This is a genomic window from Demequina sediminicola, from assembly GCF_000975055.1.
Lineage (GTDB): Bacteria > Actinomycetota > Actinomycetes > Actinomycetales > Demequinaceae > Demequina > Demequina sediminicola.
In genome coordinates this window covers 1-115,343 of sequence record NZ_BBRB01000005.1, presented here as the reverse complement: position 1 = coordinate 115,343, position 115,343 = coordinate 1, and the positions used below count along the sequence as shown (strand labels likewise).

The following is a 115,343-nucleotide window of genomic DNA, read 5'->3' as shown; positions in this document are numbered from 1 at the left end:
CCCACAGAAATGCCTCACCATGAGATCGACCCAGACGCACCGCGCCGCATCGCCCTTGTTGGGCGCCCGAACGTGGGCAAGAGTTCGCTTCTCAATCAGTTGGCTGGCCAGAATCGCGTCGTCGTCAACGAGGTTGCGGGTACCACACGTGACCCGGTAGACGAGATTGTCGAGATCGGAGACCGCCGCTGGACCCTCGTGGACACGGCAGGTATTCGCCGGCGTGTCCACCAGACCAGGGGTGCAGACTTTTATGCGTCGTTGCGCACTGCTGCAGCCATCGATCGAGCTGAAGTCGCACTAGTCCTGCTCGATGCCTCGACGCCACTGACCGAGCAGGACACTCGCGTCATTTCCCAGGCTATCGAGTCTGGCCGCGCACTCGTGTTGGTCTTCAATAAGTGGGATTTGGTGGGGGAGGACGAGCGTTTCCTCTTGGAACGATCCATCGAGAAGGACCTCGTCCAGTTGTCGTGGGCACCTCGAGTCAACCTTTCAGCGCGCACCGGATGGCACACCAACCGGCTTTTGCCCGCTATCGATCTTGCGCTCGGTAGCTGGGATCAGCGCATCTCCACAGGACGTCTCAACTCGTTCCTCGGAGAACTTGTGGCGGAGTTCCCGCATCCCGTGCGTTCCGGCAAGCAACCCAAGATCCTTTTCGCAACCCAGGCATCGAACCGACCACCCCGCTTCGTGATTTTTGCCTCAGGGTTCCTTGAGCCCACGTATCGCCGTTTCATTGAGCGTCGACTCCGGGAACAGTTTGGATTTGAGGGGACGCCGATTCAGGTATCGGTTCGCGTTCGAGAGAAGCGCAAACGCCGCTAAGCATCCGCCTGGTGGGTGTCTTGGGTTGACGTGGTCATTGTCACATCGGCCACTTTTCAGGGGCTGATCTGACTACGCTCGAACGTATGTTGGATGTCCCCACACTCCGCGTGACATTGGCGATGGTCTCCATCGTGGTGCTCACGCTGTTCATGTTGGGTGTCTATCTGCCCACGCGGTCGAAGTTCGCCTTGTGGTGGTGCGTCGCGTTGCTCTGCTCGGCGGTCAGCGTTTCGCTCCTGCTCATGAACGGCACCGACTATCAAGTTGTCACGAACCCCACGGCCTCAGTCATTAGCGTCCTTGGCGGGGTGTCAGTCTGGTTCGCGGCACGCTCACTGTTGTACAAGCCCGCATTGCCTTTCGCCGCAGGGGGCGCGGCTATCGCTGTTGCGGTCGCTGCTGGCACACAAGATCCAGGGAACAACATTTGGGCCGGCAACCTTGCCGTGTTCATCGTCATGGCAGCGGCGTTCGGTGCAGCCAGTTTCGACATCCATCGCGCTTGGCGCATTCGGCGCAATGCTTATGACTCACTTCATGATGGTCAAGCTCGCGTCGCAATGGTGGTGTCGGGAGTCGGGGCTGGAATGCTCTCGGTCTTTTATACGGTGCGGTGGGTGCTTCTCCTCGTGCTCGGTGCCGAAGATGAGGCGTTCTTGATGGTGTCGGGAGCGGGACCTACGACGTTGGTCCTTCTCACGACGCTCGTGGGGGTGACGTTCTCTATTGCCTCGCTTGGATATGACCAACAAACCCAGGAACTGCGGCGCAGTATCGCCCATGACAGTTTGACGGGAGTGCTATCGCGAGCAACGTTCTTGGAAAGCGCCAACCGAGTCCAAGGTGAACTCAAGCATTCCGAGGAGGGCGCCGCGGTCGTGATTGCTGACCTGGATCACTTCAAACTGATCAATGACACCTACGGCCATGGCGTGGGTGATCACGTTCTTAAAGCGTTTGGAGACGCGCTCGTGACCCTGCCTGGAGATGCGGAGTTCGCGGGCAGGCTCGGTGGCGAGGAGTTCGGCGTTGTGCTCCGCGGCGATGACCTTGAGCAGATGCAGGCTCGACTCAAGGCAACCAGCAAGCGGTTCATAGCGCTGTGCCAGGAACGCGTTCTACCTCAGGTTACTGTCAGCTACGGACTCACTCCGCTCCGACAGGACCTCGAACTCTCGCAGATGCTCGGTCTCGCTGATGAGGCGATGTACTCCGCTAAGGAGATGGGTCGAGACCAGTCCGTGATCGCGCGTCAGCAGATGGACTAGACCTCGTCGTCGCTCGAGGCGTCCGTGGTACGCCCTTCCTCAATCTCCCGGAGACCGCGGCGAAGTACCTTACCCACGTTGGTTTTGGGAAGCTCATCGATGAATTCGATGTGGCGAGGACGCTTGTAACCGGTGAGGCGCTGCTTGAGGAAGGCCTTCAAGTCCTCCTCGGTCAGTGAGGCATCGCGCTTGACGACGAACAACTTGGGTACCTCGCCGGCGTGCGGGTCATTGACGGGGATCGCGCCCGCCTCGGCGACCTTCGGGTGCAGCATGGCCGCGTCCTCGATGTCGCCGGGGTAGACGTTGAAGCCCGAGACCACAATGATCTCCTTCTTGCGGTCAACGATCTGCAAGTAGCCGTCTGCATCGAGCTTGGCAACGTCTCCAGTGAGGAGCCAGCCATCATCAGTGATGACCTCCGCCGTTTCTTCTGGCTTGTTCCAATAGCCCTGCATGACCTGCGGACCCAGGACGGCAAGTTCTCCTGGCTCGCCAAGGGGCACAGGGTTGCCTTCGTCGTCAACGATCTTGACGTCGGTGGACGGAAGCGGGACACCGATCGTGCCGATACGTGGCGGCAAATGCGTGGGGTTCACGGATACCACAGGCGATGCCTCAGTGAGCCCGTAGCCCTCGATGATCTCGGTTCCTGTGATCTCACGCCAGCGGTTGCCGACCGCAGATCTCAACGCCATTCCGCCAGCGACCGAGACCTTGACGTTGCTGAGGTCAAGCTTCTCAAAGTTCGGGTGGTCCATCAGACCCGCGGCGAGCGTGCTGACCAGCACCAGTGCGTCGGGGTTGGACTTGTCGATGGTCTTGATGAAGCCCTTGAGATCACGGGGGTTCGTGATGAGCACGTTGTGGCCACCGAAGCGCAAGAATCCGATGCAGTTCACTGTCAGTGAGAACACGTGATACAGCGGCAGGGCAGCAATGACGGAAACATTGCCTTCTTCCATGACGGCGCGAATCTGCCCAATGAACTGTTCCTGGTTGCAGAGCAAATTGGAGTGCGTGAGCACGGCTGCCTTGGTGCCGCCCGTGGTTCCTCCTGTGTACTGCAAAAGCGCGGGGTCCTCGGGCGTGACCTTGGGGTCTGTGAATGCTGCAGGGTCTCCGGTCAGGAGCTCACGGAAAGAAATGGAGTGCGGAATTGAGAACGCCGGCACCATCTTCTTGATGTGCTTGGCCGCGAAGTTGATGATGGAGCGCTTGGGCTGGCCAAGCATGTCACCAGCTTCAGTGAGAACCACATTGTTGATGGGGTGTGACGCCAGAACCTTCTCGAGTTTGCTGGCGAAGTTCGACATGACCACGATGGCCTTGGGCTGAGAGTCTTCGACGACCTTGGCAAGCTCGCTGGCGGTGTAGAGAGGGTTTGCATTGACCACAATGAGTCCTGCGCGCAGCGCCCCATAGAACGCGATGGGGTACTGGAGGAGATTCGGCATCTGAATGACGATCCGGTCGCCCTTGCGCAAGCCAAGAACGTTCGTGAAATAAGACGCGACGCGGGTGCAATAGTCATCGAGTTCGGTAAAACTGAGTGTTCCGCCGAGGTTGGAGAACGCCGTCTTGCCTTGATACCTGTCTGCTGCACGGGCCACCATGTCGCCGAGGCTCTGCTCTTCCGGTACCTCAATGGCGCGCGTGACACCTTCGGGGTAGAACTCGAACCAGGGGCGATCCTCACCACCCACGGGATCAAAGTTGGGCTGGTGGTTGCGTGACTCAGAGCCGGTGGTGGTCATCATCATCTCCGTTGATGTCGTCGAGGGCACAGTGGCGCCGTGTTTGTCAGAAACTCTAGTGGGATTTTCGTGGAACGTGGTCTAGGCGACACGCGACATTGCGCACACTGGTTGCACTAGACGGTGGGGGCACGGCTTTTATCCGTGTGGACGGACCTGCATACGGAGGTGCGCCTTCTCGCCACGTTTGTCGGTGACATCGACGTTGATGCCCTCGGCGTTGCGTTGGCTTACCATTCCTACGGTACCGGGGAGGAAGATGGGCTTGAGGAAGTCCACCTGTGCGGTGTACGAGTCCGTGAGCTGGCCCTCAAGCGCTGCGAGTGCACGCGCGTGGGTCCACATTCCATGAATGATGGGGCGCGGGAAACCGAACCCTCGCGCAGCAATGCGTGACGTGTGGATGGGGTTTGGGTCACCCGAAACGCGGCGGTACTCGCGGCCCAGCGATGCTGACAAGCGCCATCGAGCTTGCGGTGTTACCGGAGTGAACGGCGTACGCTCGCGTTCCTCAACCTCACCAGGGGTCGACATGCCTTGGGCCAGGTAGGTACTGACGCCCTCCCAAGCGACCTCGCCATCGACGCGCACTCGCGAGGTCAGGTCGACCAACGCACCTTTGCGGTGTGGGCGCAGGTCAGTGGTTCCCACACCAAGTTCCAGCACATCCTGGGAACTGACGGGTCGATGCAAGGTCATGGTGTTGGACACGTGTATCGCGCCCGCAAGTCGTACGCTCGCGTCCTTATCGCCGAGGAGGTGCACTTGGAGCGGGAACGTCAACACATGCAGCCACGTGGGCGGGACGTGATTGCGCAGTGTGAATCCGGTCACCCGGCAGTAGTCGGCGAGCCTGCCGACGTCTTGTTTGACGTCGGCGACACGCAGATCGTGCTGGGGCATACGCGCTTGTGACGCGCGCGAGGGGATGAGGGCGCGAGCAAACCCTGCCCCCATCCCTGGTACGGACTCAAGGGTCTTGGTGTTCACGATGATCAGGCACCCACCAAGTTTTGGCCGCATACCCTGACAACCTGGCCGTTGACACCCTGTGATGCAGGGTCAAGGAAGTAGCCGATGGTCTCTGCGACATCGATAGGCTGCCCACCCTGGCTCAGGGAGTTGGATCGTCGGAAGATCTCCCGCTGAACAAAGGGGATCTTTCCGGTCATCTCCGTCTCGATGAACCCTGGTGCCACAGCGTTCACGGTGATCGCACGGTCTGCCAGATCAGGGGCCATCGCTTGCACGAGACCCGCGACGCCAGCCTTGGAAGCCGCGTAGTTGGTCTGACCCTTGTTGCCCGCGAGTCCAGATGTGGAAGCCACACCAATGATGCGGCCGCCGTCCTCGATACCGCCGTCACCGCGGCGCGCGAGGAGAACCTCATTGATCCGCATCTGAGCGGCCAAGTTGACGTCCAGAACTGAATCCCAGCGGGCCTTGTCGGTGTTGACCAACATCTTGTCGCGCGTGATTCCTGCGTTGTGGACGATGCCGTACAGCTTGAGTCCGCGGAAGGCGATGTGATCTGCAATCTTGGTGCCCGCGTCGTCGGCCGTGATGTCGAGTTGAAGTGCCGTGCCGCCGATCTCGTTGGCGACCTCCGCCAGAGCCTCGCCAGCGGGAGGGATGTCGATCGCGAGAATGTGGGCTCCCGCCTGGGCTAGCGAGCGTGCGATGGCCGCGCCAATCCCGCGAGCGGCTCCAGTGACCACGATCGTCCGGCCGTCCAGCGGTGTGTCGTGCAGTTGATTCACGTTGGTGTCTGCCGCCGAGACCTGCCACGTTTGGCCATCGACGAAGGCGGAACGGCCCTGGAGAGCGAAACCCATGGTGGACAGCAGATCCGAGGGGGTTGCGTCGTGGTCCACATACAACAGTGTGGAGGTCGCGCCCTTGCGCAGTTCCTTGGCGACGGTGCGGTTAATGCCGTCGAGAGCCCTCGTGACGGACCTTTGCTCCCAATCACCGGCCGCAGGACGGGCAAGAATGACCACGCGACCGGAGCCCTCGAGAGCGCGTACTGCGGGTCGCAGCACGGCCCTCATCTTTTCAAGATCGGCGATCGTGGTCAGCGTTGTGGCGTCGACGACGATGGCACCGATCTTTGCTCCGTAGCCCGGGGCGTCGCCGTCTTCAGAGTCAATAATCGGGGAGTCGAATGAACGGCCCAGGAGCACTAAGGTCTCGCGACCCACAGTGCTGCCGTTGAGGTCGGCAAGCACGATGGCCCCCTGTGGCCAGGTGCGGCCGCGGCGCAGTTGTGGCGGATCCTTGAGACCCGCCTTTGACGCGACTGCTCGCCCAGGTGCAGAAGTGAAGATCTTCTCGATAGCGCTCATCAGACAGCCTCCACAATCGCGACGATTCCCTGGCCGCCCGCTGCACACATGGAGATGAGACCGCGGCTTCCAGGACCCTTGGCGTGCAGGAGCTTCGCCAAGGTGGGGACGATGCGTGCGCCTGTGGCCGCGAACGGGTGTCCGGCGGCGAGCGATGACCCTGCAACGTTGAGCTTGGAGTGATCGAACGTGCCAATGGGTCCTGACAGACCGCGGGCGCGGCAGAAGTCTTCGTCGTTCCACGCCTTGAGTGTGGCGGCAACTGTGGACGCGAAAGCCTCGTGAATCTCGATCAGCGCGAAGTCATCGAGAGTGAGACCTTGGCGTTCGAGAAGGCGACCTGCAGCCGCGACCGGGCCGAGGAGGAGATCGGCGCCGCCGGGGTGATCGACCGCTGCGACTTCTGCGTCGACGACGCGAGCCAGCATCGGCAACTTGTTCTCGCGTGCGTAGGACTCGCTCGCCAGGAACACCGAAGCCGCGCCGTCGGAGAGTGCGGTCGAGTTTCCTGCGGTCATCGTGCCTTCTGGCCCGCCGAACGCAGGCTTCAAGCGCGCGAGCTTCTCGACGGAGGTGTCGGGACGCAGGATGGTGTCGCGTGCCACACCGAGGTACGGGGTGACGAGGTCGTCAAAGAAGCCGTCGTCCCAAGCCGCAGCGAGGTTGTGGTGTGATGCTGCGGCGATTTCGTCCTGTTCTTCGCGCGTGACGCCCCATGCTTCGGTAGTGAGAGCCTGGTGCTCGCCCATCGACAGGCCAGTACGAGGCTCGGCGACGCCCGGCGCCAGGGGAGCGAGGTGGCGTGGTCGAATGGCGGCGAATGCCTTGGCGCGTTCACCAACGGAGCGCGCACGGCTTGCCTTGAGTAGTGCCTTCTTCAGTCCGTCGCTCACGGTAATGGGCGCATCCGAGGCGGAGTCAACGCCGCAGGCGATTCCTGACTCGATCTGTCCGAGCGCAATCTTGTTGGCGATGTAGACAGTGGTTTCGAGGCTGGTACCGCAGGCCTGTTGCAGATCGCATGCGGGCGTGTCGGGGGAGAGCGCAGAACTGAGGACTGCTTCGCGGGTGAGGTTAAAATCGCGCGGGTGCTTGAGGACTGCACCTCCAGCAACCTCGCCAAGCCGTTGGCCGCTGAGTCCAAAGCGCGCGACGAGGCCATCGAGTGCCGCAGTCAGCAGATCGTGGTTGGAGGCATCGGCGTAGCGGCCGCCTGCCTTGGTAAAGGGGATTCGGTTTCCGCCGACGATCACAGCATTGTGAGTCACGTGCGCCTCCATCATTGGTAGGAACTAATTGATACTGAGAGTAGCAGATACTTGAAGTATCGGGTATGTTCGTCGTTATGGCCACCGATGGCAGGGACTCCCGATGGGACGAGCACCGCGCGACACGTCGCACCGAACTCGTCTCTCATAGTTTGCGCGCCATTAGGGTGCACGGTCCAGGCGTGGGCATGGAGGAGATCGCCGCGCGGGCCGGCACATCAAAGACTGTGATCTACCGTCACTTTGGAGGTCGCGCTGGTCTCTATGACGCTGTCGTCGGCGCTGTGCATGGCTACATACGTGACTCACTGACTGTCGCACTCCAGGACACCGAGGTCGGCGATGCTGGTCACCTGGTGGAGACTCTCGCCGACTCGTACCTCTCGCTCGTTGAGAAAGATCCGCACATCTACAGATTCGTGATGAACGGACCTGGCGGCTCTGGGGCAATCGACCCCGCGGGCCGGGTACCCAGCACCATCGCCGCGTACGTCGCCACCATCATTACCGACCATCGGGGCACCCACGGTGTCAGTGAGTCGTGCGCTCGTACGTGGGGGCACGGATTCGTCGGATTCGTCCAAGCCGTCGCCGACCGGTGGATGGACCAGCCAGACCGAGAACCACGCGACGTTGTGGTCCAACAAATCTCGCAACTACTCACCCCAGCGTTTGCGGACGCCATGTCTGCGCCCGCAAACTCATGACTACGGAGGATTGACAATGACGTTGATCGATGACGCCGCAACCGGCACGCAATACGAACGGCTCACGACGTTGGGCGAACAGTTGCGTCGTAGCCTCGACGGCGCGTATGCCGACGAAAGGGCTGAAGCGCGGGCGACGTTCCCCACAGAGAACTTGCTCCGGGACCCTGAACTCGACGTCAACCAGTCGCGCACATGGACTCTCGAGCGGCTTCGTGAACTCGACGAGCGCGGATTCGGACACACGGGGGTCCCCGATGGGCCCGATGCGGTCTCAGACCCGCTGACTGCCGTGTTGACCTTTGAGATGCTGTCGCACGGAGACCTGTCGGTCACGATTAAGTCTGGTGTTCAGTTCGGGCTCTTTGGTGGTGCTGTCACCAACCTCGGCACGGAATGGCATCACGAGCAGTTTCTCCCAGGCATCACCCGCCTGACATTGCTGGGTGGCTTCGCGATGACGGAGCTCGGACACGGTTCCGACGTGCAGAGTCTCGAGACGACCATCACCTATATCCCCGAGTCTGACGAGTTCGAGGTCGACTCGCCAACGCCGGGTGCCACCAAGGCGTACATCGGGAACGCAGCCAAAGACGGCACCATGGCCGCGGTATTTGGACAACTCATCGTTGACGGCAAAGGCCATGGAGTCCACACCATCTTGGTGCCGATCCGGGACGACAATGGAGATGACGCCCCGGGTGTCACGACAGGTGATCAGGGCCACAAAGGTGGATTGCTGGGCGTTGACAACGGTACGGTGCGCTTCGATCACGTCCGAGTTCCGCGGGCGATGCTTCTCAACAGGTTCGGCGGCGTAGACGATGAGGGGTCTTACGTCTCGATCATCGACAACCCCAATCGCCGCTTCTTCACGATGCTCGGCACCCTTGTGCGTGGTCGCGTGTGCGTGGGCGGCGGCGGTGCCATCGCCGCGCGTCGAGCACTATCGATCGCCACACGTTATGCGTTGACTCGGCGTCAGTTCCCTGCCGCAGGACGGCCCGGGGGAGTGCTCTTGCTTGACTACCTGACTCACCAGCGCCGTCTTCTCCCTCGGATCGCCCGGTCCTATGCACTCGGGTTTGCCCAAAATGAGTTGATCTCAGCGTTGGTCAAGGTTCAGGGCGGTGAACCGTCCACGGAGGCAGATCAACGGGATCTTGAAACACGCGCTGCTGGTCTCAAAGCTGTCAGCACCTGGTTCGCAAACGACACCGTCCAGGAAGCCCGTGAGGCGTGCGGTGGGGCTGGCTATCTCAGCGAGAACCAACTGGTTGAGATGCGTCGAGATGTCGACATCTTCGCGACCTTCGAAGGTGACAACACGGTTCTTATGCAACTCGTTGCAAAGGCACTGCTGACGGACTATCGCAAGGAATGGAGTGAGCTCGACCGGACCGGCGTAGTCCAGGCAAGTGCGCGCGTGGCGGGGGAGCAGATGGTGGAAGCAACATCTGTGAACCTCGTTCTGGAGAAGCTCGCGGATGCGGTGCGCCGCAAGCCTGAGGAAACTACGCTGACAGACCGCCGTTGGCATGCATTGATGTTTGAGGAGCGTGCCCGCCACTCCCTCGAGTCTTTGGCACGCCGCATGCGAGCAGCCTCAAAGTCTGGAGGAGATCAGTTCGAAGCCTTCAATGCTCTGGGCGAGCACGTGCAGTTTGTCGCGAAGGCGCACATGGAGCGCGTGATCTTGCAGGCGTTCATTGACGCCTTGGACGAATGCGAGGAGGGCGAGCACAAGCAGACGCTTGATCGGTTGTGCAGCCTTTTTGCGCTGGGTAGTATTCACGACCAGCGTGCGTGGTTTATGGAGCACAATCGCATTAGTTCGTCGCGGTCGAAGGCGATTGGTGAGCAGCTCGATGTTCTGTGCCGCGAGTTGCGGCCGCATGCTCTGTCCTTAGTGGAAGGCCTCGGCATCCCGGAGGAGTGGCTGGGAGCTGCGATCCTCAAGGCCTAGTCCGAAGGCGTCGCGTCGCGCGGCGGCCATAAACGATTGTCGAGATACTTCAAGGCATCTCGCGCAATCACGCGGCCGCCCCTGTTGGCGCTAATGGTCGAGGCCTGCGGGCCATAACCTGCGAGGAAGATGCCGGGCACGTCAACCGCGTGTCCGGCATCGACCTTGAATCCGCGGTGGGCATCAATGCCAAGTGGTGCAAGCATCCCGAGATCCGCCTCGAAACCCAGCGCCCAAATGATCGCATCGAATGCCTCGAAACTTCCATCGGGATGAACTACTCCATCGCTGACTACCGAGGCGAACATCGGCTGTCTTTCGGCAAGACCCGCGCTGAGAAGCCTTCGTAGCGGTGCCGTCAGCGGCAAACCCGTTGTCGAGACGATGCTGGGAAGCGGCCGTCCTGCCACAGCAGCTCCGTTCTGTAAGCGCACGGACTCGCGTCCGAATTCTCGCGCAGGCGTACCGTCACTTTCGAGGAAGGTGATGGGCCGGCGAGTAAACCACGACACTTGGGCGGCAACCGGGGCAACCTCACCGAGTAGCCCGACAGCCGATGCGCCTCCGCCAACAACCGCCACTCTGAGCCCCGCAAAGTCTCTAGCGGACTTGAACTGTGGCGTCGTGATCTGAATGCCACGGAAGACGCTCACCCCAGGGACATCGGGTTGGCGGGGCTTGCGCCATGTCCCACTGGCAGCGATGACAACCTCTGCGCTGAGGCGCCCGCCGGGACCCGCAAAGGTGTCCATTCCCTGGCCCTGAAGCAGATATCGCTCGCCGGTTGCCCGTTCCACATGATCGACAGTCACGGGGCGTTGAACGTCCAGTCCGAAATGCTCTTCGTACTGTCGATAGCGCTCGGCAACCACCGCACTTGCCGGAGGCTCGGTTGGAGCGTCAACGAACGTGACCCCGGCATCGGCCATGCCCGGAAGGTCCGCTAGTGCGTGAGCGTCGCCAAAGCGCAAACTATCCCAACGATGTTGCCAGGCACCGCCCGGACCAGGTCCTGAGTCGACGATAGTGAAGTCTGTGTGCGGGGAGAGTCCTAAGCGACGCAAGTGGTAGCCCACTGAGAGTCCGGCTTGTCCGGCACCGATCACGATAATGGGCACCGTGTGAGTCAATGAAGAAGGCACGGGACTATTGTGCGTGCCTCGAGTACGTGACCACTAACTCTGCGGTGAGCGGTCGTGCGTCCCGCGCAGTTCCTCGCCTGAGGAACGTGCTGACATGGAGTATCGCGGCGCACGCGAGTCCCAACACAGCAATGAGGCCGACGGTGCCTGCTATGGCAGTCAGGCCGCGTGCTGGATCGAGGAACGGGTAGGGCACCCAGCCATCGCGACTCGCACGGACCAAGAGGTATGTGAGCCATCCGGCTGGTACCGCAAGAACCGTCGGCCAAGTGCGTATTGGCAACCTGCGCTTACGGCCCACGACGAGCCAGTCGAGAAGCAGGATTACCGCCGCCCCACCGTGGAGCACGGCGTTGGCCCAGGGAACCTTGGGGATCGCGTAAGGCGCAAGGAGCGCCCAATACACAGCGCCGGCGACCGCGGTGTAGGTTGTCGCATTCACACGGAGCGCGTCGATCCACCAGCGATCCGGACGTGGGCTGAGACCCGCGACCACCAGTGCCACAACCCCCGTCAGCGCCGCAAGCGGTGTGAAGTAGCCGGGCATTTGATCCCAGGAGAAACTGCCGAAGGTGAGATCGGCCCACGCCTGCACTGCCAAGGCGGCGACGATGACGGCTGCGCCTGAGAGCCGCAGAACCCGAATGCAAGCAACAGTGCTCATGACGAACATTTTAAGCATGCTTTACCCAAATCGGGCGGATCCTTGGAATTGGGCGTTTCGCCCGCAACAAACCATGCACAATGGCACGCGAGGAGTGAAAGTTCAGTTCTCAGAAACGAGGCCGCAGATGACAGTTGTTGACCCCCCGATTGCCGAGAAGCACGCAGTGTGGGAGGACGCGCTGGCGCTTGTCACGGGGGCTTTTGTGATGTCGTTCGGGCTCTTTTTGCTCTCCGAGATCGGGGGAGTGTCCGGCGGTCTCGCAGGTGTCGCGATTCTGATCAGCTACTGGACAACTCTGTCATTTGGCGTCATCTACTTCGTGATCAACCTCCCGTTCTACTGGCTCTCAGTGCGCCGCATGGGATGGCCCTTCACCATCAAGACAATCATCGCGGTGGCACTCGTGTCGATCCTCACTGAGGTGCACGGACTCTACATAGACATCAGTAGTATCAACCCGCTCTACGCATCAATCTTCGCGGGGCTGGCGATCGGCATCGGGTTGCTCATGTTCTTCCGCCACGGTGCCTCCGGAGGCGGGTTCGGCATCCTGGCGGCGTTCCTCCAGGAAACCAAAGGGATTCGTGCCGGATACGTACAAGGGGCACTCGACCTGTGCGTCGTACTTGCTTCCCTCACCATCGTGCCGCTCGACATCCTCCTGTACTCGATCGTCGGTGCGCTCCTGCTGAACGGCGTGCTGGCTATCAACCACCGGCCTGGCCGTTACTTTGGATGATTCTTGTCGATGCATCCCTTCAAAAAACGGTGAGATGTCACTTACGACTGTTGAGTCTGTGTAGACTGTTTCCCGGCCCAAACAGGGCGGTGAAGTTGCCGCACGTCCGGGCCATCGGGCTGTGGCGCAGCTTGGTAGCGCACTTGACTGGGGGTCAAGGGGTCGCAGGTTCAAATCCTGTCAGCCCGACCGATGAAGGGCCGTTTACCTGGAGTGATCCGGGTGGGCGGCCCTTTTCTCGTGCGTATCCAGGCACCGAGTTAGCCTGGACGCAGCTGGCGATGCCGCCTACGCTTCACGAGGCTTGGGGTCTGCGACGACGGAAGCGGACTCTGCTTCAGTAACGATCCTGTTGACCATGCCACTGAAGATCAAACCGTGGAACGGCAACATTGACAGCCAGTACAGTCGTCCGGTCAATCCGCGAGGGAAGAACACTGCGCGTTGCCAGTAGCGCGACCCAGTGTCGGTGGGCTCAACCCCGAGTTCGAGCCACGCCTTGCCGGGCACCTTCATTTCAGCGCGCAAGCGCAGCAACCGCCCTACTTCGACTTTCTCAACTCGCCACACATCAATTGCGTCTCCCACAGCCGGTTCGGAGTAGCTCCGGCGCCCGCGTTGCGAACCAATGCCACCGGCCAGACGGTCGAGCGCTCCTCGAGCCGCCCAGAGGATCGAGGCTGAATACCAGCCAGTTGCACCTCCGATCTCGGAGACCACGTTCCATACTTCGTTGGGATTCGCACCAGAGTCACGCGAACGAGAATCCTGGAAGACAGTCCGCCCTGCCCACTCGGGGTCACTAGGCATCGGGTCCGATGGAACATTCGCAATACGCGTGTCAACCCAACTGGTTTCCACCTTGTCAACCTCGATCCGACCCAGCGCAAGGCGCACTGCAGCGCCATACCCGGTGAGTCCCTTCTCAGGCGGCGGGATGAAAGCGTCGATGTCGTCATTCTTGACCACACAAGTGTGAAGCAGTGACTCGACCAACGGACGCGCAATCTGCCGCGGGACCGGTGTAACGAGGCCAACCCAGTGGGACGCGAGCCGTGGAGTAAGCACTGGGAGCGCGGCAATGTGGCGTTGTGGAAGTCCGGCCTGCACCGCGTACCCATTCATCATCTGGGAGTAACGAAAAACATCTGGACCACCGATGTCGAATGCGCGGTTGACGCTTGTCCCGGCACGGGCGGCCGCGAGGAGGTAATACACGACGTCGCGCACCGCAATGGGCTGGATGTAGTTCAGCACCCACTTAGGTGCGGGCATGTAGGGCAAAACTTCCGTGAGGTGCCGGATCATTTCGAATGACGCGGAGCCCGACCCGATCACGACTCCTGCTTGCAGGATCACCGTCGGGGTTGCGGACGCGAGCAGGATGTCGCCGACTTCCTTGCGGGACGCAAGATGGGTGGAAAGTTCGACGCCATCTGGGTGGAGACCTCCGAGATAGACGATGCGACCGACTTTGTGGCGCGCTGCATGGAGCGCGACATTGAGGGCGATCGCACGATCGAGTTGTCCGTAGTCACTTCCGCTCGTCATGGAATGAACGAGGAAGTAGACGATGTCGACGTCGGCCATTGCCGCATCGACAGCATCGGCGTCCGAGGCATCTCCCTCAACAATCTCAACGTCCGGAGCCCACGGCATGGCGTGAATGCGGACAGCAGTCCGAGACAGTGTGCGGACACGGTAGCCCCCGGCGAGGAGGCGAGGGACGAGCCGCCCTCCGATGTATCCCGTGGCACCAAGAACCAGCGCGCGGGGAGTGGAGCCTCCTTCACTGATGGGCGCGCGCAGTGTCTCTTCGGTGCCATAGGGCCAACTGACCGTCGTGGCACCATTGTCGGACTCGTGAGGGTAGGTCACTTTCAACTTCCTCTCCTTGAGGCACGCCCCGATGCATGTATGTATGTCAAGCGTCGAACCGGGCGACCTATTCCCCTGGCTGCCTTGCGTCAGCGGCGAGTGGAGAGCGTGACCGTGAATTTGGCATTGCGCGCGATCTGCTGCGTGGGACCTACCAGTTGCTCCAGGCGAGAGCGATACTTCATCGGTGAATTCCACACACTCCACAGGTGGCCGCCAGGGCGCAATACTCGGGCCGCATCGGCAAACAGTTCGGGAGCGAGCACGTCGGTGACGGCAGCGCCGGAGTGAAATGGCGGATTGAGGGTGATCATTGATGCGCTCGCCGTGTCCCGTGTAGAGAGAGCATTGTCTTGGACTACCTCGACCCGATGGGTGACGTCATTGGCGTGCATGGTTGCGCGCGCTGATGCGACCGCCGCCGCAGACTGGTCACAGGCGTAGACATAGGAATTCGCATAGCGTGTGGCCATCCAAGCGCCGATGACTCCGGTTCCGCACGCCAGGTCGATGAAGGGATCGTCGGGCGTACCGCCAATCGGCGCGGGTGGCAGGTGCGCGAGCAACAGCCGAGTCCCGATATCGAGTTTGGCCCCTGCGAAGACACCTCCGAAAGCTCGGATCTCAAGCCCCTCGACGTGGGCTGCAGCCGGATGTGGCTCACACCCGTCGTGTGGCTCTCGCGCAACGAGCACCCTCGACTTTTGGCGTGCATGTGTGACATCCAGTCGACTGAAAAACTCTCCGAGGACACTGTTCATAGAGACCGTCATGTGCTTGAGACGGCCACCGGCGAAGACGACCACATTGGGGTCTGCGTGTGCCGCGATGAGACCAGCGATGTCCCGAAGTGCGTCAAGTGAGCGTGGTAGCCGAAGCAGCACTACCCGCGCGCCTCGCACAAGGTCGGCATCAAGTGCGTGCGTCGTGTAGCACTCTGAGTACCCCAGACGCTTCGCGTTCGAAGCGAGCGCATGCTCGCCGGTGAATGCATCCTGATGCGTGCGAAGAGAAGCGCCGCCACTGTGCGCTGAGCCGAGCGTGAGCGCGCCGTACGCGTCCCCAATCACCACTATGTCACCCGCATCGGCAGAGGCACGTAGTCCAGCCGACTCATCCAAGATGAGGCGGTCAGCTGCATCGACCGCGACGAGACCTGGCGCCTCGACGTCTGGCCAGCGACGAAGCTGACTGAGAATCGAGTTCATCACAGCACGCCACTCGCAATGCGGCGCAACTCATTCCCTCGCGCCTGGTGAAATCTAGTGACACAGGAGGCGCGCCTGTGGGGGTGAACACCTTGCATGAGGGAGAGCCTAGTGTCGTTTCCGACACCGTCGCGGTGGATTGGTCTGGCTCTCACACGCAGATTCTGGACTACATCCACTTGTTGCGCTTAAAGACCCAATAGAGGCCAAACGCGAGGGCCACCATCATCCCCAGAGCAAGGGGATACCCGAATCCCCAATGCAGCTCCGGCATCGAATCAAAGTTCATTCCGTAGATTGCGGCAATCAGCGTCGGGGCGAACAGGATTGCCGCCCATCCGGAGATCTTCTTCATGTCTTCGTTCTGACGTTGCCCGACCAGGGTGGCGTTGACCTGAAGGATCTGAGTGAGGCTTTCCCGCAGTTCCGACACCTCACTGTTGACATGCGCCAAGTGGTCGGAGAGGTCTCCCAAGTAGCTCTGCAATTCCGAGGCAATGGCGTACTTCGAAAACCCGGCCTTCAATGCGGATACGACTTGCGTGAGTGCGGACGTAGCCTGCTTGAGGTCGATCACCTCCTGGTTGAGCCGGTAGATGCGCTCCGCGGCCGTGGTGTCTCCACTAAAGACCTGGCGTTCAATCTGGTCCTTGTCCGTTGCTAGCCCAGCGAGTACGGGACCGTAGCCGTCGACGATGGCGTCGAGGAGTCGGTACGCGACGGCCTCGGCTCCCATGGCAAGGAGTTCCGGCTCGCTCAACAATCCAAGCTCGTGGGCAATGACGGCATCTGCGTTGTTGTGCTCGAGCGATGCCACATCGCCGCCGTCGATCCAGGTGCCGTCTTGGCAGATCACAGCGATGGCGTCTTCGCGCAAGAGGAGGTGAAACTCAGCGAACTCCACACTTTCTGAAGCGTCGATGTACCAGGCGGAACGTGCGACAACGAACAGGACATCTCCATAGCGTTCGACCTTGGGTCGCTGGTTGCCTTGGAGTAGGTCCTCGGCCAGCACCGGGTGCAGATCCCATACTTCAGCAAGGCGCGCTATCTCGCCGGCGTCCGGAACGCCGTACAACAGCATGCTGAGATGGTCCGGGCGCTCTTGGGAGAAGTGAAGTGCGTCGGCGACGGTGGTGCCACGCGGGGGCCGTTCAGGCTCTCCATCGCGTACGTAGCGAATCAGCGGTACTTCACCGCTCTGCGGCTGCACGGGCGACGGTCGCGCACCTGGATGCCTGCGGTTGAGCAACGAGCGAAGAGCCTTCTGACGGTCAAACGCCACCGTGTGTCCTTTCAGCGGGAGCGGAGCATTCAGCCAGCGTATGCCACGAGTACGGTTGCGCGATCAATCCAGGAAGATGTCCGGGAAGAGTGCGTCATCGGGGGTCCCTGGGACGGCCGCGTAGCTGGAGAAGTCATGCACGCCGGCCGCCTTGAGCACCTCCTCCACGATGAGGCTCTCGCCACTGAGGGCCTTTGCATCTGACGTCAGCACTTCATGCGCTGCGTCGGCGTAGATCTCCGGAGTACGGCTTCGCTTCATGATGTGATCCCCACCCAAAATGTTCTGCACAGCCGCCGTGGCAATGGTGGTGCGAGGCCACAAAGTGTTCGCTGCGATACCCGCGGCGCGACATTCCTCAGCCATGCCCAGAGTGGCCATCGTCATACCGAACTTCGCCATCGAATACCCAGTATGCGCACCAAGCCAGTGCGCGCTCGTGTTCAGTGGGGGAGACAGCGACAGGATGTGCGGGTTCGTCGCATGCTTGAGCTCCGGAACGCACGCACGCGAGAGCATGAAAGTGCCACGCACATTGACGTCCTGCATGAGGTCGTACTTCTTCGCGTCGAGGGCCGACGTAGGGGAGAGATCAATGACACTGGCATTGTTGATCACAATGTCGATGCCCCCGAAGGCGTCGGCAGTGTGAGCGACAGCCCGCGCGATGTCGGCATCGTTGCGCACGTCTCCCACAATGGCCAGTGCCTGACCGCCTGCGGCAACAACCGCATCGGCCGCTGTGTGGATAGTTCCTTCAAGCTTGGGGTGCGGGGTATCGGTCTTGGCGAGCATGGCGACATTGGCGCCATCCTTAGCCGCACGTACTGCAATCGCGAGTCCTATGCCGCGACTCCCTCCAGACATGAGAATGGTCTTTCCCGCGAGGGATCCCGTGCTCATGGGCTACTCCTCACCGTCTCGACTGTCGCGCATCCGCGAGAACGCGGCGATGCGGGTCTGTGCTTCGGACGAAGCGTAGGCCTGACCAATAGTGTGAGCCTCGTCGGCAAGATTCTCGCTAAACGTTCTCTCGGCCGATGTGCGTATCAAGCGCTTAGCCTGCCCTAGGGCATCGCTTGCCGCCTGTGACCACATGGAAGCGATTTGAGCGGCACGAGCGAGCGGCTCGTCCTTCACTTCAGTGATCAGCCCCCACTGCATGGCCGTATCCGCGTCGACTTCAGCACCACCGACCAAGATCTGCAGTGCACGTCGTTCTCCCACCGAGCGGGTGAGCAGTGTACTCACGCCGAGGTCTGGCGTGAGCCCAATATCCGCGTACTTACCTGCCACCCTCAGGTTCGGTGCAGCCACGATGTAATCCGCTGCAAGCATGAGGCCGATACCTCCGCCTGCGACGGCACCTTGCACTGCAGCAACAACCGGGACGGGTGCATGAACCAGCGCAAGGATGCCCTCATGAATGACGTGCGCCGCAGCGGTGACCTGCTCACCTGCGACACCTGCCGCAGCCATTGCCAGGACGTCACCGCCTGCACAAAAGGCTGGACCTTGGGCAGAAATGATGATGGCCGAAACGTCCGGCGAAGCCGCCACGCGCTTGCAAGCTTCGCGGTATTCCTCACCAGTGGTGAAGTCGAACGCGTTGAGCCGTTCGGGGCGCGCGAAGGTGATGTGGGCAATCGAGTCGGCCGTGTCGACGAGGATGTGGGCGGGCATCAAAACTCCAAACGAGTCGTCATTGATTCGTGGGACCATCCTGTCACGCAACAGCACTCAAGCCCGGCCACCTGACTGTGTCAGTTGGCCGGGCTTGAGTGACCGATGCTGCTTGAGGGAGCGACTAGCGCTCGCCCTTACGGTGGCGGGGCTTGCGTTCATGGCGCTCATTGCCAGTGAAGTTCTGCTCCTTCTTGAACTTTGGCGGGCCGCCGCGACCATCACGACTATCGCGACTCTCACGGGAGCCACCACGATTGTCGCGACTGTCGCGCGAGTCACCTCCACGGTGACGAGGAGGGCCGCTCTTGCGGTATCCGCCCGGTCCGCGGTCGAGTTCGATGTCGATGAGAACGCCGGAGATCCGGGTGCGTGACAGGTTGCGCAGTACCTCGGCAGGCAGATCCTTCGGGAGTTCGACAAGCGAGAAGTCCGGCTTGATGGAAATGCGACCAAAGTCGCCGCGGTCAAGTCCGCCCTCATTCGCGAGCGCACCCACGATTTGGCGAGGTTCGACCTTGTGACGGCGACCGACGGCAATCTTGTACGACACGCGATCCCCGGACGCACCCTCACGGCGCGGGCCACGGTCGGGACGGTCGCCGCGTTCCTTGCGGTCGGGGCGTTCGGAGAAGCCTGCGGACTTCACACGCTCGTTCGGATCGAGCAGCAGGGGAGTATCACCCTGGGCCACGATGGCGAGAGCGGCTGCCACGTCGACCTCGGGGACGTCATGGTGTTCGACGTAGTGGTTGATGATGTCGCGGAACTTGTCCATGCGCGCCTGATTCTCCAACGCAGCGGAAATCGAAGCATCGAAGCGGGAGAGCCTGGTGGCGTTGACGTCGTCAGCGCTGGGGAGCGACATCGGCGTCAGCGGCTGCTTGGTGGCACGTTCGATGGACTTCAAGCGTCCGCGTTCACGTGGGGTCACGAAGCTGATGGCATCGCCGGTACGTCCGGCACGCCCTGTGCGTCCGACGCGGTGGACATACGACTCATTGTCGATGGGGAGGTCATAGTTGATGACGTGGCTGATGCGCTCGACGTCGAGTCCACGCGCCGCAACGTCAGTGGCCACAACGATGTCCAACTTGCCGTCGCGCAGTTGAGCGATGATCTTCTCGCGCTGCGGCTGTGCCACGTCACCACTAATGGCCGCTGCCGCGTAACCACGTGCGCGCAGCTTCTCTGCAACGGTCTCGGTCTCGTTCTTCGTGCGGGTAAAGACAATCATCGCCTCGAAGTTCTCGACCTCAAGGATGCGGGTCAGGGCGTCGAGTTTCTGCTGATACGCGGACACCAAATATCGCTGCGTAATTGTTGAGGAGGTTGCTGTCGAGCGCTTGACGGTGATTTCTTGGGGGTCATTCAGATACTTCTGCGACAAGCGGCGAATCTGTGCAGGCATGGTGGCGGAGAACAGCGCTACCTGTTTGTCGTCAGGCGTGGACGCGAGGATCGTCTCGACGTCTTCAGCGAAACCCATCTTGAGCATTTCATCTGCCTCGTCGAGCACGAGGTAGTCGAGTTCCGACAAGTCAAGCGTGCCCTTGTCGAGGTGGTCCATAATGCGACCGGGCGTACCGACGATGATGTCCACCCCACGGCGCAGTGCGGACAGCTGCACTCCATAGCCTTGTCCGCCGTAGACGGGCAGGATGTGTACGCCGGTCCGGTGTCCGGCGTACTGTTCAAATGCTTCACACACCTGGAGGGCGAGTTCGCGTGTTGGGGCCAGGACAAGGGCGCGGGGCTTCTTACGTCCGGGGGTCAGGCGGTCCAGGATGGGGAGCGCAAAAGCTGCAGTCTTTCCCGTGCCCGTTTGCGCCATGCCGATGACGTCGTTGCCCTGAAGTAGCAGGGGAATGGTGGCCGCTTGAATGGCCGAAGGCGTCTCGTACCCCATGGCACGCACCGCCTTGAGAATGGTCTCCGAGAGACCCAATTCGGCGAAAGTCGTTGTTGCTTCCGCTTCGGCGGTGGTCGATTCTGGTGTACTCACGTGTTCTATAGTCCCCTGTTTGGAGTGATCTGACATACCGGCGCGCAGAGCAGGGCTCAGTCAGACCCTCGTGTGGGGTCGAACGAGAGCCTTAGGACGCGTCGGTCTTGGTGGTATCCCCGAACAAGTTCTTGACGGGGTCGGCCAGCGTTGGCTTTTCTGGGGCGGAGAAGTCGCCCACGGATGGAGCCACATACTCGAGATGCCACCACTCAGGCTTCGAACCGCCGGACCGAGCCCAGTTGGGGTGAACCCAGCCGTACTCGGCGCCGTTGGCTGCAAGCCACGTGGCTGCATCGTATTCAAGATCTACAGCCATGCCCCAACCGTGGTTGGAGGTTCCGGGAATGGCTGCCATGTAGCCTTTGGCGGCACGGGTTGCGACCTGCGACCCGTAAGAACGGTACGAGTCCGTCATGCCTAGATGGTGGCCGGTCTGCTCATAGTACGCGTCGTCGGCACGTTCGAGTGATTCAGCCGCGTTGCACTGCAAGTAGTGGCCGCTCGCGAAATCCACCTCGCAGAGTTCGCTGGCAGCGACGTTGCCGTTGGTTCCGCTGACCCCTGTGGGGGTTCCGCTCCAACCGTTGCTGTGATAGTTCACTGCGGCGACGTTGGCATTGGTCCATTTGGTCCAGGCTTCGTCGTACGCCGCGTCGTATGCGGCGGCAGCTTCATCGTTGGCGTCGCTCCGTGATGCGTTCTCTGTGCTCACCCATGCAGTGTGGGATTCCTCGACGGCCGCCATTGCGTCGTCAAAGGCCGTCTTGTGTTGGGTCAGGTTTGTGACGTACTCGGTCACTGCGCTCGAGTCTTCACTGTCGTAGTCTGCTTCGAGCGCATCCTGGAGAGTGGCACGGCGTTCTTCGGCGTTCACGAGAACCTCGGTGTTGTCGACCTTCTCTTCCAACGCGGGGGCGAGTTCGGTGAGCAATGAGATCTGCTCGGCGGAGTCGGATGCGATGGCCTCGATCTGCGCCAGGTTTGCATCGTGCTGCGCGACCTCCACGAGCGCAGCGAGAGTCGACGTGGTCGCGTCGACCTGTACTGCGGCAGTTTCGAGGTCAGCCACTGCGGCTTCAATTGCAGCCTTCGCCTCCCGAGCTTCCTCGGGATCGTCGAGCTTTCCTTCGAGTGCGTTGGCAATTGCCTCATCGGCTTCAGTCGGAGTCTGTGGCTCGGGCTCGACCGACGTCGATAGGTCATCCGCCACGATGCGTGCGCCCTCGGGGTAGGTGATGGGAGCCGTCACATCGCTCACCTTTGGTTCGTTCAGCGACTGCTCATCCTCGGGGAGTACCGGTGCCTGTGAAGCTACCGCCTCCGCCTCGACTGCGACGGCATCAAGTTCTGCAGCGACCACGACAACGTCGTCCTCGTGGCTGACATCACTAGCCTGGACGGACACTTGCCGTGCGCTCGCGAGGGTTTGGTTCAGTTCTGCTTGACGCTCTTCGAGTTCAACGGCCGCGGCGCGGGCCTGGCTCACAGCGATGTGCTTGTCGAGGTTGAATGCGGTCTCGGCGCCGATGAGGCCCGCACCAAAACTGGCGATGCCAAACACTGCGAAGAGGACTTGCTTACGGCCAAAGTGATAAAAGTTCATGTGTGAGGAGGGGTGGGGTGCGGATGGGCAAACCACGCCTAGGTGCCGGCGTGATCGCGAAGGCGCTTCACGCCTGACGTTGTGCAGGCAACGGTGCCGCAAGTACAAGAGCCACTGTATGTCACATTTATGTAACAAACACGCTCCTGTGATGAACTCCACTCTGAGAGGCGCTATATTCCGCATCCGTCAAGTGACGGGTGCCTTGCCGCGTGGAGATATCCCGGTGACAACGCGTGACCGTGAAAGAATGTTGCAATGCCAGCGCCGCACAGTCCGCACTCGACACGTGCCCCACGACTCAGTGGCCACCGGGATCCGGGCGATGCCTGGGTTTACGCTGACGACGGCACCAAGTATTGGGGGCGTTTTGGGGCCGCTGGACTGGTGGCAGTGGATCCAGGCAAGGGCATGCTCTTGCAACACCGGGCGCAGTGGAGTCACCATGGCGGTACGTGGGGCATCCCAGGCGGTGCGCTCCATGCCAATGAGGCCCCCATCGACGGGGCCATCCGTGAGGCAGGCGAAGAGGCCGGCGTGCCTGCCGAGGTCCTCCGCCCCCGCCTGACGTGGGTGGCAGATTATGGTGTCTGGCAGTACACGACAGTGGTGGCCGATGTCACTGAGCCGTTTACGGCGGAGAAGACCGATGCGGAAAGCATCGACCTTGAGTGGGTGCCCATCGCGCAGCTCCGAGATATAGCCCAGGGTCGTGGAGATCGCGTTCTTCATCCTGCCTTCGCTACGGCTCTCCCGTCGCTCCTTGAGGTGATTGACACCCGGCCACATCTGATTATCGACGCCGCAAACGTCGTGGGCTCTGTGCCTGACGGTTGGTGGAAGGACCGTGCCGCCGCCACCGAACGGGTGATTCAATCTCTCACTCAATGGACACGCAACGGCGTTAACTCCGCTGACCTTGGACTTCAGGGCACTCAGTGGTTTCCTCGCGTGACCGTCGTCACCGAAGGTAGTGCTCGTGGACAGGTCGGCACGGATCAGGTCAACGTCGAGGAAGCGGCCGGCCACGGGGACGATGCCATCGTTGCCGCGGCACAAAGAGTTGCGTCTACCAGCGATCAGGCCTGGGTTGTCACCTCAGACCGCGAGCTGCAAAACAGAGTGACTGAGTGTGGCGCTCAGACGCGTACTGCTGGATGGCTCCGTCATCTGATGTCGTAGGGCATTGCTCGCGGAACCATGATCCGCGCGCTTGGCATTAGCGGTGGGCGAGTACTCGCGTGAGGAACTCCGCGACATCTTGGAGTTCGCTCTCGTTGACTGCGTGGCCCAAGTTCGGGTAATTGCGGATGGTCGCCCGGGTCGAAGTATTGAGCCACGCATCAGTGCGGTGGACCGCTTCCAGCCAAATCACTGAATCGCGATCCCCACGTCCCCAGAACACTTCTGGCTGGTGTTGTGCGAGGGTCTCATCGGGCATCGATCCATCCTCAGTCACAAACCCCGCGAGCATCACCGTCGCCGCAATGCGCTCAGGCCGAGTGCGCAATAGTTGGGTAGCCATCAACCCACCCTGCGAAAAACCCAGCGGCACCAACGGCCGCTCCGGGACCTCAGCGTCGAGCCACTCCCACAATTGGCTGGTCGCCATGTCGACTGGACCCTGGGCCGGCTCATCAGGAAGGGAGAGCGGGAACCACGCTGCACCACCTCCGGGCATTGGCAAGGGTGCGCGGAACGAGATCCATGGGAGGTGTCGGGGGAGCCACGCCGTAATGCCCGGTAGGTCCTGCTCATGCGAGCCATAGCCATGAAGGAGGACAAGGACAGGAGTTGACGACGGTGCGTCAGCGAAATGCGGCGAGCGGACACTGAGAGGATCGGCCATGGCCACAGTATGCCTTCCGTGCTTGACTGAAGCACACGCCGCATTTGAGCGGTCCACTACACACTCGGAGGAAAGATGACTGTCACGAGCAAGGCCACCACATTGTGGCGCGGGGGGCTGGCCGATGGAACGGGCACTACGGCACTCGGATCGAATGTCGCGACGCTTGGAGTCAACTGGAAGGCCCGCTCGGAAGGCGGGACGGACACGACCACGCCCGAAGAACTCCTTGCTGCAGCCCACGCATCGTGCTTCGCGATGGCGTTGAGTCACGAGCTCGGCGGCAATGACACACCACCCAATGAGGTCGACGTGTCGGTCGAGATTGACTTCGTCGCTGGAACTGGAGTGACCGGGAGCCGCATCACCGTAGAGGCCGAGGTCCCGGGGATCACCGAGGACGACTTCTCGCGGATCGCTCAGGCCGCGAAGGATGGCTGCCCAATCTCTCAGGCCCTCAGCGGCATTGACATCACCCTCGAATCAGCCACCTTGCGTTCATAACCCGAGGAACTGCGCACTACCTCTTGGGTTCCCTGGCGCACCCGGCTAGGGAACCCAAGAGTTCGCACATCTGGCTAGATACCCCAATGGGTGAACGCACCACCGACAGCCGTGGCCGCAACTGGCATATCGCGAAGCGTCTCCACGTCGCACGTCAAGGGGTCCTCCTCGACAATGACAAGGTCGGCGACGCCGCCAGCGGCGAGAGACCGCCCGTCGACACTCGCCTGGATCGCCTCGGCACGTGTCAGAGCCTGACTCTGGTTCCACGGCTCGCGATCGTCCGCACTGCGATGAACCGCAGCCGCGATCGCTCGCCAAGGGTCGAGTGGGGCGACAGGAGCGTCCGACCCCAACACAATCTCTGCTCCCGCATCGCGGAGCCCTGCGAAGGGAAAGCACCGATCGGCACGATCAGACCAGTGCTTGGCCGTGGCATCCCGATCGTCCCAAAGGTGCTCTGGCTGCACGGATGCAGTGACTGATAGCTCCGCGAAGCGTGCCAGGTCTCGCTCGTCCACGAGCTGCGCATGCTCGATGCTTCCCACAGCACCGGTGGCGGCGAACGCATCGAGGGCGTAGCCCACAGCGGCGTCACCAATCGCGTGAACAGCGACCTCGAATCCATGTGCGTGTGCGCGCGTGAGAAGGGCAAGTGTGTCTTCGGGCGCGACGGTCAGGTCGCCGCGCTGATCAGTGCCGGGATACGGCTGATGGCAGTATGCCGTGCGCGTGTTGAGCGAGCCGTCAGTGATGATCTTGAGGGGACCGATGGTCAAGAGCCCCTCTGTGCCCTCAATGACGTCGCCAGTGTGGAGTCCAGCCGCGATACGGGTATCGAACTCACCGGCGTAGAATCCCGATCGCACACGGAAGGCATGGAGCCCATGTGAAATCCGGTGAGCCCAACCATCGAGGTTCTGCGCCATTTCAAGGTCCACCAGACCTACGATTCCCCGCGATGCGGCCGCAGCGGCGGCTGATGAAAACGCCACGTCTTCATCTCCTGGCGCTTCGCGATCGAGGCGCATTTGCAATGCGAACGCCTCGTCCTCGCGTATCACTCCGGCTGTCGACAAACGGAATTGGCGCTGCGCGGCGGTATTGACCCAGCAGGCATGCATGTCGCCAGAAAGTAAGATCACAGCGCGGGTAGGGGAGAAGGTATCGAGAACTGAAGCGGTGGGGTGGTCCTCCCACAATGCGTCGCGATATCCATACCCAATGAGCGGCTCGTCATGGTCGTACTCGGACATGAGACGCGCCTGCACAATTTGTGCGGCGCCCATGGCGCTCGTGGCGCTCGAGACGTCGAGGCGCCTGCGAACAATGGCCCACTGGGTGAAATGCACGTGCTTGTCCCATAGCCCTGGGAGAACCCACCGGCCATCGAGGTCGATGTCGAACTCCGGGGTCCTCTCGAGGCCTTGAACGATCCGACCTTCATCGAGGTAGATCGTCGTGGGCGTTTCTGACCCAAGTCTCCGTGCGCCTCGCAGTGCATAGCTCGTCATGGGGTTAGGCACCTCTCGATTGGTGGCGTCGTGAGAAGCCAGGGTATCCAGCGTGCAGTCGGTATTCTTTCGCCATGCCGAACATCGGGGGAACCTTGTCGCGAGGGACGGAGTTTGTCCGGGGTGCAGGGTACTTTCTGGCTGGCGCGCGCTGTTGGCGTAGCCATGCGCGTGTCATGGCGTGGGCGATAGTCCCCGCGCTCCTTGCTGGCGTCGTGATCGGCACAGGGATTCTCGTTGCGGTTGCATCGTCACCTCGGGTCGGCAGTTGGGCGGCCTCTGGCCTCGACCAGGGGAGCGTATGGCACACCTTGGTGACGTGGATTGCCGGAATCGCGTTCGTGGTCGCGACCGGAATCGTCTCCGTCATGCTCTTCGTCAGCTTGACGCTCATCATTGGGCAACCGTTCTACGAGAAGATCAGTCGCGTCCTAGATCCGCTACCCGCCGATGCAGTTGCTGAGGAAGAGGCGTGGTGGAGGACGACGGGACGCGGAATTGTTGACGCGATTCGCCTGCTCGCTTGGTCGCTCTTCATCGCCGTGGTCGCCTTCGCTGTGAGTTTCGTTCCAGTGGTGGGCGTGGTCTCTGCGTTCGTGCTCTCTGCGCTCACGGGTGGCTGGCTGCTCGCCCTCGAACTGAGTGCATATCCGAGCGCACGTCGAGGCGTCGTCACATTGCGCCACCGGCGTGAACTTCTCAAGCAGCACCGATGGCGCGCAGTGGGGTTTGGGGCGGTGACCTATGTGACCCTCCTGGTGCCTGGCGCAGCAATCGTCGTGATCCCCACCGCGTCAGCCGGCGCAACTAAACTAGTGAGCGACCTGACTCAACCGACTTCGCGGATTCCCGCAACGCGGTGAGAAGCACACCGATACCGGCCTCACCTGTGGACGATTCCCGCATCGCCGCGAAGACCGTGCGCTGCGCACGCTCGCCCGCATTGGTTCCATTGTGTGACGGGTCAACCATGCGCACGCGAGGGCCAGACGCATGGATAAGCAACGATGTCATGAGCGCGACCGCGTGCCCAGACTCCACCAAGGCCAAGTGCGCTTGGAGATCCGAAGTCTCGTATCGAACATCAGGTTCGAATCCGGCAGTGCGGCAGGCTTGTTCGGCGTAGTGGCGCGAGGCCGTGCCCGCTGGCTCCATCACCCACGCGAAGTCCGCGCAGTCAGCCACTGAAGTCGCGTGTGCAGCGATACCGGTATGTGATGTGCACAGGTGGATCGTGTCCTTACCCAAATCCTCTCGCACGAGCCCCCGATAGAGCGGTGCCCTGTGATGCGGGTACTCCTCTGCCACAACAACGTCATAGTCGCGCGCCCAGGTGTCCTTGAGCGCCTGCTCCGGCTCGACCTGGGTGACATGGACGCGTAGCTCGGGTGCCCGCTGGTCGAGAATGTCGAGTGCGCCCGGCAGAAGTGCCAACGCCGCGGACTGAAAGACAGCAAGATTGACAGAGCCTTGAACCTGAGGTGCTCGCTGTGAAACCGCCACATGAGCGCGCTCCACAGCATCAAGCACCTCGACAGCGGAGGCTGCCAACGCAGTGCCAGCCGGCGTCAAGACAAGGCCCCTACCCACGTGCCTCGTCAGTGGGGTGCCAGCTTGCTTCGTCAAGGCCGCGAGTTGTTGCGATACCGCGGATGGCGTGTACCCGAGTACCTGTGCAGCCCGCACCACTGTCCCTCGCTCGGCAAACTCCACGAGTGTCCTCAGCAGGTGTGTATCAAACATGGTTCCATCATTAACCAGTTCTTAACGAATTGCGACAGTAAACCGCGCTAGTGCTTTAGTGGTTGCCATGGTCAAACTGTGGCTATGAGCACTGATGCCCAAGCGCCTGCGCGCACCATGTCCCCCCAGAAAGCCGTCAGTGAGGCCGATGCTGCTGTTGCGCTTGCACGTGAGTGGCACGAATCAACCAGCAGCACAGCGGGGAGCATCGGCAGTCGCTTGATGAACTCGATGCTCGCTAAACCCGGGGGCCTCTCGTTTCTCACGTCGCTCATGGACGGCATGTTCAGGCCCGAGGATCCTGTCGTCGCAGCGCACGGACTCCGACAGGCCGCTCGCGCAGTTCCAGAGGGCACTCCAGCTCCGCTGGTGTGGAGCCTTAAGCTCGGCGGTGTCGCCGCAAAGATCGCACCGCGACTTGCAGCGCGAGTTGGCCGACGCATCGTCCGGACACTTGTGAGCCACCTTGTCGTCGACGCCCGCCCGCGACCTCTTGCTAAGCATGTGCGCAAGTTGCGCAAGCATGGTGCCCAGGTGAACCTCAACCTCCTCGGCGAGGCCGTGTTGGGCACGGCGGAAGCGGGCCGCCGTGTCGAGCGCACAGCGGATTTAATCAAGCATCCCGATGTCGACTACGTCTCGATCAAGGTTTCGGCTGCGGTTGGCCCTCATTCACCCTGGGCAGTCGAGGAGACCGTTCCCGAAGTGATCGACGCTCTGATGCCTCTCTACACATTGGCGAGGGACCACGGTGGCGTCTTCATTAACCTGGACATGGAGGAGTACCGCGACCTCGAGATCACACTCGAAGTGTTTACCCGGCTCATGTCGAAACCGGAATTGAGAGACTTGAGCGCTGGGATCGTGTTGCAGGCCTACTTGCCCGAGTCCCTGGACGTTCTCAAACAACTGCAAACGTTCGCAGAGCAACGTGTGCGCGACGGGGGAGCGCCTCTGAAGGTTCGCCTGGTCAAGGGTGCCAACCTTTCTATGGAACGCGTGCAAGCGGAAATGCGGGATTGGGATACTGCGCCTTGGGAGAGCAAGCTACTCACAGACGCCCACTACAAGCGAGTCCTGGATCAGGCCCTTGACCCGCGCTGGACGAAAGGTCTGCGCGTGGGAATCGCGGGCCACAATCTGTTCGACATCGCGCTAGCCATGAATAGGGCATCAGAGCGTGCAGTGACGAACGCTGTCGACGTCGAGATGCTCCTTGGAATGGCTCCCTCTCAAATGTCAGCCGTGTCGAAGACGGCGGGAGATATTCGGCTCTACACGCCGGCGGTTGACCCCCACAACTTTGACGTTGCTCTTGCATATCTGGCACGTCGGCTTGAAGAGGTCGCGTCTGAGGGCAACTATGTCGCCGACGCTGCACGGTTCACTGAAGGTGACGAGGCCTTCCTTCGCCAGGAGCGCGCGTTCCGTCAAGCACTCGAGTTATCCAAGATCGCACCCACACGCGTCCACGGCCGGGAGGTCACAAGTCTTGTGTCGCCCGATGTTGGTGAGTTCACGAACGCACCTGACACCGACCCTGCCATTGCCTCGTCACGTAGCGCGATGCGAGATGTCGCAGGTCGTGCAGCCACAACTGACCTGAAGTGGGCAGAAAAGTGGCGGCAGGTGACTGAAGAAGCACACCTCGATGAGGTCATCTCCATCGCACACGAGGCCGGTCTCGCCTGGGGAACCGTTCCTGTCGCGGAACGGGCCGCACTCCTCATGGGCGTCGCAGACGCGATCGAGACCGGCCGGGAACAACTCATCGAAGTGATGTGTGCAGAAGCAGGCAAAGCCATCGACCAGGCAGACACAGAAGTCTCCGAAGCTGTCGACTTCGCTCGCTACTATGCACGGAGCGCACTAGAGCTCGACAACGTCGACGGCGCAACCCCCGCTCCGCGGCCCGTCACTCTCGTGACTCCTCCATGGAACTTCCCAGTAGCGATTCCAGCAGGTTCCACGTTAGCGGCATTGGCCGCAGGGAGTGCGGTCATCCTGAAGCCCGCATCTGAGGCCGCACGCTGCTCTGCGGTGCTGGCCGACATCCTGCACTCCGGTGGGGTGGCAGAGGAACTTGTCCAGTGCATCAAACTCGATTCCAGGCGATTTGGAGGTGCACTCCTCTCTGATGAACGCATCGACCAAGCGATATTGACAGGGGCCTACGAGACGGCAGAGGTATTCCTCAACCACCGTGCAGCGCTCGATGTTCGTGCCGAAACGTCCGGCAAGAACGTCATGATCGTGACTCCGCACGCAGACATGGACCTCGCGGTGGCAGACGTCACAGCCTCCGCATTCGGCCACGCAGGGCAGAAGTGCTCGGCGGCCTCGCTTGTCATCCTCGTCGGTTCCGTTGCTCAGTCGCCACGGTTCCGGACACAACTGGACGACGCAGTGCGGTCGCTTCGTGTGGGACCGGCCTGGGACCCGACTACCCAAATGGGCCCAATGATCAAGGCTCCGACCGGCAAACTCCTGCGTGCCTTGACGACCCTGGACGATGGCGAGGAATGGTGGATTCAGCCGGAACGGCACGATGACGCACTGTGGTCTCCAGGTGTGAAGTCCGGTGTGTCGCGCGGTGCATGGTTCCACCTCAACGAGTGCTTCGGTCCCGTTTTGGGAATCATGACGGCCGAGTCACTTGACGAAGCTATCGCTATGACGAATCAGATTGACTACGGGCTCACCGCTGGCCTGCACTCCCTCGACGAAGGCGAAGTTCGCACATGGCTCGAGTCAATCGAGGCAGGGAACCTCTATGTGAACCGCGGCATGACCGGTGCAATTGTCCAACGCCAACCCTTCGGCGGTTGGAAGCGGTCTGTCGTTGGCCCTACCGTCAAAGCAGGTGGAGTCCACTATGTGGCATCGCTCACTGACTGGGTTCGCGACGACCACGCCGATGTTGCCCAGTCGCCAACGGGCGACCAGGCAAGGAAGGCGCCAACTCATCCCGCAGTCTCTGAGTTGCTCTCACGCAATGAAGTACCGGATTGGGTTCATGCCGGAGTGCTGCGGGACCAGGATGCCTGGGAATCGCGGTACGGGGTTGGGCACGACCCGACCGGCCTCGCAAGTGAGTTCAATATTGCTAGGTATCGGCCCCTGCACACACCGATCCGTTGGGAAACAGACGACAGGAACGCCTTGACGCGCACCGTATCGGCGGCGCTACGTGCCACTGGCCACGCCACCGTATCCGTGCCCGAGTCCAAGACTCAGGAGGCCACCGAGATTCTGGGAAACTCCGCCACCGTTGTTGAGGAGGACTTCGACACGGCGATGCACAGCGCCACCTCGTCAGGCCGAGTCAGGCTACTTTCTGATCACCCCAGTGCATGGCTTGGTAATGCGGATGTAGCTGTGTATGCCCAGCAGCCCACAGGTGCACACATGGAGATGCTCCCGTTTCTCCGGGAACAGGCCGTCTCCATCTGCGCGCATCGCTACGGCACCCCGTTCGCACCGGCACACGCGATTCGCACGGACTTGCTAGCGGGGCAATCGACTGCGTAAGTCACAGCCTGCGGCCTCCCGCTACAGTGTGGTCACACAACTGCGAAAGGCTGAGTGAATGACCTCCTGGGCACACCGTCGTCTTGACGTCGTGGGATCGCTGTTCGCGGTGGGTTTCGTCATCTTGTCTGTCACCCCATCCTTGCTCCCACGGCCATCCTGGGGACAGGGACTGGTGACTGGGCTGGCATTCACCGTGGGATACGGCCTTGGAGTGCTGTTGTGGCGCACCATCCGATTGCTGGCGAACGGCCGCCTCAGTTGGGACGCAAGCGCACCCGCGTGGATCGTCACGCTCGGCACGGCGGTGGCTCTGTTGGCCGTTCTACCGCTCGGGATCGCATGGCAAAACTCGATCCGCACCGCGGTCGGTGTTCCAGAAGTCGATGGTCCGCACTTCATTGGTCTCGCGTTAGGTGCCGCATTAGGACTGTGGCTTGGGTTTGCCATCGGCAGGAGTATTCGGCGACTCCACAATCGGATACGTCCACTGGTGGTCAAAACCATGGAGCGGGTCTCTCGACGCGAGAAGGGCCCCCGCCGGATGGTCGTGAGCTTGACCGCTGGTGTCGCGAGCACCATCGGAACACTGGTCGTCGTGGCTGTTGCGATGACGGTCCTCACGCTGCTACTTGACTGGGCCTACGGTCAACGCAATGGCGTGTACGACCCCGAGTACGCGCAACCGACATCGAGCCTGCGCTCGGGGAGTCCCACCAGCCTGGTGAGTTGGGACAACATCGGACAAGCTGGTGTCAAGGTGGTCAGCTCCGGACCAACAACTGAAACCATCGAGGCCGTAACGGGCGTCGAGGCACGCGATCCCATTCGCGTGTATGTCGGTGTTGAATCCGCTCCGACCTTGGAAGAACGCGCCGCAATGGTTGTCGCGGAGTTGGAACGCACAGGTGCGGCAGACCGAGGGAACCTCCTTGTCGCAGGCACCACAGGAACAGGCTGGCTCGACCCTGCTGCCCTCGACAGCTATGAGTACCTCCACGCCGGCAACACAGCGATCGCGACGCTGCAGTACGGGACGACACCAAGCCCCGTATCCGCGATCCTCACGCCAGACCTCGCAACTGATGGAACATCGGCCCTGTTCGAGGCTGTACATGCGTGGTGGAGCGATCTTCCTGTTGACAGTCGCCCGCGTCTCACCGTGTACGGACTGAGCCTCGGTTCGTACGGAATGAATGGCGCTTTCGCGAGCCAAGACGATCTCCTGAGTAACACGGAGGGCGCTGTGCTCGCAGGGACGCCAAGCTTCACGGCTCTGTGGCAAGACTTCCAAGACTCCCGCGATCAGGGCTCGCCATACGCGCTCCCAGTGCTCAACGGTGGGGAGCATGTCCGGTGGACCGATGCGTGGGGCGTGCTCGAAACCCCGTCCGGGTCTTGGAATGACACCAAAGTTACTTACCTACAACACGGGAATGACCCCATTGTGTGGATTGGGCCGTCGGTGATCTGGTCCAAGCCCACATGGCTGGAAGAGGGCGAACGCTCTGACCAGATCAGTGAAGATATGGTCTGGATTTTTGGAGTCACCGCATTTCAGGGTGTGATCGACCTCATCCTCAGCCAAGACGTACCGGAAGACGCGGGACACAAGTACGGGAACCTCGCGTTGGATGCACTGCACGAGGTAAGCGGCGACGCAGATCTCAGTGATGAAGCGTTGGAGCGAATTCGTACGGTTATTGCTACGTACGACACGTACTCGCCAATCACGCAATAACAGCGTGCAATCGCCGTCGAGCAGGCATAACCTGAAGTAACGCGGCCACACGACCGCGCGGAACTGAGAGGAGCATTGCCATGTCAGAATCGCACTCCACTGAGACCCGTCACTATAAGTTCGAACAGATTCGCGCAAAGGAACGTGCGCGTGGCGCATCAGAAGATGAAGCGACGCGCATTGCATCTGAGACCGTCGACAAGGTGTTAGCCCAAGAGTCGAAGGACAAGTAGACTCCCTCAACGTGAGCGAATCCCCTGTATCTGGCACCGTTTCGGAGCCGTCGGGTGCAGTGTGGACATTGCCGAATGTCATTTCATTTGTTCGGCTCTTGCTCATCGGCGTCTTTGGAGGCCTGTTCTTTGCAGGGGAAGACCTCTGGGCAGTTTGTGTACTCGCCGCAGCAGGATTCAGCGACTTCCTCGATGGCTACCTTGCGCGGCGGTGGAATCAGGTCACCAAACTCGGGCGTCTGCTAGATCCAGGCGCCGATCGCCTCCTGACAATTGTGGTGGTGTTTGGCCTCGCAATCCGGGACATGATTCCATGGTGGCTGGTCTGGATTCTGATGCTGCGCGACGTGATGGTCGCAATAGCCTTGCTTTACGGCAAGGCACGACGAACGCCAAGCCCGCAGGTAACGTTCACAGGAAAGACAGCGACCTTCTGCCTGTACATTTTCTTGCCGATGGCGTACATCGGCTTCGAGCGATGGGACTGGGTTCACACCACCGCCATTGTGGGAGCGTGCGTCGCAGCTGTTCTCTACTGGATCAGTGGAATCGGATATGTTCAAGACATTCACCGACGCGCCTCCACAAGGGCGTACCGTGAAGGAGTCCCGACCTCTAGTATGGATACCAACACACACGACAGCAGGGAGGCGTCATGAGTTTCGACGAGAGTCCAGTAGAGCGGACGATGTCCTTGGATGCCCAGATCCCTGTTGATGAGACGGCGCCTCCGCGCATCTCTGCACAGGATGATGACGCGGTATCTGCACTCGACGAGTCCTGCGCACTGTTGATCGTGCATCACGGTCCCAATCAGGGTGCACGCTTCTTGCTCGACGTTGACATTACGACAGCGGGCCGCTCGGTGAAGGGCGATATTTTCCTTGACGACGTGACCGTCAGCCGCGAGCACGTTCAGTTCATTCGCGATGGTCACGACTTCTATGTCAAGGACGCCGGCTCGCTGAACGGGACCTACGTCAATCGCGAGCTCGTGAGCGAAGCGAAATTGGCAGAGGGCGACGAAGTGCAGATCGGCAAGTACCGAATGACCTTCCACCCGGGTTCGGCTTCCTGAGTTCATGGCCGCGCTGAGCGCCCTGCCCTCGCCGACTCCAGACGAAGGGTCTAAAACTGGGCACGTTACTCAGGGACGATGGCCTCATTCCTTGTCTCATGAGCCTTCGCTCAGGGTCAGCGATGTACTCGCTGCCGTGGGTCAAGAGTTCCCGGCGCTGACTCCGTCAAAGTTGAGGTTCCTGGACTCGAATGGGCTCGTGTCTCCGTCCCGCAGTTCTGGTGGATACCGGCAGTACTCGCCTGCGGACATTGAACGCCTGAGGTTCGTGTTACGTCAGCAAAGGGACTATTACCGTCCTCTCACCGTGATCTCGGGCTATCTAGACGACCTTGACTCTGGCCGTCGATACGAAGCGGTGACACCTCATGAAGTGGTCCAGCAAGATTCGTTTCTGACCCCGGAATCGCTCGCGGGAGCGGCCGACTGCGACGTCGAACTGGTACATCTCCTGACCGAGACGGGGCTGATTGCGCAAGCATCACCAGGCCTCTACGACGTCACCACTGTGGAGTTCGTCGTAGCAGCACGCGCATTTGTGTCGGCGGGCGGGGACGTTCGATCTCTCAAGTCCCTGGTGCGCGCGGCAGAACGGGAAGCAATCGCTGCACACGACTACGCGACACCCGCGCGTCAGCGTAGGGACGATGCGCGAGCGGATCACGACGAGAAAGCTCGTACTGACGCCGCAATTGCAGTGTTTAGCGTGACGATGAATCAGCACCTGGCACGTTAACGGATCTGCATCGGTTGGCGACCCTCCCGCGTGGTGCATTGACCCCACAGGAGCAGGGGCCTAGTTTTGAACAGTAGTCACTGACCAGGAGGGGTACATGGCGTCGACCGGAAGCCACGATATGCGTGCCGTACAGGATCAAGGAATCCTGTTCGATGACGGTCTCGCGCACCTTGATAAGGACGCCGGCTACCGCGGCCCGACTGCGTGCAAAGCCGCTGGTATCACCTATCGCCAGCTCGACTACTGGGCGCGCACGGGCCTCGTTGAGCCGACTGTACGCACGGCCACGGGCTCCGGTACCCAACGTCTCTACGGATTTCGCGACATCCTGGTCCTGCGAGTAGTGAAGCGTCTGCTGGATTCCGGAGTGTCGCTCCAGCAGATTCGTAGCGCAGTCGAGACGCTGCGGGAGCGCGGGGTTGAGGACCTGTCCCGGATCACCCTCATGTCCGATGGCGCCTCTGTGTACGAATGCACCTCAGACGATGAAGTGATCGACCTCGTGCAAGGCGGCCAAGGGGTGTTCGGTATTGCTCTTGGCAAGGTATGGCGCGAACTCGAGGGTTCCCTCTCTGAACTTCCGTCTGACGCTGGGGAGTCGCTTTCCACAGATACGGCAGCTCCTGACGATGAACTCGCGAAAAGGCGCGCTAAGCGTACGCAAGCGTCGTAAGGTTATGCCAGGCGGACCGGTCACCGACGGTGGCCGGTTTTCGTGCATCTCGCCACCGCTGGCGGGATTGAGTATCACCGTCGAAGGGACGTTCATTGTTTTCCAAGGTGCTTGTTGCTAACCGTGCGGAGATTGCAGTCCGCGCATTTCGTGCCTCTTTTGAGCTAGGTGCTCGCACGGTCGCGGTGTTCCCCTATGAAGACCGCATGTCGGAGCACCGGGTCAAGGCAGATGAGGCTTATCTCATTGGTGAAGAAGGCCACCCAGTCAAGGCCTACTTGGATATCGATGAACTTGTGAGGGTGGCGAAGCACTCGGGTGCGGACGCGATCTATCCCGGATACGGATTCTTGTCTGAGAACGTCGAACTCGCGCAGCGGTGTGCAGACGAGAACCTCACATTCGTAGGACCTCCGCCTAGCGTCTTAGCGGAGGCCGGTGACAAGGTGGCGGCCCTCAAGGCGGCCAAAGCCGCAGGCGTACCCGTATTGCAGTCGTCAGAACCTTCACAGGACAAAGACGAACTCATTGCAGCCGCTGACGACATCGGATTTCCCATCTTCGTCAAGGCAGTCGCCGGTGGCGGCGGCCGAGGCATGCGCCGTGTCGAGACCCGTGAGGGCCTACCTGAAGCGCTCGCCGCAGCGATGCGTGAAGCGGAGAACGCCTTTGGCGATTCCACCGTGTTCCTCGAACAGGCCGTACTGGGTCCGCGCCACATTGAAGTGCAGATCCTTGCTGACGCCGAAGGCAACGTGGTTCACCTGTACGAGCGCGACTGCTCGGTACAGCGACGCCACCAGAAGGTCATTGAGATCGCCCCTGCGCCTGCGCTCGATCCCGCTATTCGCGAGGCACTGTGCGCCGATGCTGTGAAGTTTGCACGGTCTCTTGGTTATGTGAATGCGGGAACAGTGGAGTTCCTCGTGGCGACTGAGGGAGAGCGTGCCGGCGAGCACGTCTTCATCGAGATGAACCCGCGTATTCAGGTTGAGCACACGGTCACAGAAGAAGTGACCGACATCGACATTGTGAGTGCACAGATGCGGATTGCCGCAGGGGAGACCCTTGAGCAGATCGGCATCCGCCAAGAAGATATCCGCACCAACGGATTCGCGGTTCAGACTCGTATCACTACCGAAGACCCCACCAACGGCTTCCTTCCCGACACTGGACGCATTGTTGCGTATCGTTCCCCAGGTGGAGCGGGAGTGCGTCTCGACGGTGCTACGGGCATGGCGGGCAATACGGTCACCGGACACTTTGACTCGATGCTGGTGAAGCTCACGTGTCGTGGCTCAGACTTCGACGCCGCAGTCCGCCGCGCTTCGCGTGCGTTGGCGGAGTTCCGTATCCGCGGCGTCACCAACAACATTCGCTTTCTCCGTGCGGTTCTCGATGATGCGGATTTCCGTGCCGGGGGAGTAACCACTGCTTTCATTGACAAGCGGCCTGAACTTCTCGAGGTACCCGAGTCCACCGAGCGGTCTACAAAGCTGCTGACCTTTTTGGGGCACACCACGGTCAACCGCCCGAACGGCGAGCCAGCGCAGGAAGCTCTTCACCCGCGCACCAAACTGCCGGCTATCGATCTCAGTGGAGAACCACCTGCCGGCACTCGCCAGCAGTTGCTGCGCCTCGGACCAGAGGGTTTCGCTTCCGCATTGCGCTCAGACAAGCGGTTGCGGTTGACGGACACGACCATGCGTGACGCACACCAGTCACTTCTGGCCACCCGCGTTCGTACCTTCGACCTTCTCGGTGCCGCTCGCCATACCGCGCACATGACTCCCGACTTGTTCTCTCTTGAGTGCTGGGGCGGTGCGACCTACGACGTGTCAATGCGTTTCCTCTCAGAGGACCCTTGGCAGCGGCTCGCAGACCTGCGCGCGGCAGTACCGAATGTCGCATTGCAGATGCTGCTGCGCGGCCGCAACACGGTGGGATATACGCCCTATCCCGATGAGGTCGCTCACGCATTCGTCGAGGAGGCAACCGAGACGGGAATCGACATCTTCCGGATCTTTGACGCGCTCAACGATGTAGAGCAGATGCGTCCCGCTATCCAGGCGGTCAAGGACACGGGGCAGTCTGTTGCTGAAGCGACTCTGTGCTACACGGGCAACATGATCTCGCCTCAGGAAGACTTCTACACCCTGGACTACTACCTCAAGCTAGCGGATCAGCTCGTCGAGGCGGGGGCTCACATGCTCGCGATCAAGGACATGGCAGGCCTGCTGCGTCCCGCGGCGGGGTTCATGCTGGTGGACGCATTGCGCAAGCGCTTTGATGTGCCAGTGCACCTCCATACCCATGACACCAGCGGCGGGCAGATCGCAACGTTGCTTGCGGCCGCAGAGGCAGGGGTGGACGCTGTCGATGTGGCGACCGCGTCGATGGCAGGAACCACGTCTCAGCCGCCGATGTCGGCGCTGATCGCAGCGACGGACTACACCGCCCGTGCTACCTCGATTCCGTTGGCCGCAGCGCAAGATCTCGAGCCATACTGGGAGTCGGTGCGCAAGTTGTACGCGCCGTTCGAGTCCGGTCTTCCCGGCCCCACAGGCCGCGTCTACCGTCACGAGATTCCGGGTGGTCAGCTCTCAAACCTCCGCCAGCAGGCGATTTCGCTTGGGCTTGCAGACAAGTTCGAGCAAATCGAAGACATGTACGCTGCGGCAGACCGAATCCTCGGTCGTTTGGTGAAAGTCACCCCGTCGTCCAAGGTCGTTGGCGATCTCGCCCTGAACCTCGTCGCGAATCAAGCCGACCCATCCGACTTCGAGGCTAATCCACAGGATTATGACCTGCCCGACTCCGTCATCGGCTTCCTTCAAGGAGAGCTGGGTTCTCCACCAGCAGGCTGGCCAGAGCCTTTCCGCACCAAGGCCCTTGAGGGGCGAGCCGAATCGAAGCCACGGGCAGAACTCAGCGATGAGGATCGCGAGGCGCTCAGCACTCCCGGCGCAGAGCGCAAGCGCCGTCTGAATCATCTGTTGTTCCCAGCACCTGCGCGTGAGTTCGAGGCGCACGTGGAGCAGTACGGAAACGTCTCGGTTGTCGACACTTTCCACTTCCTCTACGGCCTCACGGTTGGCAGTGGGGAAGAGGTCATGGTTGAACTCGATGAGGGTGTGCAGGTGCTGGTGTCGCTCGAGGCATTGGGTGAACCCGATGACCACGGTGAGCGCACAGCGATGTTCAACTACAACGGCCAGCTCCGTCCAGTGCAGATTCGTGACGAGTCAGCATCGGTCGATGTCGTCGAGCGTGAGAAGGCCGACAAGGCGCAGCCGGGGCACGTGGCATCACCCTTCTCGGGCTCTGTCACTGCATCTGTCGCCGAGGGCGACTCTGTCGAGGCGGGCCAGACCGTCGCAGTGATCGAGGCCATGAAGATGGAGTCGGCAATCACCGCACCGCTGTCAGGTACCGTGACGCGCGTCGTGATCGACGGTGCGGAGCCACTCACCGGCGGCGACCTCATTTTGACGATCGGCGAGTAGCTGCGGGAGTGCCGTTGCACGCCGTGGGGGAGTGGGCCGGGCTCTCATGGTCGACTTCTCGGAGGGGGCGCACCCTCGCGGGTGCAGATTCGTGATTCCCGCCACGGGACGTGCTGACAGCTTCTATGAGGAGCGTGGTTTTTCGGCACCTACCAGGTGTGACAGGTAGGTGCCAGCCTCGCGGGGACTATGGTCCCTGGCAATCGTGCCCTTCTGGGGAGATGCTAGAAGCATCACCACAAGGAGGAACGTCATGAAGGTTCTAGTCGCCACCGGTTCCAAGTACGGTTCCACGCGAGAGATCGGCAACGCCATTGCCGGGGAACTGAGCCAGCTTGGCTTTGACGTCGACTGTATGGACGCCTCCGATGTGCTCGGTATCCACTTTTACGACGCGGTCATCGTCGGGTCCGCTGTCTACGGCGGATTGTGGCGCCGGGATGCCTCAGCACTGGTCAGCGACAATGCTGACGAACTGCGCCGCCGCGACGTGTGGCTCTTCTCAGTCGGCATGTCCGGTGTAAAGGCGCCTCGTCAGGAGACGAATGAGCCGCGTGAACTCACGAGTTTGGTCAAGGCACACGAGCACCACACCTTTGACGGTGCGCTGGACTACGACCGCCTGAATGTGGGGGAGAAGGCCATCATTCGTGCGCTGAACCCACCCAAGGGAGATTTTCGTGACTTTGCCGCAATTCGCGACTGGGCACGTGGCGTGGCGACCGAACTGAGGGCTGTCGCTGCCCTGTAACGCGCATGCACAGTTGAATCACATGCGGCGGCGTCTGTCTACTTGAATCCAGACTACTGAACACTGTTGAACCTTCACGCTCGCATGGGTTCACATGCGTTGCCTATCGACGAGGCCGAGACCAAGGGCTCTTGAATGCTCGCCTTCACAGCTGGCCGTGGGGGTGTGGCCACCTCTACGCCAGTTGATACCTAGTTGACATAATGTGCATTATCGGCGTTATGTGAGTGAAGGTGAGGAGTGAAGGTGATGCGTGTGAGCGCCGTGTCCGCGGTTGCTCCATATCTGCTCGCCTTCGACGACATCCTCGGTGCGGACGAGTCCCACATGTCGCGCGACACTCTCTGACGCAACATGCCCGTCAATGATGAGGGCACGGACCTCGCGGACTCCAAGGTCACTCAACGCCGTCATCATCAACCGGGTGGCTTCTGTGGCAATCCCGCAGCTTTGAAACTCCGGCGCGACGACCCAGGCTACTGTGGCGCGTAGTTTGTTGCTGACGCGCAAGACAGTCGCTTGAACGAAACCGGCTGCGGCATCGGCTGGCTGTACGCGGATAATCCAGTTCAACCACATCTCTGTGCCGTCCGGAGAGGCTCCCACTGTTTGCTTGACATAACGTTCCTGCAAGTGCTCGAGTGATGGCGCCGTGCCACCGGTGAACTCGTACAGCGACGAAGCAGCGAGCACGGAGCCCATCTCTTTCGCATGATCCACACGAACTGGCTGCAGGTGGAGCCGGCTGGACGTCATGGGCGTGGCGCGGAGATGCGCCGTCGCAGCCACTTCCCCAGGCTGAGGATTCAACGCCGTGCGACCTTGACGGTCACCGAGTCTCCGATGTCCTTCCCCAGGGCCTTACGCACTTTGGCATTCAGCGACACCATGTGTCCACCACGCCCGGTCACCATGGCTCCCACATTCTCGAGTTTCACATCATCAATGGTCGCGTCGACCCTGACAGACTTGCCAGTGCCGAAAAGTTCCGCCGAATCCGGGATCTCCACACAAGCCCAGGTTTCCCCCTTCACTTCAACGCCAATCACTGCGTCGAAAACGATGTCGGTCTCTGCCACAGGAATACCCCATCTCTCACAGGCGACGGAAAGCGCAACCTCTAGTTCTCAACGTACCGTGACAGATGTTCACCCGTCAGGGTCTCGGCATCCACGACCAAGTCCGCCGGTGTGCCTTCGAACACCACACGTCCACCGTCGTGACCGGCACCGGGACCCATGTCGATGATCCAATCGGCGTGCGCCATGACAGCCTGGTGATGCTCGATGACGATGACCGTCTTGCCCGAGTCCACCAGCCGGTCGAGCAGCGCGAGAAGATTCTCCACATCGGCAAGGTGGAGGCCCGTGGTCGGCTCATCGAGTACGTAGACGTCACCCTTCTCCGTCATACGTGCCGCCAGCTTGAGCCGCTGGCGTTCGCCGCCCGACAGTGTGGTGAGCGGTTGGCCAAGCTTGAGATATCCAAGCCCCACATCTTTCAGGCGCACCAGGATCTTGTGCGCTGCAGGCGTCTTGGCGTCACCTTGGCCCCAGAACTCCTCGGCTTCTGCGACCGACATTGCCAACACTTCGGCGATGTTCTTTCCGCCAAGAGTGTGCTCAAGCACCGATGCCTGGAATCGCTTGCCCTCGCACTCCTCACAGAGGGTCTCCACGGAATCAAACGGGCCGAGCTCGGTTACCACCACGCCCGCGCCCTTGCATACCGGGCACGCGCCGTCGGAGTTTGAGCTAAACAAAGCAGGCTTCACGCCATTCGCCTTGGCGAACGCCTTGCGGATCGGATCCAACAGGCTCGTGTAGGTAGCAGGGCTCGATCGCCGCGATCCGCGAATCGGGCTCTGGTCAACTGAGATCACGCCGTCGCGTCCACTGACGGACCCGTGAATGAGCGATGACTTGCCAGAGCCGGCGACACCAGTCACGACCGTCAAGACGCCGAGCGGAATGTCGACATCAACGCCCACCAGGTTGTGAGCATCGGCTCCCCGCACTTCGATGGCGCCAGAGCTGGTGCGCACCTTCGCCTTGACCGCAGCACGGTCCTCGAGGTGCCGTCCGGTGGCGGTGTCGGCCTTCGCCAGGTCGCTGGGGGCCCCTTCAAACACCACCTCTCCCCCATCAACCCCTGCTCCTGGCCCCATGTCCACGACGCGGTCGCCTATAGCGATCGTTTCAGGCTTGTGTTCCACCACGAGGACGGTGTTGCCTTTGTCGCGTAGTTGCAAAAGGAGGTTGTTCATCCTCTGAATGTCGTGCGGGTGCAAGCCGATGGTGGGCTCGTCAAACACATACGTCACGTCGGTCAGCGCTGAGCCTAGGTGGCGGATCATTTTGGTTCGCTGCGACTCTCCCCCGGAAAGTGTGCCTGTGGGACGGTCAAGAGACAGGTATCCAAGGCCGATGTCGATGAATGACGCCACCACTGCACGGATTCCGTCCGCCAGGGGGCCGGCTTGTGGCACATTGAGCTCACTGAACCACTCAGCGAGGTCCGTCATTTGCATTGCACACAGGTCCGCGATCGACTTGCCCTCGATCAGCGATGACCGAGCGGTCTCATTGAGACGAGTGCCGTCGCACTCGGGACACGGCTGGAACGTCACCGCGCGCTCCACAAATGCGCGGATGTGTGGCTGCATGGACTCTTTGTCCTTGCTGAGCATGGACTTCTGAATACGAGGGATGAGCCCCTCGTACGTCATGTTCATGTTGGAAAACTTGACCTTGGTGGGCTCCTTGTAAAGGAAATCCTCACGCTCTCGTTTGGTGTAGTCCTTGATCTTCTTGCTGGCATCGAGGAAGCCTGACTCCGAGAAAATTCGGACGTACCAACCGTCCGCGGTGTAGCCGGGAACGGTGATCGCTCCCTCCTCAAGAGATTTCTCCTCGTCGAACACTTGCGCCAAGTCGATGTCAGAGACAGATCCCATGCCCTCGCACCGAGCGCACTGACCACCTTGAATGGAGAACTTGCGGACTTCTTTCTTGACCTCTCCCCTGGTCGTATCCATCTGCACCGCGCCTTGGCCTGAGATGGAGGCGACGTTAAAGGAGTACGCCTGCGGAGACCCGATGTGCGGCACGGCAACGCGGGAGTACAGCATTCTGAGCATGGCATTGGCATCCGTGGCGGTTCCGACCGTGGAGCGTGCATTCGCGCCCATGCGCTCTTGGTCCACCATGATCGCGGTCGTGAGGCCCTCAAGCGAATCCACGTCTGGGCGGTTCAACGACGGCATAAAGCCTTGGACAAACGCAGGATAAGTCTCATCGATGAGGCGCCGCGATTCTGCGGCTATAGTGCCAAATACCAGCGAACTCTTGCCGGATCCTGACACGCCAGTGAATACCGTCAACTGACGCTTGGGGATGTCCACACTGATGTCGCGGAGGTTGTTTTCACGAGCACCCCGCACTCGAATGGCGTCGTGGTTGTCGGCTTGAGACATAGAGGCTCTCCTCGGTCGCAGGATAGAGCCTCGAGTATCTCGCACTGACCCTTGGTTGTGCAGGTCGACACAGCGCATTTCCCACACGTCCCCGCCCAACAGATGGCAGAACCTTGAAGGCGCGGTCTCGCGCGGCACATCCGGTGACGGCCGCGCGACGGGCGGTTCGCCAGGCACACTGCGAACTTCGGCGCGCTAAAGTGCGGTAGGCCTAGCTGTGGGACAACAGTTTCACCAGCGGCGCGTTGATCTCTTGCAGACCGTCGGCGTTGATCCCGTAGTACGCCCACGTTCCCCGCTTCTCCTTCGTCACGGCACCGGCATCAAAAAGCTGGCGCAAGTGGTGCGAGATAGTCGGCTGACTGAGACCGAGCGGCGCCTCAAGGTCGCATGCACATACGGACCCATTCGCCGCGATGATACGCAGGATCTTCAGTCGCGTGGTGTCTGCTACGACTTTGAGTAACGCTGCACTGCGGGCGTCGTCTCCTTCTGGGACTATCAGCACGCTGCCAGGAGGGCAGGCGTTAGTCTCGGCCAGAAGGTTGTCGCACACTGTCATAGCGATAGGATACTTCGAGAATAGACAGATATCAATATTGACAGTGATCTATGTTTGCGCAATGCTGTTTCCATGACCACACACACACCTTCCGTGATCTTCGTCTGCGTCCACAATGCCGGTCGCTCTCAAATGGCCGCAGGCTACATGCGCCACCTGTCTGGAGGCGCTGTGGAAGTCCGCTCAGCCGGCTCCATGCCCAAAGATCAGATCAATCCCGTCGCCGTTGAAGCGATGCTCGAAGAGGGCATCGACATTCGTGAGGAACAGCCCAAGGTGTTGACCCCTGAGGCCGTCCAGGCCTCCGATGCCGTCATTACGATGGGCTGCGGTGACGCATGCCCTATCTATCCAGGCAAGCGCTACGAGGACTGGGAACTCGACGACCCCGCGGGCCAAGGAATCGACTCTGTCCGACCTATTCGTGACGAGATTAAGCGCCGCGTCACCGCATTGTTGGCAGACTTGACCTCATGAGTACCGCAGCAGTCACCACACACCCGGGGAAGCTCTCCGCCCTCGACAAGTGGCTCCCGCTATGGATTGGCCTCGCGATGGTGGCAGGTGTAGCACTTGGACACTTTGTCCCGGCGCTCTCCGACCTGCTGGAGTCGATGGAGGTTGCGGGGATCTCCATTCCGATCGCCATCGGCCTACTCGTGATGATGTACCCGGTCCTGGCCAAGGTCCGCTACGACAAAGTCGCGGCGGTCACGGGAGACAAAAAGCTGCTGACCTCCTCGCTGGTCTTGAACTGGGTCGTAGGCCCGATGGTCATGTTTACCCTCGCGTGGACCTTTCTCCCGGACCTGCCGGAATACCGGACCGGGCTCATCATCGTGGGACTCGCCCGCTGCATCGCTATGGTCGTCATTTGGAACGACCTCGCGTGCGGTGACCGTGAGGCCGCAGCCGTGCTGGTAGCGATCAACTCCGTCTTCCAAGTGGTGGCGTTCTCTGTGCTTGGCTGGTTCTACCTGACTGTTCTACCGGGTTGGCTCGGCCTCGATACGCAGGGTCTAGATGCCTCCATAGGCACAATTGCATTGAACGTGCTGGTGTTCTTGGGCGTGCCACTGGCGCTGGGTTTTGCCTCCCGCGCCATCGGCGAGCGCGTCAAGGGGCGTGAATGGTACGAAGAAAAGTACCTCCCCCGAATCTCGCCGTGGGCACTCTACGGGCTGCTCTTCACCATCGTGTTGCTATTCGTTCTCCAAGGCGAGCAAGTCGTCGCGAATCCTTGGGACGTTGTGCGCATTGCCATTCCACTCTTGTGCTACTTCGCCATCATGTGGGCGCTCGGCATGATCACCGGGCGCGCACTCGGCTTGGGTTACGCACGGACAACGACGCTCGCCTTTACAGCGGCGGGCAACAACTTTGAACTCGCCATCGCAGTTGCCATCGGTACGTTCGGCGCGTCAAGTGGTGAGGCCTTGGCGGGTGTTGTAGGACCGCTGATCGAGGTGCCCGTCCTGGTGGGATTGGTCTATGTAACCTTGTGGCTCAGGCCAAAGATGTTCCCGGTCGAAGCTGCTGCACATCCCGATCCGCATCAGCCTGCAGAAATCACGTCCACCCGGTAGCGTCGTCAATAGTTGGCGAGATACCTCGGCATACGCCGCTGAGAAGTCACCGATCACGGGAACATTTAGCCCATCAGGCTCGTTCCATTCAGTAGCAGGCACCACCCCGCCTGACGACTTCTAGGGAGGCTGACATGGCTGATCGAGCATTGCGCGGTATGCGTCTAGGGACGCAGAGTATGGAAACACCGTCTCACGCGGAACTCGCGGACCGCCGCGACGTCCACTACGACTGCCCCAACGGGCACATTGTCACGTTGCCATTCTCGGTAGAGGCCGATGTGCCGCTGTCCTGGGAATGCCACTGTGGCGCCCTTGCTCTGCTGCGTGACGGCGACCGTCCCGCAGACGAGAACACCAAGACCCAGCGCACCCACTGGGACATGCTGCTCGAACGCCGCACCATTCCAGAGCTCGAGGAACTGCTGGACGAACGTCTACAGTTGCTTCGCGCGGGTCGCCTCGGCTGACTCTGCACCATTTCGACTGAACGCACGGCGCACGCGCGCCGTGCGTTCTTTTATTCCCCACACAGTAGTTTTCACCAGTGCCTCGCGAATGATGTCTCCGCTCATCTTTGAGACCCCTTGTTCGCGTTCAACAAAGGTGATCGGCACCTCTGCGATTGCGCCTCCGGCTTTCGCTACACGCCAAGCCATGTCAATTTGGAAGCAGTAGCCCTGCGATTCGACCTGATCGAGATCCAGAGCGCGCAACACATCGGCTGTATAGGCGCGGAATCCCGCCGTCGCGTCTTTCACCTTCACCCCGAGCATGATGCGCACGTAGCGGTTCGCATTAGTCGAGAGAAAGAGCCGATGCTTGGGCCAGTTCACGACAGACCCACCCGGAACCCAGCGGGAGCCAATAGCAAGATCCCATGATCCAGGGGCAGCGAGCACTGCGGGAAGGTCCTCTGCCCGATGGGAACCGTCAGCGTCCATCTCGACCAGGATCTCGTAGTCACGTTCGAGACCCCAAGCAAACCCAGCCAAATACGCTGCACCTAGCCCCTGCTTGCCGGGGCGATGGAGCACATGAACCCGGGAGTCCTCGGCCGCCCGGGCATCGGCCCACTCCCCTGTGCCGTCCGGCGAGTTGTCGTCTGCGATGAGGATGTCGACCTCGGGCGCTACCTCGCGGACAGCGTCTACCTGGACAGGGAGGGATTCACGCTCGTTGTACGTGGGGATGATGATGAGTGTTCGCTTCACCACTCATACCTTTCTCTGACAGTTCGCGTCATAGCGCCGGCCACCACCAGCAATGGGAGCACCAGGAATCCCCAGTGCCACAGATCCCTGAACTGGACCGCTGGCGTAATCTCCGAGCGTAGCGGCAACGTGGCGTACAGCTGGTCGGGTGTGAATAGTTCTGTGGATTCCAGTACGCGGCCGTTGGGCGCGATCACACCTGAGACTCCCACCGTCGAGATTTGCACTGTCGCACGACCAGTCTCGATGGCGCGCATTTGAGACATTTGCAGCTGCTGAGTGGACTCAGCTGTCAGTCCAAAATTGGCGTTGTTCGTTTGCACAAAGAGCACTTCGGCACCTTCTGCGACAGACTCAGTGACAATGGGGTCGTACGCGACTTCGAAGCAAATGATGGTGCCGAGCACCACGTCGCGGTCTAGTGCCTCGACGGGAAGCGTGACGGTGGCAGGACCTTCACCTGGGATGACCTCCGTCGTGACCAAATCCACGGCATCAGAGAAATGGCTCACAAAATCTCGCATCGGGATGTACTCCGCAAAGGGTGCAGGCACTTGCTTCGAGTATGTATCGAGCACTTCCCCGCCGGGAGCCCATAGCAACGACGTGTTGTAGCGCCCCTCCTCAGGAGAGAAGTCATTGGTCCCCAGCAAGATGGGCACGCCTGCCGCTTGTGCCGCCTCGTCCACCATCGCGGCTGACTCAGCGTCGGTACGGGGGTCGTAGTCGGCAGCATTTTCTGGCCACACCACCACATCCAAAGGACCAGGGTCAGATTCGACGAGAGCCAGGGTCCCATCCCGATGGTTTTCCGTCACCTGCCGCGCCTGTGCAAACGCGTCCAGTCCCGCGTTCGGGACGTTGCCCTGAACCGACCCGGCATTAAGTGTGCCTTCTGTGGCCTGCGCATTCAATGGAATAGCGAGGCCCGACACCACCACGACGCCAGCGGCGATGGGCGCGCTTAGTCCGAGGACAAGCCGGCGGCGGACGATCATCTCGACACCGAGTCCCAACGCTGCACCAGCAAGGACCACCATGAAGCTCGCGAGCGGCACTCCTCCGAGCCATGCAAAGCGGCCCACAGGGATATCGACTTGCGAGAACCCAATCCGGCCCCAGGGAAAACCTCCGAACGGAATGATGGAGCGGAGCTGCTCCATGCCCACCCATAGCAGTGCGAACGCCGCGGGCGACCACCAAGGAACCGATGTGTGTTTCGATGGCGCTCGCCGCACCAGTGCCCACGCAGCGCCGAAGAGACCAATGAAGGCGCCCTCAGCAATGGATAGCGCAATCCACGGAACCAGACCCACCGACGTGTACGCCCAATAGACATGTGGAAGCAAGAAGGCGATCCCGAAAGCCCAAGTCAGCAAGAAGCCTGTCCAGGGTGTCGCATATCGCAGTGCCATCCACAGCGCAGCAACGCCCACATACGCCATGAACCACCACCCGAGATCCGGGAAGGCGGCGTTGACGAGCAAGCCCGCCGCGACAGCGAGAACCAGGTTTCTAAGCGGGGCAGGAAGCACCGTGCCAGCCTACGATGTGCCGGTGCTAGTACGCGACAACCCCGCGGCGCATGGCATCGATCGCAGTGCGTGCGCGCGTGCGCACTTCCTCAGACGGCGCGACCTGTGAAACCTGGTCGAGCACATCAATGACCTGCTTACAGTTGCGCACCATGTCACCAGGCGCGAGTTCAGTGTCCCTCAGCGCCACGTCGAGCGAACGCCCTTGTGCCCATGCATGAATCGCACTCACGATTCCCCAGTGCGGCGCTGGCAGTTCACCCAAATGGTGATGATTCTGCAGGTCATCGACCTGGGACCAGACGCGCACGGTGTCGTTGAGTGCTCGTCCCAGCACGCCTGACGGTCCCCCGGGGACTTTGGGCGAGCGGCTGTCATCCTCACGGCGTCCGTTGTACAAGAGCGTCGAAACTGCTGCGGCCAAAGCAGGTGCGTTGAGGTCCTGCCAGATTCCGCGGCGCAGACACTCTGCAATCACGAGATCGTTTTCTGAATAGAGGCGCTTCATCATCTCGCCAGACTCGGTGACTTGTGCCTCGGTGCCGTCGCCCGCGAGGTAGTCGAGTTCACGCAGCACAGCGCAGCGGCGGTCGAAGACCTTTGCAATGGACCCTGTGGCGCGGGTGATTTCACCAGTGAGACGGTCCTTGTCGCGCAACGCGCGATGATAGCGCTCAGCCCAGCGGGCGTGCTGTTCGCGCTCAGGACATTCGTGGCACGGATGAGAGCGCATCTCCCTGCGGAGTTCGTCGATTCGGTGCGAGTAACCATCATCGGCTGGTACGCCGCCCTTCGCTGCTGCCGCACGACGCCCCGAGGGTGCCTCGAAGCTGTCCCGAGCGGCAAGCATGACCTGCGCAATCTCACGCCGCTGGCGGGGATTGCGGGTGTCGATCTTCTTGGGCACGTTGATAGCACCCACGGGGAGTATTCCCGCCTGTAGGTCAGCCACGGATAGTCGCACCACACGCGCTTGCTGGGTGACAACGGTGGGACGCGGCGCATGCTCATGATGGTCCGGAAGAACGACCACGGCCAATCCCGTGCGCTTTCCTGACGCAACTTTGATGACATCGCCCCGGCGCAAGCCTGAGAGGGTCTCGACGCCGGCTTCACGGCGCTGGCGCTTGTGTTGAGATGACGCTTGCTTCTGTGCCCGGTTCAAACGCTCGCGTATTGCGGCGTACTCCATAAAGTCACCACGATCGCACGACACCGAATCGCGGTATCCCTTGAGCGTCGAATCCATTTCACGCACTCGCCGTGCCTTGCCGACTACAGTCTGGTCCGCTTGGTATTGCGCGAAGGAAAGTTCGAGGAGTTCGCGTGCCGTCTCTACGCCGGAACTCGCGACGAGGTTGATCGCCATGTTGTACGACGGGTTGAAGCTCGACATGAGCGGGTAGGTGCGCTTGGAAGCAAGGTTGCCCAGTTGCGCTGCATCGAAACCAGGATGCTCCACGACCACGGCATGGCCCTCGACGTCAATGCCACGACGACCTGCACGTCCGGTCAACTGGGTGTACTCCCCCGCCGTCAGGTCCTTGTGTCCCTGGCCGTCCCACTTCACCAACTTCTCCAGCACTACCGAACGCGCGGGCATGTTGATGCCAAGCGCGAGTGTCTCGGTGGCATAGACGACCTTGAGAAGGCCAGCGGCGAAAAGTTCCTCGACGACCTCTTTGAAGAGGGGAATCATGCCAGCGTGGTGAGCTGCAATACCGGCCTCAAGGTGGTGTCGCCAATGCAGGTATCCCAGAGCGCTCAAGTCGGATGCGGGAATTGCCGCACAGCGCTCATCGACAATGCGTGCGATCTCGTGTTGCTCCTCCTCGGTCGTGAGAGTCAGCCCGGCGCCCCGTACCTGATCGACGGCGTCCTGACATCCCGCTCGGGAGAACACAAAAACGATCGCCGGCAACAGTCCTTGCCGATCGAGGACGTCAATCACGGCGAAGCGCGGTGGCGCTCGCCGCCCCTGAGGACGCCTCCCGCCGCGGGTCGCACGGCCACCATGGCGTGGTCCGTCGCGGCGCTCGCGGCGTGCAGCGGCGACGAGTTCAGGGTTGATCGCCGGGTTGGGGCCCGGAGCTAAGGGGTCAACGCCCGGAGAGTAGAGATCGAAGAGGCCCTCGCGCACCAACACGTGTGGCCATAGCGGAACGGGCCGATGCTCTGACACGACGACTTTCGTGTCGCCTCGCACCTCGGTGAGCCAGGCGCCGAACTCCTCGGCGTTTGAAACGGTGGCCGAAAGCGCGATGAGTGCCGTGCGGGCACCCAGGTGAATGATGACTTCCTCCCACACGGAGCCTCGGAAACGGTCGGCAAGGTAGTGCACTTCGTCGAGCACGACGGCGCCCAGCGTGTCCAGGGTTCGAGAGCGCGCGTAGATCATGTTGCGAAGCACTTCCGTTGTCATGATGACAATGGGAGCGTCGGAGTTGATCGACGTATCGCCCGTGAGCAGGCCCACGTTGGCCTCGCCATACACCCGGCGCATTTCCTGAAACTTTTGGTTGCTGAGCGCCTTGATGGGGGTTGTATAGAACGCCTTTTCACCGCGTTCGAATGCATGCCTCACTGCGAACTCGCCCACCACCGTCTTGCCGGCGCCTGTGGGTGCCGCCACGAGGACTGAACTACCGTCTGCCACTGCTTCACAAGCCTCACGTTGGAAGCCATCCAGTGGGAAGGAGAGCGACTCTTCGAACGTCTGCAAGTCCGAACGCTGGGAGCGGGCACGTGCTGCGGCGTAGCGCTCGGAAGGTGACGTCATGTTCCCAGGCTAACGGTGCACATCGGGGATGCCCGTCATCGCCGTGACTGCGTTATGGGGCAGGCGACCTCAGGGCGCAAGCAAGGCCAGCGCACCCGGAACGCAGGTGACGCTCAAGGGGAGCATTCCGACGGGCTCGCCGTCGGCCGATGGCGCTGGTGGGGCAAAACCCGTGGCCGATGCTTCGAGCGTCACTTCCGACACGGCACCGATCGTCACACGGGGATCGTCAACGTGGGTTCCTCGAAGCAACCGGGGAAAGATCTTCACGATGCCGCGCCGTGTGAGTGGCGTCGCGCGCACCAGCTCAAGGCGGCCATCGTCGGTCCGCGATGGCGGGCACAAAGGAATCCCACCTCCCAAGAGGCCTGAGTTCGACACCGCGGCCAAGGTGAACGTGCCGGACATGCGCTCTTCGGTGCCGCGCTCATCGCGCACGGTGATGGTCATGCCATAGGGGCGGTAGCCCCACAGTTCGCGCACGACCGCGACAATGTACTTCGCTGTGCCGCGTGGCCGCGTCATATGGCGTGCACGCTCCGCGATAGCGGCGTCGATCCCTGCGGACAGCACCCCTGCGAACCAACGCTCGTGACCATCGGCAGTCGTGATGTGCCCTACGTCGACCTTGCGAGGCGACCCCCACCCATCGAAAATCTCTGCCACCGCGCGCTCCGGGTCCGCAACCGCCAACCCCATGCGCGTGGCGAAGTCATTACCCGAACCTGTGGCAACAATGCCCAGAGGTACACCCGATGGGACACAAGCCTGGAGGCCGAGGTGGACCATGCCGTCCCCGCCTGCAACTACCAGGGCATCAAAGGAATGTTCATGAGATAAAACACCTTCGTGCACGCCGAGGGCTGCGGTGACGCGCGCCACAGTGTCGCCCCAGGAATCGCCCGAGAGGTCCACGACCGTGGCCCCACGAGCACCCAACAATGTCTGGATATGGTCTAGTCCTGCGCCGGCAGCCCCACCATCTGCGCTGGGGTTACCCGCAAAGCCAATACGCCTCATGCCTCAGCGTCATCGAGTGCGGCCGCGGCGCGCTTCTTGTCGCGGCGCTTCTCCCCGAGCCGCGCGACCCCAATCGCGCCGAAGTACAGGGCGACCATCGGTCCCGCCATTGACATCATCGTGACGACATCGGGCGTGGGAGTCAGCATGGCGGCTGCAATAAAGATGATGACGATGGCCCACCGCCAACCCTTGAGCCAGGTCTTGGTGCGTACCAGCCCGGCCCAGGACAAGAACACCATGACCACTGGGAACACAAAGGCGATCCCAAACGCGAGGAAGAGGCGCATGGTGAAGGTCATGAGCATCTGGGCATCGAGGAAGTTCGAGCCGCCCTCCGGAGTAAACCCGGTCAAGATGCTCACAGCCTTGGGGTAAACCCACCATGCCAAGGCGATGCCCGCCGCGAACAGTGGAATGGCTGCGGCAAGGAATCCCGCCGTGTAGCGCTTCTCCTTCTTCACGAGTCCTGGCGCAACGAAGGCCCATAGTTGGTAGAGCCACCACGGAGCAGACAGCACTACGCCAACGAAGAGCGAGACCTTAATCTTCATGTCCAGTGCCGTCGCAAGTCCCGCGAAGTTCACGGTGATGAGGGCATCCTGCTCTTGAGCCGCAGAAATGATGGGCGCCTGCAACGCTTCAAACACCGGCTCATAGACAAACCAACCGATGACTGAGCCCACGGCAATACCGATCGCGGCATAGATCAGCCGGTTGCGGAACTCACGCAAATGTGCGCGCAGGGGCATCCGCGCGTCGGGGTTAGACCGACGTGTGTCGCTACTTTCCACGCTTGTCGTCGTCGTCCGTGGACTCAGCGGAACTCGCCGCCGCCGGAGACGCGGCACTGGTAGCCGAGTCCTTGCCTGACTCATCCGCGGACTTAGCGTCCTTGTCACTGTCTGTGGCCGACTTGTCGTCGTCAGTGAGCGACTTCGTTTCTTCCTTAAGGATCTTCATCGACTTACCAATACTGCGGGCAAGGACTGGAAGCTTGGGCGCACCAAATAGAAGAATCACCACGATGGCGATAATGATGATTTCTCTGGGTCCCATGTGAAAAGCCTCTCCGAAGGTTGCTACAACGTCTCAGTCTAAACCGAATGTGCCTGCACTACTGCCTGGGCCTTCTTTCGCACAGCCTCGGCGAGCGGCGCAGGTTCTACTGACTTGAGGTGCGCACCGACCGCAAGAAGCCGCCCTGCAATCCAGTCTGGGTCAGCAATCGCGAAAGTCACGATCACATCATCCCCCTCAACCGCGACCTGCGCGTGTGGGAGGTCTTCGAGTGCCCAGCGACCTGCACGAGCGAGCCTTACGGTGGCGGTACTCCCCTGTTCGATCGAGAACCCCAGGCGGTCCACAGGAGGGTGCGTCACCATGACATCAATGGGTTCCACATCGGCGATGCGGTCCACGCGCAGCAACCGGTAATCATCGGCTCGCAAGCAATAGCACTCCAAATACCCGGCGCCATCAATCACGACTAGCCGATGCGGCTCGACATTGCGCTGCGTCTTGCGCTCTTGAGCGTCGATATACGTGAGACGCAACGCTTGACGCTGATCTAGTGAGGTGTCGACTGCTGCACGGATGGCCGGGTCAACCTTTGTCGAATCGACAACCTGCACGCTTGTGCCGCCCAATGCCGTCGTCAACTTCTCGAGCGCCGTCGCGGCTGCGTCAGGAGCAGTACCAGTCGCCACCAGCGCAGACAGTGCCCCTGTCAACGCAGCGGCTTCACGTGCGGAGTACATCACCTGGCGAAGACCTTGGCCCTCGGTCAGGCTCGCAATGCCCTCTTCAAAGGCGGAATAGTCGAAGTCGACGAGGTCATTGGGCATGTAGCCTGGCCGGCCTGACACCCACAACACGTTGACGTCATCGCGGACCTGGGCGGCGTCGACACCAAAGTGTGCGCCGAGTTCTGCGAACTCCGTAGGTCCGTGGGTCTCGAGGTACTCGACGATGCCCAGGAGTCGAGTCATACGCCCCACGGCCTTATTCGTCGCCATCGCGCGCCTCCTCTTCCACCAACGCCGCCAGTGCAGCCTGTGCGCTGGCCAGCACGCGGTCGCGCAACAGTGCCGGCTCAATCACGCGCACAGTCCCGCTCATGGCAAGAATGCGGTCGCGTAGGTCATCCTGGTGAGTGAACGGAACGTCGACCAGGTCCCAGTCGCCATCCTCTCCCACAACTGTCCCTTGCCGCCGCAACGCGTGCGCGGCTTCGGGCCGAATCGCCAACCGGGCGACGCCGCCGGCGCCGTCCCGGTCCAAGGCCTCCTGAGCGTTGACATCGGGAATGTCGAAAGCATCGGCTTCGCCCACGAGCGCGACGGCGCTCGTCACGCGGCTGAGGCGGTACGTGCGTGGCGCTTCACGGTCAACATCGAATCCCACGAGGTAGTCCGCGCCGCCGCTGAGCAGGATCCTCCATGGCTGCACACGTCGCTTTCCGTCACCGGACGATGCCGACGTGTACCCAAACGTCACTTCGCGACGCTGCTGAATTGCCTCCACCAGGACCGCGGCAGCATCGCTCAAATGTGTAGACATGGTGGCAAACGGCATCTCTTGCACTTCACTATGGGCGACCTGAGATGAGGCCTTGACCCATGCCTGTGATGCGTCCGCTCCAAGCGCGACGCCCCGCCAGTAATCGGCTGCCAAAGCAACAACGGCAGATTCAGCTGCAGTGAAGTCGAGCGGCGGCAACGAGGCCTGCTCGGGATCGATGCGGTAGCCGATGTCGTCACCGTGCGCTTCCGACGTCACGGTCACGATGGGCACGCCCAAGGTGCGCAGCGCATCCTTGTCGCGCTCAAACATGCGCTCAAATGCCTCTTTGCGACGCTTCTTAGTGGCGTCGTCCCACGAGGTGTCCTCGCGCTCGTAACCCGTGACCCGCGAACGGATCTCGGCGCGCGACATGCGCGTCTTCACGTGCATCAGCGCAATCATGAGGTTGAGGAGCCGCTCCTCGGGGTCGATCTTGGGCATTGTTAGATCCGTACCGCCAACAGTTCAGTCGAGAGGATGGCACGGCCGCCAGCAGCGTAGACCCGGTCCATGATCTGGTTCATCTCTGCACGAGGCACCATCACCCGTACCGCCTGCCAGTCCTTGCCGTGCAATGGTGTGACAGTCGGAGCTTCAAAGCCGGGGCATACGGCCACGGAGGCCTCGAGCTTGTCGGATGGTACGTCGTAGTCGATCAACACGTACTGGCGGGCCATGAGCACACCGCGCAAGCGCCCAGTCAGTACTGCGATGTCATCCTCGGAAGTGCCGTTGCCGCGGATCATGATGGCTTCCGACTTGAGGATGGGATCGCCAAAGATCTCGAGCCCGGCAGCGCGCAACGTGGTGCCGGTCGAGACCACGTCTGCCACGGCATCGGCCACCCCCAGGCGCACCGAAGACTCCACCGCGCCGTCGAGGCGCACCACGTCTGCCTCGACGCCAAAGGACTTCAAGTGGTGCTTGACCAGCCGCGGGTAACTCGTCGCTACGCGCTTGCCCTGCAACTGCTCAACGCTCGTGATCTCGCCCTTGGGAGCTGCATAACGGAACGTGGAGCCCGCGAAACCTAGTTCGAGGTGCTCGGTGGCGGTGGCGCCAGAGTCGAGCAACAGGTCGCGACCCGTAATGCCGGCGTCGACTGTGCCCGCACCGACGTACACGGCAACGTCACGCGGACGCAGAAAGAAAAACTCGACGTCGTTGCGTGGGTCAGCAAGCACCAGTTCACGAGAATCGCGACGCTGCTTGTAGCCGGCCTCCTTCAGCAGTTGGGAGGCGGGCTCGGACAAAGATCCTTTGTTGGGGACGGCGATACGCAGCACGAGTATTCCTTAGAGATTGCGGTAGACGTCGTCGAGGGTAATGCCCTTCGAGACCATCATGACCTGAGCCCAGTACAGCAACTGGGAAAGTTCCTCAGCGGCTTCTTCCTTGGATTGGAACTCAGCAGCCATCCAAGATTCGGCAGCTTCTTCGACGAGCTTCTTACCAATCGCATGGACGCCCTTGTCGAGCATCGCCACGGTGCCGGACCCCTCGGGGCGTTCCGCGGCACGGGCAGTCAGTTCGGCAAAAAGGTCGTCAAAGTTCTTCACAGGGTCAGCCTAGTGGGGACAGACCAGGCATGACCAACCGCAACGCTCAGGCGAGTTCTCGGAGTGTCAAAGCCGTGGCAAGTGCGGCCTCGACAGACTCAGCGCCCTTGTCTTCGACCGAACCTTCAACGCCGGCACGCGCGAGTGCCTGCTCGACGGTGTCGACGGTGAGGACCCCAAAGCCCACGGGGATGACGTGCTCTCGTGCGACCGCGGTCAGACCATCGGTGACCGAGTTGCACACGTACTCAAAGTGCGGCGTCTCGCCCTGAATGACCACGCCGAGGGCGACGATGGCGTCAGCGTTCTGTCGGGCCAAGTGCTCCGCGACGACAGTGAGCTCGAAGGCGCCAGCCACGCGGGTCACCCGGTAATTGGCGCCAGACTTCTTGGCAGCCTCGACTGCGCCGTTGACCAGTCCGTCCATGACCTCTGTGTGCCACTGGCTTGCAACAATCTCCACGGTCAGACCGCGGCCATCGATCTCCAGTGCGGGTGCTCCGTCTCCACTCATGCGTCTTCTCCTGTCAGGTGACCCATGCGCTCGATCTTGGTGCGCAGGTAGGCGGCGTTCTCGGGGTGTTCTCCATACCGGTGCGGGACTCGCTCGGTGATAGTGATGCCAGAGGCCCGCATCGCGGCAACCTTGGCTGGATTATTTGTCATGAGGGCAACCTCGGTCAGGCCTAGATCGGCGAGGATTGCGGCGGCCGCACCGTATTCGCGGCGGTCAATGGGAAGGCCCAAGTCGGTGTTGGCATCCACGGTGTCACGGCCTGCGTCCTGTAACGCGTAGGCCTGAATCTTTGCGACGATACCGATTCCCCGGCCCTCGTGGCCTCGGAGGTAGACCACGGCACCACCTTCAGCAGCGACTCGCGCAATCGAGGCATCCAATTGCGGGCCACAGTCGCAGCGGAGCGAACCGAAGGAGTCTCCGGTCAGGCATTCCGAGTGCACGCGCACCACGGGCGTGTTGCCATCCTGTGTCGGTGCCACCAGAGCGATGTGTTCATCCCCAGTGCGGGCATCTCGATACCCATGAATGGTGAGGTCACCGTGACGGGTAGGTAGGCGCGCCGAACCTTGAGCGACCACCCGGTGGGGCGCAGGCTCAACGGGCGGCGCCATGTCGCCACGGTCGATCCGGTATGCGATCAGTTCTTCGATGGTCATGAACACGAGGCCTTCGCGCTCAGCGAGCGCGGTTGCGTCGCCGGCACGCATCATGGTGCCGTCATCGTTGACCATTTCTGCGATCACACCGACCGGCTCGAGGCCAGCAAGTCGGCACAAGTCGACGGCGGCCTCGGTGTGGCCGGGCCGGTGCAATACTCCCCCGGCCACGGCACGCAACGGGAGCACGTGGCCCGGTCGGATCACGTCATCTGGGTTGCGCTCTGGGCGCGCCAACACCTGCAGCGTGCGGTGGCGGTCTGCAGCCGAAATTCCAGTGGTGACGCCCTCGGCCGCGTCGACTGACACGGTGTACGCGGTGCGGCGTGGATCCTGGCTGTTCGGGACCATGAGGGGAAGGTTGAGCGCATCAGCGGTCGGTCCTGGCATGGGTGCACAGAGATAGCCGCTGGAGTGGCGAATACCCCAAGCCACCCAGTCAACGGTGGTGGTTTGTGCGGACATGATGAAGTCTGCCTCGTTCTCGCGGTGGTGCGAGTCGGCGACGAGTACGGGCTTGCCGTCGCGCAAGTCGGCAAGCGCCAACTCGATGCGTGCGGTGTCGGCGTCGCTCAATGGCTGCACTACGGGCAGTGGTCCTTCGGCACTCATGCACGCTCTCCCAGCATCTTCTCGACGTACTTGCCGATGACATCGACCTCAACGTTGGCACGGTCACCCAAGGACGCCGCGCCAAAGATCGTCTCAGCAAGAGTCGTGGGAATCAGGGATACGGTGACCCGGTTGCCGTCGAGCTCCGCGACGGTCAAGGAACAGCCGTTCAACGCGATCGAACCCTTCGCCACAACGTATCGAAGGAGGCCGTCGGGCAATTCAAACGTGAGGTTGTCCCAGTCGGGCTGCGAGTCTCGGGCCACCAACACTGCGGTGCCATCCACGTGTCCCTGCATCAGGTGTCCACCTAGACGCCCGTCGGCACGCATGGCGCGTTCGATGTTGACGCGATCGCCAGCCTTAAGGTCGCCCAGGGCTGTGGTCTCGAGGGTGATTGCCATGACGTCAGCAAGCCAGGAGTCCCCGGTGTGTTTCGCGACCGTCAGGCATACGCCGTTGACTGCGATGGATTCTCCATGCACCAAGTCGGCACCTAAGCCCTCAGTGTGAAGTGTGAATTGCGCCTGCGCGCCAGCAGTTGTCACGGATTCAACCGTGCCCACCGCCTCGACGATGCCCGTGAACATCAGGTTCCTTCCGTGACAAGACCGGTGACAAGAGTATCTGCACCGAGGGGTGTAGACGTCACCTCTGACAGCCTCAACGCACCAGACATAGTCGTGATTCCCACTCCCGACACTGCTGTAGGTCCGTCGCCCAAGATCGCAGGGGCGATGTAGGCGTGCACTTCATCGACAACGCCTGCCGCAATAAAAGCGCTCAGCACTGTGGGCCCACCCTCAACGATGACGGTGCGGATCTCTCGTGAGTGCAATACGGCCAGAATCTCGTCCGGTTCATGCGACGCGATCGCGATGGCGTTGTCATCGCGCCAGACCTGCGCACCTGTGGTGGAGCGGTTGCCGATCACGACACGCAACGGCTGGTGGGGTGACGTTGACCCAGGCGGACGAGCGGAGAGCTGTGGGTCATCGGTCGCGACGGTTCCTGTGCCTACCGCGATGGCATCAACGGCCGCGCGGACCTCGTGAGCGTGGGCTCGGGCCTGCTCACCGGTAATCCAGAACGCCGTGCCATCTGCCGCTGCCATACGGCCGTCAAGTGTCGACGCCCATTTTGCAATGACATAGGGCCGTCCGTGACTCATCGCGTGATGCCATCGGCGCGTCAGCGTGGAAGCGCCTTCATGGGGTGCGTACATTGCAGGAATACCCGCATCGTTGAGCGTGGCGGCGCCTCCCGCCGATGCCTCACCGGGGTCGGGTACGGCGTATTGCACGCGGCCGATGCCTGCGTCGGCAAGCGCGGTCGCGCACGGTCCCGTACGTCCCGTGTGGTTGCACGGCTCAAGCGTGACGAACGCTGTAGCGCCAGTGATGTCAATGCCGCGACGACGAGCATCATCCAGGGCCGCGACTTCGGCATGCGGAGTCCCCGCGCCACGGTGCCACCCTCGTGCGAGCACTACGCCTTGGTCATCGGTAAGGACACAACCCACCTGCGGGTTCGGCCCGGTCACGGGACCCTGGGCCGCAAGGAGCACAGCGAGGTCCATGGCCTCGTCTGGTGTGAGGTGTGGCGCGTCTGGTGACTGTGGCATCGGCCCTGTCTCTGGTGCCACTATGCCCGGGCTGCCGCGGTCGCCATGTCCCGGAGGACGTCAACCTCTGCGGACGGGTCCGCTGCGCCGTAGACAGCTGAGCCGGCCACAAACACATCGCAGCCCGCTCGGGCAGTTTGTTCAATGGTGTCGCGAGCGATACCGCCGTCGGTCTGAATCCAAAGGTCGTGTCCTTCACGGGTTGCTGCTGCCCGGAGGGCTTCAACCTTGGGCAACTGCTCCGGCATGAACGACTGTCCGCCAAAGCCAGGCTCAACCGTCATGACCAACACCATGTCGAAGTGCTTGATGTCATCCAACACTGCGTCGACAGGCGTTCCTGGCTTGAGCGCCACCGATGCTCGGACACCCAGAGCGTGCAAATCCCTGGCGATGGCCTTGGGATCCTTTGCCGCCTCGTAGTGGAAGGTCACGGAGGCTGCCCCGGCCTCTGCGTATTGGGGAGCCCAGCGGTCAGGGTCCTCGATCATCAGGTGCGCGTCGACCGGCATGGATGCCACCTGCGCAATCCGCTCCAAGACGGGCAGGCCGACGGTCAAGTTCGGCACGAAGTGACCGTCCATGACGTCGAAGTGGAGCCAGTCTGCGGTGCTGACACGAGCAATCTCCGTCTCAAGGTTCGCAAAGTCTGCGGACAAGATGGACGGGGCTATCTGCATTCCCATACAACCAGCGTAGTCGCTTGCCGAAGGCTCGTCAGGACTGCAGCAACTGAATGAACATGGCGTCCGTGCCATGGGCGTGTGGCCACAGTTGAACGTAGGGGCCCTTGCCCCAATCACCGGGTTCGGTGCCAGTTGCGTCGGCCACAGCGACTCGAGTATCCAGCGTCTTGAGGCCGGAGTCCGCAATCACTGCGTGCGTCTCCGCCACCACAGGCGAGCAGGTGACGTACGCGATCACGCCACCGGGCTTCACGAGCCGAGCGGCCTGTGCCAGGAGCGCGCCCTGAAGATCGACCAGGTCGGCAAGATCCTGCGCGGAGCGGCGCCAGCGAGCCTCCGGACGGCGACGCAAAGCACCTAACCCAGTGCAGGGCGCGTCAAGCAGAACACGGTCATAACTGCCGGCGCTCCCCCAGGCCCGGGCGTCTCCCACGTGGACCTCTGCGATGCCGTCGGGGATCGCACGGAGGGAATCTTTTACCAGGCCGGCACGATGGGGGTGCAGCTCCAACGCGTCAACGGAGTCACCCTGGGTCGCGGCGCGGGCGGCGATGACGGCCGCCTTGCCACCCGGGCCTGCACACATGTCGAGCCAACGCTCAGGCGTCTGTCCCTCGATACCGGTAGCGGCATCGGCATGGATCAGCGCCAGTGCTGCGAGTTGGCTTCCCTCATCCTGAACGGCGGCAAGGCCGTGCTTCACCGGGCCGATGCTGGCAGGGTCACCGGAGTCCAACGTCACCGCCAGCGGGGAGACTGCACCCACGGTGCCACCTGGAACCTCGTCGAGGAGCGCGTCCCGCGAGATCAGCCCCGGACGTGCCACTAGCGACACGGCGGGGGCACGGTTGTTGGCTTCAAGAAGTGCCTCGGTCTCCCCTGCTCGACCGTCTGCCACGAGCGCTGATTCGAGCTCGCCGACCATCCATGCAGGGTGCGAATGCTTGACGCCCAGCGCCTCGCGCGATGAACCCTGGGCAACGCGGGACAGCCACGTGTCGAGGTCCGCTTCCACGATGCGCCGCATCACCGCATTGGCAAAGCCCGATGCCCCGCGACCACTCTCACTGCGCACCAGGTCGACGGTCTGCGATACAGCGGCGTGGGGTGGCACGCGCATCCCCAGTGCCTGGTGTGCGCCCAGCCGCAATGCGACGAGCACCTCGGGGTCCAGCGTGTCGGCGTCACGCTTCGCTGCGCGCGCGATGATCGCGTCGTAACGGCCGCTGAGCCGCAGCGTTCCGTACGTGAGTTCTGTGGCAAACGCGGCGTCTCGGCCTGACAAACCACGGTCACGGAGGATCTTAGGAAGCATGATGTTGCCGTAAGTGTCCTGGGTCTCGACGGCCAGCATCACGTCAAACGCCGCCAGCCTCGCCTTATCCACACTCATGCTTCACCCAGTGCAGAGCCTTCAGGGAGGCGAGCACCCCGCCACCACGCTGCGGCGTCCATCGGTTTCTTGCCTGCGGGCGCGATAGTACTGAGCGCCACCTGTTCGGTTCCCGTGCCGACGGTGACCACACCATCGGCAAACGAAACCTGACCGGGCACCGTCGTCGTGGAACCAATGACCGGACTCACTGGCCCCAGTTTCGCGACTGAGCCATCAGGCAATGTGGTCCACGCGCCGGGCGCAGGAGTGCAGCCACGGACCTGTCGGTCGACCACGTGACTGGGCCGTTCCCACGCCACATAGGCATCGTCCCGATTCAGTTTGGCGGCGTAGCTCACACCGTCGTCCGGTTGCACGACCGGGCTCGCCTGGCCTGATTCCAAAGCATCGAGCGCTCCCACCAAGAGCGGGGCACCCGCCTCTGCGAGGCGCGCAAGCAAGACACCAGAGGTATCCGTGGGGCGAATCCGCTCAGTCAACGTTCCGATCACCGGGCCTGTATCGAGGCCCTCTTCGAGGAGGAACGCGCTAGCGCCCGTGAACTCGTCGCCAGCCATGATCGCCCGTTGCACCGGTGCCGCGCCGCGCCACTGCGGCAGCACAGAGAAGTGCAGATTCACCCAGCCGTGCGCGACACTGTCGAGCAATTCGCGGGTCAGGATCTGGCCATATGCGACCACTGCTGCGGCGTCAGCCTTGAGGTCCTTGATCTGGTCGATGAACTCCGGATCCTTGGCACTCGCAGGGGTCAACACCTCAATGCCGTGGGCCTCTGCTGCGACCTTGACTGGACTTGCGTGCAGGGCCTTGCCTCGCTTGCCCCGTGCATCAGGCTGGGTCACCACCGCAATGACCTCATGTGGCGAGGCCACGAGAGCCTCGAGGCTGGGCACGGCAACATCCGGAGTTCCGGCAAAGATCAGACGCATGGAACCATCGTAGAGCCGCTGGAGCGTCAGAACTCCAGTGGAGCGTCCACACGCATGCGCAGTTCACCCTTGTTCTTGGACGCCTCTCGCTGTACCTCGCGGATGACGTCCACGGCTTCCTGAGCGGCCCCGCGGGTGAGGAGCACCGACACCCCGTCCGGACGTGGCACCACCGTCGCTTTCGCCTGCCCATCGACGATGTTGGCACGCTCAAGCGCTGCCGACACCCACGCAGGTTCCCCGCCGATCTGGAGGACACGCCGATGCGGCGGGAAGCCAAGTTCGGCACGCTCCAGGTACAGGTCCTTGGCCGCGTCGACCGGCGACCAGGTCCCCAGCGCACGGCGCACGGTGGGTGGCATTTCCCCCACGAAGGTCACTGCGCCACCACTACGGCGGTCACGGACCAACGCCGCCACGGAGAGCCACCACCGGATCGCCTTCAACTCCCCTCCCAGCCCCATTCCCGCAGGCACGCCCGAGTCGATCACGACCACGTGCGCGTAGCCTCCGTGAACCGCGGGGAGCGCAGAGGGGGTCGCGATCACCAGGCCCCGTTCCACTTCAAAATCGCTGACGATGCCCGTCGCGGCGCTCGAGACTGTCAGTTCGACGCCCGCGGCCATCCGCGCGAGCTGCTCGGCGATGCGCTCCACGCCCTGGCGCAACTGCTTGAGCCGAGCGCTCTTGCAATGAGGACAGTGCCAATCGGGCTGAGGATGTGCATTTTCAATGCACACCGGATTGGACCCGTGCCCAGACACCGCAAGTGGCGACTCACAGTCTCGACACACGGCCCACTCATCGCAGTACGCGCAGGCAGTGGCGTTCACGTAACCCGCGCGCGGGACCATGACCCCGACCGGGCCGCGCTCAAGACCTTGGCGAAGCGCTCTCCAGGCAGACCCGGGCATCCAGTGACGCCCCGCACCGCCCTCGGCTTCGCGGCGCTCGTCGCTCAGAATGTCCATGGCAGGGGTAGCCGCACGCACTACATCGCGCGGCGGCTCGATCCAACGAGCCCATCCACGTTCGGCCAGCGCGGTCGCATCCACGCTGAGCGCATACCCGCCGATCACGACGGCCGCACCGTGATGTGCACGCATTGCGGCAATGGTCCGAGCGTGTGGGTAGGGTGCATGAGGCTCTTCGTAGACACCATTCGCCTCATCCCACATCACCAGGGCATTAAGGCGAGGAACAGGTTGCATCACGCTGGGCCGCGTTCCGATGACGATGCGTGCGTGGCCATGCATCGCAGCAAGAAAAGCACCGAACCGCGCAGCTTGACCGTCGTCATGGTCAAGGACGGCGACCTGGCCACCCGACCTTGCGGACCAGCGCTTGAGTCCAAGCCGCTCACACTCAGCCAGCACAGCTTTTTGAGCTCGCGCGTCGGGAACCACAATCACAACCGAGCCCGCCGTCGACGTAGCCCCGTCGGCGGCGTTGGCGCCCTCTGCGGCACGCGCATTGTCGTGGCTACCGCCGTCATGGAGGCGAGCCACAGCTGTGGCGACAACCGCGGCAGCCGGGATCGAACATCGGCCCTCCGCTTCTGGGAGACCCTGCCACACGGCGCGTTCCCCTGGGCCCACGAGCGGCTCGGTCGCGCAACGTTCGAGAGCGTCTACGTAGGCAGCGTCCCGCTCAGGATTTCCCCACTCACGCTTCTCCACGGACGCGACCCGTGGAGGTGCCATGAGTCGGCACACATCCCACAGTGAACCGCCATAGCGACGGGCTACCTGGGAGGCGAGATCGAGCGCTTGTGAGGTGAAGGAGGGAATCGCTGAAGAGCTCTTCACTTCAAGGAGTTTTCCCTCAAAGCTCGATGCTGTCGCGAGTTGAGTGACAATCGCACCCACAAGTCTGCCAGCGAACGGCACACGCACTCGCGATCCGATCTGCACGACCTCCGCAAGTTTCTGGGGGATCGCGTAGTCAAAATCACGGTCCAGATGCGGCAGCGGTGAGTCGAGCCGCACCCGCGCGATGGGTGCGGCCACGGCTATTGTGCTGCGCTAGCGAGAGCGTCGGCGCGATCCGTGCGCTCCCACGTGAAGTCGTCGAGCTCGCGTCCAAAGTGGCCATAGGCAGCCGTCGAGCGGTAGATGGGACGGCGCAGGTCGAGGGCATCGATGATTGCCTGCGGACGCAGGTCAAAGACCTCACGAATGGCTCGTGCGATGCGATCCGGGTCAACCGTTGCTGTTCCGAACGTCTCCACGTAGAGACCCACTGGATGCGCGGTGCCGATCGCGTATGCGACCTGCACTTCACAACGCTCCGCCAAGCCCGCAGCGACCACATTCTTGGCAACCCAGCGCATGGCGTAGGCCGCTGAGCGGTCCACCTTCGAGGGGTCCTTGCCCGAGAATGCTCCGCCGCCATGACGGGCCATTCCTCCATACGTGTCCACAATGATCTTGCGGCCGGTGAGTCCAGCGTCGCCTTTGGGTCCGCCAATCTCAAAGCGGCCAGTGGGGTTGATGAGGTTCCGGTGCCCGGTCGCATCGAGGTCGAACGAAGCCAACACCGGATCGATCACGGACTCGGCAAGCGCGGCACGCAGATCTTCGGTGTCCCACGACTCCGCGTGCTGGCTCGACAGGACCACGGTGTCGACGGTGCGCGCGATGTCCCCGTCGTAGCCGATGGTCACCTGCGCCTTGCCATCTGGACGGAGACCCGCCACAGCATCGGTCTTGCGCACGGCTGCAAGCTGCTGTGTCAGACGATGGGCAATAGCGATGGGCAGTGGCATCAGCGACTCCGTGTCGCGGCACGCATAGCCGAACATCAGTCCTTGGTCACCGGCGCCCAGCTCCGAGCCGTCAGTGTCGGTGGCGGATCCAACGCCGGCCCAGATGTCGGCACTCTGTTCGCCGATGGAGACCGAGACTCCACAGGAGTCGCCATCAAAGCCAACCTTAGAAGAGGTGTAGCCGATGGAGTTGACCACGTCGCGGATCGTCCCAGGAATGTCCACATACGCCTCGGTTGAGACCTCGCCTGAGACATGCACCAGACCCGTCGTGACCATAGTCTCCACCGCCACACGCGCGGCAGGATCTTGTCGAAGCATCTCGTCCAAAATCGCATCAGATACCTGGTCACACACCTTGTCAGGGTGGCCCTCGGTGACGGACTCGGACGTGAAGAGGCGAAGATCACTCATGCGGTACACCCTAGTGGCGGCGACTGACCTTCCTATCCAGGACGTACGGCCCGTTCCGGTACTCATCACTTGTTGCTACGGTCAGTCCACGTAGTCCTCACCTACCACTGCTTGGGAGAATGACATGGACCTGTCCCGGCCTCTCATTTCCCGCATCTATGCAGGAGGACAGACGGGGGCAGATCGTGCCGCACTCGATGCTGCGATTGCCGCTGGAGTCGTCCACGGTGGTTGGTGTCCTGCAGGCGGTTGGGCGGAAGACAAGCCATACCCGCCAGGCGTGCTCGTGGACTATCCCGGGCTCAAACCCACCATCGAATCCGACCCTGCCGTCCGTACCGAACGCAATATCCGCGACACCCACGCCACCCTCGCCCTGGGGGTGGTGGAAGGCTCCCCTGGCGCGACGCGCGCCCTCGCGTACGCGGAGGCCATTGCGCGCCCAGTGATGGTGCGACCTGATTCGCCTGCGGCCGCACTCGAGTGGTTGGCAACCATCGGCCGAGAACTCATCGTGAACGTCGTCGGGCCGCGCGAATCAGAGGCGCCAGGGTCATACAACGCAGCACGGGCCTTCATGTCCGCCCTGCTCGCGCCCTAGGTCTTGTGCCGCGGCCCCAGACGCCCCCAGACGCGCCCCAGCCCACCCAGTAGGGGCTATCAGTCACATCGCGAAGAAAAGTGACTCGAATCCCCTACTGCCGCTATCGAGGTCGGCGAGCGCGCATCGCTAGAACGTTGCGTACTTGAGCGCGACACCATTCGGGCCGGCTTCGAAGTTGACCCCATTGGAAGCGCAGTGTGATCCAGCCCGCTGACGCGAGCACAACGTCTCGCTGTGCATCCCGCGCTTGGGCAATCCGCGTCCCATGAAACTCTTGGCCGTCGAACTCAATGATGGTGCGGCTCGCCTCGTGAGCCATGTCCGCGACGCATCGGTGGCCGTTGACTTCGAGGGGAAGTTGCCGACTCCAACAACGCCACTCCTGGCCAAAGAAGACATCACGATGACCCATCACCTCCAGAGGAGACATCGCGCCTTCAATACACCAATAGACAATGCGTTGAATGGTGCCCCGATCCGCCACACGTGGACACAATGCGAGTTCCTGAGAGATGTCTTGCGCTGTAGTCACACCAGACCACAGAGCGCGATAAAGTCCGTCCACCCGCCGTGAAGTTGGGGTCCTGTTCCACGCGTCGACTACTGCGAATGCGGGTGTCACCACTCGATCCAGTCCTTGCACAGAGCCACCCGGTATTCGCAGCACCTGTTTCGCATGTACACGCGCTGGCGTTCGTACATGAGCACCCCGCATAGACACGACATGATCGACGCCACGCGGTGGGAGCTGAGGCTCGTGTAGCGCCAGCGCGAGCATGCCACTAATCCACATATGCGAGTTCCACAGCAACAGAGCTTCGGCGCGCACGCGCGGCTTATGGCGTTGCGTCGTCCCGCTGAGGACCGCGGGGAACAACCTGACCGCATCCCGGTTGGCGACCGCGTTCTCGATGGCGCGCCGCGAGAACATTGTGGTCAGCTCCGCTCTTGTGAATGCCTGTGGCACACGTTGGAGGAAGCTAGCGAGTGACTCCCCCGCCTGCGGAATTGCAATGAGTCGGGCCATGGGCAGCAGTCAGCCACATCGCGCGAGCCGATGCCCTCACATCGGTAGATCTGTGAGTTTCCCGCTGCGCGACAGTGTGCTGTGGATAGTGAGCCCCCGCGATCGGAAGCGCTGATGAGGCAACGTTTAGCTAGTGCCCGCGCGACTGGTGACGGCGTCGAGGATCGAGTGCGCAACCGCGAGTTTGCTTCCTGAGGCCTCTCCGGCCTTTTCTCCGGACGCGTCCAGGATCAGCACGGCGTTAGTGGAGCTACCGAACCCGAGCCCGTCACCCACCTCGTTGACGACAAGGAGGTCGGCACCCTTGCGGCGTGCCTTGGCAGCGCCGTGCTCTGCCACGGAACCGCTTGCGTCACCAGTCTCGGCAGCAAACCCCACCACAGTCTGATCCGGGCGTTTGAGCGCAACCAGCACCTTCAACAGGTCCGGAGTCTGCTCAAGTTCGATGGTGAGACCGTCAGCACCAGACTTCTTGATCTTTGAATCTGACACCTTCACTGGCCTGTAGTCAGCAACGGCTGCAGCCATGACAATGACATCTGCTCGCTCTGTCTCACGTGCGAGGGCGGATTCAAGTTCTGCGGCACTTTCCACGTCGACGCGTCTGATGCCCTCACCCAAGGGCAACGTCACGTTGGCAGCGATGACCGTCACAGTGGCGCCACGTTCACGGGCGGCTTCCGCCAGCGCGAAGCCCTGGAGTCCCGATGACCGATTACCGATGTACCGCACCGGATCGATTGCCTCGCGTGTTCCACCCGCAGTGATGAGCACCTGAACGCCGTCAAGGTCTCCCCACGAGCCACCATCTCCTGCAAGAGCACTGCTACTAGCCCCCAGTAGGGGCTTCGGGTCATCTTGAGCAGAAATGTGGCCCAGATCCCCTACTGCACCTGAAGCGGGGGCCTCTCCACCCAGTAGCGCGTACAGCGCCGCCACGATGTCCTCAGGGTCAGGCAAACGGCCTGGGCCCGAGTCTGGGCCGGTGAGTCGGCCGACGGCTGGTTCAAGCACCGTCACGCCACGACTGCGCAGCGTCGCAACGTTGGCAACCACAGACGGGTCCTGCCACATCTCGGTGTGCATCGCGGGGCACACAAGGATGGGTGCTTCAGTGGCGAGCAGTGCGTTGCCGAGAAGGTCGCTGGCACGCCCGGCTGCCATCTGTGAGAGAAAGTCAGCGGTGGCGGGTGCCACGAGAACGGCTTCAGCGCGCTGTCCTAGCCGGACATGCTGAACCGACGGGACGTTATCAAACGTCTCCGTCGGTGCAGGGTGTCCGGACAGCGCTTCCCACGTGGCACGCCCAACAAAGTTGAGTGATGCCGCGGTGGGTACGACGTGAACGTCGTGTCCATCCTCCTTGAGCAGCCGGAGCACTAGCGCCGCCTTGTACGCGGCTATGCCGCCGGTGACGCCCAGGAGGACGCGCATGAGTTACTTCTCTGAGTCGCCCAGGTCGAGCAGGCCACCCTCGTTGATCTCGCGGAGCGCGACCGAGAGGGGCTTGTCGGTGGAGTCTGCCTCGACCAGCGGGCCGACGTTCTCGAAGTGACCTTCGCCAAGTGCCTCGTAGTACGAGTTGATCTGGCGGGCACGCTTGGATCCGTAGATCACCAGTGCGTACTTGGAGTCAACCTTCTCCAGCAGCTCGTCGATGGGCGGGTTGGTGATGCCCTCGGGCTGTGCAACTGTTCCTGCCACGGTGTACTCCTCAAAATGGCGGTGGTGGGGTAATCAAAACTCGCACAAGTCTAGCGTGCTTGAGTAATCAATCGTTCGAGTTCGGCAACTGCCGTGTCGAGGTCGTCGTTGATGACTGTCTCATCGAACTCGTCGATGGCCATCAGTTCGTCGCGTGCGGTCGCGAGGCGGCGCATACGTTCGGCTTCGTCCTCGGTCCCACGGCCTTCGAGTCGGCTCACGAGTTCCTCCCACGAGGGAGGGAGCACGAAGACGAAGAGTGCGTCTGGCATGGTCTGTTTGACCTGCCGCACGCCGTCGAGGTCGATCTCCAGGACGGCAGGGCGACCTGCTTGTAGCGCTTCGTCAACACCTGCACGCGGCGTGCCGTAGCGGTGCTTGCCGTGGACAGTTGCCCACTCGAGCAGACCGTCTTGCTCGATGAGTTCATCAAAGCGTTCATCGGACACAAAGTGATAGTGGATGCCGTCCTGCTCGCCGGGTCGAGCAGGACGGGTGGTCGCAGAAACCGAGACCCAGATGTCTGGGTTGCGGTCGAGCACGGCGCGCAGCAGCGTGCCTTTGCCGACTGCAGTGGGTCCTGCGAGTACGACGAGACGGCTCATTAGCCCTCGCGTGCGATCAGCGCGTCAACCTGGTGGGCACCAAGTCCACGGATTCGCCGCGCGGGCGAGATGCCGATCTCTTCCATTGCGGTGTCTGCGCGCTTGGGTCCAATGCCGGGTAGGCACTGCAGTAGGTCGCGCACACGGATGCCAGCAAGTGCTTCATCAGCCTTGGCAGTGGAGATGGCGCTTTCGAGGGTCATCTCGCCCTGCGTCAGCTTCTCCTTGAAGACACGACGTGCGCTACGCACAGCTGTGGCCTTCACAAGTGCCGCAGCGCGCTGTTCGTCAGACAGTTCTGGTGTTGCCACGGTCCCTTCCTTTCCTCTGTGTGGTCTAGCGGGCTTTAGCCTGCCAGTGCGTTACGTGCTGCATGCGACGCGTCAGTTACGGCCGCACGCAGTGTTGAGGCATCGGGTCCGTGTCGGAGGACGCCCCTCGATTGATTGACGAGTACGAGGCCGCGAGAGTTCCCAAATACCTGGGACAACTCTGTGGCTCCTGCACCCTGTGCGCCTACGCCTGGCGCGAGGATAGGCCCGTTGAGCCCGTCGAGGTCGATGCCGAGATCCGACACCGCCGTTCCCACGGTGGCGCCCACCACGAGTCCGAATGAACCCATGGGTGTGGCGTCACGGTTGAGGTCTGTGGTCTGTCGCACGATCGCTGCCGCTACGGCCTCGCCGTTGGCGCTGCGTGCGTGCTGAACTTCGTGGCCTTCGGGGTTGGAGGTGAGCGCGAGAACAAACAGCCCCTTGCCGTGCACTTGGGCTAGCTCCACTGCAGGCTTCAGCGACCCGAAGCCGAGGTAGGGCGAGACGGTGAGTGAATCACACTCGAGGGGTGCACCAGGTACCAGGTAGGACTGCGCATAACCGGCCATGGTGGAGCCGATGTCTCCGCGCTTCGCATCGAGGACGGTGAGGAGGCTCGCGGAGCGTGCGTTGAGGAGGAGGTCTTCGAGAACTGCCACTCCCCTGGCTCCGTGCCGTTCAAAGAATGCAGCGTTGGGTTTGACGGCCGCGGCGTGACCGGCCGATGCCTCAATGACGGCATCGGAGAATCTCGCCAGAGATTCGGGGGTGTCGGGCAAGCCCCACTGGTCGAGCAGTTCGGGGTGAGGGTCGATGCCCACGCACAGCGGCCCGTAGTCAGCCATTGCGCTGGAAAGGCGTGAACCGAAGGTCATCCGTTTTCTCCTTACGCGGCTGATGGGCCGCCCAACTAAAGCCATGCTACCTGCGAAGACGCTCTCGCGTGTGGTGCGCGCGAGAGCGTCTTCGTGGCGTGTATGCGAGTTGCTATGCGGTCGCGTCCTGCAGGCTCAGCACGTCGAAGGGGCCGTGTTGACGCGCTTCGATGGCCTGAACTGCTGCGGACAGTTGCTGCGTGGTAGTCACGATTGCCGAGTCAGCTGCGGTGGCAGCGGCGCGGATCTCGTAGCCATCGGCGCGTGCGCCCTGACCTGAGGGGGTGTTGATGACGAGCGGTACGTCACCCGCGTGAATCAGATCCACGATGGTGGGCTCGCCATCTGGTCCTACTCCCTCGGAGTATTTGCGCACCACGGTCGCGGGGATTCCGTAGCGGCCCAGCACCTGCGCAGTTCCGGCCGTGGCCAGGATCTCGAACCCGAGCTGAGCGAGGCGTGCCACCGGGAACGAAATCGCACCCTTGTCGCGGTCAGCGACGGAGACAAAGGCCTTGCCACCCGTGGGGAGTCCGCCGAAGGCCGCTGCCTGCGACTTGGCGAACGCCAGCGGGAAGGTGTCGTCAAAGCCCATGACCTCACCCGTGGAACGCATCTCAGGGCCAAGCACAGTGTCGACCACGAGGCCCTCGTGGGTGCGGAAACGCTTGAACGGCAGGACCGCTTCCTTCACCGCGATGCGCTGGTTCATGTCGATACGCGCTGCATCCTGCTCTGGCAGCACGCCGTCGACCTTGAGCTGCGCAATCGAAGTACCGGTCATCACGAGCGATGCCGCGGTAGCCAACGGTACGCCCGTGGCCTTCGCCACGAACGGCACGGTGCGTGACGCGCGTGGGTTGGCTTCGAGTACGTAGAGGACATCGGAGACGAGCGCGTACTGCACATTCATCAATCCGCGCACGCCGATGCCCTTGGCAAGCGCCTCGGTTGAGGTACGGATGCGGTTGAGTTCGCTCTGCGACAACGTCACGGGTGGCAGCACACACGCAGAGTCACCGGAGTGAATTCCGGCCTCCTCGATGTGCTCCATCACGCCGCCGAGGTAGAGCTCTTCGCCGTCGTAGAGGGCGTCCACATCGATCTCGATGGCGTCGTCGAGGAAGCGGTCGATCAGCAGCGGAGCATCGGTCGCGTGGTCGCCCACGTCGGCCATGCGCGTGCCGTAGTCCTCAAGCTGGGCGCGGTCGAACACAATTTCCATGCCGCGTCCACCGAGCACGTAGGACGGGCGCACGAGCACGGGGTACCCGATGCGTTCCGCGATCTCGACGGCCTCGTCGATGCCATGAGCGGTGCCGTAGGCCGGCGCCGGGAGGTTTGCTCCGTCGAGCACCCGACCAAAGGCGGCGCGGTCCTCAGCGTTGTCGATCGCTTCCGGCGACGTTCCGAGAATTGGCACACCGGCATCGGCGAGGCGCTGTGCCAGCGACAGCGGAGTCTGCCCGCCGAGCTGCACGAACATTCCCTTCACGGGACCTGCGGCCTTCTCTGCTTCATAGACGGCCATGACGTCCTCGAACGTCAGCGGCTCGAAGTACAGCCGGTTCGCGGTGTCGTAGTCAGTCGACACGGTCTCAGGGTTGCAGTTGACCATGATGGTCTCGTACTCGTCCTTGAGGCTGAGTGCAGCGTGCACACAGGAGTAGTCGAACTCGATTCCCTGGCCGATGCGGTTAGGCCCAGACCCGAGGATGATGACGGCCTCGCGCTCGCGCGGCGACACCTCGGACTCGGCCTCATAGCTGCTGTAGTAGTACGGCGTACTTGCAGCGAACTCAGCGGCGCACGTGTCTACGGTCTTGTAGACGGGCTGCACCTTGAGTTCCGCGCGGGTGGCGTAGATCTCTTCGACACTCACGCCACGCAACTGGGCGATCTGCGCATCGGCGAGGCCGTGACGCTTTGCGGTGCGCAAGGTCGACTCGTCGAGCGAGTCTGCCGCCGCGACGTCCGCTGCGATCTCGTTCATGAGCAGCATCTGGTCAAGGAACCATGGGTCGATCTTGCATGCATCGAAGATTTGCTCGATGGTGCAGTTGCCCGCGATCACCGCACGCAGCAGTTGCTGGACCTGAATGAAGCGCTTCTCCGTGGGGACCACGACGGCTTCGAGCAGTTCTGCAACCTGGGCATCCGAGGGTGCGGGACCATCCCAGTGGAAGTTCATGCCCTTCTTGTCGATGGACCGCAGCGCCTTGCCCAGCGCTTCGGTGAAGTTGCGGCCAATCGACATCGCTTCACCCACGGACTTCATGGTCGTGGTGAGAACAGGGTCTGCTGCCGGGAACTTCTCGAACGCGAAGCGCGGGACCTTCACCACCACGTAGTCGAGCGTGGGCTCGAACGACGCAGGAGTGGAGCCGGTGATGTCGTTGGGGATCTCATCGAGCGTGTATCCCAGTGCGAGCTTCGCGGCGATCTTCGCAATCGGGAAGCCTGTGGCCTTCGATGCCAGCGCCGACGAGCGGGACACGCGTGGGTTCATCTCAATAACGATGAGGCGTCCGGTGGCGGGGTCAACGGCGAACTGCACGTTGCAGCCACCGGTGTCCACGCCCACCTCGCGGATGATGGCGATGCCGACATCGCGCATGCGCTGGTACTCGCGGTCTGTCAGGGTCATGGCAGGTGCCACGGTCACGGAGTCACCCGTGTGCACGCCTACAGGGTCCACGTTCTCGATCGAGCAGACCACCACGACGTTGTCGTTGCGGTCACGCATGAGCTCGAGCTCGTATTCCTTCCAGCCGAGGATCGACTCTTCGAGCAGCACCTCGGTGGTGGGTGAATAGTGCAGACCGGCACCGGCAATACGGCGCAGGTCTTCCTCGTCGTAGGCGAAGCCAGAGCCCAGGCCACCCATGGTGAACGAAGGGCGCACCACCACGGGGTAGTTGAGCTCCTCTGCGGCCGCGAGGCACTCATCCATAGTGTGACAAATGCGCGAGGCTGCTGAGTCCGCGCCGCAACGTTCCACCACGCCCTTGAAGAGTTCGCGGTTCTCGCCCAGGTTGATGGCTTCGAGGTTGGCGCCGATGAGTTCGACGTTGTACTTCTCGAGGATGCCAGCCGCATCGGCATCAATGGCCGCGTTCAACGCTGTCTGTCCGCCCAGGGTCGGCAGCAAGGCGTCGGGGCGTTCCTTGGCGATGATGGCCTCAATCACCTCGGTGGTGATGGGCTCAACGTAGGTCGCATCGGCGAACTCTGGGTCCGTCATGATGGTCGCCGGGTTGGAGTTGAGCAGGATGACTCGCACACCGTCGGCGCGCAGAACGCGGCACGCCTGCGTTCCCGAGTAGTCAAACTCGCAGGCCTGACCGATGACGATGGGGCCGGAGCCGATGACCAGTACTGAGGTGATGTCGTCGCGCTTGGGCATCAGGCACGCTCCCCCTTCATGACAGAGATGAAACGATCGAACAGGTAGGACGCGTCGTGTGGTCCTGCGGCAGCCTCCGGGTGGTACTGCACGGAGAACGCTGGCAGGTCGAGGCATTCAAGCCCCTCCACCACGTCGTCATTGAGGCACACGTGGCTGACCTTGACGCGGCCGTAGCCTGCGGGCGAGTCGGACTCCCCTTCCAGCGGCGCGTCAACGGCGAACCCATGATTATGCGCGGTGACTTCAACCTTGCCGGTAGTGCGGTCCATGACCGGCTGGTTGATTCCACGGTGTCCGAACTGCAGCTTGTAGGTGTCGTAGCCCAGCGCGCGGCCAAGCATCTGGTTGCCAAAGCAGATTCCGAGGAACGGGATCTTGGCGTCGAGTACCTTGCGCAGTTGGTCGACTGCGTGCGTGGCTGCTGACGGGTCACCAGGGCCATTCGAGAAGAACACGCCATCGGGCTTGGATTCGAGCATCTGCTCAGCGGTCCACGAGGACGGAACCACGGTGACGCGGATGCCGCGCTCAGCCATCATGCGTGGAGTGTTGGCCTTAATACCAAGATCGACCGCCACCACATCGGCAACCTTCTCGACGCCTTCGGCCGGCTCGACCACGTAGGCCTCGGTAGTGCTGGCCTCGTCCGCGAGGTGCGCACCAGACATCTCGGCCCCCGCCGAAACGATGTCCACGAGGGTCTCGGTGCTGTGACGCTTGCCGCCGGGAGCCAGCGCGTCTCCGGAGAAGATGCCGGCGCGCATGACGCCGTCGCGAAGGATGCGGGTGAGCTGCCGGGTGTCGATACCGGAGATACCGACGATGCCCTGGTCGACAAGGTCGTCATCGAGGCTGCGCTGTGAGCGCCAGTTGGAGGGGCGTCGCGCAGGGTCGCGCACGACGTAGCCTGCCACCCAGATCTGACGTGACTCATCGTCCTCGTCGTTCACACCGGTGTTGCCGATGTGAGGTGCGGTCATGACCACAATCTGACGGTGGTAGCTCGGGTCGGTGAGGGTCTCCTGGTAACCGGTCATGCCGGTGTTGAAGACGATCTCGCCGAGCGTCTGGCCGGTGGCACCATAGGCGGCACCTTCGAACGTCCGGCCGTCCTCGAGCACGAGGACCGCAGGGGTTTCAGTCACGCGAATGCTCCTTCAAGTGAATCGTCGATGTGCGTGGGACGGCCGCGCAGGATTGTTACGACGGCGCGTCCCGGAAGTGCGATCCCGCCGAACGGCGAGTTGTTTGAGCGCGAGGCGGTGGCAGTCGGGTCGACTGTCCACGCGGCCTTCGGGTCGATGACCGTGACGTTCGCAGGCTCCCCCACCTCAAGCGGGCGGCCGTGCTGGTCGTCTCGGCCGATGCGTGCAGGGGTGGTCGACATGACTCGCGCCACATCGCGCCACGAGAGGGCTCCGGTGTCGACCATGGTCTTCTGGACGATACCGACGGCGGTTTCGAGGCCGATCATGCCCATGGCTGCGGCTGCCCATTCGCAGTCCTTGTCCTCATCGGGGTGAGGTGCGTGGTCGGTCGCGACCACGTCGATGGTGCCGTCCGCGAGGCCCGCGCGCACTGCGTCGACGTCCTTCTGCGTACGCAGGGGCGGGTTGACCTTGAAGCGAGGGTCGTAGCCACGTACCGATTCGTCGGTAAGCAGCAGGTGGTGCGGCATGACCTCCGCAGTCACATCGATGCCCTTGGCCTTCGCCCAGCGGATGATGTCAACCGAACCTGCGGTCGAGAGGTGGCACACGTGAAGGCGCGAACCGACGTGCTCCGCGAGCAACACGTCGCGCGCGATGATCGACTCTTCTGCCACAGCCGGCCAGCCTGCAAGTCCGAGTTCAGTCGAGACGAGCCCCTCGTGCATCTGGGAGCCCTCAGTAAGCCGAGGGTCCTGCGCGTGCTGAGCGATCACACCGTCGAAGGTCTTCACGTATTCGAGGGCACGGCGCATCAGCACCGGGTCGTGGACACATTTGCCGTCGTCACTGAACATCCGCACCTTGGCGCGCGAATTGGCCATCGCGCCCATCTCGGACAGTTGCGTGCCTTCGAGTCCTACCGTGACTGCTCCCACGGGGAACACGTCGACGAGACCCACTTCAGCACCGCGAGAGGCGACCTGCTCGACCACGCCCGCGGTGTCTGCGGTGGGCGTCGTGTTGGCCATGGCGTGAATCGCGACGAACCCACCCTGAGCCGCCGACCGCGACCCAGTCTCGATGGTCTCTGCATCCTCGCGACCCGGCTCACGGAGGTGAGTGTGGATGTCCACGAGGCCCGGTAGCGCGACGAGGCCCGAGGCGTCGAACGTACGGGCGCCAGCCGGGGCATCGGCCCTGTCCAATGACGAGATGCGGCCATCCACGATGACAATGTCTGCGGTGGTGTCGCCGTAGAGCGACGCGTTGGTGATGACGATGGCGTCCGTGGTGGTGTCACTCACTGGGCGCCTCCTCTCCAGAAAGCAGCAGGTACAGGGAGGCCATGCGCACGGCGACGCCGTTGCTGACCTGTTCAACAATCACGGAACGCGGCGAGTCCGCAGCCTCCGCAGAGATCTCAAGGCCGCGGTTCATCGGGCCAGGGTGAAGGATGATCGCGTGCTCCGGCATGCGATCCATGCGTGCACGGTCCAATCCAAACAGGCGCGTGTACTCCTCCGGTGACGGGAAGAAGCCCGAGCCGCCGCCAGTCATTCGCTCGCGCTGCACGCGCAGCATCATGATGGCGTCCAGGTCGTGAGCGTCGAGCGCATCGTCCAGCGTGTAGTGCACCGAGATGTCCTCGCGCGCAGCCATGCCAAAAGGCAGCAGCGTGGGCGGTGCGACGACCACTACGTTGGCACCCAGCGTCTTGAGGAGCGCAATATTGGAGCCCGCCACACGCGAGTGGAGCACGTCGCCCACAATCGCGACGGTCAGACCGTCCAGACCCTTACCGTCGGGGTCTGCTACAAGGTGGCGGCGCATCGTGAAGGCATCGAGAAGCGCCTGCGTGGGGTGCTGGTGCGTGCCATCGCCCGCATTCAACACGGCGCCGTGCATCCATCCCGACTGGGCGAGCCGGTCAGCAGCACCGGACGCCCAATGGCGGATCACCACGGCATCGGCGCCCATGGCCTGCAACGTCAGCGCGGTGTCCTTAAGGGACTCCCCCTTTGACAGAGACGAGCCTTTGGCGGAGAAGTTAATGACATCAGCGCTGAGGCGCTTCGCTGCCGCTTCAAAGCTGATGCGGGTTCGGGTGGAGTCCTCGAAGAAGAGGTTGACCACAGTGCGGCCGCGGAGCGTGGGGAGCTTGCGAATCTCGCGCTCTTGCGTGGCTGCCATCTGGGCGGTGGTGTCGAGGATGAGTGTGGCGTCCTCGCGGGACAGGTCCTGAGTTCCGAGCAGGTGCTTCATGAGCGGCCTCCCGAGAGGATCACAGCGTCATCGCCATCAATGTCGCTGACGTGGACATCGACACGCTCGATGCGCGAGGTGGGGATGTTCTTGCCCACAAAATCAGCGCGAATCGGCAGTTCACGGTGCCCGCGATCCACCAGTACGGCGAGCTGCACGGCAGTGGGCCGGCCCTCATCCTTGATGGCGTCCAGCGCCGCGCGAATGGTGCGGCCGGTGTGGAGGACATCGTCCACGAGCACTACCGTCGCGCCATCAATGCCGGCGGCGGGAAGCGTTGTGGGGCCGATGCTTCGGGTGGGCTGACTACGGAGGTCATCCCGGTACATGGTGATGTCGAGCTCACCGCAACGGGCGGCAGCATCGAAGTCGGGTTCCACCTCTGCGATACGCGCAGCAAGACGGTGAGCCAATGGCACACCGCGGGTGGGAATTCCGAGAAGGACGAGGGACTCGTGGCCCTCGTTGCGCTCAAGAATCTCGTGAGCGATGCGAGTAAGAGCACGGCCGATATCGGGCGCACCAAGAATGGTCCCAGTCACCTGGCGACCTCCTTCCCCGCCTCTCTGGACGGTCCTTAAAGGATGTCGAACAGCACTCAGCCTACCCGACCACGAGTGGTCGAGTAGGCCGATTGAGGGGTGAAATTTCCCTCAAGAAACTAAGCGTCGTCCGTCAGGTCTGCGATGTCCGCGGCAACGTCCGCAGCGCTGTCGCGGCCGATGGCCGGAGCGTCACGGGCAATGCGCCCCAACACGCCGTTGACAAAGCGCGGCGAGTCGTCAGTACTGAGGTCGCTGACCAGCGTGACGGCCTCATCAATCGCGACCGCTGAGGCGACGTCGTCGTTGCAGAGGATTTCCCAGGTGGCGATGCGCAGCACGTTGCGGTCAACCGCGGGCATCCGGTCCATGGTCCAGTCCGGGGCAGCATCGGCAATGATCGCGTCCACCTCACGGCGACGGTCAATCACGCCCTGCACGATCTCACGTGCGTAGGCGGGCAAAGGAGTCTCACGGCCCGACTCGCGCACACGCTGATCGAGTGCCTGGTTGAACGGGGTGCCACGCTGGTCTGCCTCGAACAATACGTCGAGGGCGCGCTTGCGGGCTTTGGAGCGGGCGCTCATCGAATTCCTTCACAAGCAAGGGATCGGACAACGGTCGGAAGGGTCAAGGGCATGGGACCCATTCTAGAGCCCGTCGCTAGCCCGTCGGCGACGAATCGTTGGCAACTACTGGCTGGGGTTGTCAAGGAGGCCTTGCATCTCGAAGTCTTCGGCGAGATCCCCGGGGTACACCCACCCAACGGTCAAAGTCTGCAATGACGGCGAATAGATCTCTGCACCGTCCGCACGCGGCTCACCGGCAAGGGCACTCGCGTAGACCAGTTCCACACCTTCCGGGGGCTCTTCGATATCGACGATAATCGTGGGCCGCGACCCTGCCGCGTAGATCACTGGGTTTCGCGCTTGTCCAATTTGCTCGGCTATTCCGATCAGCTGATCAGGCGCGAGTGTAGCCACACCGAGCCGATCCGAGTCTGGCGAGCGGTCGGCGTCTCGAATGTCGATGGCACCTTGGTCGTGTGCGACCGACAGCCCGCTCCAGAACAAAGCGAGCACCAGTACCACCGCCGTCGAGAACCAGGCCACTACGATGACGGCAAGCGTCAACCCCACAGTCAGAGCCGCCAGTGTGCCCCAATCCTGCGGTTCACCCCACACAAATGCATCGATGTTGAGCCAAGGCGAGATCCCCATGACGTGCAGGTCATTCCACAAGAGATCCGTCGGTACTGCGGGGCCTGCGTACAGCCACATCGCAGCTGCCACTGCCGCTGTGGACGCCAGCACTGCCACAACGAGAACCCTTGCACGGACGCGAACCAGCGTTGCCAAGCCAATCGCGGCAAGGATCGTCCACATGTGTTCCATGTAGCGCCCGTAATACCAGTTATCCAAGCGGAAGTTCACGTACGCAGGATTGATCTGCCAGATTGATAGAAGAAGTCCGCAGGCCGTCATGAGCGCGATGAGTTGAGCAACGTGACGTCCCCGTACCCGGCTGGCAATGAGCCAAAGGCCTGCGACCACGACTGCCGGCCAGGCGAGCATTGGATACCAGAGTTGGCCAATGACCCCAGGAAGAAAGTTGCTCCAGTCCACATCCGCGCGGTCTGAAAAGACCTTGCTCACCCTGTTGTCGTCAACGAGCAGTTGCGCATTCACCCACAGGTAGAGGCCGAACGCACCTATTGACGATAGGACTGCGACAGCGCCACCCCATAGTGCCTGAACGGGCATACGCCTCAGAAGCAAGAGACACCAGACACCGAAAGCGCATGCAATAGCCACACCCCGACCATGCGCGAGGCATGCAGCCCCCACGAAGACCCCTGCCAACGCGATGTCAGCAGTCCGGCCAGAGCGAACGAAACGGATCGCCTGTGCCAGCACAAGACAGACCGCGAGCAGTAAGACAGATTCTCCGAAGAGATAGTTCGAAATCAACGCGCGGCCAGGAGCCATCATGACGACGGCGGCAATTATCATGCTCGCCGTGGGCGTCGCGCCAACCCAGCGCACCACCCGGGAAAGCGGCCAAATAGCAGCCATACAGCAGGCTACGGCGATCCAGATTCCCCAGCGATACACCGTAGTCGGGTCGTCGGTGAACCACCACACCGGTGCCATGAGAACTCCCAGACCCGGCATAAATCCTGGGCCAAAGAGTTCCCACCCTCCCGGCTCACCCGCAATGGTTCGAGAGTTACCGACCATGATGATTTCATCAAGGTCTACTACGGGAAACTGTGCATTCCACGCGCAAACCACATGAACACCTGTCGCAAGCAGGACTGCGACCACCGCAAAGACGGGTCTCGGAGTCCAACTACGGTCAGGATAGCGACCGGTCGCTATCCAAGTTGTCATACGCCCATGTAATCGGATGGCCTGACCCATGGGCTCACCGCTAGTCGTTGACGCGGCCGAGGTAGTCCCCGGATTCAGTGTTGACCTTGACCTTAGTGCCTTGTTCGAGGAAGAGAGGAACCTGGATTTCGCGCCCGGTCTCGAGCGTCGCAGGCTTGGTACCACCAGAGGAGCGGTCACCCTGCAAGCCCGGCTCGGTATAGGTCACCTCGAGGACTACCGATGCGGGTAGTTCAAGAAAGATCGGGTTGCCGTTGTGCGAGCCAATGGACGCCTTCTCGTTCTCGAGAAGGAAGTCGGTCGCATCACCCATGATCTCGGGACTGATCGTGACCTGATCGAAAGTGTTGGGGTCCATGAACACATAGCCTGAACCATCGTTGTAGAGGTATTGCATGTCGCGGCGGTCGACGACCTCGAGGGTGACCTTGGCGCCAGCGTTGAAGGTCTTATCGACGACCTTGCCGCTGAGCACGTTCTTCATCTTGGTGCGCACAAACGCACCACCCTTACCCGGCTTCACGTGCTGGAAGTCGATGACCGTCCACAGGTTGCCGTCAATATTGAGCACGGAGCCGTTCTTGATGTCGTTTGATGTCGCCATGGTGAAGTCCTATCAGTCGCGAGTGAAAGCCGCCGGTTATCCTATCGGACTGCGTCGACCTTAGGTCATTCTCGCTCCGCAAGGAGACCCAACTCATTGAGCCTGTCCTGTTCCGGCCCCGGGTAGACCCACAGCACCAACCCAACACCGTCCCTTACGGCAAGTGGCACGGCGCCATCTCGAGCAGGGACCTCCGCGTTGACCGATGAATAGAGATAGGGCGTTCCTGGCGCTTCCTCATCCAGATTCACCACATGGAGTGGTGTCGGATTCAGCGCATATGTGTAGATATTGATCGCGGCGCCAAAGTCATAATCGAAGGCGATCGGGTACTGGGGATCAAGCGTCGCAGCTACAGATGCCACGCTCTCGGACTTTGAGCCCCGCTCGTTCCACGGGTCGACTCGCACCACATCATCTGCAGCAGTCAAGACTGCGAAGTAGGAGCCCAGTGCCACAATCAAGAATGCTCGGATGCGGGCGAGCGCTACAAAGCAGATGGTCAGTCCGAGCGTCGCTAGTGACAGCAGTTCCCAGGGTTCACGTAGTGAATTCGCATAGTTGAACCGACTGAAGTAATGCGAAACCCCAGCGATGTGCACGTCGAACCATTGGCCGCCAACCGGCACGTGCGGAAGCGTGAGCACATGGAACCCAAACAGCACCGTGGCCGTGACTAGCACGATCGCACCGGAAAAGGCCCAACTACGGAGCCTCACGAGCGACGCGAGACCAATCACTGCCAATATCACTAGAAGTGGGTCGACATACCGTCCGTAAATAAACAAGTCGAGGCGAAGTGCCGTCTGCGCGGGAAAGACAAGTTGCACTGCTGCTGCGCCGTAGACAGCTGCGGCTGCCAGCAATACCAGCAGGCTCACAGGTCGGCGCCGAAGTGAGAGGCACACGATGATGAGCCCTGCGACGGCGACCGCCGGCCAGGCTGCTACCGCATACCACGCCATACCGGACGTGATCGCAACGATTTCCATGACTCCGGCGCTCACGCCGCGCAGAGTGTTGCTTGCGCGCATGTCGTTCCAGTAGAGCGCTCCGACAATCCACTGGTAGAGAGCCCATGCCGCGCCCACTGAGACACATGCGGAAAGCAGCGTGGCGGCAAGAACGTTCCACTTGCGCCAAAGCACCACGAGGCTCCACACCACAACCGCAACCACCACGGCGAGACCGCGGCCATGAGCCAGGAACGTGAAGCCTGCCGCTGCACCAAGCACTGCACCCCATGTGGGCGTCATCTTCTGCGTAAGCTGCAATGCAACCGCTATCGTCGCGGCGATGGCGAAAGTCAATAGGGACTCGGCCATGGCATAGTTACCCAAGAGCGCTCGGCCTGGCGCAAGGGACACTACTGCAGCCATGACCCACGAGGCATGAGGCGCGGCACCAAAGTGCGCAGCGATCCGTGCTAGCGGCCATATCGCTAGCACCGAGAATACCCAGACAACGGCGAGGGCGCAGTAGTAGATTACCCACGGATCTGACGTCAACCACCACGCGGGTGTCACGAAGATGGCAAGGCCCGGCATAAAGCCGGAGCCTGCCAGCAGCCAGCTTGGCTCAACTCCAGCGAGAACGTGAGCAGCACCCAACGTTCCAGTCTCATCGGGAACAATCACCGGCCCCCGAGCAGTCCAGCCAACCCATGCATGCACCGCAGCTGTGAACACGACAGTAATGACAGCGACGGCGCGGTGCGTCTCAAACCTATAGTCAGCCTGACGGCCGGCTCCCAAGCGGCGCTGCCAGCGCGACCATGTACCTCCCGAGGGCTCACGTGCCTCAGGAGTCGCGCCCACGTCCGCCCCTGTCACGGAGAATTCTCGAGCATCTGGGGGTTGCTCGAAGTCCCCCTCACGGCTGTCCCCATCAGCGAGTCCATCATCGCCATGACTTTCGCGAGTTCACGGAAGAACATAGAAGACGGGGTTTCAGTGATCGCCACGGGCTACGAGCTCGTTACGGCGTCGTATGCGCCGAGAAGCAGGGCTGGGTCGGGGCCTTCGAGCCGAACCGGATTCCCGATGCCTTGCAGCACCACAAAGCGGAGTAAATCTCCCCGGGTCTTCTTGTCGCGTCGCATCGCAGTGTGGAGGGCGTCCCAACGGTCTCCGGGATATGTGGTGGGCAAGCCCAGTGACGTCAGAATCGTGCGGTGACGCTCAACGGATGCCTCATCCAGCCGGCCGGCGAGATGCGCGAGCTCTGCAGCAAACACCATGCCCACAGAGACCGCAGCACCATGACGCCACTGGTAGCGCTCGGTGTACTCGATCGCATGACCAAACGTGTGGCCGTAGTTGAGAATCTCGCGCAGGTGTGATTCCTTGAGGTCCGCAGAAACGACCGTGGCCTTGACCTGAATCTTGCGAGCGATCAGTTCTGCAAGGACCTCCATCGCGTGATCATCCAAGGTAGGTGCACTGAGCACGGCAGCGTTTTCCTCGATCAAGTCGAGTATTCCTGTATCGGCAATGAAGCCGCCCTTGACCACTTCTGCGAGTCCGGCGGTGCGATCAAACGCCGGCAATGTCGCCAGGGACTCGAGGTCGCACCACACGCTCAGCGGCTCGTGGAAAGCGCCCACCAGGTTCTTTCCTTCAGTGGTGTTGATTCCAGTCTTGCCGCCCACTGCCGCGTCGACCATTCCCAAGACGGTGGTGGGCATTTGGATCACGCCAACGCCGCGAAGCCACGACGCAGCGACAAAGCCAGCGAGGTCAGTGACCGCTCCCCCGCCGAGTCCAATCACCACATCGGAACGGGTGAAGTCCGACTTGCCCAATACCTGCCAGCAGAATGCAGCAACCTCGGCAGTCTTCCCCTCTTCCGCATCGGGCACCTCGGCGACCACCGCATTGCGACCCGAGGCCTCGATGCGCCCGCGGAGGACATCAGCGCGCTCTCGAAGAGGCGCTGAGTGGACCACGAGCACGCGCTGCGCGGTGTCAGGAATGGACTGAACGGCTGCGTCCGTGAGGTTGTTGCCGACCGTCACGGTGTAAGGCGCGGCGCCGGTGACCTCGATGATGCGGGTCATGCGTGCTTCTCCAGCTTCTCGATCATCTCCGCCACCTGTTCGGGTGTGAGTTCATCGGTATCAATCCGGTCAGTTGCGAGGCCTTCGTAGAGCGGCCGGCGTGCCTGCATCAGCGAGAGCCATTGCTGACGAGGGTTGCCCAACAGAAGTGGCCGGGATTTGTTCAACCCAACCCGCGGTGTTGCCGCCTTCAGCGACACATCGAGAAAAACAATGCGTGAGCCACCTTCTGCAGCACCCTTCAGCACACGCTGGTTCGCCTCCCGCAGGATGGCACCGCCGCCCAGCGACAGCACACCGTCGTGAGACTCGACCGCCGCGGCCACAGCCTTCTCTTCCAGATCACGGAAGATGGCCTCGCCGTCCTCCAAAAAGATGTCCGGGATGGACTTCCCCGCCGATGCGGCGATGTCGGCGTCTGTATCCCTCCATGCCACTCCGAGCGAGCGCGCCAATGTTGTGCCCACAGTGGTCTTGCCAGACCCTGGTGGGCCCATCAGGATGATCCGCGGCGCCACCATCAGCGCAGGTGCTCGGGCACTGCGGCGACGTAGGACTCAATGTTGCGGCGGACTTCGTCCACCGAATCGCCACCGAACTTCTCGATCAACGAGTCAGCGAGAGTCAATGCCACCATCGCTTGTGCCACGACAGCCGCCGGAGCAACGGCACACACATCCGAGCGCTGGTGAATTGCCTTGGCAGGCTCTCCCGTCTCGGTGTCAATCGTGTCGAGCGCGCGCGGCACCGTGCTGATGGGCTTCATCGCTGCGGAAACGCGCAACGGCTCGCCATTGGTCATGCCACCCTCCACGCCACCTGCGCGGTTGGTGCGACGGGTCACGCCGTCCTCGGCGTACTCGATCTCGTCGTGTGCCTGCGAACCACGGCGCCCAGCGGTGCGGAAGCCATCTCCGACCTCAACACCCTTAATTGCCTGGATACCCATCAGTGCGGCAGCGAGACGCGCGTCAAGGCGACGGTCCCAGTGGACGTGACTTCCGATGCCGACGGGCAAACCGTACGCGACGACCTCGACGACTCCACCCATAGTGTCGCCCTCGTTCTGGCACACATCGATCTCCTCGACCATGCGTGCCGACGTCTCTGCGTGGAAGCAACGGATCGGGTCATCGTCGAGCTGTTGTGTGGCATCCGCTGGCGGCAAGGGAGCATCTTCAGGGACGCTGATCGGTCCCACCTGCGTGGTGTGGGACACCAGTTTGATGCCGGCTGCCTGCTCAAGGAAGGCCTCGGCAACGGTCCCGAGTGCCACGCGTGCAGCAGTCTCGCGCGCCGACGCGCGTTCGAGGATCGGCCGAGCATCATCGAAGCCGTACTTAGTCATGCCCACCAGATCCGCGTGACCAGGGCGGGGGCGCGTCAGTGCCGCCGCACGTGCGCCGGTGAGTTCGGACGGATCTACGGGGTCCGCGCTCATCACCGTCTCCCACTTGGGCCACTCCGTGTTGCCCACCATGATGGCCACGGGACCACCCTGGCTGACGCCGTGCCGCACTCCGCCGAGCAGCGTGACTTCATCTTGTTCGAACTTCATCCGTGCGCCGCGACCGTAGCCGAGGCGGCGGCGCGCAAGAGCTGCCTGAATATCGGACGACGTGAACTCGACCCCAGCGGGGAGTCCTTCGAGCGTTCCTACGAGGGCGGGACCGTGAGATTCACCTGCAGTGAGCCATCTGAGCATGGGTGTCATTGTGCCAGAGTCGGGCGCATGCGCCCCACGCCTGGCAGCTAGCACAAGGGCGGGAAGCACATGATGTGCTTCCCGCCCTTCGTGAACTCAGCGACCTTAGTTCGCGCCAGGTTGCGCAGGCGCTGCGCTGTCTAGCGCCGAGAACGGGCCCGCTCCAGTATTCGGCGCTGGTTCGAGTGGCGCCTCATCAACAATGGTTCGGTCGACGTTCGAGAGATAAAGGAATCCTGAGAGGGAGAGTTGGACATCGCCGTTGGAAGGCGGCGAAATCCCTTCTCCAACATTTGTCCCGTCATCGAGGGCGTTGAGTGTGAACTCACTGACCTGAAAAAGGGGCTGATCAGGGTTCTGCAGACTATCGAGGAAGGCGTGCGCTTCATCCGCCGTACCCACAACCTCAAGGACGATGGGAATCCCAATCAAGTTGTCGGCCAAAACGACCGTGCCCCCGGTGACAGCAACCGCTGGCGTGAACTCTTGTGGCGCAACCTCAATCGTAGGCGCCGGACCGCTCTGGAAGCGCTTTGCCAGGTCGGTTGACAGAAGCAGTGAGGATGGCACCTCCCACCCTTGCACTGGGTACGAACTGCTCTGGTTAATGGTGCCGATTTCCATCCCGGCCTCGGCAATGGTGTCTGCGAGGCGCGTACGGACGGCCACGACATCGAACCGCGAAGGGGCATTGAGCGCAATCGCTGGCTCGAGGTCGACGAACGACTCGGCATCAACGCCGGCTTGCGCAATGGCCGCTGAGTCAGTTTGGACTGTCGCGATGTTGGACCGAACCAGATCCTCGTCTGCGCTATAGGCCGCCGCAGTGTCGATCTGTGGTTTAACAGCGAGGAACCATCCCAGCAGCACCACAACGATGATGCCTAGAACGGTGAGCGCGATGATGGGCGCATACTTTGAGTTAAGCATTACTCCTCCTCAGATGCTGATGGCTCAGGAGACGGTTCGTCTTCAGGTTCGGCTTCGACCTCGACATCTGACAGCACATCGCTGGGGTCGACACCAATCGTCGACTCAGGGTCGATGAACCGGCCAGTCAGTGCGTTCTCGGTCACAGTGGCGGTGATCTCTGTTTCCCACACCACGACGCCGGATGCGGTCGCGTAGCTCTCCACTGTGCCCACGACGTCAGTGACTCCAGCGACAGCTTCAATGGCTGCGATCGCTTCTGTTGCGGCTTCGTAGGACTCAGAGTTCACGGTGGCCGCGATCGAACCCACTCCAAACGAGGTTGTCGCCGTAAGGTTTCGCTGGTCGAATCCCTCGGCGGTGGGGCCATAGAAACTCAGGGAAAGGAGGCGATCGTTGTCACCAAGAGCATTGGCGATTCCAAAGGTCAGCGCACTGAGCTTTGTCTCGCCGTAGCCGATCTGCCCGAGTGTCCAAGCGTCTTCTTCTTGACTCACGTAGTCCTCGTACACCGTCACTTGCTGGTCCCGGGTATTGATGACATCTGTTTCTTCGCTCACTGCGTCGTTGAGGCTACTCTTCGCTAGTTGTGTGGCACCAAGTGCCAATACATACACGGCTACCATGACTCCGACGGCCACGAGCACGGCGAACAGAGCAGTGACCTTAATGGTCCGCATCTTGGTCGCTTCAGCAATCTCTTTCGGGATGAGATTGACGGAAGGCAGTGCAGGAGCACCAATCTTCTTGTCCAGGTTGCTCATCACTCAACCCCCATCGCTAGGCCTACCACTGTCGCCAAGACGGCTTCTCTTCCGCGGAAACCGGACACGTCGACCTTCTTTGACTGACCCATCCCCGCAAGGGGGTCACCAATCATGACCGGCAGGCGGGTCGCGGAAGATATCGCTTGACCGAAACCATTGAGGTAGGCGCCGCCTCCGGTCAGGACGAGACGCTGCGCAGCTGCACCGGGGTTCGAGCTTGCGAAGTACACCAGAGTGTTGCGAATCGACTCGATCAGCGGACCCATGGCGTGAGAGACGGCATCGACGACTTGGCGGTGATCAACAGGCGCTTGCGGGTTCATTCCAATCTGGAACTTCAACTGTTCGGCATCGACCGAACTCCCCTTGTACGAGGTGCGAATCGCCTTTGTTGCGTCAGCGCCACCTTGTGCGAGCACACGTACCAGACGCGGAGCACCCTGTTGGGAAACCACGATGGTCGTGGTGGCTGCGCCCACATCGACGATTGCCACCGTGCCCTGGGCGAGCTCGCCCCGGCAGACAGAGCGCCAGAGCGCAAAAGCCGTGTGGTCGACTCGTGAAAGATGCACTCCAGAACCGTCAAGGGCGGTGATGACGCCTCTCACGACTTCGCGGGGCGCAGCGACCAGCATGCCCTTAAGCATCTTGCCCTGCTCACCTTCGAACTCGGCAGTTGGATAGAAGTCCATCAGCGCGTCGTCAACAGCCATGGGCAACGAATCTCGCACGTGGAATGCAAGAGACTTGCGAACCTTGTCTAGTGATTGGCTCGGTACATCGACTTCCCTGATCACCACACTCGGATGGCCAACGCTGACCGAGGCGCTCTTGGCGCTCACCTTGGCTGCCGCTACCGCCTGCTTGACCACGGCCGCAAACGCGCCCGGCTCTTCGATTTCGCCTGCGCGAATGACTCCCGCAGGCACCGGTCGTTCAGCGAACGCGGTCAGCGATGCACCATCGCGCGGATCGTTGCCGCCCTTCATCTCAACCTGAGCTACGCGAATTGCTGTCTCACCGACGTCAATCGCGACGTGTTTTGTCGCCACCTTGAGTCCCCTCCGTGCTGCTGTCTAGTCATCTATCGGCACGTCATCCGCGCCGCTGAAATTCGGTTACAAACCCACGCTGTCTAGGTACCACTCTGCGATCTGCGGACCTACGACAATTCCCGTCCATGCTCCTGCAAACATCCATGGCCCAAAGGGAATGGCAACCTTCCTGCTTCGCCTTGTGATGGCCATCACTGTGAGACCCACAACTGCGCCCCACACAAAGGCGCTGAATCCGCCAACCGTCAGCTCGGCCCAGCCGAACCACCCCAAACAAGCACCAATAACCGGGGACATCTTGACATCGCCGAACCCCATTCCCTTGGGATACACAAACCAGACTACGAAGTAGAACAGGCCGAGGATCGCAGCACCAGCTACGGATCCCAGCAACGCGGCCCAGTCTCCCGTCACCACCGTCGCCAGCAATAGGTAGACGGCGACATTCACGGCAAAAGGGCCTACAACCCGATCTGGCAGGCGTTGCGTATCGAAATCGATGGCACTCAACACCACCGTGAAGAACACGAGAACGAGGCACAGGCCCATTTCCCACGAAAGACCGAACCCCCACGCGACGACCGCAAAAAGTACACCCATCAACGCTTCAATAGACGGGTACCGGGCGCTGATGGGAAGCCCACAGTCAAAGCACTTGCCCTTGAGTACCAACCACCCCACCACGGGGATGTTGTGCCGTGCTCGAATCGGATGGCTACAGCGCGGGCAAGCACTCGGCGGACTCACCACAGACTCCCCTGCCGGGATCCGCGAGATCACGACGTTGGCAAAGCTACCTAGTGCCAAACCAAGCGCCGCGATCAGGACAATGAGGGGCAACACCAGTCACTCTCAGCCTTGACGGATGTACTGCACCGTGTAGTCGCCAAACTGGATGTCGCTACTTTGTTCACCAACGCGACGGAAGGTGAGCTCGAGCCCGTTCGCCATCTGGTTAGAACAGGAGTAGAGCTGTCCACCCAGCTCAAAATTGCTTCGACCCACCACGAGCTTCTCTGTTGTATAGAACAGTGCTGCGGTCTTGTCGTCCTGGACCCAGTTGCCTGAGGAAAAACGGATCAGCGTGTCGAGGGTCCCCTCCTGCGATGGAGGAACGCAGCCGGTGAAGCTGTCTTCCGCGGGAACCACAAAATAGATCGAGTGATCCTCCCCGTCGGTGGAGTTGATCGTGACGTTACCATTTTGGGTGATTTTGTCACCAAAGATCACGAGGTCAGCACCCAAATTGAAGGTGATGCCGGCGTAGTTACCCAACACCACCTCGTTGCATTCGCCTGTGGTGTCGATGCGGGTATTTGTCGTAATCGTGATCTCGGAGTGCCCGCCGCCACTTCCGCGGCTACGGCAGTTTCCACCGTTGACTTCGTTACCGGGAGAGGAGGGATCCACCCACTGCCGTGCATCCCAGGAATCCCACGGCTCACTGGTGAGCGTGAACTTCACAAACGGACTTGGGTCGGGAAGCTCTAGGTCAGGCACACGCATCTCGACCCGCGAACCCGTCCCGCCGGGGCATTGGAAACCTGACCATCCGGTGTAACCAGACCAGTCGGAGTTATTGGCGTAGCCCGGGTATGAACAGTAAGCGTGGATGAGTCCGCCGGTCTTGATGGTCCCGGCGGTGTTGATCATCTGCCCGGCATTCTGATACTGGAAGCTTCCGTAACTCATGGAGGAGTTAGGCACCAGAGAGTCTAGGATCACCGTGTCGCCCAACACCGTCGGCGTGTGATAGGGCGCGACCGGGTAGACGAGATCCTCCCCGACATAGAGGTCTCCATCAATGATGCAGTCCGAATTTGTCCATGTGACCGAACCTGTCGCAACGACGGATCCCTGAATGTGCATTCCCGACGCGCAGGTCATGTTGCCCTCGGTGTAGATGTCGCCGTCGACGGTCGGCGCCAATACAACCGTGTCCGAGTTGAAGTAGACGCGAGTATCCCCACGAATCGCTTCCTCAAACAACGGCGGAGTCTCCGGACGCGACCATTCAGCTACAACCTCGGTGTCATCGCCGCGGTCATAGCCGCCGGAACCCGGCTTCTGCGCAAAACCCGTCGACAAGACTCGGAAGGATTCCGTGTCCTCAACGGCTAAGGGGCAGTCATCAATCCAGGGACCAGTCTCAGTTTCCCGGTACTGGACTTTAGCTTCGTACGCCGGTATCTGATCTTTGCGGTCCACCTCCGGTGCACACACACCGTTCGACAGCTCTGCGTAGATGGCATCGACACCAGCGTCTGCAGCGGCCTGCGACTCTACCGAGGCGCGAGTCTGCGTCGTGAAGTAGGCACCGAAAACCGTCGACGAGACGATGATCGTGATGACCACAGCCATGATCAGGATCATGCCAAGGACCATCACCATGGCCTGACCGCGATCACTGCGGTCATTCTCACGAAGCTTTAGAAGCATGGCGCTCCCCCGTCCTCGTCCTGTGGACGTAGGTTGACTTGTGTATCCACCTTGGTCCCAAGGCCGCCACCGACCGGGACACTCTCGAACTCAACTCTCACAGCGCCTTCACTCGTTAGAGAAAATGGTGCCGTAGCGTCAATGTTCTTTGCGTACCGCGACCAGCTATCGGTATCTGAACCCACGGCCCCTGACGAGGCTGTACGGCGAAGGGTCTGGGTGGCGTCGTCGTAATACCAGCCCTTGCACTCGTAGCTCCCGCTGTCATAGCTACCGACCCACGTACGGGTGAGCAGGAGGTTCCCGCTATCGCGGACATCCACCGCGGCTGCGTAGCGCACATCCGCTTGGATAGCGTTCGCGGCGTTCTGAACGTCTCCTGAAGACGACGTTGTCTGAGTGATCCGCGACTGAGAACGGAATCCATTCACCAGGAGCATCACGACCATCGTGCCCACGATGGAAAACAGCAGAATGTAGACGAGAAGTTCAACAAGCGTGAAACCACTCTCATCTCGTGGACTGCGCAGCCGGTCCACTAGCGAGTTACTCATTGGAGCCCCGGGACAGCGATCACTGTGGCCACGTCGGCCACATCTGCGACTTCAGTGTCGACGGAGGTGACAGCAACCGTGTAGGTGACAGCCGTGACCGCTGAGTCAACGCACCATCCCGGGTCACTCACGGCATCTGTACCATCACTGGTCACTGCTGACTGGGTCATGGAGTACCGAGCCCCTCGAGAATCTGTGAGATCGCTGGGAATGGGTTGAGCCAGAAACGCGACAAAATCCGCACAAGTGCCAGCGGCGCTCCGTGCATCCTCGACACGACCCTGCGCCACTTGGGCAGCCGACGCAACCGTGGTGGAGTCGGCTGACAGCTTAAGCGCCGCGATGATCGGCGGCACCAGCGCTACGGCCAAGATCCCAAAGAGCAGGATCGCCACGAGAGCCTCGACAATGCCGAAACCCTCGTCACGAGCCTGTTGCAGGCGCTTGATCATATTGCTCCCCTGAAATGAATGGTGCGTGTGGGGCCCAGTCCTGTGACCGGGCCCCACACGTTTACAGCAAGTGCGGACTATGCGCAGGCAGCCGAAGCGAGGTTGCCGTCCTGGTCGATGCTCCAGGTACCCTTGTCGCCACCTGCAGCCGTTGCATCAATGCAGAAAGCGTCGTTCGAGATGGTGACGTTTGCGTCAAGAGTCACACCGGGCGAGGTGGAAACGCCGGACAGCGAAATGGTGGTCGCGGTTGGGGTCTCTACGAGCTGCGAAGCAACCTCGATCTGTGCGTTCTTGAGGTCCGACTGAGCAGCGGAGTCCTTAGCCTTGGCCTGCTGGTTCAGGTACAGCGGGATGGCAATAGCTGCCAGGATGCCGATGATGATGATGACAACCAGGAGCTCAACGAGCGTGAAGCCCTTCTCGGTTCCTTCAGCCTTTTCCTGCAGGCGCTTCTGAATACGAGCGATCATTTCGCTCTCCTTTTCATTTTCAGTGTTGTGTGAAATAAGGAATCTCAGCTATCCGAGATTCCCCTCACGCGTGCTGCGTCGTGAATGCGGCGCGCGCGAAGTCTTTAGTGGTCCACGTCGGTATCAACCAATCAGCTCGAAGACCTGGAAAATAGGCATATACAGCGCGATGACCATACCGCCAATGAGCCCGCCGAGGACAGCGATCATCAAGGGCTCAATCAGCGAAGTCAACTGCTCTGTCGTCGACTCGACTTCTTGATCGTAGAAATCGGCAATCTTGTCGAGCATTTCGTCAAGAGCGCCGGTGTCCTCACCCACTGCGATCATCTGCACGACCATGGGTGGGAATACCGCGTGTTGCGAGAGCGGTTTGGCAAGAGACTCACCCTTGCGAACGGACTTCGCAATGTCCCGACTCGCGTCCTCAATAACTACCGAGCCTGATGCCTGGCCGACAATGTCCAACGCCTGAAGAATCGGCACACCTGAGCGGACCATCGAGCCGAAGTTGCGCGTGAACCGAGAGATCGCGATCTTCTGCACGAGCGAGCCAAAGATGGGCATACGGATCATGGCCGGCTGGTATTTGCGGCGCACAGACTCCTTGTGCTTGTTCTTGCCCCACCAGACGAAGAAGGCAACCAAGGCGATGACAACCGGCACCGCAAAGATCTTCAGGATTCCTGAGAGCCAGACAAGGACCTGAGTCGGCAGTGGGAGTTCCCCGCCGAGGCTGGCAAACATGTCAGCGAACACAGGCACTATGAACAAAAGCATGGCTGCAGTTGCGAGGATAGCGATGCAGAACACTACGACTGGGTAGGTCATCGCCGACTTGATCTTGCCCCGGAGCTTCACATCGTTCTCGAAGTTCTCCGCGATAGAGACCAGCACCTCGTCTAGGAATCCTCCTACCTCACCGGCCTTCACCATGTTGATCATGATGGGCGGGAAGACGTTCGGGTGACGAGAGAGACCCTTGGAGAACGACGAGCCCGTCTGGACATCGTTGCGCACTTCACCAACGACCTTCTGAAGTTCCTTGTTCTCAGTCTGCTCGGCAAGAATGGTGAGCGCACGGAGCAGCGAAAGGCCCGCAGAAATCATGGTCGCGAGCTGACGCGACATGATCGCGATATCCTTCAGACCGATCTTCTCGCCCAACCCAGGGATCTTAATCTCTGCGTTCAAGCCCTTGGCAGACGCATCGGACACAGACAGTGGAGTAAGACCTCGAGTGGCGAGCCTGGACGCGACTGCGTTCTGGTCGGGTGCCTCAATAGTGCCCTTGTGCTCTTTGCCTTGCGCGTCGCGTGCGACGAATTCGAACTGCTTGGTTGCCGTTGCCATCGGAATCTCCCTGCCGCGCTAGTAGCGCTGCTCCCCGGCCCGGCCACACAAGCGGCTGAACTCCTCGTAGGAATGGCACAATTCCACGGCGACGTCGAACGACACCGTGCCGGCCTTGACCAGTTCAGCAAGGTGCTGGTCCATGGACTGCATACCCTGCGCGGCACCCGATTGAAGCGACGTGTAAATCTGGTGCGTCTTGCCCTCACGAATGAGGTTACGGATACCAGGTGTGGCGACAAGAAGCTCGACGGCAACAGCGCGGCCAGGTCCATCAGCACGCGGCAAGAGCGACTGACACACCACGCCCTGGATCGCTGTCGCGAGCTGTGTGCGGATCTGCCCCTGCTGCTCGGCGGGGAACACGTCAATCACACGGTCAATGGTCTGAGCCGCATCCTGCGTGTGCAGAGTTGCAAACACCAAGTGCCCGGTCTCCGCGGCGGTCAAAGCGACCTGGATGGTCTCCAGGTCACGCATCTCGCCGATCAGGATGATGTCCGGGTCCTGACGCAGTACGTGCTTGAGCGCCTTCTGGAACGACTGTGTGTCTGCGCCAATCTCACGCTGATTCACCAACGAACGCTTGTGGCGGTGCAAGAACTCGATCGGGTCCTCGACCGTCATAATGTGCGAACTGCGCGAGCGGTTCGCGAGGTCCACCAACGAGGCCAGCGTGGTCGACTTACCCGAGCCAGTAGGGCCGGTCACCAGCACGAGGCCTCGCGGAAGCTGGGCAAACTCCGCAACCGTGCGCGGAATTCCTAGAGATTCAAGTGGCTTGATCTCGTAAGGAATCACACGGAAAGCCGCACCGACACTCTGGCGCTGGCGGTACAGGTTCACACGGAAGCGTGCCTCCCCCACCAGGGCATAAGAGAAGTCCAGTTCCAGGTTCTCTTCGAACTGCTCGCGCTGCGACTGGGTCAAGATTTGGTAGAGAGAGCGCTGAAGGTTGTCCGGCGTGAGTTTGCTGAACCCCTCCAACGGTGCGAGCCCGCCATCGACACGAATCATCGGCGGAGCACCCGAGGTCACGTGAAGGTCGGAGGCCCCCATGCGGAGCATCCCGCGCAGTGCCTCACCGATGTCCAAGTCGCCATCATGCTGCTCCTGGCTCATTCCCACACGGCGAGCCCCAGCGATGCCACCCTGCTGTGGGTTTGACGCACCCTGCGGGGCGTCAGGGCCAGCCGAACCGCTAGCGGGAGCTGACGTCGGTGCACCCGCACTCGTCGCGGCGCCAGCGCCAGCACCCATGCCGAACGAGGTGCGCTGAGGAACCTGACCGGAGACAGGTGCAGACTGCGTCGAAGGCCGAGCCTGCTGAGGTTGCGGCTGCCCTTGCCCGAACTGGGACTGTTGGGTGGGTGCGTATTGCGTAGGAGCCTGAGCTGTTGCCTGCGGTACCTGGCCCGTTTGGGGGCGGGCGACTGGGGTGCCGGGCTGTGCCACGGGGGCTTGTGCAGGGCGTGCTTGCGGTGCCTGCGCCTGCTGAGGCGCAGGCTGGAAGCTTCCGGATTGTTGGGCACGCTGCTGCGGCTGTTGAGGGTGCAAGGGCACCCCTTGGGGAGCCACGCCACTAGGACGTGCCTCTCCTGCGTGAGTCTGCCCAGCGCGCTCGGTCTGTGCGGCGCTACGTTGAGCCTGCTCACTTTCATCAGCCGACGGCCAGAACATTCCGGCCGCAGGCGTGAATTCGTCAGCCATGCAATTCCCCTCAATGGTCACCCACCGAGAACCCCACATCGGATTCCGGCTAGCGGTGATTGTCGGTAAGTCTATGGTCAAGGTCAGATACGGTCTAGCCGTTTTACCCCTTATCGGCAGTGAGATTTGTCACTTTAGTAAAGGAGCCTCACAAACGTGCTACTTCACAACGCGCAACAGCTCCTCAACCGAGGTGGTGCCGTTGAGCACCTTCGCCCACCCGTCCATTAGCAGGGATTCCATCCCAGCGCCGGTAGCGGCACGCATAATGTCCGCTGTTGATGCACGTTCCACCGTCAATCGTTCAATCTCTTCCGTGACCGTCATGATTTCGTGAAGTGCCACACGCCCGCGATACCCGGTGTTTGAGCATCGGCTGCATCCACCGGCTTGGAATACAGTCGGAGGTTCTCCCCCGGCCCAGCCCACTCCTGCGGGAATTTCTCTTTCGGTCAAGTGGTGTTCCACCGCACAGTTATCGCACAGACGGCGCGCAAGACGCTGCGCCACCACACAGTCCACTGCGGAACCCACCAAGAACGGCTCCACGTCCATCTCAGTCAAACGGGTAATGGCCGATGGTGCATCGTTCGTGTGGAGCGTGGACAGCACCAAGTGACCAGTCAATGCGGCCTCGATGGCAATCTGTGCGGTCTCCTGGTCACGGATCTCACCCACGAGGACCACGTCAGGGTCGGCACGCAAGATTGACCGGAGAGCGGCAGCGAACGTCAGACCGGCCTTGGGGTTCACCTGTACCTGGTTGATGCCGGGGATGCGGTACTCCACCGGGTCTTCCACAGTGATGACGTTGATCTCGGGACGCGAGATCTGATTGAGCGTCGCATAGAGCGTGGTCGACTTACCCGAACCAGTAGGTCCAGTCACCAGGATCATGCCGTAGGGCTTGGTGAAGGTCTCCTTGTACGCCTCATAGTTACGTTCCCGAATGCCGAGGTCCTCGAGGTCCAGTGTCGCAGTCGAGTTGTCGAGAATACGCATCACGACCTTCTCGCCCCAGACCGTAGGCAGGGTTGCCACACGGAGGTCGATCTTGCGTCCATTGTGATTGACCGAGAGACGGCCATCTTGAGGCTTGCGGCGTTCAGCGATGTCGATGTCAGACATAATCTTGAGCCGCGATGTCACCCCGTTCGCGATCGACTTGGGTGCCGACTGAACCTCGTGCAGCACGCCGTCAATGCGATAGCGGACGCGAAGCTCCCGCTCCGCAGGCTCAATGTGAATATCGGACGCCCGGTCTTGAACGGCCTGAGTAATCAGCAAGTTCACAAAGCGCACGATAGGCGCGTCATCCTCGGCCATCGCGCCCGAGAGGTCAAGGTCCTCAAGCGACTCTTCGTTGTCCTCAGAGATGGACTCCTGCAAGTCCTCCATCTCGGCATCGGAGCGGCAGTACCGGTCAATCGCAGTGAGAACGTCGTCATGCGCCGCGACCACCGGAAGAATCTGCATCTTGGTCATCGACCGGATATCGTCGACCGCCACCACGTTGCCCGGGTTCGACATCGCGATCTTCAAAATGTCGCCATCGATCTGGATGGGCAACACCGTGTGCCTGCGACACAAGGTGTCAGGGACCATCGCCACCGCTGCCCGATCAACGGGGAACTCAGCCAGTTCCACGAATTCCATGCCCACCTGCGCCGCCAGGGCTTGGACCAACTGGCCCTCAGAGATGAGTCCGAGTTCCACCAGGGTGCGGCCCAGTGAGGCGCCACGTTCGCGTTGAACGTCGATGGCATCCATCAACTGCTCTTCAGAGAGTGTTCCCTGTTCGAGCAGAATTGTTCCCAGTTGCTTCACAAGACTCCCTCACGGTCTATGCCAGGCAATTCTCATTCCGCAAGATACATCGGCAGCGCCTTGAATGGCACCCTCGCGTGGAACATCCCACATTCAGGTACGAAAGGGATATAGCGGAAACATCGCCGGGCATGCGCCCGCAACCGGGAGCTAGTGTGTCTCGGCGAGTGCGTCGAGGAGAGCTCGATCCATGACGTCAATCGGAGCTTCGTGGCCCGTCATCAATCGAATCTGTTCTGCCGCTTGGTGGAGCAACATGCGCGTCCCATTGACGAACGTGCCACCGTGCGCACTCCACGCTCGGCCCAACGGTGTCGTGATCGGGTCGTACACCGCGTCAAGCAACACTGCACCTTCGCGCACCGACAAATTGTCCGGAGACGAACTCGCTGAATCCAACGCTGACGCCACACCCTCACCAACGGAAGCTGGCACCGTGGACACCACCACGGGGACCGTGGCCATGAGCGCGGGCGCATCCTCGAAAGGCACGAACCGAGGCTCGACGCCCATCTTGGTCGCCGCGCGGAGCAGTCCGCCAGCTCGCGCACGATTCCGCACCACGATCACGGGCCGGGTGACCCCCAGACGGCCCAACGCCGCCATCGCTGACGTGGCGGTCGCTCCCCCGCCAAGAATCAGTCCGTCGCGGGCCTCGGTAACTCCACCTTCCTGGAGTGCAGCTGCGATGCCGTGGACGTCAGTATTGGCACCCACCACATGACGCCCGGCGGCCTGTGGCTGCAGCAAAACCGTGTTCACTGCGCCGACGAGTTTTGCCATGGGCTCGACGTAGTCAAGCAACGGCATCGCGGCAACCTTGAGCGGCATGGTCAAACTCAATCCAGCCCAAGCATCGTCCAGACCGGCGAGGAATTCCGCGAGCTGGTCCTCCGTGACGTCGTACTTGTCGTACTCCCAGTCAAGCCCCAACGCCCGATACGCGCTCTGGTGCAACACCGGAGAAAGCGAATGTGCGATGGGGTGACCCAGCACACCCGCCTGGCGAGTGCTCACGGACGACTACTCCTCGGGAAGTTCGGTGTCCGGCTGGTTGTCAGCGATCCACGCCTTGAGCTCAGCAGCGTTCTTCTGGTGCTCCGTGTAGTCCTCGGCGTACTTGGTTTCACCGGTTTCAAGGTTCACGGTCACGAAGTACAAGTAGTTGGTGTCTGCCGGCGACACAGCGGCCTGAATCGACGCCTCACCTGGTGCTGCAATGGGGCCCGGAGGGAGACCGGTGTACACGTATGTGTTGTACGGGCTATCGACTGCGAGCTCTTCCTGCGTCGCAAACGCTCCCTCACCGGGAACGACGTACTTCACAGTGGAGTCCATCTGCAACAGCATGTCGATGTCAAGGCGGTTGTAGATCACGGAAGCAATGAGAGGGCGGTCCTCGTCCAACAGTGCTTCACGTTCCACAATCGAAGCCACCGTCAGGATGTCCTCATAGTTCTCCGGCGCAACTCCGTTGTTGTCAAGCACCTTGATGGTCTGGGAGACCATAGTCGACAACACCTCAACCGGCTCAACACCTGGGTCGAATGAGTAGGTTGCCGGGAACAGCCATCCTTCGAGGTTGCCGTCGGCCTCAGCGGGCAGACCAATCGCATCAGTGTCAGCCGCAACTTCAGCCACCTCTTCTGGGGTGGCGTCAGTGACGTTCGCGATCTTCTCGTAGTACGTGTCCAGCGTCTTACCCTCAGGGATGCTGATCGTCAGTTCGACTCGGTTGCTGGGGTCCAGGAGCGCGTCAACGGCATACTGCGCCTGCATCTCGCGCTGCACCAAGTAGTACCCAGCGGATATCTGCGTGGCATCAGGGGAAGCGTTGTAGGCCTCAACGAATGCCTCGGAGGAAGCGACCACGCCTGCCTCGTACAACACGTCCGCCATTGCGGCGCCTGACATTCCAGGATCAATGACGACCTGGACAACGCCTTGGCCGGTGCCTTCATAGTCGGCAACACCAGTGCCGCCCTCAGTCTGGAAGCCCTTGAGGAAGTTCCAACCGACGGACACACCAATGGCGAGGATCACGATCGCAGCGGCGACCGCCACCAAAGTCCACCTACGCCGCGCTGCGCGTCGCTTCTGACGCTGCATACGGCGCATATCGAGCGTTGTAGTGCTCGGTGCCTCTGTCTCGAACAAGTCAGTCATTGTCACCCTTGTGTGCCATCACCTGGGATACCTTACCTAGGTTTCCCTGGCGCTCGGTTTCAAGCGCCGTTTCTAGAATGACCACGGCAGCAGCCTGGTCAATTACTTCACGTTGCTGTTTAGCAGTTCTCCCTGCCTCGCGCATAGCCGACGATGCCGACGCTGTGGAGAACCTTTCGTCCATCAAACGCACAACCACGTCTACGCGTTCCGACAGTTTCTGGGCAATCTGCATCGCATCCTGGGCAGATGTGCCGAGTTCACCCGACAACTTCCGGGGCAGGCCCACAAACACCGTCACCACTTCACGCTCTCTCACGATACGCACAAGTTCATGCACGGCGCGCGAGTTACGCTTCACGGTCGTCACCGGAAATGCCATACGACCGTCGGGGTCGGAGGCAGCGACGCCGATGCGGACCGAACCCACGTCGACGCCGAGGCGCACTCCCTTATCCACGTGCCGCCAACGTGTCACGAATGGCCACCAGGGCATCGGCGATCTTCGACGAATCCTGGCCACCACCTTGAGCGAGATCGGGCTTACCACCGCCACCACCGCCGAGCGTCTGAGCCGCGACCTTGACCAGATCGCCGGCGCGTACACCCGCGTCACGCGCAGGAGCGTTGGTCGCGATCACGATCTGCGGACGTCCATTGAGATCGGCCGATGCTGCCACAACGGTGGGTTCAGCGTCACCGAGGCGGTTGCGGACGTCCGTGACGAGCGTGCGGAGATCGTCGCCATCCGAAGCGTTGACCGACTGGTGCGCCACTAGCTTGACGCCGCCAACAGTCGAGGCCGTGTCGACCAACTCTGCTGCCACCTGCTGCATCGCCTGCTGGCGGTACTGCGTGAGCTTCTTCTCAGCATCGGACAAGCGGGTCAGCAGCGATCCGATCCGGTCGGTGAGCTCATCGGGACGGGCCTTCAGGGTGGTCGTCAGTTCATTCACAATCGCGCGTTCCGCTGCCAGTTGGCTGAAAGCTTCACCACCTACCAGCGCCTCGATACGCCGCGCACCCGAACCCACGGAGCCCTCGCTGGTCACCGATAGCAACCCGATCTGCCCCGAGTTTGCGACGTGGGTTCCTGCACACAGTTCACGTGAGAACGGTCCACCGATTTCCACCACACGCACACGGTCGCCATACTTCTCGCCGAACAGTGCCATCGCACCTGCGTTGCGTGCCTCATCGAGAGTCATCACGTTGGTCTGGACCGGAAGCTCCTCGCGAATAGCGTTGTTCGCGATGCCTTCGATTTCTTCGCGGGCAGCCATGGAGATTCCCTGACGCCAGGCAAAGTCCAGGCGCATGTAGCCCGGCTTGTTATAGGAGCCCGCCTGTGTTGCGTCGTCTCCCAGCACCTTGTGCAGCGCTGAGTGAATCAAGTGCGTCGCAGAGTGAGCCTTGGACGCTTGGTGACGGTTGACCAAGTCGACCTCAGCAGCGACGGAGTCACCAGCAGCGACCTCGCCCTCCTCGACCGTGACCGTGTGCACGATCACGTCAGCCACGGGCTTTTGTACATCGAGCACATTGAGGGTGGCGTTCGCACCGCGGATCACACCGGTGTCGGCATCCTGACCGCCCGACTCTGCGTAGAACGGGGTCTCCGCAAGAATGACTTCCACGGTGTCGCCCGCGTGCGCCACGGGAACTGACACCCCATCCTTGATGACAGCGGCAACAGTGGTGCCCAAGCTCAGCTCGTCGTAGCCACGGAACACCGTTGCGTCGAGGGCGTGATACACACCCACGTCCGCGTGGCCGCCCTTCTTGGCCTTCGCATCGGCGCGGGCACGCTCCTTCTGCTCCGTCATCAACGCACGGAAACCGGCCTCGTCAACCGAGACACCCTGCTCTGCAGCCATCTCCAGAGTGAGGTCAATCGGGAAGCCGGACTCGTCGTGCAACTTGAACGCGATGTCACCGCCCAACGCCTTCTTGCCTTCAGCCTTCACCGACGACACCGCCGTGTCGAGAATCGTGATGCCCTTGGTCAACGTGCGGCGGAACGCATCCTCCTCCGTCACAGCGACATTGAGAATCTTCTCAATCTTGTCGCCCAGTTCCGGGTACGACGGCTTCATCGACTCGTACGAGGTGGAGATCAGCGTCTCAATGGAGGGGTCATTGACACCCAACAGTCGCATCGAGTTCACCGTACGGCGCAAGAGACGACGCAGCACATAACCGCGGCCCTCATTGCCGGGGACGATGCCATCGTGGATCAGCATCATCGAGCTACGGACGTGGTCGGCAATCACACGAAGGCGAACGTCGTCGCCGTCGTTGGCCTTGTATTGCTTGCCTGACAGCTCGGATGCACGCGCAATGACGGGGAAAACCTCGTCGATCTCGTACATGTTCGCCACGCCCTGCTTCAGGTACGCGATGCGCTCCAAGCCAGCACCCGTGTCGATGGCCTTCTGATCAAGTTCCTTGATGAGCGGGTAGTCCTTGCCATCGCCAGGACCACGCAGGTACTGATCAAAGACGAGGTTCCAGATCTCGAGATAGCGGTCACCACCCGGGTCAACGCTTCCACCCTCAGCTTCGGGGCCGAACTCGGGGCCGCGGTCGTAGTGCCACTCCGCACACGGACCTGCGGGGCCAGGCTGGCCCGTGTCCCAGAAGTTCTCTTCGCGTTCCAAGCGCACAATGTGCTCGTCAGGAACCCCAACGCTGCGCAACGCGGCGTGAGCCTCGTGGTCTTCCTTCCACGTCGTCACCCACAGACGCTCAGGGTCCAGACCGTACTTGCCCTCGTCCTCCGAGCCAGTCAGCAACTCCCACGCGAAGTCAATCGCGCCTTCCTTGAAGTAGTCCCCAAAGGAAAAGTTACCCAGCATCTGGAAGAACGTGCCGTGGCGGGTGGTCTTGCCGACCTCTTCAATGTCCTTGGTGCGAATGCACTTCTGCACACTGGCGATACGCGAGTATGGCGCGTCCTCGGTCCCAATGATGTACGGAATGAACGGCACCATGCCGGCGACTGTGAACAACAAGGACGGGTCCGGCGAAACCAGCGACGCGCTGGGCTGAATGTGGTGACCCTTCGACTCGAAGTAATCGATCCACCGCTGCCTGACGTCAGCTGTCTGCATCCTGTCCTCCATGCTCAGCAGGGCTCGAAAGCCCAGGTGAGAACCGCAACGGTCCTCTTCCAAGGCGCCAAGGGTCGCTTGACGCTCAACCAATGAAGAGCATCGGCCCTCTTGCCAATGCCCCGCAGCCCGACTTTAGCGCTTCCGCACCCGGCGCGGGCAGAGCCCTAAGTATGACAAAACCGCTGGGCCCCGACCAGTGTCGGGGCCCAGCGGCATGAACTTTGTCGCGTAGAGCGGCGCTTAGCGCGCGTAGTACTCGACGACGAGCTGCACTTCGCAGGTCACGGGGACCTCGGCGCGCTTGGGGCGACGGACCAACTTGGTCGACAGCTTCTCAAGCGAAACGTCGAGGTAGTCCGGAACCTCAGGCAGAACGTCGCGGTGTGCACCAGCGGCGGCAGCCATGTAGGGCTCCATGGTGACAGCCTTGGGCTTGACCTGAATGGTCTGGCCCGGCTTCACGCGGAACGAAGGGCGGTCAACGATCTGACCGTCCACGAGGATGTGGCGGTGCAGAACCGACTGACGAGCCTGGAGGATCGTACGAGCGAAGCCCGAACGAAGAACCAGAGCGTCAAGACGCATCTCGAGCAGCTCGACGAATGCCTCACCAGTCAGACCCGGCTCGTGACGAGCCTCTTCGAACGTGCGAGTCATCTGCTTCTCACGCAGGCCGTACTGGGCGCGAAGACGCTGCTTCTCACGCAGACGAACGGCGTAGTCGCTTTCCTTACGACGAGCGGTTCGACCGTGCTCGCCGGGAGGGTAAGGACGCTTCTCGAAGTGCTTGACTGCCTTAGGCGTCAGGGCAATGCCCAGGCTGCGCGACAGGCGGACCTGACGACGTGCCTTCTGTACTGAAGTCATTTTTTCCTTCACAGTTGAGCGCGCGCGGATGCACGATCAACGATGGTGTGTCATTTGCTGGGTTCGCGGAGACAGCAGCCAACCGTCCGCGAGGGCTAGACAATGCTACCAGGTCAGGCAGGGCGTGCGCGGCATTGCTCGCTCCTATTGACGGCCCAGCATGTCGCGGATGCGGTTCAGGCGCTCAGTCACCGTGCGCTCGTACCCAAACTCGGTGGGTTGATAGTACTGCGCGCCGCGCAATGCCTCCGGCAAATACTCCTGATTCGCTACCGCTCCTGGGGCGTCATGCGAATACACATACGTTTGCCCATGGCCGATGCGCTTGGCACCGGAGTAGTGAGCATCGCGGAGGTGCTCAGGGACCACGCCAGCCTTACCAGCCCGGACGTCTGCGATCGCGGCATCGATCGCCACATACGACCTGTTGGACTTGGGTGCCGTCGCGAGATACGTGGTGGCCTCCGCGAGTGGAATGCGTCCCTCCGGCATCCCGATGAACGTGACCGCGTCGGCAGCGGCCTGCGCGATGACCAGCGCCTGAGGATCAGCCATACCGATGTCCTCCGCAGCAAGGATGACGAGCCGCCGAGCCAAGAACCGTGGGTCCTCCCCCGCCACCACCATGCGAGCCAGATAGTGCAAAGCGGCGTCCACATCGCTTCCGCGTACCGACTTAATGAATGCGCTGATGACGTCATAGTGCTGGTCGCCGCTCTTGTCGTACGCCACAAGCGCCGAATCCATGGCCCGCTCGGTCAGCTCCGCCGTCACCACCGGCAAATCATCCCCATCCGCTGGCCCCCGACCCAACGCGGCATCCGCCACCGCTTCCAGCAGCGTCAGAGCCTTGCGAGCATCGGCCCCCGCGACGCGCAGGATGTGCTCACGGGCATCGTCCTCCAGCACGACCCTGCCGCTGAGACCGCGCTCATCCGTGACCGCGCGGTCAAGCAACTCTCCGAGGTCCTGCGACGCCAACGGTTGCAATGTCAGCAAAAGAGAGCGGGACAACAGCGGCCCCACCACCGAGAAACTGGGGTTTTCGGTCGTCGCGCCAATGAGCGTCACCCAACGGTTCTCGACGGCCGGGAGCAACGCGTCCTGTTGAGTGCGAGTGAAGCGATGGATCTCGTCAACGAACAGCACCGTCTCGCGCTCACCCGTGGCGATGCGACGTTTGGAATCCTCGATGACCCCCCGTACATCCTTAATGCCGGCGGTCACCGCCGAGAGCTCCACGAAGCGCCTATTGCCCGCGACCATGTATGCCAGTGTGGTCTTGCCCGTGCCTGGAGGCCCCCACAAGATCACTGACGTGGCAGGCGCGCTCTCCCCCACCAGCCTGCGTAGCGGTGAACCGTCCGTCAACAGGTGCGACTGTCCGACCACCTCATCGAGAGCCCGGGGACGCATCCGTACCGCGACGGGCGCATTTGGACCCGCTTCAGGGACACCGCGGCCAGTGCGCTCGGTCGACTCGAAGAGGTCCATCCCGCAAGCCTATGCGGTGCGGGAGACATACCGGCCACCTCCATTACCGATGACAGCAATAGCGACAGGCCCTCCGGCGCTACGTCCGTGGCGGCGGCCCGGCTTGAGTGGCGAATCACGGCCCTAGACTGGCCACCATGTTCGTTGGCCTCGCGCACCTTTCTTCACGCCACCCCGTCAGCGTCGTCATCGGATGGGTCGTCGCCACGATTGCAATGTTGACCGTTGCCATGGTGGGCGTGGGCGATGGCAATCTCTTCGACCGCACCACTTTCGGTGCCCCCACCGTGAACGGCGCAGAGTCAACCGAGGTCTACGAAACCCTTGGTGCAGCCCGCGACCCCGACATCGGCCCCACGCTGACCCTCGACATCCAGAATGTCGAGCCCTCGGATCCCGAGGTCGCCAACGCGCTCACCACTGTCAGCGACACCATTGCGGAACGCGACGGTGTCGCAGCCGTCACCACGCCCTACGGCACCGTGCCAGGTTCTGCGTTCGATCCGGAGCGATACGCGACGTCGGCATCGGCCGGCTTAGAAAGCAGCGCAAGCCAAGCCGATGCGCTGGAGGCCTCGCCCCTGGTCGCCCAAAGCGGCGACGCAGTCCTGATGACCGTGGACTACGGCGATATCCCCGGCAGCGGCGCGGGTGAACATCACGAGGTTGACGACTGGGCAACGGCCTATCTGGAAGACGAACTCCCCGGCGCGCGCGTCATCAGTTTCTCTGAGCCCACGCTCATGAACGACTTCAGCCACCAAGTCGAGAGCGACCTCATCAAGGGCGAAGCCATTGCGCTGCCAGTTGCGCTCGTGGTCATGGTGCTGGTCTTTGGAGGCTTCCTCGCGGCGAGTGCTCCCATCATCGGTGCACTTGCGTCCATTGCCGGCGGTCTCGCTGTGCTCTTTGGGTTCAGCTACATCCTCGACCTCGATCAGGCATCAATCAACGTCGTCACCGTCCTCGGCATAGGTCTGTCGATCGACTACGGACTGCTCATCGTGTCCCGGTACCGCGAAGAGCTCTTCCGGAGCAAGAGCACGCCCGAGAATGACATGCGCCCAGCCGTCCTCGAAACCACGATGGTCACTGCAGGCCGCACGGTCTTCTTCTCCTCCGTCACCGTGGCCATCTCCGTGGCCGGCATGCTGATCTTTGATGCAGAAATCATCCGCGGCATCGGGGGCGCGGCACTCGGCGTTGTGATCATGGCCCTGCTTACTGCGCTGACGCTGGTCCCAGCCGTGCTCCACCTCTACGGCCACAGACTCTCCAAGCCCACGGTCCTTTCCCGCATTCCCGGGATTCGCACTGTGCTCAAGTACACCGCGGATGTCAGTAGCGACACCGGCGCCTTCTCACGACTGGCGGGACGAGTGCAACAGCATCCGTGGCTCGTCGCCATCGCAACCACAGGCCTCTTGCTGCTACTCGCCAGCCCCCTGGCCTCGCTCCAAGTCCGCAACTCCGAGGTCGAACTGTTGCCTGTCGACAATGAGAGCCGAGAGTTTGTCGATACCTACGCTGTCGAGTACCCAGACCTGGCAAGCCCGACAGTGCACCTACTCCTGGAAACGTCCCCCGAGGAAGCCGATGCGTGGGTCACCTCCGACGTACTCGACGTCGCGCACGTCACCGGGGCCACCGCCGCCGAGGAAATCCCGGGGACGGGCCTCTCTACGGTCAGTCTGTACACCGACGTCGACGACGAAGGATCCCCCGACGCAACGGACATCGTGCGAGACCTCCGCGATCTTTCCGCACCATTCGAGGTGTCGGTCGGAGGAACATCGGCCATCCAAGTGGACTTCATTCAGGCACTAGCCGATGGAGCACCATGGGCCGTCGGGCTTGTCGTGATTGCCACGTTCGTGCTCATGTTCCTCATGACGGGCTCGCTCCTGGTGCCCGTCAAGACACTGCTCATCAATGCGCTGTCCCTCGCTGCCGCCATGGGAGTGCTGAGCTGGATCTTCACCGAAGGCCACCTCGAGGGCATGCTGGGCTTCACCTCGACAGGCGGCATCGAAACCTATGTGCTCGTGATGGTGCTGGCTTTCGGGTTCGGCCTCGCGATGGACTACGAGGTGTTCCTGCTGGCACGCATTAAGGAACTGGTCGATGCCGGCGTCGACAACGATGAAGCGGTACGCATCGGGCTGCAGCGCTCGGGACGGATCATTACGTCCGCGGCAGCGATCATCATGCTCGTATTCCTGGGCTTCGCAGCCGGGGAACTCCTCGTCATTAAGCAGGTGGGCCTCGGGCTGGCGATCGCCGTGTTCCTCGACGCCACCCTGGTACGCATGCTCCTCGTCCCCGCGACCATGACTCTGCTCGGCAAGCACAACTGGTGGGCGCCCAAGCCGCTTGTGCGCATCTACGAGAAGTACGCCGTCAAGCACTAACGGACTGAACCCGGCCGCACACCCCGCACCCCGCGCCTCGAACCCCGCGCCTCGCTCCTCACATCAAATGGAGCCATCTCGCTGTCCTGAGGACTCACAACAGCGAAATGGCTCCATTTGGCGGAGAGGGAATTAGTTGGAGGTGGCCTCGGCGTCAGCGTCGTCAGCTTCCGGCACGAAGTCCACTCCGGCTTCCGAACGCTGTTCCGGCGTAATCGGGGCAGGCGCCGCCGTCAGTGGGTCGTAACCGCCACCGGACTTCGGGAATGCTATGACGTCGCGGATTGAGTCCGCCTTGGCCAACAGCGCGGTCACGCGGTCCCAACCCAGTGCGATTCCGCCGTGAGGGGGAGCACCAAAGGAGAAGGCCTCCAGCAAGAAGCCGAACTTCTCCTGCGCCTCTTCCTCGCTGATGCCCATGACCTTGAACACACGCTCCTGCACGTCCTGACGGTGGATACGGATGGACCCACCACCAATCTCATTGCCGTTGCAGACAATGTCATAGGCGTATGCCAGTGCCTCGCCGGGAACATCCTCGAAGTTGTCGAGGTACTCAGGCTTGGGAGACGTGAAGGCGTGGTGCACGGCAGTCCATGCACCCGAGCCGACGGCAACATCGTCGTCATCGTCTTCGCCCACGGCCTTGAACAGCGGAGCGTCAACAACCCAGCAGAATTCAAAGCGGTCTGGGTCAATGAGGCCCACACGCTCGCCGATCTCGAGACGAGCCGCACCGAGGAGTGCACGCGAGGGTCCCGGCTTGCCAGCGGCAAAGAAGATGCAGTCGCCCACCGAGGCGCCCACGGCATCGGCCAGGCCCGCCTTTTCAGCGTCCGAGAGGTTCTTGGCAACGGGACCACCAAGCTCGCCATCCTCCTGAACCAGCACGTACGCCAGTCCACGAGCACCGCGCTGCTTGGCCCACTCCTGCCAGGCGTCGAGCTTCTTGCGAGGCTGCGAGGCACCACCGGGCATCACGACGGCACCCACGTAGTCGTTCTGGAACACGCGGAAGGGCGTGTCCTTGAAGTACTCGGTCAGTTCCACGAGCTCGAGACCAAAGCGGAGGTCCGGCTTGTCCGAACCAAAACGGGACATTGCGTCGGCGTAGGTGATGCGCGGAATCGGCAGCGGTACTTCATAGCCGATGAGCGACCACAGTTCACGCACCAGTTCTTCACCCAGGGCGATCACGTCGTCCTGGTCGACAAAGCTCATCTCCACGTCAAGCTGAGTGAACTCCGGCTGACGGTCAGCGCGGAAGTCCTCATCGCGGTAGCAACGGGCAATCTGGTAGTAGCGCTCCATGCCGGAAACCATGAGGAGCTGCTTGAACAACTGCGGCGACTGCGGCAACGCATACCAAGACCCGGGAGCCAGGCGCGCTGGCACCAGGAAGTCACGTGCACCCTCGGGGGTCGAACGGGTCAGCGTCGGCGTCTCGATCTCGAGGAAGTCGTGGCGGTCCAACACGCGGCGGGCAGCCTTGTTGACCTCGGAACGCAGAACGATGTTCGCGCGCGGCTGCGGACGGCGCAGGTCGATGTAGCGGTACTTGAGGCGCGCCTCCTCGCCGACGGTGACATGCTCATCGACGGGCATCGGCAGAGGTGCGGATTCGTTCAGGATGGTCACGTCGGAGACCACCACCTCGATCTCACCACTGGGAAGGTTCGCGTTGGCAGAACCCTCGGGACGCTCACGCACTTCACCCGTGACCTGGATGACGTATTCGTTGCGCAGGGAGTGGGCGACCTCTTCACGGATGACTACCTGGGCGAAGCCCGATGCGTCACGCAGATCGATAAAGGCGACACCACCGTGATCGCGGCGACGGCCTACCCATCCAGCGAGGGTGACGGTTGAGCCAGCATCGGTGGCGCGGAGGTTTCCAGCAAGGTGAGTGCGGAGCACGGGTGGCCTTTCTTGGACGCGCTAGACGGGCGCGCCGGATAGGTGAAGTTGATGAAGGTTAAGTCTATCGGGGCGTGGCGGGCTCTCAACCGCCCCGTCCCTCGCGAAGTGGCTGATCTTGGCTGTTTTGAACCCGTAAAACAGGCAAATGGAGCCATTTCGCGGGGAGGGTTTTGCTTTGGCGGGGAGGGTTTTGCTTTGGCGGGGAGGATCAGGGGCGGACGATGCTTGGGCGGGCGTCCGCTGCCGGCGGCTCCCAGGCATCGGCGTCAGCGGGCACCTGCTCACCAGAGCGAATGTCCTTCACCTCTCCATCAGTGCCATCGGCGGCCGGGAACCACACAAACGGAATCCCACGCTTGTCAGCGAACTGAATCTGCTTGCCAAACTTCGCGGCCTTTGGCGCCACCTCGCAGGCGATGCCCCGAGCTCGCAGCCGGTCTGCGATCCGCGCTGACACACCACGTGAGTCCTCATCATTGACTGCCACGACCACGGCGCTCGGGACAGCACGCGAAGCCTCAACCAGGCCAGAGCCCACCATGCGGCTCACCAGACGGGACACCCCAATCGACATGCCCACACCAGGGAAACCGCCGCCAGCAACGAGCGAGTCATAGCGCCCACCCGAGCAAATGGACCCCAAGTCCTCGTGCCCCTCCAGGAAGGTCTCATAGACCGAGCCCGTGTAATAGTCGAGTCCCCGCGCAATGCGCAGATCTGCGACGGCCGTGCCCGGCACCGCCTCATTCACGCCCTCGACCAGCTCCACCAGGCTTGCAATGCCAGCCTTCAACTGCTCCTGTGGGCCTTCGATGTCGGCGACGGTCGTCGTCGACGCCCAAAGGTCCTCGACTGCAGCGGCAAAGCCACCATCGGGGCTGGAGATCCGCGCCAACTCAAGTACGGCATCGGCCGCGGTCTCGCTCACGCCCTTCGCCGTCAGTTCCGCACGGACGCCGTCGGGACCGATCTTGTCCAACTTGTCCACGCTACGGAGCGCATCAGCGACATCCTCAATGCCGACACCACGGTAGAACCCCTCGACGAGTTGACGATTGTTCACGCGCATCGTCACCCCCGGCAAGGGCAGTGCACCCAGGGCACGTGCCATCACCACGGCAACTTCAGTCTCAAAGTGAGCGGGCAGCGTCTCACGAGCGACCACATCGATGTCCGCCTGATAGAACTCGCGGAAACGCCCTTCCTGCGGACGCTCCCCTCGCCACACCTTCTGAATCTGGTAGCGACGGAATGGGAATGCGATGTCGTTCTGGAACTCCTCGACATAGCGCGCAAATGGCACCGTCAGGTCAAAGTGGAGACCGAGCTTGGCCTCTTCACCCTCCTCCGCGTTGAGGCGACCGAGCGTGTAAATCTCCTTGGCGGCATCGGACTTGCCTGCAAGCCGGTCCAGCGGCTCGACCGCGCGCGTCTGAATCTCACCAAAGCCATGAAGGCTGAAGACCTCGCTGATCGAGGACAACACCTCCGACTCAACGATGCGCTGCGACGGGGTCCATTCGGGGTAACCAGACAAAGGTCTCACTCGTGCCATGCGGCCATTGTTCCACCTCACCGGGACGCCAGGAGCGCCGCATAAGATGGCAAGACCTGCATACGACCCCGCCGGAAGGTTCTGATGACCTCGAAGAAGCAAGCCCGTGAGGCCGAGCGACGCAAACAAGCCAAACTCGACGCCAAGATCGCCGAACGGGAAGCGCAACGCGACAGGCGCGTTCGCATCGGCTCTCTCGTGGCAGTCGTGGTGCTGGTGATCGCGCTCATCACCTGGGGCATCATCGCGTTCGTGGGTGGAGGCAGCGACGATGCCGGTGGCAGCAACGTTGCGGCCTCGCCCTCTGTTGCGGAGACCGACGATGCGGGCTCAGCTCCCGAAGCAACAGACGACCTTGAGTACAGCACAGGCTGGGGCACCTCACCCGCTCCCCCAGACCCTTCGCTCGCAGAAGGCCGCGTGTGGGACGTGACGCTCGACACCAACCTCGGTGAGATCGTGCTCGAACTCGACGGCGCCAACGCACCCCAAGCCACCGCAAGCTTTGTTGCACTAGCAGAGGACGACTTCTTCAACAACACGCAATGCCACCGGCTCACGACCGAGAACATCTACGTGCTGCAGTGCGGGGACCCCTCCGCCACAGGGCAAGGTGGACCCGCCTACAGTTACGGACCCATCGAGAACGCTCCCTCAGATGACCTCTACCCCGCCGGAACACTTGCGATGGCGCGCGTGGGCAACGACGCCGAATCCATGGGAAGCCAGTTCTTCATCGTTTACGACGACTCCACAATTCCGTCCGACGCGGCCGGTGGATACACGATATTCGGGCAGGTCACGCAAGGTCTGAGTATTGTGGAGGACGTTGCCAGTGCCGGAACTATCACAGGCGAGCCCGACGGGCCTCCGGCGCAGTCCGTCATCGTGAACGAGGTGTCCGTAGAATGACCACTCCCAAGCCCACCCCTAAGCCCATTCCCAGGCCCAAGCCACCAGCCGGCGGCGCAAGCCCAGCGGCCCTCGCGGCTCAGCCCACACACCCAGTCAAGGTGCCGGTTGTCGCCAACATCACCGACGAGCAAATCGCCGATGCCGCCAAGCACGGAGCCGTCGAGGGAGACAACGTTGTCGTCACCGTTGGTAGCGACAAGGTTGAGGTTGGCCCGGCCCAGGGCGACGAGCCCATTGCTCCCTACGCCAAGGCGTATTACGAACTCGAAGCATCGATCGAACGCTTCCACGCACGCCTCGCAGGCGCTGAAATGTCCCCCAAAGACATCGATGACTCGCTGAAGAGCATCGACGGGCAACTCGCTGAACCCAAGGTCGTAGGTGACATTGAGGCACTGCGCAAGCGCTTCGCCTCAGTGACAGAGGAAGCCACCGCCATTCGCGACCGCCTCAACAAGGAGCGCGAGGCCGCCAAGGCTGAAGCCCTCGAGGCACGTGAGAAGATCGTGGCCGCCGCCGAGGCGATCGCCGCGAAGCCAGAGAACTCCGTGCACTGGAAGAACGACACCGCAGAACTGCGGTCTCTCTTGGACGAGTGGAAGAGCGCTCAGCGTTCGCAGGCCAGGATCGCCAAGGATGTCGAGCGCGCGCTCTGGAAGCGCTTCACCACTGCACGTTCCGGCTTCGAGAAGGCGCGCAAGCACCATTTCGCGCAACTGGACAAGGACAACTCCGCAGTCGCGTCGCGCAAGGAAGAACTAGCCGCCCGCGCCGAGGCCCTTGCCGAGTCCACCGATTGGGACCGCACCGCCCGCGCATTCAAGGAGCTCATGGGCGAGTGGAAGACTGCCGGGCGCGGCCGCCGCAGCGTGGACGACGCCCTGTGGAAGCGATTCCAGACCGCTCAGGACACATTCTTCGACGCACGACGCGCTGAGTCCGACGCCGAGGACGAGGCACTCAGCGGCAACGTCGAAGGCAAGGAAGCAGCCGTCGTTGAGGCCGAAGCTATCCTTCCGATCAAGGACCTCGACACTGCCAAGCAGGCACTGCGGGCAGCACAGGACAAGTTCGACGCTGCTGGTCGAGTGCCCCGAGGCGACGTTGCCCGACTCACCAAGCGCATGAGCGCAGTCGAGAAGGCAGTGCGCGACGCCGATGAAGCGGCATGGAACGACACCAACCCGGAGCTGGAAGCACGTGCCTCCGGTGCGCTCGCGCAGCTAGAAGATGCAATCGCAGATCTTGAAAAGGATCTTGCCGCTGCAGAAGCCACCAAGGACAAGCGCAAGATCAAGTCCGCACAGGAAGCACTCGACGCGCGACGTGCGTGGCTAGAGCAGATCAAGGGCGTCGTGTCCTGAACTAAATGACATGCGCTGGCAACGGTAGACGCCGTCAGCGGTTATCCACAGAAGTGCAGATGTGCCCGCCTAGGAAGTCCTAGGCGGGCACACTCATGTCATGTGGTCAGTCACCGAAGAAGACATCGGCACGAGTGCGTGGAACAGGTTTCTCAAGGACGGCGTCATCAAGCCACTTGGCCCCACCATTGCATTGCCGTACGACATCACCCCGACGCCTGCCCTGCGACGGTTCGCCACAAGCCAGCACGTCCCAGTCAACATGTCACTGTCCGGAACAGGTGCGCTGTGGGTCAGGTTCGGCGGCGAAGCTCCCGCTGTACTCGACGTTTGTGTCCCTGCGCGCCGTCACATCAGACAAGGCTCGCGTGGATGGCCCATCCGCCTGCACTATTCGACACGCCCGCTCTCGCGGGTCCGCGGGGCACGCAACGCGATGATCGCATCAAGCCCCCAGGACGGGCACGCGGTGGAATCAGCACCGCGAGCCGTTGTCGATGCGCTGCGGTGGGCCCCACTTGAAGAGGCGGTTCCGTGGGTGGTCATGGCCGCGCAACACGGCGTGACACCTCACCAGGTACAAGGGGAACTCGCGCTGCTACGGCCCAAGGACGCTACCGCTGTGCGTGCACGCAACGCATGGCAGATGCTCTACTCTGCCGGTGTCGTCTAGCCATGCTGCGGACATCCGCATGCAGGTCCTCTCCACAGATTTTGCTCAGTCCTGGCGGACCAGCGGAGCGGTCGCTACGGTCGTCACTCATGGGGGCAAAAACTCTTCTCACGACCATTGCCGTTGTCTCAATGTTGCTGACAGCGTGTACAAGCGCCGATGCTGGGATCTCGGCCAGCGGTGAAGCGTCACCCACAGCCTCAGAGACGCTAACGCCGCCGAGCCCCACGCCCACGCCCTCACCGAGCCTCACTCCGCTCACCGATGACGAAGTCCTCGCTGCGATCCCGGAGTGGACCCTCGGCGAGAGCATCGAAAGCGCGGCAGGATTCTCGAGATTCTATGTCGAGCTCTATCCGACGATGTTCACAGAGCCCTACGACACACGGGTCTTTGGGTCACTTGCGACTACCAATTGCAACTTCTGCGCGGAGACTCTCGAGAGAGTTGCCTCAACGGAGCAAGAGTCGGCCTACAGCACCGGCGGTTCCTTCACGTGGCCGAATGCCGAGGACTACGTCAATGTCGCGCGAGGTGGCCTCTCCGAGGACGGGTACTGGTACATCGAGCAAGACATGGTGATGACCACCATCGAGACCTACTCCGAGGACGGCACTCCGCTGGGCTCATCTCCCGGGGGCTCCGGTCTCGCGACCACAAAGCTATCGTGGAGCGACGGACTCTGGGCTGTCGAGGACGTCTACTTCCTGTTCGATGATGAATAGTGGCGCGCTCGTCATCGGGGTGTTGTTGCTCATTGGGAGTGCGGACGATGCACCAGAAGTTGGCGGGAGCATCGTGGGGGATGAAGTTCGCGCGGACCTCACGACAAACGATGAATACCAGGCTGCACAGGTGCCCGCCTCCGCGGCGAGCGGTGAGACGCCGACGGCTCCGCAGCCGCGGTACATCCGTGCCGCGATCTGTCCT

The 115,343-nt window shown here is 61.7% G+C and carries 103 protein-coding genes and 1 tRNA gene (1 of these 104 running past the window's edge); 28 read left to right on the top strand and 76 right to left on the bottom strand.

Annotated features, from left to right (window positions below; all coding sequences use genetic code 11):
• On the top strand, positions 1-831 hold the 3' portion of the coding sequence (der, locus tag AOP79_RS10145; protein ID WP_062073216.1) for a ribosome biogenesis GTPase Der. Its footprint begins 669 nt before the window's first position; only the last 831 of its 1,500 coding nucleotides appear in the window; its start codon lies off the left edge, out of view; its stop codon occupies positions 829-831.
• 86 nt (positions 832-917) lie between these two features.
• Positions 918-2,102, top strand: coding sequence for a GGDEF domain-containing protein (locus tag AOP79_RS10140; RefSeq protein ID WP_062073214.1), 1,185 nt, complete (start codon positions 918-920; stop codon positions 2,100-2,102).
• On the opposite strand, the gene AOP79_RS10135 is transcribed toward AOP79_RS10140, so the two are convergent.
• The 4 genes from AOP79_RS10135 to AOP79_RS10120 form a co-directional block, all read right to left on the bottom strand.
• Positions 2,099-3,859 carry an AMP-binding protein gene (locus AOP79_RS10135; RefSeq protein ID WP_082093558.1) on the bottom strand — a complete coding sequence of 587 codons (1,761 nt, stop codon included), beginning with the start codon at positions 3,857-3,859 and terminating at the stop codon, positions 2,099-2,101. The genes AOP79_RS10140 and AOP79_RS10135 overlap by 4 nt on opposite strands.
• Positions 3,860-3,997: 138 nt before the next feature.
• Positions 3,998-4,849, bottom strand: a complete 852-nt coding sequence (locus tag AOP79_RS10130) for a MaoC/PaaZ C-terminal domain-containing protein (RefSeq protein WP_161794259.1) — start codon at positions 4,847-4,849, stop codon at positions 3,998-4,000.
• Between the two features lie 5 nt (positions 4,850-4,854).
• Entirely contained in the window at positions 4,855-6,204 is a 1,350-nt protein-coding gene (locus AOP79_RS10125) for a 3-oxoacyl-ACP reductase (protein WP_062073210.1), read from the bottom strand.
• On the bottom strand, positions 6,204-7,472 hold the full coding sequence (locus AOP79_RS10120) for an acetyl-CoA C-acetyltransferase (RefSeq protein WP_439644685.1): 1,269 nt from the start codon (positions 7,470-7,472) through the stop codon (positions 6,204-6,206). The genes AOP79_RS10125 and AOP79_RS10120 overlap by 1 nt, the downstream gene beginning before the upstream one ends.
• A 65-nt stretch (positions 7,473-7,537) precedes the next feature.
• Here AOP79_RS10120 and AOP79_RS10115 point away from each other — a divergent pair, with 65 nt between their 5' ends.
• The gene (locus AOP79_RS10115; protein ID WP_062073207.1) at positions 7,538-8,179 is read left to right on the top strand and encodes a TetR/AcrR family transcriptional regulator; all 642 of its coding nucleotides are present in this window, start codon (positions 7,538-7,540) and stop codon (positions 8,177-8,179) included.
• Between the two features lie 16 nt (positions 8,180-8,195).
• The gene (locus tag AOP79_RS10110; RefSeq protein WP_062073205.1) at positions 8,196-10,145 is read left to right on the top strand and encodes an acyl-CoA dehydrogenase family protein; all 1,950 of its coding nucleotides are present in this window, start codon (positions 8,196-8,198) and stop codon (positions 10,143-10,145) included.
• On the opposite strand, the gene AOP79_RS10105 is transcribed toward AOP79_RS10110, so the two are convergent.
• Both AOP79_RS10105 and AOP79_RS10100 read right to left on the bottom strand, forming a co-directional pair.
• The gene (locus AOP79_RS10105; protein WP_082093557.1) at positions 10,142-11,287 is read right to left on the bottom strand and encodes an NAD(P)-binding domain-containing protein; all 1,146 of its coding nucleotides are present in this window, start codon (positions 11,285-11,287) and stop codon (positions 10,142-10,144) included. The genes AOP79_RS10110 and AOP79_RS10105 overlap by 4 nt on opposite strands.
• Before the next feature lie 4 nt (positions 11,288-11,291).
• Positions 11,292-11,951, bottom strand: coding sequence for a Pr6Pr family membrane protein (locus tag AOP79_RS10100; RefSeq protein ID WP_161794258.1), 660 nt, complete (start codon positions 11,949-11,951; stop codon positions 11,292-11,294).
• A 127-nt stretch (positions 11,952-12,078) separates the two neighbouring features.
• Here AOP79_RS10100 and AOP79_RS10095 point away from each other — a divergent pair, with 127 nt between their 5' ends.
• Both AOP79_RS10095 and AOP79_RS10090 read left to right on the top strand, forming a co-directional pair.
• Positions 12,079-12,693: a YitT family protein gene (locus tag AOP79_RS10095; RefSeq protein ID WP_062073201.1), complete on the top strand. Its 615-nt coding sequence runs from the start codon at positions 12,079-12,081 to the stop codon at positions 12,691-12,693.
• 115 nt (positions 12,694-12,808) lie between these two features.
• Positions 12,809-12,882, top strand: a tRNA-Pro gene (locus AOP79_RS10090).
• A 99-nt stretch (positions 12,883-12,981) separates the two neighbouring features.
• Here AOP79_RS10090 and AOP79_RS10085 read toward each other — a convergent pair.
• The 7 genes from AOP79_RS10085 to AOP79_RS10055 form a co-directional block, all read right to left on the bottom strand.
• On the bottom strand, positions 12,982-14,571 hold the full coding sequence (locus tag AOP79_RS10085; protein ID WP_062073199.1) for an SDR family oxidoreductase: 1,590 nt from the start codon (positions 14,569-14,571) through the stop codon (positions 12,982-12,984).
• An 89-nt stretch (positions 14,572-14,660) separates the two neighbouring features.
• Complete coding sequence (locus AOP79_RS10080; protein WP_062073197.1) at positions 14,661-15,779, bottom strand: class I SAM-dependent methyltransferase; 1,119 nt, start codon at positions 15,777-15,779, stop codon at positions 14,661-14,663.
• Positions 15,780-15,948: 169 nt separating this feature from the next.
• A complete protein-coding gene (locus AOP79_RS10075; RefSeq protein ID WP_062073195.1) occupies positions 15,949-17,064 on the bottom strand; it encodes a magnesium and cobalt transport protein CorA in 1,116 nt (371 codons plus the stop codon).
• Between the two features lie 63 nt (positions 17,065-17,127).
• Positions 17,128-17,967 (bottom strand): SDR family oxidoreductase, encoded by an 840-nt coding sequence (locus AOP79_RS10070; RefSeq protein WP_062073193.1) that lies wholly within the window; start codon positions 17,965-17,967, stop codon positions 17,128-17,130.
• 3 nt (positions 17,968-17,970) lie between these two features.
• The gene (locus AOP79_RS10065) at positions 17,971-18,747 is read right to left on the bottom strand and encodes an enoyl-CoA hydratase/isomerase family protein (RefSeq protein WP_062073417.1); all 777 of its coding nucleotides are present in this window, start codon (positions 18,745-18,747) and stop codon (positions 17,971-17,973) included.
• Positions 18,748-18,871: 124 nt separating this feature from the next.
• The gene (locus AOP79_RS10060) at positions 18,872-20,788 is read right to left on the bottom strand and encodes a DEAD/DEAH box helicase (protein ID WP_082093556.1); all 1,917 of its coding nucleotides are present in this window, start codon (positions 20,786-20,788) and stop codon (positions 18,872-18,874) included.
• A gap of 55 nt (positions 20,789-20,843) precedes the next feature.
• Positions 20,844-22,358, bottom strand: coding sequence for a M15 family metallopeptidase (locus AOP79_RS10055; RefSeq protein ID WP_062073189.1), 1,515 nt, complete (start codon positions 22,356-22,358; stop codon positions 20,844-20,846).
• 258 nt (positions 22,359-22,616) lie between these two features.
• Between AOP79_RS10055 and AOP79_RS10050 the strand changes: the two genes are divergently transcribed.
• Positions 22,617-23,540: an NUDIX domain-containing protein gene (locus AOP79_RS10050; RefSeq protein ID WP_062073187.1), complete on the top strand. Its 924-nt coding sequence runs from the start codon at positions 22,617-22,619 to the stop codon at positions 23,538-23,540.
• A gap of 37 nt (positions 23,541-23,577) precedes the next feature.
• On the opposite strand, the gene AOP79_RS10045 is transcribed toward AOP79_RS10050, so the two are convergent.
• Positions 23,578-24,207 carry an alpha/beta hydrolase gene (locus AOP79_RS10045; protein WP_062073185.1) on the bottom strand — a complete coding sequence of 210 codons (630 nt, stop codon included), beginning with the start codon at positions 24,205-24,207 and terminating at the stop codon, positions 23,578-23,580.
• Positions 24,208-24,282: 75 nt separating this feature from the next.
• Here AOP79_RS10045 and AOP79_RS10040 point away from each other — a divergent pair, with 75 nt between their 5' ends.
• Positions 24,283-24,711 (top strand): OsmC family peroxiredoxin, encoded by a 429-nt coding sequence (locus tag AOP79_RS10040; protein WP_062073183.1) that lies wholly within the window; start codon positions 24,283-24,285, stop codon positions 24,709-24,711.
• A 74-nt stretch (positions 24,712-24,785) separates the two neighbouring features.
• On the opposite strand, the gene AOP79_RS10035 is transcribed toward AOP79_RS10040, so the two are convergent.
• Positions 24,786-26,225, bottom strand: coding sequence for an amidohydrolase (locus AOP79_RS10035; protein WP_062073181.1), 1,440 nt, complete (start codon positions 26,223-26,225; stop codon positions 24,786-24,788).
• 74 nt (positions 26,226-26,299) lie between these two features.
• Between AOP79_RS10035 and AOP79_RS10030 the strand changes: the two genes are divergently transcribed.
• Positions 26,300-27,088: an EI24 domain-containing protein gene (locus AOP79_RS10030; RefSeq protein ID WP_082093555.1), complete on the top strand. Its 789-nt coding sequence runs from the start codon at positions 26,300-26,302 to the stop codon at positions 27,086-27,088.
• Here AOP79_RS10030 and AOP79_RS10025 read toward each other — a convergent pair.
• Entirely contained in the window at positions 27,033-27,968 is a 936-nt protein-coding gene (locus AOP79_RS10025; protein ID WP_062073177.1) for a LysR family transcriptional regulator, read from the bottom strand. The two genes, AOP79_RS10030 and AOP79_RS10025, sit on opposite strands and share 56 nt — an antisense overlap.
• Positions 27,969-28,052: 84 nt before the next feature.
• On the opposite strand from AOP79_RS10025, the gene AOP79_RS10020 reads away from it, so the two are divergent.
• From AOP79_RS10020 to AOP79_RS09985, 9 genes are all read left to right on the top strand, one after another.
• Positions 28,053-31,499, top strand: coding sequence for a proline dehydrogenase family protein (locus AOP79_RS10020; protein ID WP_152648095.1), 3,447 nt, complete (start codon positions 28,053-28,055; stop codon positions 31,497-31,499).
• A gap of 58 nt (positions 31,500-31,557) precedes the next feature.
• The gene (locus AOP79_RS10015; RefSeq protein WP_062073176.1) at positions 31,558-33,240 is read left to right on the top strand and encodes an alpha/beta-hydrolase family protein; all 1,683 of its coding nucleotides are present in this window, start codon (positions 31,558-31,560) and stop codon (positions 33,238-33,240) included.
• 80 nt (positions 33,241-33,320) lie between these two features.
• Positions 33,321-33,473: a hypothetical protein gene (locus tag AOP79_RS11835; protein WP_161794257.1), complete on the top strand. Its 153-nt coding sequence runs from the start codon at positions 33,321-33,323 to the stop codon at positions 33,471-33,473.
• Between the two features lie 11 nt (positions 33,474-33,484).
• Positions 33,485-34,132: a CDP-alcohol phosphatidyltransferase family protein gene (locus AOP79_RS10010; RefSeq protein ID WP_062073174.1), complete on the top strand. Its 648-nt coding sequence runs from the start codon at positions 33,485-33,487 to the stop codon at positions 34,130-34,132.
• Positions 34,129-34,551 carry an FHA domain-containing protein gene (locus tag AOP79_RS10005; protein ID WP_062073172.1) on the top strand — a complete coding sequence of 141 codons (423 nt, stop codon included), beginning with the start codon at positions 34,129-34,131 and terminating at the stop codon, positions 34,549-34,551. Before AOP79_RS10010 ends, AOP79_RS10005 begins: the two co-directional genes overlap by 4 nt.
• Positions 34,552-34,642: 91 nt before the next feature.
• The gene (gene ftsR, locus AOP79_RS11615) at positions 34,643-35,287 is read left to right on the top strand and encodes a transcriptional regulator FtsR (protein WP_236683385.1); all 645 of its coding nucleotides are present in this window, start codon (positions 34,643-34,645) and stop codon (positions 35,285-35,287) included.
• A 97-nt stretch (positions 35,288-35,384) separates the two neighbouring features.
• Positions 35,385-35,963: a MerR family transcriptional regulator gene (locus AOP79_RS09995; RefSeq protein WP_062073168.1), complete on the top strand. Its 579-nt coding sequence runs from the start codon at positions 35,385-35,387 to the stop codon at positions 35,961-35,963.
• A 95-nt stretch (positions 35,964-36,058) separates the two neighbouring features.
• A complete protein-coding gene (locus AOP79_RS09990; protein WP_062073166.1) occupies positions 36,059-39,469 on the top strand; it encodes a pyruvate carboxylase in 3,411 nt (1,136 codons plus the stop codon).
• Between the two features lie 253 nt (positions 39,470-39,722).
• A complete protein-coding gene (locus AOP79_RS09985) occupies positions 39,723-40,220 on the top strand; it encodes a flavodoxin domain-containing protein (RefSeq protein WP_062073164.1) in 498 nt (165 codons plus the stop codon).
• Positions 40,221-40,439: 219 nt separating this feature from the next.
• Here AOP79_RS09985 and AOP79_RS09980 read toward each other — a convergent pair whose 3' ends face one another.
• The 4 genes from AOP79_RS09980 to AOP79_RS09965 form a co-directional block, all read right to left on the bottom strand.
• Positions 40,440-40,976, bottom strand: a complete 537-nt coding sequence (locus AOP79_RS09980) for a GNAT family N-acetyltransferase (protein WP_269078451.1) — start codon at positions 40,974-40,976, stop codon at positions 40,440-40,442.
• A 50-nt stretch (positions 40,977-41,026) separates the two neighbouring features.
• Entirely contained in the window at positions 41,027-41,299 is a 273-nt protein-coding gene (locus AOP79_RS09975; protein ID WP_082093552.1) for a DUF1905 domain-containing protein, read from the bottom strand.
• A 41-nt stretch (positions 41,300-41,340) separates the two neighbouring features.
• Positions 41,341-43,695 (bottom strand): ATP-binding cassette domain-containing protein, encoded by a 2,355-nt coding sequence (locus AOP79_RS09970; protein WP_062073156.1) that lies wholly within the window; start codon positions 43,693-43,695, stop codon positions 41,341-41,343.
• 211 nt (positions 43,696-43,906) lie between these two features.
• Positions 43,907-44,257: an ArsR/SmtB family transcription factor gene (locus AOP79_RS09965; RefSeq protein ID WP_082093551.1), complete on the bottom strand. Its 351-nt coding sequence runs from the start codon at positions 44,255-44,257 to the stop codon at positions 43,907-43,909.
• A 72-nt stretch (positions 44,258-44,329) separates the two neighbouring features.
• On the opposite strand from AOP79_RS09965, the gene AOP79_RS09960 reads away from it, so the two are divergent.
• The 3 genes from AOP79_RS09960 to AOP79_RS09950 all read left to right on the top strand — a co-directional run bounded on the left by AOP79_RS09960 (position 44,330) and on the right by AOP79_RS09950 (position 46,313).
• Positions 44,330-44,734 (top strand): arsenate reductase ArsC, encoded by a 405-nt coding sequence (locus AOP79_RS09960; RefSeq protein ID WP_062073154.1) that lies wholly within the window; start codon positions 44,330-44,332, stop codon positions 44,732-44,734.
• Positions 44,731-45,843 carry an ACR3 family arsenite efflux transporter gene (gene arsB / locus AOP79_RS09955; RefSeq protein WP_062073153.1) on the top strand — a complete coding sequence of 371 codons (1,113 nt, stop codon included), beginning with the start codon at positions 44,731-44,733 and terminating at the stop codon, positions 45,841-45,843. Before AOP79_RS09960 ends, arsB begins: the two co-directional genes overlap by 4 nt.
• 134 nt (positions 45,844-45,977) lie before the next feature.
• Positions 45,978-46,313 (top strand): RNA polymerase-binding protein RbpA, encoded by a 336-nt coding sequence (locus AOP79_RS09950; protein ID WP_062073151.1) that lies wholly within the window; start codon positions 45,978-45,980, stop codon positions 46,311-46,313.
• On the opposite strand, the gene AOP79_RS09945 is transcribed toward AOP79_RS09950, so the two are convergent.
• The 19 genes from AOP79_RS09945 to metK all read right to left on the bottom strand — a co-directional run bounded on the left by AOP79_RS09945 (position 46,281) and on the right by metK (position 66,119).
• On the bottom strand, positions 46,281-47,057 hold the full coding sequence (locus AOP79_RS09945) for a polyprenol monophosphomannose synthase (protein WP_439644684.1): 777 nt from the start codon (positions 47,055-47,057) through the stop codon (positions 46,281-46,283). The two genes, AOP79_RS09950 and AOP79_RS09945, sit on opposite strands and share 33 nt — an antisense overlap.
• Positions 47,054-48,592, bottom strand: coding sequence for an apolipoprotein N-acyltransferase (gene lnt, locus AOP79_RS09940; RefSeq protein ID WP_062073147.1), 1,539 nt, complete (start codon positions 48,590-48,592; stop codon positions 47,054-47,056). Before lnt ends, AOP79_RS09945 begins: the two co-directional genes overlap by 4 nt.
• Positions 48,593-48,617: 25 nt before the next feature.
• Positions 48,618-51,371, bottom strand: a complete 2,754-nt coding sequence (locus tag AOP79_RS09935; protein ID WP_062073144.1) for a DEAD/DEAH box helicase — start codon at positions 51,369-51,371, stop codon at positions 48,618-48,620.
• A 69-nt stretch (positions 51,372-51,440) separates the two neighbouring features.
• Positions 51,441-52,391: a diacylglycerol/lipid kinase family protein gene (locus tag AOP79_RS09930; RefSeq protein WP_062073142.1), complete on the bottom strand. Its 951-nt coding sequence runs from the start codon at positions 52,389-52,391 to the stop codon at positions 51,441-51,443.
• Entirely contained in the window at positions 52,388-53,143 is a 756-nt protein-coding gene (gene tatC / locus AOP79_RS09925; protein WP_062073140.1) for a twin-arginine translocase subunit TatC, read from the bottom strand. The genes AOP79_RS09930 and tatC overlap by 4 nt, the downstream gene beginning before the upstream one ends.
• Positions 53,144-53,174: 31 nt before the next feature.
• Complete coding sequence (gene tatA, locus AOP79_RS09920; protein WP_062073137.1) at positions 53,175-53,450, bottom strand: Sec-independent protein translocase subunit TatA; 276 nt, start codon at positions 53,448-53,450, stop codon at positions 53,175-53,177.
• Between the two features lie 38 nt (positions 53,451-53,488).
• On the bottom strand, positions 53,489-54,409 hold the full coding sequence (locus tag AOP79_RS09915; RefSeq protein WP_062073135.1) for a helix-turn-helix transcriptional regulator: 921 nt from the start codon (positions 54,407-54,409) through the stop codon (positions 53,489-53,491).
• On the bottom strand, positions 54,396-55,397 hold the full coding sequence (locus AOP79_RS09910; RefSeq protein WP_062073134.1) for a helix-turn-helix transcriptional regulator: 1,002 nt from the start codon (positions 55,395-55,397) through the stop codon (positions 54,396-54,398). The genes AOP79_RS09915 and AOP79_RS09910 overlap by 14 nt, the downstream gene beginning before the upstream one ends.
• Before the next feature lie 2 nt (positions 55,398-55,399).
• Positions 55,400-56,242 (bottom strand): ATP phosphoribosyltransferase, encoded by an 843-nt coding sequence (hisG, locus tag AOP79_RS09905; RefSeq protein WP_062073133.1) that lies wholly within the window; start codon positions 56,240-56,242, stop codon positions 55,400-55,402.
• Positions 56,243-56,251: 9 nt separating this feature from the next.
• Entirely contained in the window at positions 56,252-56,515 is a 264-nt protein-coding gene (locus AOP79_RS09900) for a phosphoribosyl-ATP diphosphatase (protein ID WP_062073132.1), read from the bottom strand.
• 46 nt (positions 56,516-56,561) lie between these two features.
• Positions 56,562-57,029: a 6,7-dimethyl-8-ribityllumazine synthase gene (ribH, locus tag AOP79_RS09895; protein WP_062073131.1), complete on the bottom strand. Its 468-nt coding sequence runs from the start codon at positions 57,027-57,029 to the stop codon at positions 56,562-56,564.
• Positions 57,026-58,303, bottom strand: coding sequence for a bifunctional 3,4-dihydroxy-2-butanone-4-phosphate synthase/GTP cyclohydrolase II (locus AOP79_RS09890; RefSeq protein ID WP_062073130.1), 1,278 nt, complete (start codon positions 58,301-58,303; stop codon positions 57,026-57,028). Before AOP79_RS09890 ends, ribH begins: the two co-directional genes overlap by 4 nt.
• A complete protein-coding gene (locus tag AOP79_RS09885) occupies positions 58,300-58,893 on the bottom strand; it encodes a riboflavin synthase (RefSeq protein ID WP_062073128.1) in 594 nt (197 codons plus the stop codon). Before AOP79_RS09885 ends, AOP79_RS09890 begins: the two co-directional genes overlap by 4 nt.
• Positions 58,893-59,927 carry a bifunctional diaminohydroxyphosphoribosylaminopyrimidine deaminase/5-amino-6-(5-phosphoribosylamino)uracil reductase RibD gene (gene ribD, locus AOP79_RS09880; RefSeq protein ID WP_062073126.1) on the bottom strand — a complete coding sequence of 345 codons (1,035 nt, stop codon included), beginning with the start codon at positions 59,925-59,927 and terminating at the stop codon, positions 58,893-58,895. The genes AOP79_RS09885 and ribD overlap by 1 nt, the downstream gene beginning before the upstream one ends.
• Positions 59,928-59,947: 20 nt before the next feature.
• Positions 59,948-60,613 (bottom strand): ribulose-phosphate 3-epimerase, encoded by a 666-nt coding sequence (rpe, locus tag AOP79_RS09875; RefSeq protein ID WP_062073124.1) that lies wholly within the window; start codon positions 60,611-60,613, stop codon positions 59,948-59,950.
• Between the two features lie 31 nt (positions 60,614-60,644).
• A complete protein-coding gene (locus tag AOP79_RS09870; protein ID WP_082093550.1) occupies positions 60,645-62,006 on the bottom strand; it encodes an RsmB/NOP family class I SAM-dependent RNA methyltransferase in 1,362 nt (453 codons plus the stop codon).
• Positions 62,003-62,938 carry a methionyl-tRNA formyltransferase gene (gene fmt / locus AOP79_RS09865; protein WP_062073121.1) on the bottom strand — a complete coding sequence of 312 codons (936 nt, stop codon included), beginning with the start codon at positions 62,936-62,938 and terminating at the stop codon, positions 62,003-62,005. The genes AOP79_RS09870 and fmt overlap by 4 nt, the downstream gene beginning before the upstream one ends.
• 26 nt (positions 62,939-62,964) lie before the next feature.
• The gene (locus AOP79_RS09860) at positions 62,965-64,947 is read right to left on the bottom strand and encodes a primosomal protein N' family DNA-binding protein (RefSeq protein WP_062073120.1); all 1,983 of its coding nucleotides are present in this window, start codon (positions 64,945-64,947) and stop codon (positions 62,965-62,967) included.
• A gap of 2 nt (positions 64,948-64,949) precedes the next feature.
• Positions 64,950-66,119 carry a methionine adenosyltransferase gene (gene metK, locus AOP79_RS09855; protein WP_062073119.1) on the bottom strand — a complete coding sequence of 390 codons (1,170 nt, stop codon included), beginning with the start codon at positions 66,117-66,119 and terminating at the stop codon, positions 64,950-64,952.
• Between the two features lie 124 nt (positions 66,120-66,243).
• Here metK and AOP79_RS09850 point away from each other — a divergent pair, with 124 nt between their 5' ends.
• Positions 66,244-66,720, top strand: coding sequence for a YpsA SLOG family protein (locus AOP79_RS09850; RefSeq protein WP_062073118.1), 477 nt, complete (start codon positions 66,244-66,246; stop codon positions 66,718-66,720).
• A 103-nt stretch (positions 66,721-66,823) separates the two neighbouring features.
• Here the strand turns inward: AOP79_RS09850 and AOP79_RS12090 are convergent, their stop codons facing one another.
• The 35 genes from AOP79_RS12090 to AOP79_RS09675 form a co-directional block, all read right to left on the bottom strand.
• Positions 66,824-67,135, bottom strand: coding sequence for an endonuclease domain-containing protein (locus AOP79_RS12090; protein ID WP_369401070.1), 312 nt, complete (start codon positions 67,133-67,135; stop codon positions 66,824-66,826).
• 741 nt (positions 67,136-67,876) lie between these two features.
• Entirely contained in the window at positions 67,877-69,184 is a 1,308-nt protein-coding gene (locus AOP79_RS09840) for a bifunctional phosphopantothenoylcysteine decarboxylase/phosphopantothenate synthase (RefSeq protein ID WP_062073114.1), read from the bottom strand.
• A 3-nt stretch (positions 69,185-69,187) separates the two neighbouring features.
• Positions 69,188-69,454 carry a DNA-directed RNA polymerase subunit omega gene (gene rpoZ, locus AOP79_RS09835; protein WP_062073112.1) on the bottom strand — a complete coding sequence of 89 codons (267 nt, stop codon included), beginning with the start codon at positions 69,452-69,454 and terminating at the stop codon, positions 69,188-69,190.
• Between the two features lie 50 nt (positions 69,455-69,504).
• Entirely contained in the window at positions 69,505-70,059 is a 555-nt protein-coding gene (gene gmk, locus AOP79_RS09830) for a guanylate kinase (RefSeq protein ID WP_062073110.1), read from the bottom strand.
• On the bottom strand, positions 70,059-70,370 hold the full coding sequence (gene mihF / locus AOP79_RS09825; protein ID WP_062073108.1) for an integration host factor, actinobacterial type: 312 nt from the start codon (positions 70,368-70,370) through the stop codon (positions 70,059-70,061). Before mihF ends, gmk begins: the two co-directional genes overlap by 1 nt.
• Before the next feature lie 35 nt (positions 70,371-70,405).
• Positions 70,406-71,248: an orotidine-5'-phosphate decarboxylase gene (gene pyrF, locus AOP79_RS09820; RefSeq protein WP_062073106.1), complete on the bottom strand. Its 843-nt coding sequence runs from the start codon at positions 71,246-71,248 to the stop codon at positions 70,406-70,408.
• Positions 71,249-71,360: 112 nt separating this feature from the next.
• Positions 71,361-74,654: a carbamoyl-phosphate synthase large subunit gene (carB, locus tag AOP79_RS09815; protein WP_062073104.1), complete on the bottom strand. Its 3,294-nt coding sequence runs from the start codon at positions 74,652-74,654 to the stop codon at positions 71,361-71,363.
• The gene (carA, locus tag AOP79_RS09810) at positions 74,654-75,802 is read right to left on the bottom strand and encodes a glutamine-hydrolyzing carbamoyl-phosphate synthase small subunit (RefSeq protein WP_082093549.1); all 1,149 of its coding nucleotides are present in this window, start codon (positions 75,800-75,802) and stop codon (positions 74,654-74,656) included. Before carA ends, carB begins: the two co-directional genes overlap by 1 nt.
• The gene (locus AOP79_RS09805; protein ID WP_082093548.1) at positions 75,799-77,112 is read right to left on the bottom strand and encodes a dihydroorotase; all 1,314 of its coding nucleotides are present in this window, start codon (positions 77,110-77,112) and stop codon (positions 75,799-75,801) included. Before AOP79_RS09805 ends, carA begins: the two co-directional genes overlap by 4 nt.
• On the bottom strand, positions 77,105-78,070 hold the full coding sequence (locus tag AOP79_RS09800; protein ID WP_062073101.1) for an aspartate carbamoyltransferase catalytic subunit: 966 nt from the start codon (positions 78,068-78,070) through the stop codon (positions 77,105-77,107). Before AOP79_RS09800 ends, AOP79_RS09805 begins: the two co-directional genes overlap by 8 nt.
• Entirely contained in the window at positions 78,067-78,612 is a 546-nt protein-coding gene (gene pyrR, locus AOP79_RS09795; protein WP_062073099.1) for a bifunctional pyr operon transcriptional regulator/uracil phosphoribosyltransferase PyrR, read from the bottom strand. The genes AOP79_RS09800 and pyrR overlap by 4 nt, the downstream gene beginning before the upstream one ends.
• 119 nt (positions 78,613-78,731) lie before the next feature.
• Positions 78,732-79,199 (bottom strand): transcription antitermination factor NusB, encoded by a 468-nt coding sequence (gene nusB, locus AOP79_RS09790; RefSeq protein WP_062073096.1) that lies wholly within the window; start codon positions 79,197-79,199, stop codon positions 78,732-78,734.
• A 105-nt stretch (positions 79,200-79,304) separates the two neighbouring features.
• Positions 79,305-81,005 (bottom strand): hypothetical protein, encoded by a 1,701-nt coding sequence (locus AOP79_RS09785; protein ID WP_152648094.1) that lies wholly within the window; start codon positions 81,003-81,005, stop codon positions 79,305-79,307.
• A gap of 40 nt (positions 81,006-81,045) precedes the next feature.
• Complete coding sequence (efp, locus tag AOP79_RS09780; protein WP_062073092.1) at positions 81,046-81,609, bottom strand: elongation factor P; 564 nt, start codon at positions 81,607-81,609, stop codon at positions 81,046-81,048.
• A 65-nt stretch (positions 81,610-81,674) separates the two neighbouring features.
• Positions 81,675-83,441: a hypothetical protein gene (locus AOP79_RS09775; protein WP_062073090.1), complete on the bottom strand. Its 1,767-nt coding sequence runs from the start codon at positions 83,439-83,441 to the stop codon at positions 81,675-81,677.
• A gap of 134 nt (positions 83,442-83,575) precedes the next feature.
• Positions 83,576-84,667, bottom strand: a complete 1,092-nt coding sequence (gene aroB, locus AOP79_RS09770; RefSeq protein ID WP_062073088.1) for a 3-dehydroquinate synthase — start codon at positions 84,665-84,667, stop codon at positions 83,576-83,578.
• Positions 84,664-85,188, bottom strand: coding sequence for a shikimate kinase (locus tag AOP79_RS09765; RefSeq protein ID WP_062073086.1), 525 nt, complete (start codon positions 85,186-85,188; stop codon positions 84,664-84,666). Before AOP79_RS09765 ends, aroB begins: the two co-directional genes overlap by 4 nt.
• Positions 85,188-86,372, bottom strand: coding sequence for a chorismate synthase (gene aroC, locus AOP79_RS09760; RefSeq protein ID WP_062073084.1), 1,185 nt, complete (start codon positions 86,370-86,372; stop codon positions 85,188-85,190). The genes AOP79_RS09765 and aroC overlap by 1 nt, the downstream gene beginning before the upstream one ends.
• 105 nt (positions 86,373-86,477) lie before the next feature.
• On the bottom strand, positions 86,478-87,302 hold the full coding sequence (locus AOP79_RS09755; protein ID WP_062073082.1) for a hypothetical protein: 825 nt from the start codon (positions 87,300-87,302) through the stop codon (positions 86,478-86,480).
• Positions 87,302-88,066: a hypothetical protein gene (locus AOP79_RS09750; protein ID WP_062073081.1), complete on the bottom strand. Its 765-nt coding sequence runs from the start codon at positions 88,064-88,066 to the stop codon at positions 87,302-87,304. Before AOP79_RS09750 ends, AOP79_RS09755 begins: the two co-directional genes overlap by 1 nt.
• On the bottom strand, positions 88,066-89,121 hold the full coding sequence (gene pilM / locus AOP79_RS09745) for a type IV pilus assembly protein PilM (protein WP_062073079.1): 1,056 nt from the start codon (positions 89,119-89,121) through the stop codon (positions 88,066-88,068). The genes AOP79_RS09750 and pilM overlap by 1 nt, the downstream gene beginning before the upstream one ends.
• A 66-nt stretch (positions 89,122-89,187) precedes the next feature.
• Entirely contained in the window at positions 89,188-89,967 is a 780-nt protein-coding gene (locus AOP79_RS09740) for a prepilin peptidase (RefSeq protein WP_062073077.1), read from the bottom strand.
• A 9-nt stretch (positions 89,968-89,976) separates the two neighbouring features.
• The gene (locus tag AOP79_RS09735; protein ID WP_062073076.1) at positions 89,977-91,563 is read right to left on the bottom strand and encodes a TadE/TadG family type IV pilus assembly protein; all 1,587 of its coding nucleotides are present in this window, start codon (positions 91,561-91,563) and stop codon (positions 89,977-89,979) included.
• Positions 91,554-92,117, bottom strand: a complete 564-nt coding sequence (locus tag AOP79_RS09730) for a PulJ/GspJ family protein (RefSeq protein WP_062073074.1) — start codon at positions 92,115-92,117, stop codon at positions 91,554-91,556. Before AOP79_RS09730 ends, AOP79_RS09735 begins: the two co-directional genes overlap by 10 nt.
• A complete protein-coding gene (locus AOP79_RS09725; RefSeq protein WP_062073072.1) occupies positions 92,114-92,569 on the bottom strand; it encodes a type IV pilus modification PilV family protein in 456 nt (151 codons plus the stop codon). Before AOP79_RS09725 ends, AOP79_RS09730 begins: the two co-directional genes overlap by 4 nt.
• 77 nt (positions 92,570-92,646) lie before the next feature.
• Positions 92,647-93,042 carry a prepilin-type N-terminal cleavage/methylation domain-containing protein gene (locus AOP79_RS09720; protein ID WP_062073071.1) on the bottom strand — a complete coding sequence of 132 codons (396 nt, stop codon included), beginning with the start codon at positions 93,040-93,042 and terminating at the stop codon, positions 92,647-92,649.
• A gap of 123 nt (positions 93,043-93,165) precedes the next feature.
• Entirely contained in the window at positions 93,166-94,395 is a 1,230-nt protein-coding gene (locus AOP79_RS09715) for a type II secretion system F family protein (protein WP_062073070.1), read from the bottom strand.
• Between the two features lie 18 nt (positions 94,396-94,413).
• Positions 94,414-96,105 (bottom strand): PilT/PilU family type 4a pilus ATPase, encoded by a 1,692-nt coding sequence (locus tag AOP79_RS09710; RefSeq protein ID WP_236683382.1) that lies wholly within the window; start codon positions 96,103-96,105, stop codon positions 94,414-94,416.
• 159 nt (positions 96,106-96,264) lie between these two features.
• The gene (locus AOP79_RS09705; protein WP_062073068.1) at positions 96,265-97,932 is read right to left on the bottom strand and encodes a GspE/PulE family protein; all 1,668 of its coding nucleotides are present in this window, start codon (positions 97,930-97,932) and stop codon (positions 96,265-96,267) included.
• A gap of 150 nt (positions 97,933-98,082) precedes the next feature.
• Positions 98,083-98,949, bottom strand: a complete 867-nt coding sequence (locus AOP79_RS09700; protein ID WP_062073066.1) for a shikimate dehydrogenase — start codon at positions 98,947-98,949, stop codon at positions 98,083-98,085.
• Between the two features lie 6 nt (positions 98,950-98,955).
• Positions 98,956-100,098 (bottom strand): endolytic transglycosylase MltG, encoded by a 1,143-nt coding sequence (gene mltG, locus AOP79_RS09695; RefSeq protein ID WP_062073064.1) that lies wholly within the window; start codon positions 100,096-100,098, stop codon positions 98,956-98,958.
• Complete coding sequence (ruvX, locus tag AOP79_RS09690; RefSeq protein WP_201774456.1) at positions 100,091-100,558, bottom strand: Holliday junction resolvase RuvX; 468 nt, start codon at positions 100,556-100,558, stop codon at positions 100,091-100,093. Before ruvX ends, mltG begins: the two co-directional genes overlap by 8 nt.
• Entirely contained in the window at positions 100,551-103,211 is a 2,661-nt protein-coding gene (gene alaS / locus AOP79_RS09685) for an alanine--tRNA ligase (protein ID WP_062073060.1), read from the bottom strand. Before alaS ends, ruvX begins: the two co-directional genes overlap by 8 nt.
• A 243-nt stretch (positions 103,212-103,454) precedes the next feature.
• Complete coding sequence (gene rpsD, locus AOP79_RS09680; RefSeq protein ID WP_062073058.1) at positions 103,455-104,081, bottom strand: 30S ribosomal protein S4; 627 nt, start codon at positions 104,079-104,081, stop codon at positions 103,455-103,457.
• A 144-nt stretch (positions 104,082-104,225) separates the two neighbouring features.
• Positions 104,226-105,575 (bottom strand): replication-associated recombination protein A, encoded by a 1,350-nt coding sequence (locus AOP79_RS09675; protein ID WP_062073056.1) that lies wholly within the window; start codon positions 105,573-105,575, stop codon positions 104,226-104,228.
• A 137-nt stretch (positions 105,576-105,712) separates the two neighbouring features.
• Here AOP79_RS09675 and AOP79_RS09670 point away from each other — a divergent pair, with 137 nt between their 5' ends.
• Entirely contained in the window at positions 105,713-107,986 is a 2,274-nt protein-coding gene (locus AOP79_RS09670; RefSeq protein WP_062073054.1) for an MMPL family transporter, read from the top strand.
• Between the two features lie 132 nt (positions 107,987-108,118).
• On the opposite strand, the gene aspS is transcribed toward AOP79_RS09670, so the two are convergent.
• Together aspS and hisS are read right to left on the bottom strand one after the other, a co-directional pair.
• A complete protein-coding gene (gene aspS / locus AOP79_RS09665; RefSeq protein WP_062073052.1) occupies positions 108,119-109,903 on the bottom strand; it encodes an aspartate--tRNA ligase in 1,785 nt (594 codons plus the stop codon).
• Positions 109,904-110,114: 211 nt separating this feature from the next.
• Positions 110,115-111,461: a histidine--tRNA ligase gene (gene hisS / locus AOP79_RS09660; RefSeq protein WP_062073049.1), complete on the bottom strand. Its 1,347-nt coding sequence runs from the start codon at positions 111,459-111,461 to the stop codon at positions 110,115-110,117.
• Positions 111,462-111,545: 84 nt separating this feature from the next.
• Here hisS and AOP79_RS09655 point away from each other — a divergent pair, with 84 nt between their 5' ends.
• The 5 genes from AOP79_RS09655 to AOP79_RS11995 all read left to right on the top strand — a co-directional run.
• Positions 111,546-112,373, top strand: a complete 828-nt coding sequence (locus AOP79_RS09655) for a peptidylprolyl isomerase (RefSeq protein WP_062073047.1) — start codon at positions 111,546-111,548, stop codon at positions 112,371-112,373.
• The gene (locus AOP79_RS09650; RefSeq protein ID WP_062073045.1) at positions 112,370-113,740 is read left to right on the top strand and encodes a DUF349 domain-containing protein; all 1,371 of its coding nucleotides are present in this window, start codon (positions 112,370-112,372) and stop codon (positions 113,738-113,740) included. The genes AOP79_RS09655 and AOP79_RS09650 overlap by 4 nt, the downstream gene beginning before the upstream one ends.
• A 100-nt stretch (positions 113,741-113,840) precedes the next feature.
• Positions 113,841-114,413 carry a hypothetical protein gene (locus AOP79_RS09645; protein ID WP_062073043.1) on the top strand — a complete coding sequence of 191 codons (573 nt, stop codon included), beginning with the start codon at positions 113,841-113,843 and terminating at the stop codon, positions 114,411-114,413.
• Positions 114,414-114,502: 89 nt separating this feature from the next.
• Positions 114,503-115,138 (top strand): hypothetical protein, encoded by a 636-nt coding sequence (locus AOP79_RS09640; RefSeq protein ID WP_062073041.1) that lies wholly within the window; start codon positions 114,503-114,505, stop codon positions 115,136-115,138.
• Positions 115,131-115,343: hypothetical protein (locus AOP79_RS11995; protein WP_236683380.1), on the top strand; the 213-nt coding region annotated here is incomplete at its 3' end. The genes AOP79_RS09640 and AOP79_RS11995, both read left to right, overlap by 8 nt.

What these genes read in the sequence shown, in the direction of transcription:
- AOP79_RS10140 (WP_062073214.1), top strand. Translation starts at nt 918, where the DNA reads ATGTTGGATGTCCCCACACTCCGCGTGACATTGGCGATGGTCTCCATC.
- AOP79_RS10135 (WP_082093558.1), bottom strand. Translation starts at nt 3,859, where the DNA reads ATGACCACCACCGGCTCTGAGTCACGCAACCACCAGCCCAACTTTGAT.
- AOP79_RS10125 (WP_062073210.1), bottom strand. Translation starts at nt 6,204, where the DNA reads ATGAGCGCTATCGAGAAGATCTTCACTTCTGCACCTGGGCGAGCAGTC.
- AOP79_RS10115 (WP_062073207.1), top strand. Translation starts at nt 7,538, where the DNA reads ATGTTCGTCGTTATGGCCACCGATGGCAGGGACTCCCGATGGGACGAG.
- AOP79_RS10110 (WP_062073205.1), top strand. Translation starts at nt 8,196, where the DNA reads ATGACGTTGATCGATGACGCCGCAACCGGCACGCAATACGAACGGCTC.
- AOP79_RS10100 (WP_161794258.1), bottom strand. Translation starts at nt 11,951, where the DNA reads ATGAGCACTGTTGCTTGCATTCGGGTTCTGCGGCTCTCAGGCGCAGCC.
- AOP79_RS10095 (WP_062073201.1), top strand. Translation starts at nt 12,079, where the DNA reads ATGACAGTTGTTGACCCCCCGATTGCCGAGAAGCACGCAGTGTGGGAG.
- AOP79_RS10080 (WP_062073197.1), bottom strand. Translation starts at nt 15,779, where the DNA reads ATGAACTCGATTCTCAGTCAGCTTCGTCGCTGGCCAGACGTCGAGGCG.
- AOP79_RS10070 (WP_062073193.1), bottom strand. Translation starts at nt 17,967, where the DNA reads ATGAGCACGGGATCCCTCGCGGGAAAGACCATTCTCATGTCTGGAGGG.
- AOP79_RS10065 (WP_062073417.1), bottom strand. Translation starts at nt 18,747, where the DNA reads ATGCCCGCCCACATCCTCGTCGACACGGCCGACTCGATTGCCCACATC.
- AOP79_RS10060 (WP_082093556.1), bottom strand. Translation starts at nt 20,788, where the DNA reads ATGTCAGATCACTCCAAACAGGGGACTATAGAACACGTGAGTACACCA.
- AOP79_RS10055 (WP_062073189.1), bottom strand. Translation starts at nt 22,358, where the DNA reads ATGAACTTTTATCACTTTGGCCGTAAGCAAGTCCTCTTCGCAGTGTTT.
- AOP79_RS10050 (WP_062073187.1), top strand. Translation starts at nt 22,617, where the DNA reads ATGCCAGCGCCGCACAGTCCGCACTCGACACGTGCCCCACGACTCAGT.
- AOP79_RS10045 (WP_062073185.1), bottom strand. Translation starts at nt 24,207, where the DNA reads ATGGCCGATCCTCTCAGTGTCCGCTCGCCGCATTTCGCTGACGCACCG.
- AOP79_RS10040 (WP_062073183.1), top strand. Translation starts at nt 24,283, where the DNA reads ATGACTGTCACGAGCAAGGCCACCACATTGTGGCGCGGGGGGCTGGCC.
- AOP79_RS10035 (WP_062073181.1), bottom strand. Translation starts at nt 26,225, where the DNA reads ATGACGAGCTATGCACTGCGAGGCGCACGGAGACTTGGGTCAGAAACG.
- AOP79_RS10030 (WP_082093555.1), top strand. Translation starts at nt 26,300, where the DNA reads ATGCCGAACATCGGGGGAACCTTGTCGCGAGGGACGGAGTTTGTCCGG.
- AOP79_RS10025 (WP_062073177.1), bottom strand. Translation starts at nt 27,968, where the DNA reads ATGTTTGATACACACCTGCTGAGGACACTCGTGGAGTTTGCCGAGCGA.
- AOP79_RS10020 (WP_152648095.1), top strand. Translation starts at nt 28,053, where the DNA reads ATGAGCACTGATGCCCAAGCGCCTGCGCGCACCATGTCCCCCCAGAAA.
- AOP79_RS10015 (WP_062073176.1), top strand. Translation starts at nt 31,558, where the DNA reads ATGACCTCCTGGGCACACCGTCGTCTTGACGTCGTGGGATCGCTGTTC.
- AOP79_RS11835 (WP_161794257.1), top strand. Translation starts at nt 33,321, where the DNA reads ATGTCAGAATCGCACTCCACTGAGACCCGTCACTATAAGTTCGAACAG.
- AOP79_RS10005 (WP_062073172.1), top strand. Translation starts at nt 34,129, where the DNA reads ATGAGTTTCGACGAGAGTCCAGTAGAGCGGACGATGTCCTTGGATGCC.
- AOP79_RS09995 (WP_062073168.1), top strand. Translation starts at nt 35,385, where the DNA reads ATGGCGTCGACCGGAAGCCACGATATGCGTGCCGTACAGGATCAAGGA.
- AOP79_RS09985 (WP_062073164.1), top strand. Translation starts at nt 39,723, where the DNA reads ATGAAGGTTCTAGTCGCCACCGGTTCCAAGTACGGTTCCACGCGAGAG.
- AOP79_RS09980 (WP_269078451.1), bottom strand. Translation starts at nt 40,976, where the DNA reads ATGACGTCCAGCCGGCTCCACCTGCAGCCAGTTCGTGTGGATCATGCG.
- AOP79_RS09970 (WP_062073156.1), bottom strand. Translation starts at nt 43,695, where the DNA reads ATGTCTCAAGCCGACAACCACGACGCCATTCGAGTGCGGGGTGCTCGT.
- AOP79_RS09965 (WP_082093551.1), bottom strand. Translation starts at nt 44,257, where the DNA reads ATGACAGTGTGCGACAACCTTCTGGCCGAGACTAACGCCTGCCCTCCT.
- AOP79_RS09960 (WP_062073154.1), top strand. Translation starts at nt 44,330, where the DNA reads ATGACCACACACACACCTTCCGTGATCTTCGTCTGCGTCCACAATGCC.
- arsB (WP_062073153.1), top strand. Translation starts at nt 44,731, where the DNA reads ATGAGTACCGCAGCAGTCACCACACACCCGGGGAAGCTCTCCGCCCTC.
- AOP79_RS09950 (WP_062073151.1), top strand. Translation starts at nt 45,978, where the DNA reads ATGGCTGATCGAGCATTGCGCGGTATGCGTCTAGGGACGCAGAGTATG.
- AOP79_RS09935 (WP_062073144.1), bottom strand. Translation starts at nt 51,371, where the DNA reads ATGACGTCACCTTCCGAGCGCTACGCCGCAGCACGTGCCCGCTCCCAG.
- AOP79_RS09930 (WP_062073142.1), bottom strand. Translation starts at nt 52,391, where the DNA reads ATGAGGCGTATTGGCTTTGCGGGTAACCCCAGCGCAGATGGTGGGGCT.
- tatC (WP_062073140.1), bottom strand. Translation starts at nt 53,143, where the DNA reads ATGCCCCTGCGCGCACATTTGCGTGAGTTCCGCAACCGGCTGATCTAT.
- tatA (WP_062073137.1), bottom strand. Translation starts at nt 53,450, where the DNA reads ATGGGACCCAGAGAAATCATCATTATCGCCATCGTGGTGATTCTTCTA.
- AOP79_RS09915 (WP_062073135.1), bottom strand. Translation starts at nt 54,409, where the DNA reads ATGGCGACGAATAAGGCCGTGGGGCGTATGACTCGACTCCTGGGCATC.
- AOP79_RS09910 (WP_062073134.1), bottom strand. Translation starts at nt 55,397, where the DNA reads ATGCCCAAGATCGACCCCGAGGAGCGGCTCCTCAACCTCATGATTGCG.
- ribH (WP_062073131.1), bottom strand. Translation starts at nt 57,029, where the DNA reads ATGAGTGGAGACGGAGCACCCGCACTGGAGATCGATGGCCGCGGTCTG.
- AOP79_RS09890 (WP_062073130.1), bottom strand. Translation starts at nt 58,303, where the DNA reads ATGAGTGCCGAAGGACCACTGCCCGTAGTGCAGCCATTGAGCGACGCC.
- AOP79_RS09885 (WP_062073128.1), bottom strand. Translation starts at nt 58,893, where the DNA reads ATGTTCACGGGCATCGTCGAGGCGGTGGGCACGGTTGAATCCGTGACA.
- ribD (WP_062073126.1), bottom strand. Translation starts at nt 59,927, where the DNA reads ATGCCACAGTCACCAGACGCGCCACACCTCACACCAGACGAGGCCATG.
- rpe (WP_062073124.1), bottom strand. Translation starts at nt 60,613, where the DNA reads ATGGGAATGCAGATAGCCCCGTCCATCTTGTCCGCAGACTTTGCGAAC.
- AOP79_RS09870 (WP_082093550.1), bottom strand. Translation starts at nt 62,006, where the DNA reads ATGAGTGTGGATAAGGCGAGGCTGGCGGCGTTTGACGTGATGCTGGCC.
- fmt (WP_062073121.1), bottom strand. Translation starts at nt 62,938, where the DNA reads ATGCGTCTGATCTTTGCCGGAACTCCGGATGTTGCCGTGCCCAGCCTC.
- metK (WP_062073119.1), bottom strand. Translation starts at nt 66,119, where the DNA reads ATGAGTGATCTTCGCCTCTTCACGTCCGAGTCCGTCACCGAGGGCCAC.
- AOP79_RS09850 (WP_062073118.1), top strand. Translation starts at nt 66,244, where the DNA reads ATGGACCTGTCCCGGCCTCTCATTTCCCGCATCTATGCAGGAGGACAG.
- AOP79_RS12090 (WP_369401070.1), bottom strand. Translation starts at nt 67,135, where the DNA reads ATGGGTCATCGTGATGTCTTCTTTGGCCAGGAGTGGCGTTGTTGGAGT.
- AOP79_RS09840 (WP_062073114.1), bottom strand. Translation starts at nt 69,184, where the DNA reads ATGCGCGTCCTCCTGGGCGTCACCGGCGGCATAGCCGCGTACAAGGCG.
- gmk (WP_062073110.1), bottom strand. Translation starts at nt 70,059, where the DNA reads ATGAGCCGTCTCGTCGTACTCGCAGGACCCACTGCAGTCGGCAAAGGC.
- pyrF (WP_062073106.1), bottom strand. Translation starts at nt 71,248, where the DNA reads ATGACCTTCGGTTCACGCCTTTCCAGCGCAATGGCTGACTACGGGCCG.
- carB (WP_062073104.1), bottom strand. Translation starts at nt 74,654, where the DNA reads ATGCCCAAGCGCGACGACATCACCTCAGTACTGGTCATCGGCTCCGGC.
- AOP79_RS09800 (WP_062073101.1), bottom strand. Translation starts at nt 78,070, where the DNA reads ATGAAGCACCTGCTCGGAACTCAGGACCTGTCCCGCGAGGACGCCACA.
- nusB (WP_062073096.1), bottom strand. Translation starts at nt 79,199, where the DNA reads ATGAGCGCCCGCTCCAAAGCCCGCAAGCGCGCCCTCGACGTATTGTTC.
- AOP79_RS09785 (WP_152648094.1), bottom strand. Translation starts at nt 81,005, where the DNA reads ATGACAACTTGGATAGCGACCGGTCGCTATCCTGACCGTAGTTGGACT.
- efp (WP_062073092.1), bottom strand. Translation starts at nt 81,609, where the DNA reads ATGGCGACATCAAACGACATCAAGAACGGCTCCGTGCTCAATATTGAC.
- aroB (WP_062073088.1), bottom strand. Translation starts at nt 84,667, where the DNA reads ATGACCCGCATCATCGAGGTCACCGGCGCCGCGCCTTACACCGTGACG.
- AOP79_RS09765 (WP_062073086.1), bottom strand. Translation starts at nt 85,188, where the DNA reads ATGGTGGCGCCGCGGATCATCCTGATGGGCCCACCAGGGTCTGGCAAG.
- aroC (WP_062073084.1), bottom strand. Translation starts at nt 86,372, where the DNA reads ATGCTCAGATGGCTCACTGCAGGTGAATCTCACGGTCCCGCCCTCGTA.
- AOP79_RS09755 (WP_062073082.1), bottom strand. Translation starts at nt 87,302, where the DNA reads ATGCTTAACTCAAAGTATGCGCCCATCATCGCGCTCACCGTTCTAGGC.
- AOP79_RS09750 (WP_062073081.1), bottom strand. Translation starts at nt 88,066, where the DNA reads ATGAGCAACCTGGACAAGAAGATTGGTGCTCCTGCACTGCCTTCCGTC.
- AOP79_RS09735 (WP_062073076.1), bottom strand. Translation starts at nt 91,563, where the DNA reads ATGCTTCTAAAGCTTCGTGAGAATGACCGCAGTGATCGCGGTCAGGCC.
- AOP79_RS09730 (WP_062073074.1), bottom strand. Translation starts at nt 92,117, where the DNA reads ATGAGTAACTCGCTAGTGGACCGGCTGCGCAGTCCACGAGATGAGAGT.
- AOP79_RS09725 (WP_062073072.1), bottom strand. Translation starts at nt 92,569, where the DNA reads ATGATCAAGCGCCTGCAACAGGCTCGTGACGAGGGTTTCGGCATTGTC.
- AOP79_RS09720 (WP_062073071.1), bottom strand. Translation starts at nt 93,042, where the DNA reads ATGATCGCTCGTATTCAGAAGCGCCTGCAGGAAAAGGCTGAAGGAACC.
- AOP79_RS09715 (WP_062073070.1), bottom strand. Translation starts at nt 94,395, where the DNA reads ATGGCAACGGCAACCAAGCAGTTCGAATTCGTCGCACGCGACGCGCAA.
- AOP79_RS09710 (WP_236683382.1), bottom strand. Translation starts at nt 96,105, where the DNA reads ATGGCTGACGAATTCACGCCTGCGGCCGGAATGTTCTGGCCGTCGGCT.
- mltG (WP_062073064.1), bottom strand. Translation starts at nt 100,098, where the DNA reads ATGACTGACTTGTTCGAGACAGAGGCACCGAGCACTACAACGCTCGAT.
- alaS (WP_062073060.1), bottom strand. Translation starts at nt 103,211, where the DNA reads ATGCAGACAGCTGACGTCAGGCAGCGGTGGATCGATTACTTCGAGTCG.
- rpsD (WP_062073058.1), bottom strand. Translation starts at nt 104,081, where the DNA reads ATGACTTCAGTACAGAAGGCACGTCGTCAGGTCCGCCTGTCGCGCAGC.
- AOP79_RS09675 (WP_062073056.1), bottom strand. Translation starts at nt 105,575, where the DNA reads ATGGACCTCTTCGAGTCGACCGAGCGCACTGGCCGCGGTGTCCCTGAA.
- AOP79_RS09670 (WP_062073054.1), top strand. Translation starts at nt 105,713, where the DNA reads ATGTTCGTTGGCCTCGCGCACCTTTCTTCACGCCACCCCGTCAGCGTC.
- hisS (WP_062073049.1), bottom strand. Translation starts at nt 111,461, where the DNA reads ATGGCACGAGTGAGACCTTTGTCTGGTTACCCCGAATGGACCCCGTCG.
- AOP79_RS09655 (WP_062073047.1), top strand. Translation starts at nt 111,546, where the DNA reads ATGACCTCGAAGAAGCAAGCCCGTGAGGCCGAGCGACGCAAACAAGCC.
- AOP79_RS09650 (WP_062073045.1), top strand. Translation starts at nt 112,370, where the DNA reads ATGACCACTCCCAAGCCCACCCCTAAGCCCATTCCCAGGCCCAAGCCA.
- AOP79_RS09645 (WP_062073043.1), top strand. Translation starts at nt 113,841, where the DNA reads ATGTGGTCAGTCACCGAAGAAGACATCGGCACGAGTGCGTGGAACAGG.
- AOP79_RS09640 (WP_062073041.1), top strand. Translation starts at nt 114,503, where the DNA reads ATGGGGGCAAAAACTCTTCTCACGACCATTGCCGTTGTCTCAATGTTG.